Below are 82,777 nucleotides of genomic sequence, written 5' to 3' on the forward strand. Positions count from 1 at the left end.
TTCTGGTCGGTCTGGCCCTTTATGTCCCACTGTTTGCCAACGCGCCTGCCCAGGCTGTCGTACTGGTAGCTGCTGGTGCTTTCCACCTGACTGTTGGCCATGGTCTCGGTTTTGACCAGGCGGTTTTCGCAGTCGTAGGTGAAGGTTTGCCAACGCACGATGCCGACGATTTTCTCGACCAGGTTGCCCCACGCGTCGTACTTGTATTCGTGGTTGCTCCACTTTTTGAGGCGGTTGTCTTTGACGCGGTCGAAGCAGCTGGTGTTGAAGTTCAGGCGGTTGCCGGCAGCGTCGTAGCGGAACTCTTCACCGTCGAAGCGTTTTTCGGGGTTGTGTTCAAGCAGGCGGCCGTTGGCTTCGTATTCGTAGGTGACTTCGCCACGCAGTTTGTCGAGGGTGCGGCTCAGTTCGCCGGCCGGGTCGTATTCGTAGCGGCGGTGGAGCGGGTTGTAGGCGTGCTCGACGTAGCGCTCTGGCTTTATGAGCGGGTTCTGGATCTGTGACAGTTTTTCCGCGGGCAGGGTGGTTGCGTACTGCCAGGTCTTGCGCCCCAGTGCGTCATAGCCGAAGCAACTGGTGAGTTTGCCCTGCGTGCGATAGATCTCGCGGTGCAGGTCATCGCGCTCCATGTCGCTGATCAGTTGGCCATCCAGGTTCAACTGGTGCAGGTGACCGCTGCCGTAATACAGGTGGTTCAGGTGCTGACCGGTGGGAAGGGTCAGCGTGGTCAGGTTGCTGAGTGGATCGTAGTCGTAGGTCAGGGCGCCCTGGGGCGAAGTCTCTTGGGTCAGTCGGCCCAGAATATCGTAGGCGAATTCCAGTTTTTCAGCCGTGACACCGAGTTTTCTGCCGCCGTCAGTGGGTGTGCGCTGAATGGACAGCAGGCGGTCGCTGTCGTCGTAGGTGAAATCCTGACGGGCGTCGTCGTTGAGTCTGGCCAGCAAGCGGCCGATCGGGTCGCGCTCGAAATGCGTGCTGCGCTGTGGTCGCTCACCTTTCTCGCTGTAGCCGATTTCCTCGACCTGAGTCAGATGTCCGCCGAGGTTGTAGCTGAAACGGCGGGTCAGTTGGTCGATGCGCTTTTCTTCGATCAGCCGGTCGGAGTCGTCGTAGGCGAACGTGTAGGTGGCGTCGTTTTCATTGATTAGCGCGGCAAGGCGCAGGGCCTTGTCGTACTGGTAGCCCACGATAAAACCCTTGGGGTCTTGGCGTCTGATCGGCAGGCCACGGGCGTTGCGTGCCAGATGGGTGGTCTGGTCTTTGCCGTTGGTGTGCGTGAGCACCTGGCCGTGGGCGTTGTAGGTGAAGCTCTCGCGGGTGCCGTCCGGATGGTTGATGCTCAGCACTTCGCCACCGGGTTTGCGTTCCAGTGTGGTGGTGTTGTTCAGGGCATCAGTGACGGCGACCAGTTGATCGCGTTCGTCGTAACGGTACCAGGTGCTCTTGCCCGAGCAGTCCTGGAAGCGCTCGACCTGCGCCAGGTTGTTCCACCACAGGTATTTGGATTTGTAGGTCGCATCGATGATGGTGTGCGGCAGGCCATCTTCGCTGTTGAGGTATTCGGTCTTTTGACCCAGCGCATCGATCTCGGCAACCAGATTGCCTTTCGAATCGTAGCGGGCCGTCCAGACGGCGCCGTCAGGGTAAGTGATCTGTTTGACCAGTGTGGTCTTGTAGTGATGCTGATAGCGCGTGGTTCGGCCCAGCGGGTCGGTTTCTGCGGTCAGGCGTGACAGGTCGTCGTACTCGAAGCCCAGCTGGTTGCCATCGGGCAGCGTCAGGCCGGTGATATTGCCGGTGTTGTCCAGCGCGATACGGTACTGCTCACCGCCGAAATCAGTGCTGGCGATGACGCGACGGTCCTTGTTGTAGGTCACCTCGGCACGACGCCCCAACACATCGGTTACGCGCGTCTGGCGCGCCTCGAAATCATAATCGAAATGAAACTGCTCGCCGTCGCTGGTCCAGTGTTCGACCACGCGCGGCTTGCCGTCAAGAACCTCCCAGCGGTATTCGCAACTGAGCCCCAGCGCATTGGCGTGGCGGGTCATCAGGCCATCGGTGTAGCTGAAGTTACGCACCGAGTCGCCATTGCGGTTGTACACACTGTTCAACTGGCCATTGTTGTCGTAGCCATAGCGCACCAGCGTCTCGACGGCCTTGTCGCCGACGATACGCTTGACGGTGCTCAGGCGGTTGGTCACCTCGTCGTAGTGCAGGTGCACACGATGCCCGCCGGTGGAGCAGATGTCGGTCAGAACACCGTCTTCGCTGCGTACGAAATGCAGAAAATGACCGAGGGCGTTTTCGACGCGTTGCAGGGGAACAGGCTGGTTGTCGTCGGGGACTTCACCAAAGTAGTAAAAGACATTATCCAGCGTTTGCAGCAGGTAATGACCGCCTTCGGTACGCACCAGATACAGCTGTTCCTGTGCGTTGTAGATGCGCTGGTTGTAGTCCAGTGTCACGAACGGCACGCTGCGGCCCTGATTGTCGCTGAGGTACAGAAAGCTGCCCTTGCGCCTCAGGCTTTGCTCCCAAGGCAACACCCAGCCCTTGCCCAGCGCGCTGTCGACATCAAGGTCGCTGGCGTAGAAGCGTGTCCACTCGATCGGCATCAGGCCGGGCAGGCTGAAATCGGACTCGTCGATCAGTAGTTTGCGTCCGGTGGTGGTGTCGACCGGGTTGCCGTGCAGGCCGCCCAGCACTTTTTCGGCCACGGGGGCGACGCCGAAGCGAAAAATGGCGTCCCCGAGAAAGACACCGCCCATGAACTGCAGCGCGCAAGGGCCTGCCGCTTTCAGGCCAGCCTGCATGCCCAGCTTGGCAATGCTGAGCACGGCCTTGGCGCCGCCGGCCACGACCAACAGAATGTCCACGGTGTAGCGGGCCATCGCCGACACCTCGTCATCCACCGGCAGGTAGCGTTGGGTACCGCCGCCGATGAAGACGTTGGGCGAGCCGGTGCCGATCTTCGCTCCGCAGGTCAGCTTGTCGCCCTTGCGCGCGGCGGGCTGACCGTTGATGAAGACGTTGCTGGAGCCTTCGGCCACCTTGACGATCGGCGAGTGCTTGTCACACACGGCGGTGCTTTCGATGGCAAAGGCAGCGGGGCGGCCATTGATGAACACGTTGGGCGAGGCAGATTCGATCTGCCCCGCCGGAGAGCTGAAGGCGCTGCCGATACTCTCCCCGATACTGGCAATGGCATTACCGGCCAGGCCGACAGCCATGGCCAGTAAAAAACCGCCGAACCCGCACGTGGCGACGGTGAGCGAGACATACGCCACTGCCGCGATGCCCACGATCGCCCCGAGCACAAAGCCTGCCATCGCTCCGGTGTGTTCGATCTCATCCAGTAACCGCGCTGCCTCGAACATCGCCGTTACTCCTGCGGGCTGCGAGTAATTGAGGTGCGATCACCTGGAGTGACGCTGATGTTCTGCAACGGATAGTCCATTAAAGCGTGTCCTGTCAGCGATGAAATAGAGTTCAGGGGGCGGTCAGGCCTTCAAGCATGCTGTCGAAATCCAGCAACCAGGTTTTCAGCGCGGGCTTTTCGGAATCAATCACGCAGCCCACGCTCAACCATTGGCGTTCGTTGTGATCAGCACACGGCACGATGGCACCGATAAGGCGTCCATGCCGTTCTTCGAGGCCTACGCGAAAATGAAAATCCAGCGCGAGCGCTGCATTACCCGCCAACAGCGTTTCATAGTGGCGAATGATCTGGACTTCGCCATGCAGTGGCTGCAGCGCCTTGACGGCTTCGGCGAATGCTTCTGCGAGCGTTGCCTTTTCAGGCATATCGCGACGCTGAATGGAGACGACGACAGGCTCTCCGCCCACTTGAACGGTGGCTTCGATCGCGTTGCACTGGAAACCTTCCGGAAAGCCGAAGTGGAACCCGCCGAAATTGAAACTGCAGGGCGCGTCGAGCAACGGCTTTGGAATAGGGATGAGCGCTTGGACACGTTCAAGTGCCTGCTGCGCGGCAGCACGTTCGGCTGCCTCACGCGCCAGGGCTTCGTCAGCCATTCGGCGCTCGGAGATGCGGTCGTAGAGACTGGTGCGCGTCATATGGCCGGAACCTTGTTCGTCAACATCTACATGTCCTTATGCAGGGCGGCCCCAGTGGCTGCCATTTGCAAGTTGACGATAAGCACTTGCGCGGGGGTTTTATATGTCCTGCGGTTACCCGCTCGCCTGGAAATGTCTGAAAGCCCTGTGTGAAGAAGGCTACGGACACAGTCTACTGTCGAAGGCTGAATCGTTTGACCTTTTCCCAAATGAAAGTTCAGTGTGGGCAGGGCAAAGCTCCAGAAGGCCCCGTGCCGGGCTTTCTGGAGCTTGAGCGGTTGCTTTGAAGCCTATTTCAACGCCTCAACCGCCTCCTCATCCTCCCGCCGATGCGCCCACTGATACAACGCCGGCAACACCAGCAACGTCAGTGCTGTCGACGACAGAATCCCGCCAATCACCACGGTCGCCAGCGGTCGCTGCACTTCGGCGCCGGTGCCGGTGGCGAGGGCCATGGGGATGAAGCCCAGCGATGCGACCAGTGCAGTCATCAGCACCGGGCGCAGGCGGGTGAGGGCGCCTTCGTTGATGGCGTCGTGCAGCGAGTGGCCTTGTTCGCGCAGGCTGCGGATGAAGGCGATCATCACCAGACCGTTCAGCACCGCTACACCCGACAGGGCGATGAAGCCCACGCCTGCGGAGATCGACAGCGGAATGTCGCGCAGCCACAGGGCCATGACGCCGCCGGTCAGGGCGAACGGGATGCCGGTGAAGACCAGCAGGCCGTCCTTGAGGTTGTTGAACATCATGAACAGCAGCGCCAGTACCAGCAGCAGCGCCACCGGCACGACGATCTGCAGACGTTTGGCGGCCGATTGCAGTTGTTCGAATTGCCCGCCCCAACTGGTCCAGTAGCCGGCCGGGATCTGCACGCCGTTGTCGATGGTGGTGCCCGCTTCTTCGACAAACGAGCCGAGGTCGCGGCCGCGCACGTTGGCGCTGACGATGACCACACGCTTGCCGTTCTCGCGACTGATCTGGTTCGGGCCCAGCACCAGGTCGAGGCTGGCGACCTGGGACAGGGCGATGAAGCTGATCTGCTGGTTGCCAGCGCTTGCAGGCACCGGAATGAGCAGGCTGGAAAGCCCGTCCACATCGGTTCGCAGTTGCTCGGAGAGGCGCACCACCATGTCGAATCGGCGGTCGCCCTCATACAGCGTGCCCGCCTGACGACCGCCCAGCGCAATGGCGATGGCGTCCTGCACGTCGGCTACGTTGAGGCCATAGCGCGCGGCCTTGTCGCGATCGATGTTGATGGTCAGCACCGGCAGGCCGGTTGTCTGCTCGACTTTGACTTCTGATGCGCCCGGTACCTTCTGAAGCGTGGCGGCGATTTTTGCGGCGGTCTGGTTCAGCACGTTCATGTCGTCGCCGAAGACCTTTACCGCGACGTCGCTGCGCACTCCGGAAACCAGTTCGTTGAAGCGCAACTGGATCGGCTGGGACAGTTCGTAGTTGCTGCCTGGCACACTGGCGGCGGCCTTTTGCAGGTCGGCGATCAGCGTTTCACGGGACTTGTCCGGGTCAGGCCATTCGCTTTGCGGCTTGAGCATTACGTAGCTGTCGGAGATGTTGGGCGGCATCGGGTCGGCGGCGATCTCGGCGGTGCCTGTGCGGGCGAACACGCGCTGCACTTCCGGGACCTTGTCGATGATGGCTTTTTCCAGACGCTGCTGCATGTCCACCGACTGGGTCAGGCTGGTCCCGGGCACTCGCAGCGCCTGCAGGGCGAAGTCGCCTTCGCTCAGGCTCGGGATGAACTCGCTGCCCATGCGGCTGGCGGTGAAGCCGGACAGCACGATCAGTAAGAAGGCCATGCCGAACGCTATCGAGCGATGCCCCAGTACCCAGCTCAGGATCGGCGCGTAGCGCTGGCGGGCGGTGCGCATCACCAAGCCTTCTTCTTCCTTGACCTTGCCGGTCACGAACATGGCGATGGCGGCAGGTACGAAGGTCACCGAAAGAATCATGGCGCCGAGCAGAGCGATGACCACGGTGAAGGCCATGGGGTGGAACATTTTGCCTTCCACACCGGTGAGGGCGAAGATCGGCAGGTACACGACCATGATGATCAACTGACCAAAGATCAGCGGCCGACGCGCTTCTCTGGCGGCGGCGAAGACCTCGTGGAAACGCTCGCTGCGGGTCAGCATGCGGCCATGCTTTTGCTGGGCATGCGCCAGCCTGCGGATCGCGTTTTCGACGATCACCACCGCACCATCGACAATGATGCCGAAGTCCAGCGCACCCAGGCTCATCAGGTTGGCGCTGACCTTGTTGGTGAACATGCCGGTGAAGGTGAACAGCATGGCCAGCGGAATCACCATGGCGGTGATCAGCGCAGCACGAATATTGCCGAGGAACAGAAACAGAATCACGATGACCAGAATCGCGCCTTCGATCAGGTTCTTCTTGACCGTCGCGATGGCTTTTTCCACCAGCGTGGTGCGGTCATAAACCGTTACGGCTTCCACGCCCTGCGGCAATGTGCGGTTGATCTCGGCGAGTTTGGCAGCCACCGCCTGCGAGACCGTCCGGCTGTTTTCACCGATCAGCATGAAAACTGTTCCGAGCACCACTTCACGACCGTTTTCGGTGGCTGCGCCGGAGCGCATTTCCTTGCCGATGCCGACCTCGGCCACGCTGCTGATCCTGATCGGCGTGCCCTGCACATTGGCAATGACGATGTTGGCGATGTCGTCTACGGTGCCCAACTGACCCGGTGCGCGAATCAGTAACTGCTCGCCGCCGCGTTCTATATAGCCTGCGCCGACGTTGGCGTTGTTGCGCTCCAGCGCTGCCACCAGATCGTTCAGCGTCAGCTTGTAGGCCGCCAGCTTCTTCGGGTCAGGCGCAATCTGATACTGCCTGGCGAAACCGCCGATGGTGTTGATCTCGGCCACGCCTGGCACGTTGCGCAGTTGCGGCTTGATGATCCAGTCCTGAATCACCCGCAGGTCGGTCGGCGTGTATGGCGTGCCGTCCTCCTTCAGCGCGCCCTCGCGGGCCTCGACTGTCCACAGGAAGATCTCGCCGAGGCCGGTGGAGATTGGCCCCATCATCGCATCAACGCCTTCCGGCAACTGGTCCTTGGCGATCTGCAGGCGCTCGTTTACCAGTTGGCGGGCGAAGAACAGGTCAGTGCCGTCCTCGAAAATCACCGTGACCTGGGACAGGCCCGAGCGCGACAGCGAGCGCGTCTGTTGCAGGCCTGGCAGCCCTGCCATGTTGGTCTCGATGGCGAAGGTGATGCGCTGCTCGGTTTCCAGCGGCGAGAAGCCGGGCGCAGACGTGTTGATCTGCACCTGTACGTTGGTGATGTCAGGGACCGCATCGATGGGCAGTTTCTGGTAGCTGGCGATGCCCAGCCCAGCCATGAGCAGCACAGCAAGCATCACGACGATGCGCTGTTCAATCGCGAATTGAATCAACCGTTCAAACATGTGGGTGTACTCGTGGGGCGCAGATCAATGGGCGTGCTCGGCGGAGCCTTTGCCCAGCTCCGACTTGAGGATGAAACTGCCGGCGGTGGCCACTTGTGTGCCGGCCGCCAGGCCCTTGACGATTTCCACGTGACCACCATCGCGGCGGCCAAGTGTCACTGGAGTCAGTTGAAACCCTTCGGCGTTGCGCACGAAAACCGAGGGCTTGTCCTCAACCGACTGGATCGCCGATTCAGGAAGACTGACCGCAACACTGGACTGCTCGGCGGCGACTTCCACCGACACGAACAGGCCGGGCCGCCACGCACCCTGCGGGTTGGCCAGTGTCACGCGCACGGCCGCAGCGCGGGTCTGCTCGCCCAGCAGGCTGCCGACATAGCCGACTCGCCCTTCGACCCGGGCATTCAGGTCGGGCGCACTGACGATGACCGGACGACCGACCACCACCTTGTCCAGATCCCTGGGCGCTACACCGAAGGTGGCCCAGACACGCGACAGGTCGGACAGCGTGAAGGCGTTGCTCGCCTCGTTGACCATCTCGCCGATGCCCAGGTGCTTCTCCACGACCACGGCATCAAACGGCGCGATCAGCTCGTAGCGGCTTCCCGCCGAAGGATTGGTGCTGGCACCAATGGCGCTGATCTTCTGCCGGGCGTTGGCCAGGTTGATGTCGGCCTCCTGAAAGTCCTGACGCGCCTGCAAGTAATCCTGCTCGGCCGAGATCCTGTCTTCCCAGAGTTTCTTTTCGCGTTGCAAGGTCAGGCGCGCCAGTTCCTGACGTCGTTGTGCGGCGTTCAATTCGCTGCGTTGATCGGAAATCTGCTGGCTGGCAATCACTGCCAGCACCTGGCCCTTTTTCACCGACTGACCCAGATCGACCTTCACCGCTTCGACCACGCCGCTGACCCGCGGCACGACATGCGCAGTGCGGTCTTCATCGAAGCGGATTTCACCAGGGAAGGTCACTGTTGTGCTCATCTGCCGGGGTTCGGCGCTGGCCAGTTCAATGCCTGCTGCCTTGATCTGCTCGGCAGTCAGCTCGATGTGTCCTTCTTCCTCTTCTTCATGGGAAGACTCGGAGGCTGCAGCGTCCGTTTTTTTCGCCTCGTTGCCATGACCCTGCTCGTCGGCGTGATCTGGCCCCTCGGCATGGCCCTGCTCGGATTCATGCGCGTGCTCATCGGCTGACGGCTCGGGTCCGGCTGCGAACGGCAACATCTGCGGGTTCAGGGTCAGACTGCCCAGACCAATGATGACCACCACCGCCAGCGCGATGGCAATGCTTCGTTTGTTGTTCATGAAGGCTCCCGGCGATCAGGTGCGTGCAGCACCTTTCGATACGCTCGATACAGGCGGAAAAGAAACGTCAGGGGTTGAGGCTGAAGCGGTTGAGATCACCGTGGATTCGCTCGATGGCGACTCTGGCGTCGGTGGCGGTGGCCAGCGATTCGAGGTACTGGCTGCGCGCCGAAATCAGCGTTCGTTGCGCGTCCAGCACTTCCAGAAAACCGAACTTGCCCATCTCGAAACCGCGCGTTGCCGTGTCGACGGCACGTTGCGCGGCAGGCAGGATCACGCGGTCGAAGGACTCGACTTCCTGTGCGGCGGTGTTCCATTGATCGAGGGCGGACTGCGTCTGGGTACGCAGCTTCAGTTCGACGGCGTTGCGCAGGTCGCGCGACTGGTCCGCACGGCGTGAGGCCGCGAGCACGTTGCCCTGGTTTCGATCAAACAACGGGAGTGGCATCGACAGGCCCACGACGTTGACCCGCTCGCGCTCTTCGCGGCTGTACTGGCTGCCGACGCTGACGGTCAGGTCAGGGACGCGCTTGGCGCGCTCCGACCCCAGCGCGGCTTCGCGCTGTTCGATCTGGGTTTGGGCCAGGCGCAGCTCGGCGGACTGATTGAGGGCGGTCAGTAACTTTGCGCTCGGTGGCAGCTTGCCCGGCGACAGGTCGCTGTAGTCCAGACGCTCGAAAGAGGCGAGCGGCGAACCGGTAGTGCGCGCCAGCTCGCGGTTGCTGTTGATTTTCAGGGTCTCGGCGCGGCGTACCAGCAGGTCGGTTTCGGCCAGCTGCACCTGGGCGCGTGTGGCTTCCACCGGCGATACCTTACCCGCCCGGACTCGCCCTTCGGCAACCTCAAGACCGCGCTCGGCCAGTGTTCTGGATTGGCGCGCCAGCTCCAGGCCAGCCTGTGCCCGCGCCGCTGCGTAGAACGCCTGAACCACCTCGGCACGCAGCTCGTTGCCGCGACGCTCCAGCTCCAGACGCGCAGCGTCCTGCCCCTTGCTGGCGGCCTCGATACGCGCACCGCGCTTGCCGCCCAGTTCCAGTGCCTGGCTGAGCATCACGGTGGTGGTGCTGGTGTCGCGGCGGGTGTCTTCCACTTCCCATGACACTGTCGGGTTGGGAATCAGCCCGGCCTGCTGTCGATCACCCTCGGCGACGCCGATCTCCCACTGTGCTGCGGCAAGTTCCGGGTTACGGGCGAAGGCTGCCTCCAGTGCCTGAGCCAGGCTGATGCCCTGGGCTGCGGCAATGCCAGGGGCAACAAACGGTAACAACACCAGGCAAAGTGCGGCGACTCTCATAGCACACTCCCTGCCGATCGATCTGTACGCTGAGCGCGCACGTTATTCTCCAGTCGCATGACTCACCCCATCGAAAGCAAAAAACAAACAGGCACCAGGGCGCTGAAGTTGGCTGGGGGGACTGTATGCAACCGGAGTTATCAGAGGGATTGCTGCAAAATTACGATTTTGTTATCCAGCGGGATGGGCGTTTCTTTTCAGTACACTGCACGGCATCGTCATCCACCGTTCATCAAACAGGAAGCCTGGTTATGCGAATCCTTGTCGTCGAGGACGAGCCGAAAACTGCCGAATACATGCATCAGGGTCTGACCGAAAGCGGCTATATCGTCGATATCGCTGCAACCGGTCTCGATGGGCTCTATCTCGCGCAGCATCAGGCTTACGATGTGGTGATACTGGACGTGAACCTGCCGGAGATGGACGGCTGGGAGGTGTTGAGTCGCCTGAGGAAGACCGTCAGTACGCGCATCATGATGGTCACTGCACGAGGGCGTCTCGAAGAGAAGGTCAAGGGCCTGGAAATGGGCGCCGATGACTATCTGGTCAAGCCGTTCGAGTTTCCCGAGCTGCTGGCACGGGTCCGCACGCTGATGCGCCGCAGCGAGCAGACCAGCACTTCCAAGGTCTTGCAGGTCGGCGATCTGGAGCTGGATCAGGGTCGCCACAGAGCCTTCCGTGGCAGTCAGCGCATCGACCTGACGACCAAGGAGTTCGCGCTGCTGCACCTGTTGATGCGGCACAGCGGCGAAGTCATGTCGCGCACCCAGATCATCTCTCTGGTCTGGGACATGAACTTCGATTGCGACACCAATGTGGTGGAGGTGTCGATCCGCCGTCTGCGCGCGAAGATCGACGATCCGTTCGAGACCAAGCTGATTCACACCCTGCGTGGCGTCGGTTACGTACTGGAAGTGCGTGAATGAAGCTGACCCGTCTCTCGACCCGTCTCGGATTGACGGTCGCGGCGCTCATCGGGTGTCTGGTGCTGTTGATGGAAATGCTCGCCTATGCAGCGATTTCCCGTCAGCTCGATATACGTGCCGAAGACGCGTTGAGCGAGAAGTTCAGGCAGATCGAACACAGCATGAGCGAGGGGTTTCTGGGCGTCGCCGACATCGTCCAGTACCCCCACACGCTGCGTGACCAGATTGTCGGGCATGACAGCTTCTCGCTGACCATTCTCGACGTGGGCAACCCTCGGCAAGAGTTGATGAGCGTCGGTAACCAAGAGGGACGAAGTCTGCCGGTTCCCGATACCGAAGCGCTGCCGCAAGGCTTTCAGGAACTGAGATCCGCCCAGGGTCACAAGATTCTGCTGGGTTACAGGACCGTGCGCCTCAAGACCGGTCAGGACGTGCTGGTCAGACTGTCCATGGACAGGGAAAGCGACACCGTTCTGCTGCACGCTTACGTCAGATCGACCTGCCTGGCCTTGCCGGTGATTCTGCTGCTGGTCGGCTTTGGTGTCTGGTGGGTGGTGCGTCGCGGGCTCAGGCCGCTGGGGGCGTTCAGAAAAGTCACCGCGCTGATCTCGGCCCGCGACCTGTCTCATCGCATGAAAGTGAAGGGCCTGCCTGACGAGTTGCGCGACCTGGCACATGCCGTCAACTTCATGCTGCACAGGCTGGACGGTGATGTGCAGCAACTGGCGCAGTTCTCGGACGACCTCGCGCATGAGTTGCGCTCGCCGATGAACAACCTGATGGGCAGGGCGCAGGTCACGCTGTCCAGACCGCGCCCGCCGGAGGAGTACAAGCAGGCGCTGGAGTCCTGTACCGAAGAGCTGGAGCGCATGTCGCGCATGATCAGTCAGATGCTGTTTCTGGCCAGCGTCAGCCAGCCCGCAGCGCCGCTGCCGGTCGAGATCATCGATCTGCGTGAGGAGGCAGACAAGGTCGCCGAACTGTTTTCCTCCTCGGCTGAGGATCGCGACATCACCCTGCAGGTTCAGGGGCACGCCGTGGCGACCGGTGACCGGCTGATGATTCAGCGAGCTATTTCCAATCTGCTGTCCAATGCCATTCGTCATGGTCTGTCCGGCAGCGTCATTACCCTTACGCTTGCTACGCATGAGGATGAAGTGTCACTGGCGGTGCGCAATGCGGGGGATGGCATTGATGCCGAACATCTGCCGCGCCTGTTCGATCGTTTCTATCGGGTGCATGTGAGCCGCGCGCGACAGCAGGGCGGGACCGGGCTAGGGCTGGCGATTGTGCGTTCCATCATGAGCCTGCATGAAGGGCAGGTCACGGTGCAGAGCGAGCCAGGCCAATTCACCACATTCAGTCTGATCTTTCCTAAACTGGTGTAATGCGTCAGGTTGGTGGTCGTTCTTCAAGAACCTTTCGCTGACCCCCGGCTCATAGCTTGTGAGCGGGTATTGCCCGGATGCTTCCGATGAAGCTGAACCTATAAGGATGGACGTATGACAGTTGCTTTCTGGTGCGTGCTGATCGCGATCTTGCTGCCGATTATGTGTGCCGGTATCGCCAAGTTCGGCAGCGGCAAATTTGGCAGTGGGCATAATCATGACCCGCGTGCCTTTCTCGACAAGCTGGAGGGGTTCCCGCGCCGCGCGCATGCTGCCCAGATGAACAGCTTTGAAGTGACCCCGGCGTTTGCTGCGGCGGTGATCATTGCGCACATTGCCGGTAACGCGCAGTTGGTGACCATTGATGTGCTGGCGGTGTTGTTTATCACCAGTCGCCTGCTCTACATCATCTTCTACCTGGCCGATCTGGCCGCACTGCGCTCGCTTGTCTGGCTGGTGGGTATGGGCCTGATCATCGCGTTGTTCGGGGTATCGGCTTTCCCAGCCGCGTCCTGACAGCCGCTTTGCGACGCTGCCGAGCATGGGCAGCGCCGCGACCCGATCAATCGTCTGGCTGGACCTTCTCGAGTTCGGTCTGGGCTTCCTGCAATTCCTTGCGCGAATCGGCGAGCTTGTCCTTGCGCTTGTTGATCTTCTCCGGATCGCCCTTTTCCATGGCCTTGTTCAGGTCGGTCTGACGGCGGCTGACTTCCTGCTTGGCATCAAGCACCTTCTGCTTGCGCTGTTTGATCAATGACGTCTCGGTGCAGTTGGCATTGACCTCGGCCAGTGCCTTTTCAAGGTCAGCCTGTTCCGCCTTGTTACCCTCGGTCTTGGCATCCTGAATCTTGCTGCTGATTTCCTGACTCTTGATCTGGCATTCGGACGGCATTGGGGCCTGTTCGTCTGCGAATACGGTGGTGGCGAGCAGCGTGCAGCTGGTGAAAAGGATCAGTGGCGATAAAAACTGCATATGAACTCCGTTTGAATACGGACAGAAAAATGAACGTCCGCTACTTAAAACCTGAAATGCCCTGTGCCTGCAATTGCTGGCTCAGTGCCTGTACCTGTGGGTCCTGAAAAAAAGCCCTGAGCCTGGCTGCACGACCAGGACCGATGCCTGGCTCTGCTTGCCATTGCTCAACGCTGCGGTCAGCCAGCTCGTGCCAGTTGTCGGGCAGTCTGGCGTCTCCCGTAGGCGGCAGTCCGATGGCCTTGAGCCATGTCTGAAACGGCCGTTCGCGTGCGGAGTGCAGGCTGTCGAGCAGTTTAGCGCTACTGCGTTCAGCGAAGCCGGGAATGTTAACAAGCTCAGCATGATTCAGGGTCATCCAATCGAGTAAGCCCATGATTTGGCCGTTCTCGATAAGCGTGTTCCAGGTCCCCGGACCAATGCCGGGCAGTGCCAGGCCCTTCTTGCCACTGAGCCATGCCAGTCTGGCGCGGAACTGGCTTTCACAGCCCGGTGTGGCTTGCCAGCAGCTCAGCTCGTGAAAGTCGGCGGCTCGTGGAATGATCATGTCAGCTCGTTCGGCAGCACGGGACACCACGCCATCGAGTCGTGGAATCGTCAGCCCGGCCAGGCTCACGGCGATCTGATCGCCAGGCCTGATATCCAGTGTCTGCCAGCGCTGCAGCGATCCCGTGCTGATGCGGCTGACGGTACGGTCGTCAAGGCGTACCGGGGTCAGCTCCAGCACCGGCGTAATCCTGCCACTGCGGCCGATCTTGAAGTTGACCTTGCGCACTTCTGCGAGCGCCTGGGCGTAGGGATGTTTCCAGGCGACGATCCAGTAAGGCGCACTGGCCTGCCAGCGCTGCGCAGGCGGACGTTGACCCTGGCGCATGATCACGCCATCTGTGGCGAACGGCAGAGGATTGCGATACCAGTGCTCGCGCCATCGTGCGGCCTGGGCATAGTTTTCCAGTGAATGCGTATAGGCCGTGCTGTCTTCAAAGCCAATGGCTTGCAGGCCTGCGAGTCGTTGCGTCATATCGGCCGGCCCGTTCGGCCAGTCCCAGACGAACACCCCGATGGCGTCGGCCTGTTGCGGGCTGATCGTCTGCCGCGCCAGCAACCCCGCGACCTTGCTGCGCGCGTTGACGCTGCCGGATGCGGCCTGAATGTGGTCGTCCAGCCGCCAGTACAGCTCGCCTTGCAGTATGGGGGATTCACTCTGGGGCAGTTGTTGAGGAATGGCCTTGATCAGTCGCGCCTGAGACGTCCAGTCCTGGCCGTTGCGCCCGTCACCACGACTGATCGCCTGCACAAGCTGGCCTTTTTCATAGATCAGCGTGACGGCTACGCCATCGACCTTGGGTTGTATCCACAGATCGTTGCGGCCCTTGAGCCAGTCCTTGACGCTGCCTTCGTCGGCCAGCTTGTTGACGCCGGTGTGCGGAACGGGATGAGGCAGCGGGCCAACTGCTGTCTTTAGCGGATTGGATTCGGGGGTGGAAACGGCAAAGCACGAGCGCCACAGGCTCAGCTTCTGCCGCGCCTGATCGTAGAGCTCGTCCGGGATTTGCGAAATGCCCTGCCCGTGGTAGCTGTCATCCCACGCGGCAATCTGCTGTTGCAAGGTGGTGACCTCGCTGCGCGCCTTGGCTGCAGGCCAGTCAGGGCATTGGCTGGCATGGCCGGGGGTGGGTAGAAGAAACACAAGAGCACACGTCATCAGGCGAACGGTGGGCAGCATCGAAGCATCCTTGCTTTAGGAATGGGCCCGATGAGGCTAGTCGTTGTCGTGTGGTGAAGGGGTAGGGCTTGGTTACCGGATTTTGCGATTGCGCAGGTCGGCATGTCCACGCAGAGTGCTCAGTGGCTGCACCGGCTTCTTCGTGAGCAAGCACACACGCCCTTCGGGCAGAAGCGCAGAGCATCGGGCACGATAGTTGAGGTTATCGTTCCTCACGCTCCAGCGTGGGAACGCAGTTCTCGATGCTCTGCGTCGTCAAGAGGACGCGGAGCGTCCAGAAAGGCATACGACGCAGAGCGCCGCACGATAGTCGCGACTGCACCTGCCCCTTCGTGAGCAAGCTCACACGCCCTTCGGGCAGAAGCGCAGAGCATCGGGCACGATAGTTGAGGTTATCGTTCCTCACGCTCCAGCGTGGGAACGCAGTTCTCGACGCTCTGCGTCGTCAAGAGGACGCGAAGCGTCCAGAAAGGCATACGACGCAGAGCGCCGCACGATAGTCGCGACTGCACCTGCCCCTTCGTGAGCAAGAGTTGTGTATAAAAATGAGCGCGGAGCCTGGGCACGATAGTGTTCTCCCGCCTGGCTCTCGTTCCTCACGCTCCAGCGTGGGAATGCCTTGGGTGACGCTCTGCGTCACAAGCCTGCGGCGCGCCGCATTTTCTTGATCGGCTCGGAGCGTCCATATCTCCAGACGAAAAAAAGCCCCGAAACGACCATGTCGTCCGGGGCTTTTTTCTGGGTTTTTACAGGCCGGCAGCGGCGCGCAGGGCGTCGGCGCGGTCGGTTTTTTCCCAGGTGAAGGCGGTGAAGGTGTCATCGCCAACGGTCATTTCGACCGGGATACGACCGAAGTGGCCATAGGCCGCAGTGGCCTGGTACATCGGGTGCAGCAGGTCGAGCATGGTGGTGATTGCGTAAGGACGCAGGTCGAAGTTGTCGCGGACCAGCTTGATGATCTTGTCATCGGACAGCTTGCCGGTGCCGAACGTGTTCAGCGAGATCGAAGTCGGTTGAGCGACGCCGATGGCGTAGGACACCTGGATTTCGCAACGCTCGGCCAGGCCGGCAGCGACGATGTTCTTGGCAACGTAACGACCGGCGTAGGCGGCCGAACGGTCAACCTTCGATGGGTCCTTACCGGAGAAAGCACCGCCACCGTGACGGGCCATGCCGCCGTAGGTGTCGACAATGATCTTGCGGCCGGTCAGACCGCAGTCGCCTACCGGGCCACCGATGATGAAGTTGCCGGTCGGGTTGATGTGGAACTGGGTGTCCTTGTGCAGCAGGTGCGCCGGGATGACGTGCTTGACGATCAGCTCCATCACGCCTTCGCGCAGGTCCTTGTACGACACATCCGGGTTGTGCTGGGTCGACAGTACGATGGCGTCGACGCCGACGACCTTGCCGTTTTCGTAACGGCAGGTGACCTGGGATTTTGCATCCGGGCGCAACCACGGCAGCAGGCCGGATTTACGCGCTTCGGCCTGACGCTGCACCAGCTGGTGGGAGAAGGTGATCGGCGCAGGCATCAGCACGTCGGTCTCGTTGCTGGCATAGCCGAACATCAGGCCCTGGTCGCCAGCGCCCTGATCTTCAGGCTTGCTGCGGTCAACGCCCTGGGCGATATCTACCGACTGCTTGCCGATGATATTCATCACGCCGCAGGTCGCGCCGTCGAAACCGACGTCGGAGCTGTTGTAGCCGATGTCGAGGATGACGTTACGCACGATGTCTTCCAGATCGACCCAGGCCGAAGTCGACACTTCGCCAGCGATGATCGCCACACCGGTCTTGACCAGTGTTTCGCACGCTACACGGGCGTATTTGTCTTCAGCGATGATGGCGTCCAGAACCGCGTCGGAAATCTGGTCGGCGATCTTGTCCGGATGCCCTTCGGACACGGACTCGGAGGTGAAAAGTGAGTATTCGCTCATCTCTACGGGTTTCCTTCATTTTACCGATGGTGAGTGTCGCCAGCCGGTCGCTGAAAATGGCGAACCTGGATCTGGAAACCATTACGTAAGCCTACATAGAGGCTTTCCCCGGGAACTAGCCCCGCAGCGATGGCCCAACGGGCCAGGTCTTCCTGCTCGAAACCTAACCAGAGATCGCCACAGGCCTCCCTGGCCCAACTCTGGTCATGACTACACAATTCTGTTACCAGCAGGCTACCGCCGGGTTTTACATGTTCGGCCAGTTGCCTCAAGGCTTCGGCCGGTACTGCGAAATGATGCAGCACCATGTTGAGGACGACGCACTCGGCACTGACTTTAGCGTCGGTCAGTGCATCGGCCAGCCTCAGCTCAACGTTAGCCAGCGCCTTGCGCTCGCAGACGCCGCGCGCCAGGTCCAGCATCACCGGGCTGTTGTCCATCGCGATGACCTGAGCGAAGCGTCGCGCCAGCTCAGGAAGGAAGCCACCGTCACCGGGGCCTACTTCCAGAGCGGTTGCCTGCGCACCGAAGCTCAGTTTGTCGAGCAATGTCAGCAGGCTTTCGCTGTACTGCGCCAAACCGGCGATCAGGTCTTGCTGGGCGCGAAACTTTTCTGCGGTACGGGCGAAAAAATCTTGACTGGCCAATGCTCGTTGCCGATGCACCAGGCCGATACGGCTCTGCACGTCGTCCGGCAAGTCCAGCGTATCCACTTCATCGAGCAGCGCCGCATGCAGCCTGCCACCTGGCAATTCGGTATGGGGCAGGGCACGTCGGTAGAAAATCGCGTTGCCTTCACGCCGTGTCGCCACCAGATCAGCCTGCGCCAGCACCTTGAGGTGATGGCTCATGCCGGACTGGCCGATGGCGAAAATCTGCGCCAGTTCCAGTACGCCGAACGAGTCGTTGGTCAGCACACGCAGCACGTTCAGCCGCAAGGGATCGCCGCCGGCCTTGCACAATGCAGAGAGGTCGTCGCATGCATCGTGGCGAATGGCAGGTACACGCAGGTTCATAGCTGCGCAGTCTAGAGAGCGATCCGGAGTGTCGCAAGGGCAATATCAAAAAGTTTTGATATTGCTGGATGGATGGCGCCGGTCAGGGGTTGTGAACTTGTCGTGCAGACGGATGATCCAGTCTTTGCGTGGCAAATAATGTCCGCAACCCCGGAAAAAAGCCTATGGTCGTCTATCTGTGATTGCCCCCGGCCTGTCCGTGAGGGAAAATGGTCTTCTTTTTCTCAATCCTATTTCTTAATTCCCAGGAGATCAGCGATGCCAAGCCGTCGTGAGCGTGCCAACGCTATTCGTGCCCTCAGCATGGATGCCGTGCAAAAAGCCAACAGCGGCCATCCGGGTGCCCCCATGGGCATGGCGGATATCGCCGAGGTTCTTTGGCGCGATTATCTGAAACACAACCCGGCAAACCCTTCGTTCGCCGACCGTGACCGTTTCATCATGTCCAACGGCCACGGCTCGATGCTGGTCTATTCGTTGCTGCACCTGACCGGCTACGACCTGTCCATCGACGACCTGAAGAACTTCCGTCAATTGCACAGCCGTACACCGGGTCACCCTGAATACGGTTACACGCCTGGCGTCGAGACCACCACCGGTCCGCTGGGTCAGGGCTTTGCCAACGCCGTCGGTTTCGCTGCTGCCGAGAAGACGCTCGCCGCGCAGTTCAACCGTCCAGGCCATTCCATCGTCGATCACCATACCTACGTATTTATGGGTGATGGCTGCATGATGGAAGGTATTTCCCACGAGGCGGCCTCGCTGGCCGGTACGTTGCAGCTGAACAAGCTGATCGCGTTCTACGATGACAACGGCATCTCCATCGATGGCGAAGTGGAAGGCTGGTTTACCGACGATACGCCGAAGCGTTTCGAGTCCTACGGCTGGTTGGTGATCCGCAATGTCGACGGTCATGACCCTGAAGAAATCAAGACGGCTATCGAGACCGCTCGCAAGAGCGATCAGCCGACGCTGATCTGCTGCAAGACCACCATCGGCTTCGGTTCGCCGAACAAGCAGGGCAAGGAGGAGTCCCACGGTGCGCCGCTGGGTGCTGACGAAATCGCCCTGACCCGTGCTGCGCTGAACTGGAACCACGGTCCTTTCGAAATTCCCGCTGATATCTATGCCGAGTGGAACGCGAAGGAAAAAGGCCTGGCTGCCGAAGCCGAGTGGGACCAGCGCTTTGCTGCCTACTCCGCCGCTTTCCCGGAGCTGGCCAATGACTTCATTCGTCGCATGAGCGGGCAACTGCCTGCTGATTTCGCCGAGAAATCAGCGGCTTATGTCGCCGAAGTCAACGCCAAGGGCGAAACCATCGCCAGCCGCAAGGCCAGCCAGAACGCGCTGGGTGCATTGGGCCCGTTGCTGCCTGAAATTCTGGGTGGTTCGGCTGACCTTGCCGGGTCCAACCTGACCATCTGGAAAGGCTGCAAGAGCATCACCGGCGAAGACCCTAACGGCAACTACCTGCATTACGGTGTTCGCGAGTTCGGCATGGGCGCCATGATGAATGGCATCGCCCTGCACGGCGGTTTCGTGCCTTACGGCGCAACCTTTCTGATCTTCATGGAATACGCTCGCAATGCGGTGCGTATGGCCTCGTTGATGAAGAAGCGCGTGATCTACGTATTCACCCACGACTCCATCGGTCTGGGCGAAGACGGCCCGACTCACCAGCCTATCGAGCAGTTGACCAGCCTGCGTACCACGCCAAACCTGGATACCTGGCGTCCTGCAGATGCGGTGGAGTCGGCCGTGGCCTGGAAACACGCTATCGAGCGTGATGATGGTCCGTCGGCACTGATCTTCTCCCGTCAGAACCTGACTCATCAGGCGCGTGACGAGAAGCAACTGTCCTACATCGCGCGTGGCGGCTACGTACTGCGTGATTGCGCGGCCGAGCCTGAGCTGATCCTGATCGCGACCGGTTCGGAAGTCGGTCTGGCTGTGCAAGCATACGACAAGCTGACCGAGCAGGGCCGCAACGTGCGCGTGGTGTCCATGCCATGCACCAGCATCTTTGAAGCTCAGGATGCTGCGTACAAGCAGGCGGTGCTGCCGTTGCAAGTCAGTGCGCGTATTGCCATCGAAGCGGCTCACGCCGACTACTGGTACAAATACGTCGGCCTGGAAGGGCGCGTGATCGGCATGACCACCTTCGGCGAGTCGGCCCCTGCGCCGGCGCTGTTCGAAGAGTTCGGGTTCACGCTGGAAAACGTCCTGAGCACTGCTGAAGAGCTGCTGGAAGACTGATCAGCTTAATGGTTGGTAGTTGATTTTGTGGGAGCGACCGGGGCGGCGATCCGCCTTGCTCGCTCCCACAGGTTTTATCGTTTACGCAATCAGATCCATCCCCTGGCGAAAATTTCATGCCCCAGCCCCGCCCTTACAAAGTTGCTCTGAACGGCTACGGCCGTATTGGTCGTTGCGTCGTTCGCGCACTGTGCGAGCGGGGGGCCAAGGCCGGGTTTGAAGTGGTTGCCATCAATGATCTGGCCGACATGGCCAGTCTCGAATACCTCACGCGCTTTGACTCCACACACGGCCGGTTCCCCGGCGAAGTGCGGGTCGAAGGGCAATACCTGCACATCAATGACCACCGGATCAAGGTGCTGCGCAGTGCCACGCCGGAAGGCATCGACTGGGCCGGTCTGGAAGTCGATCTGGTGCTTGAGTGCTCCGGTGTCTACAACACTCGCGAAGACGGCCAGCGCTTTCTGGACGCCGGTGCGCCGCGGGTCCTGTTTTCCCAGCCGATGGCCAGTGAGCGCGATGTCGATGCCACCGTGGTGTTCGGCATCAACCAGCACAAGCTGACCGGCCGCGAATTGCTGGTCTCCGCCGCGTCGTGTACCACCAACTGCAGTGTGCCGCTGCTGCGCTTGCTGGATCAGGCCATCGGCCTGGAATACATGACCATTACCACCATCCACTCGGCGATGAATGATCAACCGGTGATCGACGCTTATCACCACGAGGATCTGCGCCGTACCCGCTCGGCGTTCCAGTCGATCATTCCGGTGTCCACCGGTCTGGCGCGAGGAATCGAACGGCTGCTTCCGGAACTTGCCGGCCGAATTCAGGCCAAAGCTGTTCGCGTGCCGACCGTGAATGTGTCGTGTCTGGACATTACGTTGCAGATGTCGAGAGACACCGATGCCGTGGAGATCAACCGTATCCTGCGTGAGGCCGCCACCAGCGGCCCGCTCAAGGGGCTGCTGGCCTACACTGAATTGCCGCACGCCAGTTGCGATTTCAACCATGACCCGCATTCGGCCATTGTCGATGCGAGTCAGACCCGCGTTTCCGGACCCCGGCTGGTCAATCTGCTGGCCTGGTTCGACAACGAGTGGGGCTTTGCCAATCGAATGCTCGACGTCGCCGATCACTTTCTGCGCGTCGCTGACCAATAACAGTAAAAAAACAGGAATGCTCATGACCGTCTTGAAGATGACCGACCTCGATCTGCAAGGTAAACGTGTACTGATCCGCGAAGACCTCAACGTTCCGGTAAAGGACGGCGTGGTCAGCAGTGATGCACGTATCCTTGCCTCGCTGCCGACCATCAGGCTGGCGTTGGAAAAGGGCGCGGCCGTCATGGTCTGCTCGCACCTTGGCCGCCCGACAGAGGGTGAGTTTTCTGCCGAGAACAGCCTCAAGCCGGTTGCCGACTACCTGAGCAAGGCGCTGGGTCGTGACGTTCCGCTGGTTGCCGATTACCTGGAAGGCGTTGACGTGAAGGCGGGTGATGTCGTCCTGTTCGAGAACGTTCGCTTCAACAAGGGCGAGAAAAAGAACGCCGACGAGCTGGCACAGAAATATGCAGCGCTGTGCGACGTGTTCGTGATGGATGCCTTTGGCACCGCTCACCGTGCCGAGGGCTCCACTCACGGCGTAGCCAAATTCGCCAAGGTGGCCGCAGCAGGTCCGTTGCTGGCTGCCGAGCTCGAAGCACTGGGCAAGGCCCTGGGCGCCCCGGCTCAGCCGATGACTGCCATTGTTGCCGGCTCCAAGGTCTCCACCAAGCTGGACGTACTCAACAGCCTGAGCGGCATCTGCAATCAGTTGATCGTCGGCGGCGGCATTGCCAACACCTTCCTGGCTGCAGCCGGTCACAAGGTCGGCAAATCGCTGTACGAACCTGATCTGCTCGACACCGCGCGCGCCATCGCCGCCAAGGTCAGCGTGCCATTGCCGACGGACGTGGTGGTTGCCAAGGAGTTCGCCGAGAGCGCTGCCGCCACCGTCAAGCTGATCGCTGACGTCGCCGATGACGACATGATTCTCGATATTGGCCCGCAAACTGCTGCGCATTTCGCCGAATTATTGAAATCTTCCGGGACTATCCTGTGGAACGGTCCGGTCGGCGTGTTTGAGTTCGATCAGTTCGGTGAAGGCACCAAAACGCTGGCCAAGGCCATCGCTGAAAGCCATGCGTTCTCCATCGCGGGCGGTGGTGACACGCTGGCGGCCATCGACAAGTATGGTGTTGCGCAACAGATTTCCTACATTTCGACCGGTGGCGGTGCGTTCCTCGAGTTCGTGGAAGGCAAGGTTCTGCCAGCGGTGGAAGTGCTCGAACAACGCGCCAAGGCTTGAGTGAAAGCCTTGGACAAGGAGTGGTCAATGGTCAGGGCGTTACCGTGGTTTCTCATCGCAGGTTTGCTGGCCGGTTGCGCAGGCAAGCCTGCGGCTGAAGAGGTGGAGAGCGACTCCCCGACCCAACCGCTCCAGTTAAGCTGCTATCAGGCGGGCTGGCAGGCAGAGACGGTGCCGGTGATCTACAAGCGCGGCGGTCCGGAGGTGTGGGATCGTTACGAATTCATGCCACGGACAGGCAATGTAGGGTGTCTGTGAGCCAGGTCGGAAACCCGTTGGCAACATTGACGGGCTTCAGCGGTCTTTAAAGGGTGGATATTTTTCCGGGAAAGGAGTTTCGCCATGAAGATCGCTGCCCTGGCTCTGATGAGCTGCATTGTACTGGCTGGTTGTACCGGTTCTGGCTCGCGTGCCAAGACCTGTCAGATATTCAGCCCGGCCGACGTGAATGTGCCGACGACTGAAAACAGTCAACGGGTCGAGGCACATGTCACCGGTGAGCCGGCCGATGACCGAAAACAGGAACAGAACTGCCCCTGACAGTTGAAACGAACGGCACATGCCGCGTTTCGCAGGGCAGCCAGGAGACGTAATGAAAGGCGTGATTGCCCTCGGGGTTTTGGCAGTGCTTGGCGGTTGTTCGAGCATGGGTTCATCGCAGCAGAATGACCCCTGGACTCGCTGGGTATGCGACAGCAAGGCAGAGGTTAACTGGCGCTACATCGACTCGGCCAAAAAGGAAGTCGATGTTCGTCTGAATCAGAGCGATCAGGTGTTCAGGCTCAAGGCTGAACCCGGCGCTGCCAGCGGTACGTTGTACAGCAACAATGTGTTGGCATTCGTCAATAAGGGTAGCGAGGGCCTGATCTACTGGGACGCTACCAACGATCTGATCGGTCGCGGCTGCAAGGCCAGATAAGTCGGATCTCGGGCACACACGCGCAGCCTAGCGGCTGAGCTTATAACTTGAATGGCAGCCGCCACTACGGCAGGCTTGCTCGACTAACGACCCTACCGGGAGAGAAACAGACAATGGCACTTATCAGCATGCGCCAGATGTTGGACCACGCGGCCGAATTCGGCTACGGCGTTCCAGCCTTCAACGTAAATAACCTGGAACAGATGCGCGCCATTATGGAAGCGGCCGACAAGACCGACTCCCCGGTGATCGTTCAGGCCTCTGCCGGTGCCCGCAAATACGCCGGTGCGCCGTTTCTGCGTCACTTGATCCTTGCAGCGATTGAAGAGTTTCCACATATCCCGGTGGTCATGCACCAGGACCACGGCACCAGCCCTGATATCTGCCAGCGCTCGATCCAGCTGGGCTTCAGCTCGGTCATGATGGACGGCTCGCTGCGTGAAGACGGCAAGTCCCCAGCCGATTACGACTACAACGTCGACGTTACCCGTCGTGTTGTGTCCTTCGCTCACGCCTGTGGCGTTTCCGTGGAAGGCGAGCTGGGCGTGCTGGGTTCGCTGGAAACCGGCATGGCCGGTGAAGAAGACGGCGTGGGTGCGGAAGGCGTTCTGGATCACAGCCAGATGCTGACCGACCCGGAAGAAGCCGCTGACTTCGTCAAGCGCACTCAGGTCGATGCCCTGGCCATCGCCATCGGCACCAGCCACGGCGCTTACAAGTTCACCAAGCCGCCTACCGGCGACATCCTGGCGATCGAGCGTATCAAAGAGATCCACAAGCGCATCCCGAACACTCACCTGGTGATGCACGGCTCTTCGTCCGTTCCACAGGAGTGGCTGAAGATCATCAACGAGTTCGGCGGCGACATCAAAGAAACCTACGGCGTGCCGGTCGAAGAAATCGTTGAAGGCATCAAGCACGGCGTGCGCAAGGTCAACATCGACACCGACCTGCGCCTGGCTTCGACCGGTGCCATCCGCGAATTCATGGCGAAAAACCCGAGCGAGTTCGACCCGCGCAAATACCTGGCCAAGACTGTCGTGGCCATGCGCGACGTATGTATCGCCCGTTATGAAGCGTTCGGCACCGCTGGCAACGCCTCGAAGATCAAACCGATCTCCCTGGACGCCATGTTCGAACGCTACGCGCGTGGCGAACTGGATGCCAAGGTCAACTGAGTTGACTGAGCATTGAAGAAACCCGCAGAAATGCGGGTTTTTTTATGTCTGGTCAAAAGTGTTTGTGTGGCAGATGAATGTGACGCTGAGCGCTGGGGCGTGCGGAACGACAATCCCAATTATCGTGCGACGCTCTGCGTCGCATGCCGTTCTGGACGCTCTGCGTCCGCTCTTGAAGCGCTTAGACGCTCTTCATCAGCCCCGCACACGCCGCCTTGTATGCTTCGTGCTGGTACTTGTTCAGGGTGTCGGGCAGGGCGAAGGTGTGCTTCTTGTTCTGCGCGTTGATGGTTTGCGGCGAGATCAGTACCACGTTGCAATCGGACATCAGTTGAAAGATGGTTTCGATCTTGAAGGTGGTCGGGCCGCCAGCGAATTCGCCTTTCTTGCTGCGTTTCTTGATGGCGATATGGCTGACGCCGTTTTCGCGCACGAAGCCGGCGAGTTGCGTAGCGAAAGCCTTGACGTTGGCAGGCTCTTCATCGTCCTCCAGCGCAATCTTTTTCGTGGCCAGCGGCAGGTGGGCAAGGCCGCTGCTCTGCCGTGTGGCGAGGGCGAAGATGGCTTCGCTTCCTTTGATTTCTACACCGCAAATAATCATGAGAAAACCTGATGAGCTCGTTCATATAAAGAGGCAGGTTATCTCATCGTAGACGTTATTCCTGAGCTATCGACTCCAGATACTCCGAGCGCTCGTCACTCATGCGCGCAATGCAGTCGTTTTCACTGATGGTGAAGGCCTTGCTGCCTGCTGCAGAAGGGAAGACTTCAACCGCGCAGTCGGCGTCACGCAGTTTCTCCCAGGCTTGCTGGGCGGTCTTGAGTTTGCTGGTAAAGTCATTGAACTGGGTCTTGTTGGCGACGAACTGGGACTGAACGCGCTTGAGCAGGTTGTCGAAGTTCTCCTTGAGCAGCTGTTCGGCAGTGGTGCGGCTGTAAGTCGAGCATTCCAGGGTCTGCTTGTCGTCCTCGACACCGTCGCAGGGTGACGCGTCCGGGTTCTGAGCGGCATGTACCGCTGTCACAGCCGTTGTCATAAGGGCCAGGGTCAGCAAAAACGTTTTCATCGAGTCGCTCCGATCCATTGATAGGCTCGATTCTGTCTCAAGCGCGAGACATTGAACAGGTTTACGACATCGCACGACGACCCGCCGTCCCCCTTTGTCGCATCTTGACGCTTTCGGCAAACCCCCTGTCGTTTTTGCACCCGGCTCCCCTGACCCTCCGGCATATGCTGACCCCATTAGCGCCGACAGCCGATTCGGTGCACCGGAATCAAAAAAGGGGACAGCCTGATGAGCCCAGCCGAATTACACGCCGACAGCATCGTTATTGACGGGCTGATCATCGCCAAGTGGAACCGCGAGCTGTTTGAGGACATGCGCAAGGGCGGCCTGACCATGGCCAACTGCACCGTGTCGGTGTGGGAGGGCTTTCAGGCGACCATCAACAGCATCTGCACCAGCCAGAAACTGATGCGTGAAAACAGCGACCTGGTCATGCCCGTGCATACCACTGCCGACATCCGCAAGGCCAAGGAACTGGGCAAGACCGGCATCCTGTTCGGCTTCCAGAACGCGCATGCCTATGAAGACCAGATCGGTTATGTCGAGATCTTCAAGAAGCTCGGCGTCGGCATCGTGCAGATGTGCTACAACACCCAGAATCTGGTGGGCACCGGCTGCTACGAGCGCGACGGCGGGCTGTCGGGTTTTGGTCGTGAGATCGTCGCTGAAATGAACCGTGTCGGGGTGATGTGCGACCTGTCCCACGTCGGCTCGAAAACCTCGGAAGAAGTCATTCTCGAGTCGAAAAAGCCGGTCTGCTATTCCCACTGCCTGCCGTCCGGCCTCAAGGAGCACCCGCGCAACAAGTCCGACGCCGAGCTGAAGTTCATCGCCGACCATGGCGGGTTTGTCGGTGTAACCATGTTCGCGCCGTTCCTGGCCAAGGGCATCGAGTCGACCATCGACGATTACGCCGAAGCCATCGAGTACGTAATGAACATCGTCGGCGAAGACGCCATCGGCATTGGTACTGACTTCACCCAGGGCCACGGCCAGGAGTTTTTCGAGTACCTGACCCACGACAAGGGTTACGCCCGCCGTCTGACCAACTTCGGCAAGATCATCAACCCGCTGGGCATCCGCACCGTCGGGGAGTTTCCCAATCTGACTGAAACGCTGCTCAAGCGCGGTCACTCCGAACGCGTGGTGCGCAAGATCATGGGCGAGAACTGGGTCAACGTTCTGGCCGACGTCTGGGGCGAGTAAACCGCCCGCCATACCTCATCGAATTGAACCCCACGGCCCTTCAGGCGGTGGGTGCAGCCCGAATCATCTGGAGTTTGACCGCCATGGCTAAAATCGCCCCGCAACTGCCCATCGAAGTCGACAGCGAAACCGGCGTCTGGACCTCCGATGCATTGCCGATGCTCTACGTGCCCCGGCACTTTTTCGTCAATAACCACATGGGCATCGAGGAAGTGCTGGGTGCCGACGCCTACGCCGACATCCTCTACAAGGCGGGTTACAAATCCGCCTGGCACTGGTGCGAGAAGGAAGCCCAATGCCATGGCCTGGAGGGCGTTGCGGTGTTCGAGCACTACATGAAGCGCCTGTCGCAGCGTGGCTGGGGCCTGTTCAAGATCCAGGATATCGACATCGAGAAAGGCACTGCCAGCGTGAAACTGGAGCACTCCTGTTTCGTGTACGTCTACGGCAAGGTCGGGCGCAAGGTCGATTACATGTTCACCGGCTGGTTCGCCGGGGCCATGGACCAGATCCTCGCAGCCTGCGGCAGCTCCGTGCGTACGGTTGCCGAGCAGGTTTACGGTGGTTCCGAAGAAGGTCATGACGACGGCCTGTTTGTCGTCAAGCCGCTGTAAATCGAGGATCGGGTTATGGCTTTCGAAGCGATGTTCCAGCCGATCCAGATCGGCAAGCTCACCATCCGCAATCGCGTGCTGAGCACTGCGCACGCCGAGGTCTACGCCACCGACGGCGGCATGACCACGGATCGTTACGTGAAGTACTACGAGGAGAAAGCCAAGGGCGGCATCGGTCTGGCCATTTGTGGCGGCTCTTCAAGCGTGGCCATCGACAGCCCGCAAAGCTGGTGGAAGTCAGTCAACCTGGCGACCGACAGAATCATCCCGCACTTCCAGAACCTCGCCGACGCCATGCACAAGCATGGCGCCAAGATCATGATCCAGATTACCCACATGGGCCGTCGCTCGCGCTGGGACGGCGATCACTGGCCGACCCTGCTGTCGCCGTCTGGCATTCGCGAGCCGGTACACCGGGCAACCTGCAAAACCATCGAGCCGGAAGAAATCTGGCGGGTGATCGGCAACTACGCCAGCGCTGCGGCGCGTGCCAAGGCCGGTGGCCTGGATGGCGTCGAGTTGTCGGCGGTGCATCAGCACATGATTGACCAGTTCTGGAGCCCGCGCGTCAACAAGCGTACCGATGAATGGGGCGGCAGTTTCGAGAACCGCATGCGCTTCGGTCTGGAAGTGATCAAGGCGGTGCGCAAGGAAGTCGGCCCCGACTTCTGTGTGGGGCTGCGCATCTGTGGCGACGAGTTTCATCCCGATGGCCTCAGCCACGAAGACATGAAACAGATCGCCAAGTATTACGACGACACCGGCATGATCGATTTCATCGGCGTGGTGGGCTCGGGGTGTGACACCCACAACACCCTGGCCAACGTCATTCCGAACATGAGTTATCCACCGGAGCCGTTCCTGCACCTGGCGGCCGGCATCAAGGAAGTGGTCAAGGCCCCGGTGCTGCACGCGCAGAACATCAAGGACCCGAACCAGGCAACGCGAATTCTGGAAGGCGGTTATGTCGACATGGTCGGCATGACCCGCGCGCACATTGCCGATCCGCACCTGATCGCCAAGATCAAGATGGGCCAGATCGATCAGATCAAGCAGTGCGTCGGTGCCAACTACTGCATCGATCGCCAGTATCAGGGCCTGGATGTGCTGTGCATCCAGAATGCCGCCACGTCCCGCGAATACATGGGCGTGCCGCACATCATCGAGAAGTCGACCGGGCCAAGGCGCAAGGTCGTGGTGGTCGGTGCCGGTCCTGCCGGGATGGAGGCCGCGCGGGTCTCTGCAGAGCGTGGGCATGACGTGACCCTGTTCGAGAAGAAGGACTTCATCGGCGGGCAGATCACCACCGCATCGAAGGCACCGCAGCGCGACCAGATTGCCGGCATTACCCGCTGGTTCCAGCTGGAGCTGGCGCGCCTGAAAGTCGATTTGCGTCTGGGGACCGCGGCGGACGCGGCAACCATCCTCGACCTGCGCCCGGACATCGTGGTGCTGGCGGTCGGCGGTCATCCGTTTCTGGAGCAGAACGAACACTGGGGCGCGGCGGAAGGCCTGGTGGTCAGCAGTTGGGATGTGCTGGATGGCAAGGTTGCGCCGGGCAAGAACGTGCTGGTCTACGACACCATCTGCGAGTTCACCGGCATGTCGGTGGCCGACTTCCTGGCCGACAAGGGCTGCCAGGTCGAAATCGTCACCGATGACATCAAGCCGGGCGTGGCGATTGGCGGAACCTCGTTCCCGACCTACTACCGCAGCATGTACCCCAAGGAAGTGATCATGACCGGCGACATGATGCTGGAAAAGGTCTATCGCGAGGGCGACAAGCTGGTGGCGGTGCTGGAGAACGAATACACCGGCGCCAAGGAAGAGCGGGTCGTCGATCAGGTGGTGGTGGAAAACGGCGTGCGTCCTGACGAAGCGATCTACTACGCGCTCAAGGAAGGCTCGCGCAACAAGGGCCAGATTGATATCGACGCGCTGTTCGCCATTCAGCCGCAGCCTTCATTGAGCCAGCCGGGTGACGGTTACCTGCTGTTTCGTATCGGCGATTGCGTGGCGCAGCGTAATACCCACGCGGCGATCTATGACGGCTTGCGGCTGTGCAAGGACTTTTAAGGCTCGCCTGTCTTTGATTCTGGCCGCAGGCCGTGGGAGCGAACTCGTTCGCGAATGCGATAGATCAGTCGACATACAGGTTGTCTGATCCACAGTTTTTGCGAACCAGCGAAGCGTCACCCGGACTGCAAGACCGCTTGGTACCTGGAGCTTCAGATGCTAGACACCCTTCTTCCGATCCTGCTGTTCAGCGCCCTGGCCCTTGCGGCGCTGGGCGCCTGGCGGCGGGTGACCCTGTGGCGCAACGGTCGGTCCTCGAAAGTCGATTTGCTGGGTGGGCTGCTGGCCATGCCCAAGCGTTACATGGTCGATCTGCATCATGTGGTCGCGCGTGACAAATACATCGCCAACACCCATGTGGCCACAGCGGGCGGCGCGGTGGCCTCGATTGTGCTGGCGATTCTGGTGCACGGTTTCGGCCTGCACAATCGCCTGCTTGGCTATGCGCTGCTGTTGATGACGGCGGTGATGTTTATCGGCGCAGTGTTTGTCTATCGTCGTCGGCTCAATCCGCCTGCGCGTCTGTCGAAAGGGCCGTGGATGCGTCTGCCGAAAAGCCTCATGGCGTTTTCCGCGAGCTTTTTTCTGGTCACGTTGCCGGTTGCCGGCATTCTTCCCGAGCACTTCGGCGGCTGGGTGCTGGTGGTCGTTCTTGGGTTGGGTGTGCTGTGGGGCGTGAGCGAGCTGTTTTTCGGCATGACCTGGGGCGGGCCGATGAAGCATGCCTTCGCCGGGGCGCTGCACCTGGCCTGGCATCGCCGGGCCGAGCGTTTTGGTGGCGGGCGCTCCACGGGGCTGAAGCCGTTGGACCTGAACGATCGATCCGCGCCGCTGGGTGTGGAGAAACCCCAGGACTTCACCTGGAATCAACTGCTGGGCTTCGACGCTTGCGTGCAGTGCGGCAAGTGCGAGGCTGCCTGCCCGGCGTTTGCGGCAGGCCAGCCACTCAACCCCAAAAAGCTGATTCAGGACATGGTGGTCGGCCTTGCCGGTGGCACCGATGCAAAATTTGCGGGCAGTCCGTATCCATCGCTGGACGGTAAAGGCAAGCCGCTGGGCGAGCATGGCGGCAATCCGCATCAGCCCATCGTCAACGGGCTGGTGGACGCCGAGACGCTGTGGTCCTGCACCACCTGCCGGGCCTGCGTCGAAGAGTGCCCGATGATGATCGAACACGTCGATGCCATTGTCGACATGCGCCGTCACCTGACTCTCGAAAAGGGCGCTACCCCGAACAAGGGCGCCGAAGTGCTGGACAACCTGATCGCCACCGATAACCCCGGCGGGTTTGCGCCGGGCGGGCGAATGAACTGGGCGGCCGATCTGAACCTGACGCTGCTCAGCGAGAAAAAAACGGTGGATGTGCTGTTCTGGGTCGGAGATGGCGCGTTCGATATGCGCAATCAACGTACCTTGCGCGCGTTCGTCAAAGTCCTCAAGGCGGCCGGGGTGGATTTCGCCGTGCTGGGCCTCGAAGAACGCGACAGCGGTGATGTGGCCCGGCGGCTGGGTGATGAAGCGACCTTCCAGACGCTCGCCCGCCGCAACATTCAGACCCTGTCCCAGTACAGTTTCCAACGCATCGTGACCTGCGACCCGCACAGCTTTCATGTGCTGAAAAACGAATATGGCGCATTTGGCGGCGACTATCAGGTGCAGCACCACAGCACATTCATGGCCGAGCTGGTACGTAACGGGGCCCTGAATCTGGGCAAGCACAAAGGCGCCAGCGTGACCTATCACGACCCGTGTTACCTGGGCCGTTACAACGGCGAATATGAGGCGCCGCGTGAAGTGCTGCGTGCGCTGGGGATCGAGATCAGAGAAATGCAGCGCTCGGGCTTCCGTTCCCGCTGCTGCGGTGGCGGCGGTGGCGCGCCGATCACTGACATTCCCGGCAGACAGCGGATTCCCGACATGCGCATGGACGACATCCGTGAAACGGCTGCCGAGCTGGTCGCGGTAGGTTGTCCACAGTGCACAGCCATGCTCGAAGGCGTTGTCGAACCGCGGCCGCTGATCAAAGACATTGCCGAACTGGTGGCCGATGCACTGATTGAGGAAGTTATCCCCAGCACGCCAGCGCCTGCCAAACGTGAACCCGCGGAGGTGCTCTGATGAGTGACATTATCCGTCGTGATCCACGCGCCGAGTGGATTGCCCGCAATCGACTGCACCCACTGCATGCGGCCATGCAGCCTGCGCAGAGCAGCTGGATGGGGCCGAATGGCCTGATGCGCAAGAATGTGCACGGTGTGGGCTTCATGGGTCCCAACGGTATCAAGCGTATCGACCGCAGCGGCGCGCAGCAGGGCGGCGCGGTCAAGCGTTCGGCCACTGCCGACGTGCAGCTGCCGCTGCATACCGTGGCCGAGCCAGCGTTCTATATCATCGTGGTGCCCGATATGGTCGGCGGCCGCCTGAGCAGCCATGACCGTGACTTGCTGGGCCTGGCGCGTCAGTTGGCCGGGGCCGAAGGTGCTGTGCTGGCGGTGGTGTTCGGCGAACACAAGGAAGCTGCATTCGACACCGCTGGCGTTGATCGGCTGTTGCTTATCGACGGTGCCGGGTTCGATGGTTATTCACCGGAACAACGCGTGCAGGGTTTGCGAGCTGTGGATAACCAGTTCAACCCGCGCCATTGGCTGTTGCCGGACAGCCGCAGCGGCGGTGGCGAACTGGGAAGACGTTTTGCCGCCAGCATCGGCGAGCGACCCGCAACGCGGGTCTGGCAGGTCAAGGACCTATTGTGCATAAGTCGGGCAGGAGCCGGCCGCGAAGACCTGGTTCGGCCTCTGGCGCGCTTGATTCTGGCCGCTGCGGAGTGCGCCGAACCGGTTAGCGAAACCCGTCACGAGGTATTGCCGGTCGAGTTGTCCACAGGCGTGGCGCGCAGCCTGCCGCGTATCGAGGATCTGGGGGCGGTAGCCGTCGATCCCGCAGTTATCCCCATGGCTGAAGCCGAATTCATTCTGTCTGGCGGCAATGGTGTCAAAGACTGGGACCTGTTTCATCAGGCCGCTTCGGCACTCGGGGCCACCGAGGGGGCGTCGCGGGTCGCAGTGGACGACGGTTTCATGGGCCGCGAGCGGCAGGTAGGCGCGAGTGGCACCTGGGTTACCGCAAGGGTGTATGTTGCCGTCGGTATTTCCGGGGCCATCCAGCACCTGCAGGGCATCGGTGCCTGCGACAAGGTCATTGCGATCAATCAGGACGCGGGCTGCGACATGGTCAAGCGCGCTGATCTATCGGTCATCGGCGAGAGCGCCGAAGTGCTCACGGCGCTGATCGCCGCAGTGCAAACCTGGCGTAGCGGAGGTAAACGCGATGCAGCCTGACGTGTCTGTGGGTAAGCATGCGGTACATATCATCAGTCTGGTGTCCATCGGGGCGCACCCGACATCAGGCCGTGCGCGCCGCGCCGAACAGGATGCGCGGGCCGTCGAGCTTGGCTTGCAGCTGGCTGGGGATAACTTGCAGGTACTGCACGCCGGCAATGCCGAAGAACCCGCGCTGCGCGCTTACCTTGGCATGGGGCTCAGCGAGCTGCATGTGCTGGAGCAACCCGAAGGCGCCGATGCGCTGGTCGCTCTGACCGACTACCTCCGGGATTCTGCCGCACAGGTGGTGTTGGCCGGCAGCCAGGCTGAAACCGGTGAAGGGTCGGGCATGCTGCCCTTTCTGCTGGCTGAAAGGCTGGGCTGGCCACTGGTGACCGGTCTGGCTGAAGTCGAGTCGCTGAACAACGGTACCGCACTGGTCCTGCAGGCTCTGCCCCGCGGCCAGCGTCGTCGTCTGAAGGTTCGTCTGCCGTTTCTCGCCACGGTGGATAACGCGGCTCCCAAACCCCGGCAGAGCGCGTTCGGGCCCGCACAGCGTGGCACGCTAAGCATTGACGATGTTGAGATGCAGGTGGATGAGGTGCTTGCCGAGGGGGCGCTGCAATCGGCCAGGGTCCGCCCGAAACGTCTGAAAGTCATCAAGGCCAAAAGTGGCGCAGACCGCATGAAGGCTGCGACCGCCAAGGCGAGCGGCGGTGGCGGAAAAATCCTCAAAGGCTTGAGCCCGGAAGAGGGGGCTGAGGCAATCCTCAAGTTGCTCATTGAGGAAGGGGTGGTCAGATGATTCGAATCGTCCAGGCCCGAGGCAACTTACGCACAAAGTCTGTGTGCCCGTCTGTGGATAACATGTTCGCTGCTGGCTGAAGCCCTTGTAGTGCGGTGCCTGTAGAGTTGTGTTTAAAAAATGATCAGGTAACCGACGGTTTTTACAGGACTTTTGCTGTGGACAAACAGTTCACAGGCGTCCGTGTGTTTTCGGGTTTGCCCACATTCTCTGTTGGTTGCTCTGTGGACAAGTTGTTCGTGATCGTCTGTAAGCCTTACATGTAAAGGTCTGTAGGGTTTTGTACGAAAAACAACCAATCGTTGGTCGCACACACTGGTTATCCTTTCGATAGCGTTGCGAGACGCACGTTCTTACGGTTTTCCACAGCAAAAAAGGGCCGTACGCAGAGTTGTACCCAAAGTCTGTTGGCGCTTCTGTGGATAAGGTGTTCGTGCTCGTCTGCAGCCCAGGTAAATCAAGCTCTATAGACAGTTGGTTAAAAAACATACAGGCTTTGTGGTTGGGCTTTTCCAGGTAAGCCATTGTTGTCCCGGATATTTCCGGCTCCATGAAAAAACGACTTATCCATAAACCCCCTTCGTGGCTCTGTGGATAAGTCGTTCAGTTATTACGGCCACCGTCTTTTTATGAGCTGGAGCAGGCGGGCCGAGTCGGACTCACTTTGTGAACGAGGTGAGTTCGCAAGGGAGCATCACGTCGGCGGCGATCTTTACTCGTGATTGACCGCCACGCCCTTCAAGTACGGCGCAGGTTCTGCACCGAGGTTTTCCAGCATGCGCGAGCTGTACCAGTCGACGAAGTTGACCACGCCGAACTCATAGGTTTTCGAGTAAGGGCCGGGTTGATAGGCGCTGGAGTTGATACCGCGCTGGTTTTCTTCGGCAAGACGACGGTCCTGATCGTTGGTGGCGTCCCAGACCTGGCGCATGCGCTCGACGTCGTAATCCACGCCTTCGACCGCATCCTTGTGCACAATCCATTTGGTGGAAACCATGGTTTCCTGTGCACTGATCGGCCACACCGTGAAGACGATGATGTGATCGCCCATGCAGTGGTTCCAGGAGTGCGGCAAATGCAGAATGCGCATCGAACCCAGGTCGGGGTTCTGGATGCGGCCCATCAGTTTCTTGCAGCCGACCTTGCCGTCCATGGTCATCGACACTGTGCCTTTGAGCAGCGGCATGCGCACGATACGGTTACGCAGGCCGAAACTGGCGTGGGCGTACGGAATTTTCTCTGCGTCCCAGGCGGCTGCAGACGCGGCCACATGGTCCTTGAAGGTCTGATCGGCCCGGGGATCGGTGACGTCGTCCCATTCCAGCAGGGTCTTGAGCAATTCCGGGTGCGAGCCACTGCAGTGGTAACACTCGCGGTTGTTTTCCAGCACCAGCTTCCAGTTGGCCTTTTCCATCAAGGTGGTTTGCACCGCCACCTTGGTGTTCTCCATGTCATAGGGTTCCATGTAGTGCCGCAGCGTCGACAGGAACTCGTCGATGGCAGGCGGGTTCTCTGCAAGGCTGATGAAAATGTAGCCGCCTGCGGTCTTGACGTGGACCGGCTTGAGGCCGAACTGCTTCATGTCGAAGTCGTCGCCCATCTCGGTACCGGCATACAGCAGGCGACCGTCCAGTTCATACGTCCACTGGTGGTAGTGGCAAACCAGTTTGGCGACTTTGCCTTTTTCGGCAGTGCACAGGCGCGAGCCGCGATGGCGGCAAACATTGTGGAACGCGTTGACGACACCGTCCGGGCCGCGCACGACCAGAATCGGGTTCTTGCCGATCTGCAGCGTCAGGTAGTTGCCCTTGGTCGGGATTTCGCACGTCATCCCGGCAATCAGCCACTCCTTGTGAAAGATTTCCTGCATGTCGATTTCAAACAGTCGCTCATCACTGTAGAAAGGCTGCGGCAGCGAGTACGTGCGCTCGCGATTCTGCAGCATCTCGGCAGTGGCCTTGCGTGCAGGTTCCAGCGGATCGCCCAGGCTCAAGGTTGCGGTGACGTCCATCGATTAAATCCCTCATGACCGCGGCATGGGCGGCCTGCGAATGTGGCTGATACGGATGTGATCGCGTTTCAAGCATGACGATAGATCAGTCGCTCATGCTTATGACCCTTGGTGGCGAGTGTGGAGCCGGGCGCGCCGTGAACCTTATCCATGGGCGACATGGCCGCATCCGTTCCCGACGCGACAGGCCTTGTTGGACGGGGCTGGTCGCGGTAAGTACGTGAATGTCGTTGATAGATAAATGGCCGCCTCGGACGTTACGCAGAATCCGCAACATGAGAGGCCGACAGTCGGCCGTGGAGATCGAGTATGTCCCAAAGTTTCCTGAGCCCGGTCACGACCCAGACATGGGCCAACGGGCGTCACCTGGTACGTGTCGTCAAAGTCATCCAGGAAACCTGGGACGTGCGCACGTTCTGCTTCATGGCCGACCAGCCGATCATGTTCTTCTTCAAGCCCGGCCAGTTCGTGACCCTGGAGCTGGAGATCGACGGCCTGCCGGTCATGCGCTCCTACACCATCTCCAGTTCGCCATCGGTGCCGTACAGTTTTTCGATCACCGTCAAGCGTGTGCCGGGCGGCAAGGTTTCCAATTACCTGCATGACACGCTGATTGAAGGGCAGGAGCTGGCGGTACACGGTCCGGTCGGGCTGTTCAACGCCATCGACTTCCCGAACCCGAAGATTCTCTACCTCAGCGGCGGTGTCGGTATCACGCCGGTGATGTCCATGGCGCGCTGGTTCTACGACACCAACGCCAACGTCGACATGGTTTTCGTACACAGCGCGCGTTCACCGAAAGACATCATCTATCACCGCGAGCTGGAGCACATGGCCTCGCGGATCGAAAACTTCAGCCTGCATCTGGTCTGTGAAAAACACGGACTGGGCGAGCCGTGGGCCGGTTATCGCGGCTACCTGAACCAGAAAATGCTTGAGCTGATGGCGCCGGACTTCATGGACCGCGAGGTGTTCTGCTGCGGGCCGACGCCGTACATGACAGCGGTCAAGCGTCTGTTGCAGGAAAACGGCTTCAACATGGCGCAATACCATGAAGAGTCGTTCGGCGCGACACCGCCCGAGGCCAGGGCCGATGCCGTCGAGCAGGCCGAAATCGCTGCCGACGCGCCCGACGTCGATATCGCCGACCTGCATCAGGTGGAGTTCACCGATACCGGCAAGAGCATCCGCGTGGGACCGGGCGAAACCGTGCATGCCGCTGCCGCCAAACTCGGTCTGATGATCCCCAAAGCCTGCGGCATGGGCATCTGCGGGACCTGCAAGGTCATGAAGCTGAGCGGCGAAGTCGAGATGGAGCACAACGGTGGCATTACCGACGAGGATGTTGCAGAGGGGTACATTCTGTCCTGCTGCAGCGTGCCGAAGGGGGATGTGCGGATTGAGTATTGAGCACGCTTGAAACCATATGACGCACGGTGTCCGGAAAGGCGTCTCCACGCGGAGCATGGGTACGATAGTTAGAGCCTTATCGTTCCTCACGCTCCAGCGTGGGAATGCATTGCGTGACGCTCTGCGTCACAGATCTGCGCCGCGCCGCAGGTTCAAGGCAGGACGCGGAGCGTCCGGAACGGCGTACCCACGCGGAGCATGGGCACGATAGTGATCTACCTGACGACTATCGTTCCTCACGCTTCAGCGTGGGAATGCATTGCGTGACGCTCCGCGTCACAGATCTGCGCCCCGCCGCAGGCTCAAGGCATGACGCGGAGTACCCGGAACGGCATACCCACGCGGAGCATGGGCACGATAGTGATCTACCTGACGACTATCGTTCCTCACGCTCCAGCGTGGGAATGCATTGCGTGACGCTCTGCGTCACAGATCTGCGCCGCGCCGCAGGTTCAAGGCATGACGCAGAGCCCCCGGAACGGCATACCCATGCGGAGAATGGGCACCATAGGCGTTCTTTCGGGCACCTATCGGTCATGATCCGCTATGACTCTGCTTATAAGCCGCCAATGCGGGCAGTAGTTGCTGGTCGATGGCCTGGCGTACGGCGGGGAGGAGGGTGGCGCTGCCGGTCAGGAGTTGTTCTACCAGACGTCGCAAGGCGGTCGCGCGTTCGGTGTTGAGGCCGCAGACGGCATTTGCGCAGGCCTGTTCAGCGGTTGCGCCACCGGGGGCTTCGAAGCCCAGGGCTCTGAGCTGGCCGAGCAGGTCTTCCTGGTCAATCAAATCCGCGTGCATCATGACGTCTGTTCCTTTGATCGGGCTTTTTCCGATTCTGTAAGGACAACCGCCTGTGGGCAACCCCTGCACGCCGTGAGTGGCAGGATTGGCTACAAGTGCGTCGTTTTCAGTTCATGCGGTCATTCGGTTTGCAGGTTGTCTATCGTTCTGTCGACCATGACCTTGGCCATTTCCACCAGATGCATGATCGACAGCGTCATGTCGCGCTGGGTGCCGGTCATGCTGTCGCTGAATTCACAGGCGCTGGTGGCGGCGCAGCGTAGCAGGTCGCTGGCATGCATCAGGGCGTCTTCATGACTGACATTGGGGTTGGCGGTGAAGAGGGGCGGATCGGGGACGATTTTTAGCATGTGAGACTCCTAATCAATTACTGGAAGGTCGTCACTTCGGCTACTAATCGAAGGTGGCGGCCGCACGCAGGTAGTAGCCCGGTGATTAGGAACCGGTGCATCCGAAGACGCCCCACGCACGGCCACCATAAAGATGCAGGCCGTAAACAAGCGCCTTGCACAAGGTGGCGCATTGCGCCTAATCACATCGAGGGCTACTAATCCTCACCGCTGAATATGCAGCGACGGGCGCAGAGTAGAGATCGAAACAGGCAGGCACAAGGGGCCGGGAGTTTCTCGGAAATTTCCTTCAAGCGAAAGGGACGAGTCCCGCAAATTCGTTACAAATTCTTGTTCATTGCTCAGGTTTGCTAAACTGCGCAGCTTGCCAGGAGCTGCCATGAATTACCGTCACGCCTACCATGCCGGCAACCACGCCGACGTGTTCAAACACCTCACCCTGACTCGCCTGATCGCCCTCATGGCGCGCAAGGAGCAGCCGTTCGCCTATCTCGACACCCACGCCGGGCTCGGCCTGTACGACCTGAAAGGTGATCAGGCCACACGCACCGGAGAATGGCTGGAAGGTATCGGCCGCCTGTGGAACGCCACCGACCTGCCTGCGCTGGCGTCCGACTATCTGCAAGTGCTGCACGACATGAACCCGGATGGCGAGCTGCGCTATTACCCTGGCTCGCCGGAACTGGCTCGCCGCCTGACCCGCGAGCGCGAGCGTGTGCTGCTCAACGAGAAGCACCCCGAAGACGGGCGTCTGCTCAAGGAAAACATGAAGGGCGACCGCCGCGTGGCGGTGCATCTTGGGGAAGGCTGGCATGTCCCGCGTGCCTTGCTGCCCGTGGCTGAGAAGCGTGCCGTGATGCTCATCGACCCGCCATTCGAGCAACTCGATGAAATGAAGCGTTGCGCGGTTGCGCTCAAGGAAGCCATCGGGCGCATGCGTCAGACAGTGGCGGCGATCTGGTACCCGATCAAGGATACGCGCCTGCTGCGCCGCTTCTATCAGGACCTGGCGGAAACCGGTGCGCCCAAGCTGCTGCGCGTCGAGCTGTTCGTCCACCCGCTGGACACCCCGGCCAGCCTCAACGGTTCAGGCCTGGCGATCGCCAACCCGCCATGGGGTCTGGAAGAAGAACTGCGCGAGCTGATGCCATACCTTGCCCAGAAACTGGGCCAGACCCAGGGCGGCTGGAAGATGGACTGGTTGATTGCCGAGTAAGCGTGTTCACAGCCAGGCCGGGTTGCGCTGCCTAGCGGACGCAGAGCGTCCAGAACTGCATTCCCACGCGGAGCTCAGCGTTATACATAAGCCCGCTTTTGATTCTGACCGTAGGTCGTAGGAGCGAACTTGTTCGCGAAGGGGCCAGTATATTCGGCGAAAATGCGTTACCTGAACTACTATCTTCGCGAACAAGTTCGCTCCTACGCCTTGCGGGCAGAAGCCTGAAAAACGCTGTTTTCGGGCCGCTAGGCGCGAATCAAGCCGGCATGCACACACCCGTGCCGCCCAGCCCGCAGTAGCCCTGTGGGTTCTTGGCCAGGTATTGCTGGTGGTAGGCTTCGGCAAAGTAAACCGTCGGTGCCTCCTCGATTTCAGTAGTGATGCTGCCCTTACCGGCCTTGTTCAGTTCCGCCTGGAACGTTTCGGCACTGGCTTTGGCGGCGTCGAGCTGTTCGGGAGTGGTGCAGTAGATCACCGAGCGATACTGAGTGCCGATGTCATTGCCCTGACGCATGCCTTGAGTCGGGTTGTGCACTTCCCAGAACACCTTGAGCAGCGCTTCATAGCTGATTTTTGCCGGCTCGTAGACCACCAGCACCACTTCGGTGTGGCCGGTCAGCCCGGAGCAGACCTCTTCGTAGGTCGGGTTCGGGGTAAATCCGCCTGCGTAGCCGGCGACAGTGCTCACCACACCTTCCTGTTGCCACAGACGGCGTTCTGCGCCCCAGAAGCAACCCATGCCGAAGATGGCGAATTCGACGTTGCTCGAAAACGGCCCCAATAGCGGATTGCCGTTGACGAAGTGGGTTTCCGGAAGCGGCATAGGTGTTTCACGACCTGGCAGTGCTTGTTCGGCGGTAGGCAGTACGTTTTTATTCACTAGAATTTCCGAGCGCAAAGTCATGAACCATATCCTCTCGTGTGGAGACGGCAGCGGGGGCCAGGACGGATGATCAATACGAATACATGGGTCCCGTTACACGCCTAAACAAGAGCTGCCGTGTAATACAGACTTACAGTGTGCCCGAGAGAGCGGGGTGCAGGGAAGGTTGTCAGGCGGATGGGCGACGAGGGTAGCGCTTCAGTTTCTCGATCAGTTCTTCACCGGGGATAGGCCTGTCGAACAGATAGCCCTGGCCGACATCGCAGCGATGGCGCCGCAGGAAGGTCAGCTGAGCTGCGGTTTCAATGCCTTCGGCCACTACTTTGAGCTTGAGGTTGTGAGCCATCGCGATAACCGCAGAAGTGATTTCCATGTCGTCTTCGTCATCCGGAATATCGCGGATGAAGCTGCGATCGATCTTGATTACATCGATGGGGAATTTCTTCAGGTAACTGAATGACGAGTAACCGGTACCGAAGTCATCCATGGCCAGCGACAGACCGAGTTTCTTCAACGAGTCGAGTTGCTGGCGGGTGTCTTCTGTCGCTTCCAGCAGCAGGCCTTCGGTCAGCTCCAGTTCCAGCAGCGAGGGGTCAAGCTCTTCCTCTTTGAGGATAGCGGCAATCGACGACACCAGTTCCGGGTCGGAGAACTGCTTGGGCGAGACGTTGATGGCCACCTGCAAGTTGCCGAACCCGGCGGCGGTCAGGTCCTTGCTCATGCGGCAGGACTGACGTGCGACCCATTTACCGATGGGGATGATCAGGCCGGTCTCTTCGGCCACGCTGATGAACTGGTCCGGTCGGATCATGCCTTTTTCAGGATGGTTCCAGCGCAGCAGCGCCTCCATGCCCAGCAGGCGGCCGGTCAGCAGGCACAGCTTGGGCTGATAGAACACCTCCAGCTCGTTCTGGGTCAGCGCGCGGCGCAGGTTGTTTTCCACGAACAGCTTGTAACTGGCCTCGGCATTCAATGCTTCGGTGAACACCTGAACCTGATGTTTGCCGTTGGCTTTGGCCTTGTGCAGGGCCAGACCGGCGTTTTTCATCAGGGTCTGCGGGTCACGACCGTGCAGCGGCGCGCAGGCGAGACCGACCGAGCCGGTGACGCTGATCAGCTGATTGTCGACGAACATCGGCTTGTCCAGCGTGGCCAGCACCTGGGTGGCGGTGGCCTGTCCGGCTTCCTGGTCGGTGTTGTCGATCAGCACGGCAAATTCGTTACTGGCAAAGCGCGCCAGTACGTCGGACGGGCTCAGCGTGTTGCGCAGACGGCGCGCCAGACTGATCAGCAGCTTGTCACCGGTCTGGTGGCCGAGGCTGTCGTTGATGCGCTTGAAATTATCGATGTCGACCAGCAACAGGCTCATCGGCGTATCGGTGTCGCGGGCAAAGCGTTCGTCCAGATTGCGGATAAAGGCCGGACGGTTGCCCAGGTTGGTCAGGTTGTCGGTGTACGCCAGGCGCTCGATGCGCTGCTGGGCCAGCTTGCTCTGGGTGATGTCTTCGTAGATGCCGATATAGTGCGTGAGTTCGCGATTATCGCCATACACCTTGGAAATCGACAGCTGGCCCCAGTAGGGTTCGAGGTTCTTGCGGCGGCTTTTGAACTCGCCCTGCCAACTGTTGCTGTTGGTCAGGCTGGAGTTGGCTTCCAGCAGCAACTGGTTGAGGTTTTCCAGCGCGGGCAATTCCGACAGTTTGTGCCCGGAGACTTCCTCCGAGCTGTACTGGGTGATTGCCGTGAAACTCGGGTTAACGTACTCGACCACGCCGTTGCAGTTGACCAGCAGAAACGCGTTGGCGCTCTGTTCGACCGCGCGCTGGAACAGGTGCAGCGCGTTGGTCGCAGCCCGCCGATTATGGTTGTTGATGACCTGGGCAAACTGATCGGCCAGCTCGCCAGCGAAGGCGATCTCGTCGGACTGCCATTCGCGCGTCGAGCCCGACTCTTCCAGACACAACACACCGATTACCTGCCCATCGATACGGATACTGGCATCGAGAACCGCCTTGGTTTCTCCAGGGTTCAGGCTTTTGGCCATTTCGCAGGTGCGCGGGTCGGTCTGGATATTGCTGGCGTCAATCGCCCTGCTGGTATTCAGCGCTTGCAGGTAGGTGGGGTAGGGGCTGATATCCACCGGCGTGCGTGACTGATAATCGCCGGTTTCACGGCTGTAGTCGGTGATTGGCTCCAGGCGCTTGTCGTTGAGGTTCCAGATACTGACATGATCGACATCGTAGATATCACAGGCGCTTTTGGTGATCAGCTCTGCCGCTTCAAGCAGGGTATTGGCCGTGGTGTAGCGATGTCGGGTCAGGCGCAGGATCAGATCCTGCTGGGCGCGCACGCGCTCCAGGTGGGCAAACTGGTCGCGCTGGGCGCGCTGGTTGAGTTCCAGGGCGATCTGCAGTCGCAGGTTGCGGGTTTCCAGATCGGAGTCCGTGACCGGTTCGCCGCTCGTGACAAGGCCTTCGACGATCAGAAAATAACCACGTAACAGATGGCGGTTGTGCTGTTTGTAGGCTTCGCCGATTTCCAGCAGGCCAAGGGGGCCTTTGGGGCTGTGAAGGGTGTAGCGGATCAGGTAATTCGGGGAAGAGGCCAGTTGCTGCTGGATGTCATCATGCAGTTGATAACGTGCTTCCGGCTCCATGAGGCTGGCATAAGGGGATCCAATCAAGGCGCAAAGGTCAACGGCGGGCAGACCGAGCTGTTTTTCGCAGTTCGGATCGAGAAACAATAGCGCCCAATTGGCTTCATTCAGCCGCTCGAAACGCAGCATCCCCAAGCGCGAAGGCACTGGCAATTGCGTCACTACCTCGGCTGCGGATCTACCGGCAGCATCGGTTTGGCTTTTCATGAACAAACTCGCTTCCGGAATACTAGTCGCGACAGGGATAAAACCCACTTTCGCGTATGGCAAGGTTGCATCATGCGGCCCGTGCTTACAAGAGACCACAGTGGCTTAGTGCTATAAAAGTGTCGGCCGATTGTCCAGGTTCTTCAATGTATCTGGTCGGATAGTCAAATTCGTTGATTTTTCGGGCAAAACCCCCGTTTTCCAGGGGAATTCGCTTTGCAGATTTGCTCCAGTCACGGTCCGTTGTCAATCAGGCTTTGGCCATCCTGGGCTCCTTTGCTGGCAATTGCAGGAAAATACCTGCTGCAAACATGGCCAGCACCCCGACACTCAGGAACGTCAGCTGGAATGCCCCGAGCATGCTGCTGACCTCGCCGGTGGCAACTTCTTCGCTGAAACCACCCAGCAAGGCTGCTGCGCTTGCCACGCCCAGACTCAGCGACAGTTGCGCCACCACCGAGAGCAGGCTGTTGCCACTCGCTGCGCTGGCGTCGTCCAGATCGATCAGTGTGACCGTATTCATGGCGGTGAACTGCAAGGAATTGACGGCACCGAGCAGTCCCAGATGCACCAGCAACACCCAGTATGGGGTTTGCACATCCACCAGCGCCAGGCTGGCCAGCAGGATGCCCAACAGCAGCGTGTTGCCGGTCAGGATCATACGATAGCCCAGCCGCTCGATCAGCCAGCGGGCGACAGTCTTGGCGAACATGCCAGCGGCTGCCAGCGGCAGCATGCTCATGCCTGCCTGAGACGGCGAATACCCCAGCGCCACTTGCAGCAGCAACGGCACCAGGAACGGCAGTGCACCACTGCCCAGGCGCGCGAACAGGTTGCCCATAATGCCGACGGCAAACGTCCGGGTACGGAACAGTGAAGGCGCAAACAACGGCGATTCGATATGCCCGGCACGCAGCCAGTACGCCGCCAGGCAGCCCATGCCGGCAAACAGCAGTAGCACCACGCGCATGTGCGGCAAGTGCAGTTCGCCCAGGCCCTCCAGGGCAATGGTGATCAGTACCATCGCCGCGCCGAACAGGATGAAGCCGACGCCGTCAAACCGCGTTCGGCCGCCTCCCGGAAGATCAGGGATGAAGTGTTTGACGGCGTAGCAACCGAGGATGCCGACCGGAATGTTGATCAGGAAAATCCAGTGCCAGCTCAGGTACTCGACCATCCAGCCGCCAAGCGTCGGGCCCAGCAACGGACCCAAAAGGCCCGGCACGGTGATAAAACCCATGATCCGCACCAGCTCCGATCGCGGATAGGCGCGCAATACGATCAGGCGCCCGATGGGCAGCATCAGCGCGCCCCCCAGCCCTTGAATCACCCGCGCGGCCACCAGCACGTTCAGTGACCAGGACAGCGCGCACAGCAATGACCCGAAGCTGAACAGCAGGATGGCGCTGAAGAAGATGCGCTTGATTCCGAACCGGTCGGCAATCCAGCCCGAAGCCGGGATCAGCAGCGCAATGGTCAGCATGTAGGCGATGACCACCGACTGCATCCGCAGAGGGTCTTCTGCCAGTGAGCGGGCCATGGACGGCAGGGCGGTATTGAGAATCGTGCCGTCCAGGCTTTGCATGAAGAATGCGATGGCGATGACCCAGGGCATCCAGCGCAGGGTCTTTTCGTCCATGATCGGCGCTGCTGAGTTCTGCATAGGCTCCTGCTATAACGTGAGGGTGAGTCGGCTGATCAATGCGCCAGGCAACTGGATTGAACCGGTCTGGCGCTGGCTGTAGGTGCTCGATTGGAGAATCAGTTCCCTCTCTTTGGTCAGGTCCTCCAGTGCGCTGCCCAGCAGGCTGTAGGCGCTGTCATCGAAGCGCATGGTGCTCACCGGCGCGACGATCTTGCCCTCTTCGACCCAGAACGTTGCGAAACGTGTCATTCCGGTAAGACGCGCAGCAGCGCGGTCGGAGAAGTTCAGGTACCACAGGTTGCTGATGTAAAGACCGGTGCCGAGCCTGGCGAGGATCTGATCCAGCGCCAGCGAGCCGCCGGCAATGCTCAACGCGCTCGGGCCTTCGCCATCATCCGCGCCGTTGGCAGGCAGGTCGTATTCGGCTGCGCTGCTCGAATCCACCAGTCGATCGCGGGCTTGCCCGTCGACGATCAGTTTCAGGTCCTTGCGGGGATAGCCTTCGCGTGAAAACGCCGGCGAGAGTGAACCGCTGACCTGCTCGTCGAAGTTGACCAATGGGCTGAAAGGCGTCTCGCCGTCATACAGCCTTTGCAGCGGGCTGCGTTTACTGGCCAGTGCCTGCGCGGAAAATCCACCCCAGGTCAGCATGCCGATGACTTCGTCCAGAGCCGCTGGCGCCAGGTACGCGCGGTATTGACCGGGCTTGAGCGCATGCAGCGGGCGGCCGAGAAATTCCAGCTGTTCGCGGGCCTGCTGAAAACGCTGCACGAAGGCTTCGTTGCTCCAGTCGTGACCCGCGTAGTTGGCTTTGACTGCCTGGCCGTTTTCGTGAAACAGGCTCCAGTCGAAATTGAAGCTGTTGGCCTGATGCCAGCCCAGCGCACCCCATGAACTGGCGAAGCCCCGGTAAAGCGGGCCTGCAGCATAAAAACCTACCAGGTCCAGATCGCCTGCCAGCTCGCTGATCTGCTCGACGATCTGAGCGCTGTCCGGCAGTGGCAGGTCTTGAACGTTGCTGCTTTGCCAGGCATTGGTGTTCGGCAACAGATAGGGATCCCTGGCCAGCGACGGCAGTGTTTTGCGCAATTGTTGCAGGGCGTCGACAAGGCGCTGCTGGTCGGTCCCGGCTTCGCCGGACAAGGTCAGCTCCAGATTGGCATGCCGTCCGTCATCGATCAGTTTGAACGTCGCAATGACCTGCTGGACGCTCCCGGCCTGTCGAACCTTGCCGTGGTTGAACCGAATGAAGTCAGACGCCTCGGCGTCGTAGGCCAGAGTGAAGTGTTCCGCTGGGCTGATGGCAGCCTTGAGCACGGCGACCAGCGCCTCGAACTGCTGTTGGTGCGACATCAGGCATCTCCTCCAAACACATCGACATTGGCAAATACGCACGCCGGAGAGGCATGACCTACACGGATAGCCTGGTTGGGCTCACCCTTGCCGCAGTTCGGCGTGCCCAGGACCTTGAAGGTACTGGCATCACCCACGGCGCTGAGGTTTTTCCAGAATTGCGCGGAGATCGCCCGGTAATTGGGGTTCTTCACCACGCCCTTGAACTCACCGTTCTCGATCAGCTGGCCCCATTCGCAGCCGAACTGGAATTTGTTGCGTGCGTCGTCGATGGACCAGGAACGATTGCTCGACATCAGGATGCCGTGCTCGATGTTGCCGATCAGACTGTCCAGCGACTGGTCGCCCGGTTCGATGTTCAGGTTGGCCATACGGTCGATGGGCGCACGGTTCCAGCTGCACGCGCGGCTGTTGGCGACGCCCTCCAGGCCGCTGCGGTACTGCGACAGCGCACCACCGAGCGGGCGCTGCAGCAAGCCGTCACGAATCAGGAACTGTTTGCTGGCTGACGTACCATCGTCATCGTACGCGTAGCTGGCCAGTTGCTCGGGAATCTCCGGGTTGAAGGTCACGTTCAGCAGGCTCGAACCGTATTGCAGGGTGCCGAAGTCAGTCGTCTTGACGAAACTGGTGCCTGCGTAATTGCGCTCGTCACCGAGAATCCGGTCCAGCTCCAGAGGATGGCCGATCGACTCGTGAATCTGCAGGACCATCTGATCGGGCATCAGCAGCAGGTCGCGTGGGCCTGATGGTGTGTTGGGGGCGAGGATCAACTGCAAGGCTTCGTCGGCGACATTGGCGGCAGAGCCGATCAGACCGCAGCTGCTCAGCACTTCGATGCCACCCTGTTGGCCGAAGTTATGCCCGCCCAGCGTGCGCGTCTGGCTGTCGCGACCGTCGTAGGCCGTCACGCTCATGCCGGGAAACACAAACCGCTGCGCCTGACGCAATTCCGCGCCCGCACTGTTCAGGTAGATTTGCTCAACGGTTTCCAGGTCCAGTATGGCCTGCCAGTTGACCAGGCGTTCGTCTGTCGGCACCGCGCTGGACTCGGCCATCAACAGGCCGATGCAGTCGCTGAGCGGTGGAAAGGCGTCGTGCATGTGCGGCGACAGGTAGTCAGCCCTGGCGCTCGAGACAGCTTGATCGCTCAGGTCCAGCAACGCATGCGGCGCCAGACGACGCGCCAGCGTTTCGGCTTGCTGCAAGGCAGCCTGCAAACCCTTCAGGGAGATGTCGTTGGTGGCGGCGTACGCTTCGACGCCGTTCAGGCGCACGGTCAGCATGGCGCCCTCGTCGCTGATCAGTGACGGCGGCTCGGCCACATTCTTGCGCACGCACAGGCGTTGGCCGGTGCGGTGCACGTAGCGTACGGAAAAGAATTGCGCTTCACTCTGCAGGGCAGCGAAATGCTGCTTGAGCCGGGCGGAGAAATCGAACATGCAGACAAGCTCCTTCTTGAGGGCGGTCGGTAAAGTCCAGATGGCCTTGTGGACCGGTTGCCGTTGAGAAGGAGATTACCCCGTCGCTCGTCAGGCTGCACCTGCAAGCTTGATCCAGACGCCTCAGCCCTGCATCACCAGCTTGATATCAGCGGCCAGTTCAAGCACGCGTTCTTCTTCGGTGTCCCACGAGCACATGAACCGTGCACCGCCGTTGCCGATGAAGGTGTAGAAGCGCCAGCCCCGGGCGGTCAATGCGGCAATGGCCGGCTCCGACAGTTGCAGGAACACGCCGTTGGCCTGCACCGGGAACATCAGCTCCACGCCAGGAATGTCCTTGACCAGTTCGGCCAGCAGTTGCGCACAGCGGTTAGCGTGACGGGCGTGTTTGAGCCAGGCGTCGTTTTCCAGCAGGCCGACCCATGGCGCAGAGAGAAAGCGCATTTTCGACGCCAGTTGCCCGGCCTGCTTGCAGCGATAGTCGAAGTCTTCAGCCAGGTCATGGTCGAAAAACAGAATGGCTTCGCCCACGGCCATGCCGTTTTTGGTGCCGCCGAAGCACAACACGTCAACGCCGGACTTCCAGGTCAGTTCAGCCGGGGAGGCCTCCAGAAAGGCGCAGGCATTGGAGAAGCGGGCACCGTCCATGTGCAGATGCAGGCCCAGTTCCTTGCAGGTCGCGCTGATCGCCTTGAGCTCTTCCGGCTGATAGACACCGCCCACCTCGGTGGCCTGAGTCAGCGTCACGACGCGCGGCTTGGGGTAGTGAATGTCCTGACGCTTGAGCGCCACTTCACGAATCGACTCCGGGGTCAGCTTGCCGCCCGCGCTGCGTGCGGTCAGCAGTTTGGAGCCGTTGGAGAAAAACTCCGGCGCACCGCATTCATCGGTTTCGACGTGAGCCGTTTCCGAACAGATGACACTGTGGTAACTCTGGCACAGCGATGACAGCGCCAGCGAGTTGGCCGCCGTGCCGTTGAAGGCGAAAAATACTTCGCAGTCGGTTTCGAACAGTCGGCGGAAATCATCCGACGCGCGTGCAGTCCATTGATCGTCACCATAAGCGCGTTGATGGCCCTTGTTCGCCTGTTCCATGGCCGCCCAGGCTTCAGGGCAGATACCGGAATAGTTGTCGCTGGCGAACTGTTGGCTTTGGTCTGTCATGGCCGATTCCTTATGGGCGATTATGGTGCGCACTGTAGCGACAATATAAGGTTCGGTCATGTGTTGGCTGCATGACGCAATTCCCCGTTCAGGAGCACTATGGATCTTTCCAACCCGCCTTTTCTGCCCGGACGCAACAAGGCGCTGGACCTGCTCAAGTGGCTGGCGATGTTGAGTATGGTGCTTGACCACCTTCGCTATGTGGGCTGGTCGGTCGATTTTCTTTACGTGCCGGGGCGTTTTGCCTTTCCCTGGTTCTGCCTGGCAATTGCCGTGAATCTTTCCCGGCGCAGCGCAGCCATTGTGGCCCCGCAGGTGCAATGGCGTTATCTGGGCTGGCTGCTGGTGTTTGCCGGGCTGTCGGAGATCCCGTATCGGCTGTTCATGGCTGACGCGAGCGTGCTGAATGTGATGCCGACCCTGCTGCTGGGGCTGGTGATCGCTCATGGCTGGCAGCATCGCAATACGACAACCCGAGTGATGGCCCTTGTCGCACTTCTGCTGACGGCGATCTTCCAGAAATACCTGATGTTCGGCTTTGCCGGTGTGCTGCTGCCGCTGGTCTTTGTGCTGGTGCTGGAAAAGCGGCTCTGGTATTCGGTGTTTCCGGCGGTCTTTTGTCTGGCGGGCAACGCCTGGTCGCAGATGTTCGCCGGTGCGAGCTGGGGCGATCCGATTTCCATAGGTTCGATAGTCGCCTGCGTATTGGCGCCTGTACTGGGCATCGCGCTGCTGCGGGCAAGGCCCGGGTTCGCCGTGATCCCGATGCGGCGCTGGGCCTATGCGATCTATCCGCTGCACTTTCTGCTGTTGCTGGGGCTGCGGGGGGTGTTGAGCAGGGTTTGAACGGGGAGGACGCAGAGCGTCCGGAACGGCATGCCAACGCAGAGCATTGGCACGATAGTTACAAGAGTCTCGTTCCTCACGCTCCGCGTGGGAATGCATTTCGCGACGCTCCGCGTCGCAAGAGCACGCAGGGCGCTCAGAAGGGCATGCCAACGCAGCGCATTGGCACGATAGTCAGGACAGGCGAGCTCTTGTAGGCGCGACGAGGCCGGGCGCTTCGATATCAGCTGTTGGGCAGTAACCGGCAGGTGATGCTCTTGATGTAGCGCGTCTCGGCAATCGCCGGGTGTACCGGATGGTCCGGGCCCTGGCCGCCGCGTTCCAGCAGCTGGATGTTGCGGTCCAGATGGCGGGCGCTGGTCAGGAGGATGTTCTGCAAGTCATCTTCCGGCAGGTGCATCGAGCACGATGCGCTGACCAGAATGCCGTCCTTGCTGAGCAGACGCATGGCTTGCTCGTTCAGGCGGCGGTAGGCGCCTTCACCGTTTTTCATGTCTTTCTTGCGTTTGATGAACGCAGGCGGGTCGGCGACGATCACGTCGAAACGCTCTTCTGCGGCTTTCAATTCCTTGAGCGCCTCGAAGACATCGCCTTCGATGCAGGTCATCTTTTCCGCAAAACCGTTCAGGGCTGCGTTGCGTTCCACGCCATCAAGGGCGAAGGACGATGCATCGACGCAGGTGACGTCGCTGGCGCCGAAAGCTGCTGCCTGAATCCCCCAGCCACCGATGTAGCTGTACAGGTCGAGCACACGCTTGCCTTTGACGTAAGGGGCGATGCGCGCGCGGTTCATGCGGTGATCATAGAACCAGCCGGTTTTTTGCCCGGCCATGACCGGTGCTTCGAACTTCACGCCGTTCTCTTCCAGCGCGACCCATTCCGGTACCAGACCGAAAACGGTTTCGACATAACGATTCAGGCCTTCCGCATCGCGAGCTGCCGAATCGTTCTTGAACAGGATGCCGCTTGGCTTGATGACCTGAACCAGCGCCGCGATGATGTCTTCCTTGTGGTTTTCCATCGTGGCCGAGGCCAGTTGAACGACCAGAATGTCACCGAAACGATCGACCACCAGACCCGGCATCAGGTCGGAGTCACCGTAGACCAGACGGTAGAAGGGCTTGTCGAACAGACGTTCACGCAGCGACAGCGCGACGTTGAGGCGATGGACGAGCAGAGACTTGTCGAGCGGCAGCTTGATGTCGCGTGACAGCAGGCGTGCGCAGATCAGGTTGTTGGGGCTCATGGCGACGATGCCCAGCGGCTTGCCGCCCGCAGCTTCGAGGATGGCCTGATCACCGGCTGCAAAACCGTGCAGTGGGGTGGCGGCTACATCGATCTCGTTGCTGTAGACCCATAGATGACCGGCGCGCAGGCGGCGGTCGGCGTTGGCTTTGAGGCGCAAGCTAGGCAGGGACATGACGTCGCTCCTGAAAAAAGAGCGGGATTATAGCGCGTCATCCCGGCGCTGGGCCGGGACGACTGCAATTAACCGACGGAATCTGTCAGGCAGACAGTGCTTCGATCAGTTTGCTGTTGAAGGCAGGGATGTCGTCGGGCTGGCGGCTGCTGATTAGCTTGCCGTCGGTGACGACTTCCTGATCGACCCATTTTGCGCCGGCGTTGACCAGATCATCCTTCAGCGTTTTGAAGCTGGTCAGGGTTTTGCCTTTTACCAGGCCCGCCGAGATCAGCAGCCAGCTGCCATGGCAAATGACCGCCACGGGCTTGCCCGAGGCCTCGATGTCCTTGACGATCTTCTGCGCATCGCTGTCTATGCGGATGGTGTCGGAGTTCTGTACGCCGCCCGGCAGCACCACGCCATGGTAGTCACTGGCGTTGGCAGCCTTGAACGTGCCATCAATCTTGAAGTCATCGGCAGGTTTGTCGTGATTCCAGCCTTTGACCTTGCCCTCTTCAGCGGAAAGAATTTCCACGGTGGCTCCAGCTTGCTCCAGCGCTTCTTTCGGACCGGTCAATTCAACCTGTTCGAAACCGTCGGTTACAAGAATTGCTATGCGTTTGCCAGTCAATGCTTTAGACATGGGATCCTCCAGTGTCGGGCTTCAGGGGTAGCGTCTGACAGGCCGTTTTGAGGCCGCCGTTCACGCCGGTAACACAAAGTCCGAAGCTTCGTACCAGGCAAAGTTCCGAGAATATCTTCATCTCGGATGATGGACCGTTTCTCCGCAAGGGGTCAGAATCCACTCATCACCGTGAGTAAAATCCTATGTCCGAAGAGCTAAGCCCAGAACAGATCCAGCAAGCGTTGCAGGGCATCAGTGTGCCTCCGCAGCCGCAAATCATGGTGGACCTGCAGATGGAGCAGTACATGCCCGATCCGGACCTTGGGGCGATTGCGCGATTGATCGCGCAGGATCCCGGGTTGTCCGGGGCGCTGTTGAAGATCGTCAACTCCGCCCACTACGGGCTGTGCAGCAAGATTGCCTCCATCGACAAGGCGGTGACTCTGCTGGGCAGTCGCACGGTGATCAACCTGATCAACGCACAGTCGATCAGGGGCGAGATGACCGATGAAACCATCGTCGCGCTCAACCGCTTCTGGGATACCGCGCAGGATGTCGCAATGACCAGCCTGACCCTGGCCAAGCGCATCGGCTCGCAGGCGGTGGACGAATCCTACGCCCTGGGCCTGTTCCATGACTGCGGCATTCCGTTGATGCTCAAGCGTTTCCCCAATTACATGCCGGTGCTGGAAGAGGCCTACGCCAACGCGGGGCCCGATTGCCGCATCGTCGATACCGAAAACAGCGCCTTCCACACCAACCATTCGGTCGTCGGCTACTACACGGCCAAATCCTGGCGTCTGCCTGCACACGTTACCGACGCGATTGCCAATCATCACAACGCATTGGCGATTTTTCAGGACGATACCAGTCGCAATGCCACGCTCAAGAACCTCCTGGCCCCCCTGAAAATGGCTGAGCATATTTGCCAGTCCTATCGGGTGCTGGGCAGTCAGGACGAGGATCACGAGTGGGAATGCATCGGTGCGCTGGTGCTGGACTACGTGGGTCTGTCCGAATATGACTTTGAATACCTGAGGGAAAGCATTCGCGAGCTGGGCGCGCGCTGATCCGGCGCCGTCCCGGCCTGTCCTTTCTGCACGACCGAGTTGTCCATGCCTGAATTACCTGAAGTCGAAACCACCCGCCGTGGCATTGCGCCGCATCTTGAAGGTCAGCGCGTCAGCCGCGTGATCGTGCGCGACAGCCGCTTGCGCTGGCCCATTCCCGAGGATCTGGACATTCGCCTGTCCGGTCAGCGCATCGTGCAGGTTGATCGACGCGCCAAGTACCTGTTGATCCAGGCCGAGGTGGGCACCCTGATCAGCCACTTGGGCATGTCCGGGAATCTGCGTCTGGTCGAAGCCGGGCTTCCGGCGCTCAAACACGAGCATGTCGATATCGAACTGGAGTCCGGGCTGGCCTTGCGTTACACCGACCCGCGTCGTTTCGGCGCGATGCTCTGGAGCCTTGATCCGCATAACCACGAACTGTTGATTCGCCTGGGGCCGGAGCCGCTGACCGATCTGTTCAATGGCGAGCGTCTCTACGAGCGCTCGCGTGGCAAGTCGATCGCGGTCAAACCGTTCGTCATGGACAATGCTGTAGTGGTCGGCGTGGGCAATATCTATGCGACCGAAGCACTGTTTGCAGCCGGCATCGACCCGCGCCGCGAAGCGGGAAGTGTGTCCCGGGCGCGCTATCTGAAGCTGGCCATCGAGATCAAGCGCATTCTGGCCTACGCTATAGAACGTGGCGGTACCACCCTGCGTGACTTCATCGGCGGTGACGGCAAGCCAGGGTATTTCCAGCAGGAATTGTTTGCGTATGGGCGTGGCGGTCAGCCATGCAAGGTGTGCGGTACGACGCTGCGTGAAGTCAAGCTGGGCCAGCGCGCCAGCGTTTACTGCCCGAAATGTCAGCGCTGAAATACGCATGACAGGGGCCGTAGGCCATTTGCTTAACCCGCAGCCCTGTTTATAGTGATGGCACCTTAATTATTTGCTACGCCTGAAGGATCAAGCCATGAGCCCGTTTCGTATTTTCGCTGCCACGCTGGCGTTGTTCATCGGCCTGCAGGCACTGCCGGCGGTTGCCGCCGATGTCACCACAGGCAGCGGCGATCCGGTCTACACCATCCAGAACCCGCCGGCGTTTGCCATGATCGGTGACTTGCTGATTGCCCGACCCTTGTTGATAGCGGCCACTGTTATCGGTACGGGACTGTTCGTGATCGCTGCGCCTTTTGCGGCGGCAGGCGGCAACCTTGGGGCAACGGGCAAGGCGCTGGTGGTGGATCCAGGCAAGGCAGCCTTCGTGCGTTGCCTGGGCTGCACGGGTGACGGGTACGGCAAGCAGCAGTAAGGGCGCTATCAGGCCTTGCTGGTGATGATCCGGTACTTGTCCATCAGTTGCTCTTTGCTCTCGACGTGATTTTCATCCAGAGGGATGCAGTCGACCGGGCAAACCTGCTGACATTGAGGCTCGTCGTAGTGACCGACGCATTCGGTGCACAGGTTCGGATTGATCACATAGATCTCCTCGCCTTGTGAAATCGCCTCGTTTGGGCACTCGGGTTCGCAGACGTCGCAGTTGATGCAATCGTCAGTGATGATAAGGGACATGAATTGCTCCTGCCGCAGCCGACGCCGGGGCACATTAAAACCAATGCGGCGAATTGTGCCGCATTAGTCTTCGGGATGCACCTTCACATGCAGCGAGTCTAGCGCTTGAAGCGCTCGGTCAGCGCCTGGGCAACGGCCGGGTGAACGAATTTGGTGATATCACCGCCCAACGCGGCGATTTCACGCACTAACGTCGAGGAAATGAACGAATAGCGCTCCGAGGGCGTAAGGAACAGGCTTTCGACGTCCGGTGCCAACTGGCGATTCATGTTGGCCAACTGAAACTCGTACTCGAAGTCCGACACGGCACGAAGTCCGCGCAGAAAGACGTTGGCATTCTGCTCCTTGGCAAAATGCGCCAGCAGGGTCGAAAAGCCGACCACTTCCACATTGGGCAAGTGCTTGGTGACTTCGCGGGCCAGCTCGACGCGTTGCTCCAGGGGGAACAGCGGGTTTTTCTTCGGGCTGGCAGCAACCGCAATGACCACTTGGTCGAACAGGCGCGATGCGCGCTCGACCAAATCTCCATGGCCCTTGGTAATCGGGTCGAAGGTGCCTGGGTACAACACTCGGTTCATCGCGTCGTCCTGGTCGGAGTCCGTTGTGGGACTCGGATGGTATCGCAGCCTTCCCGATGGGCCAAGCTGTGTGGCAGCTATCAAACGTCGTATTGCGCCGATTATCGGCCATGTTTGCACTGAGATCCCTGATTTTGGGGCTATTTACCGCAGCCACATTGGCTGGTCGGTGCATGAAAATTTTGTATGACTGACATTGATTGATGAGCGGAACGCCATGCGGATTTTCGATCAGTGCGGGTATCTGTCCTGTGCCGTCTCCCTGCGTCGACATGACTCTGTCATCGCAACGATTCTGCCACCATCGCAGTATCAGCCTGCGCTAAGATTGCCATCACCTGATCAGCAAAGAGTGGCCTGGCCCAGCATGGCACCGCGTACCAAAACCCGTGAACGAATCGTGCAAACCAGTCTGGAACTGTTCAATCAGCAGGGCGAGCGTTGCGTGACCACCAATCACATCGCTGCGCACATGGAAATCTCGCCCGGCAATCTTTATTACCACTTCGCCAATAAGCAGGCGATCATCGCTGAGCTGTTCTCCGAGTATGAGGTGCTGATCGGCAGTTTCCTGACCCTGCCAGCCGACCGTGTACCCACCATCGAGGACAAGCGCGATTACTTCCTGGCGATTATCGACGCCATGTGGCGCTACCGTTTTCTGCACCGTGACCTTGAGCACCTGCTGACGTCGGATGAGGAACTGGCGAGGCGTTATCGGCGTTTTTCTTACCGCTGTCTGATGCAGGCGATGACCATCTACCGGGGGTTCATCAAGGCGGGCATCCTGAAGATGGATGAGTCGCAGATCGAATGGACCAGTCTCAACACCTGGATCGTCCTGACGTCGTGGGTGCGTTTTCTGTGCACCAATCGGGAAAACGCCACGGAGATCAACCAATCGGCTATTCGACGTGGCGTCTATCAGGTACTTATGCTCGAATCTGTTTTTGTCGCGCCTCAGGCTCGCGAAGCGTTCGATGCACTGTGCAAAACGTTTCATGCATCGCTGCCCGAGGTTCTGATGTGAATTCCGGGACCGACGAGCAGCCAGCTTGGCGGTTCTCTGCCACAGGAGTGTGTCATGTCCATTGCGCAACTGATCAACCCCGAGCAACTGGCTGAACGCCAGAAAACTCCAGGCCTGGTGATTCTCGATTGCCGTTACGCGCTCGAGGATTCCGACTACGGTCAACGCAGTTACGCCCAGGGGCATATCGAGGGCGCGTCTTTTGCCGATCTGAAGCGCGACCTCAGCGGGCCTGTGATCAAGGGCAGGACCGGACGTCATCCACTGCCCGATCCCGCCGCCTTGCTGCAATGCTTTCAGGCGTGGGGCATCAACCCTGACAGCGATGTGGTGCTGTACGACGATGGTCCGGGAATGTATGCCGCGCGGGCCTGGTGGTTGCTGGCCTGGATGGGCAAGCGCGAAGGCGTCTACCTGCTCGATGGCGGCCTGAAGGCCTGGCACGCTGCGGGGCTGCCGTTGAGCCTTGACGCGCCGAATCGTGAACCCGGTCATTTCAGCGGTGAGCCGGATATGTCCATGGTGCTCAGCGGCAGTCGCTTGCAGGGTCGTCTGGGACGCCCGGAAATGACCCTGATCGACGCCCGTGCCGAAGCGCGCTTTCGAGGCGACGTAGAGCCTCTGGATCCGGTGGCCGGGCATATCCCCGGTGCGCAGTGTGCGGCCTGCACTGACAACCTTGGCGCGGATGGACGCTTTTTGCCGCCCGAGCAGCTCAGGCAGCGTTTCGCTGAAAAGCTGCAGGACCGCCCGCCGGAGAGTCTGGTGTCCTATTGCGGTTCAGGCGTCACCGCCTGCCATAACCTGTTCGCCCTGTGCCTGGCAGGTTATCCGCTGGCAACGTTATATGCGGGATCGTGGAGCGAGTGGATCACCGATCCTGAGCGCGCAATCGCCACGGGCGCCGATTGATTCGTTATCAACCGGTGGGCGGGCCGTCGCGCTCCTGGGCGGCGCATAGCCACAGCGGTATGCGACGTTCGAGGTAGTAACGCGGATTACGAAGCGAGCCTTCGACGAAGCCGACATGCCCGCCTTTGGTGTGCAGTTCGAATTCGGTGCAGGACGATAGCTCGCTGGGTTCGGGCAGGCTGTGAGGGAACACGAACGGGTCGTCGCTGGACTGGATGATCAGCGTCGGCGTCTGAATCTGGCCTAGGTAATAGCGGCTGGACGCCCTGCGGTAATAATCCGTGGCATCGGTAAAGCCGTGCAGCGGCGCAGTCACCCGGCCATCGAAGTCCCAGAAAGTGCGCATGTTCTCCAATGAGCCCAGCGCGGCAAGCTCGGCCAGCCCCTCGCTGATGCCTTCATGCTGAAACCGATGCTGCTTGTCACGGATATAAGCCAGCATTGCGCGCATGAAGTGCCGTTGATAAACCCGCGAGAAGCCTTGACCGATACGGTTGGCGCATTCGTCCAGACGAAACGGCACGGACACCGCCACCGCCCCCCGCAAATCACTGCTGGCGCCGGATTCACCCAGGTACTTAAGCAACACATTGCCGCCCAGCGAATACCCCACTGCATAAATCGGAGCCGATGGCCGCAGCGAACGCAAATGAGCTATCACCTCGGCCAGGTCCTCGCTCGCCCCGGAATGATAACTGCGCGACAGCAGGTTGGGTTCTCCCGAGCAGCCGCGCCAGTTCAACGCCACACTGGGCCAGCCCTGCGCCGCCATGGCCTTTTGCAGGCCGGCAACATAGGGCGAGTTGGACGACCCGGTCAGACCGTGCAGCACCAGCACCAAGGGTTTATCGGACTCATCCGGACCATGCCAGTCCATGTCCAGAAAGTCCCCGTCCTGCAACCACAATCGCTCGCGCGTACGCGCCAGCAACGTCGGCTTGCGCAGCAGCGGCCCCCAAAGCGTCTGCAAATGCGGATTGCCCATGCCGACGGCCGGGACGAATGGATTGGCATGGGACAGAAAGGTAGGACGTTTGGACACGTGCTTGCTCAACGATCAGGTCTGGGGTGACGGGCTATACGTTGCCACTAAGCAGTCCGGGATGTAAGGGGGACTGATCGTTACGTCGTTACGCGAGCCGGAAGAATGTGTTCATGACACTCTGCATGGAAAAGAGGACGCTGAGCGTCCAGAACTGCATGCCGACGCAGAGCATCGGCACGATAGTTACAAGAGTCTCGTCCCGCACGCTCCAGCGTGGGAATGCCGTTCGCGACGCTCTGCATCGCCAAGAGGACGCAGAGCGTCCAGAACGGCATGCTAACGCGGAGCATTGGCACGATAGTTATAAAACTCTCGTTCCGCACGCTCCAGCGTGGGAACGCCGTTCATGACGCTCTGCGTCCTCAAGACCTGCATGCCAAACGCGGAGCACTGGTACGTGAGCTGTCAGCCCTGGCCCCGCTGCCACAACGCGTAATAGACCTGGCCGGCCTTTTTCTCGCGGTGCAACCGCCAGCTGCCCGGCAAGCCGGTGGTCGATGGCGGTGTTTCGCTTTCGGTGTAGATCCAGGCGGTGTCGGCCAGCCAGCCGTGGCTTTCCAGCAGGTTGCAGGCTGAAGCCAGCAGGCCCTGATGGAAGGGCGGGTCGAGGAACACGACGTCGAAGGGCGACGCTGTGGCGGTTTCCAGATGGCGCAGGGCGTCGGTCTGAGAGACCTGGCCGCTGGTGCAGTTCAGTGCATTGAGGTTCTGGCGCAGGCTGGCGATGGCTGCCGCGTTGCTGTCCAGGGCCAGGCCCATGCTGGCGCCACGCGACAAGGCTTCGAAATACAGCGCGCCGCTGCCCGTGAAAACGTCCAGCACCCTGGCACCTGCGATGTAGGGTGCCAGCCAGTTGAACAGGGTTTCGCGCACGCGATCAGGTGTCGGGCGCAAGCCTGGGGCGTCGGGGAAGGTCAGGCGGCGGCTGCCCCATTCTCCGCCGATGATACGAAGCTGACCCAGGCCGTTGTGGCCCTTCGGACGTGGATTGGCCATCAGTGTTCCGGGACCCCTGCAGGTTGGCGGGCGGGTTTGTCGGTCGGCGCCGGCAATGGTTTTTGCTCGACGGTAGGACCCACGGTGACGATGACCATCTTGTCGGCGCTCAGATGCTTGCTCATAGCTGCTTTCACCTGCTCGACGGTCACGTTCTGCGCGGCGGCCATGTAGTCCTCAAGGTAGGTCAACGGCAGGTTGTAGAAGCCGATGGCACCCAACTGACCCACGATGGCCGAATTGCTGGCTGCGGTCAGCGGGAAGCTGCCGGTCAGTTCGCGCTTCACATCGTCGACTTCTTTCTGGGTCGGACCATTGGCGAGGAAGTCGCGCACGATGTCCTGCACCAGCTTGAGGGTGTTTTCGCTCATTTCCGCACGCGTCTGCAGGCCGACCATGAACGGTCCCGCCACCTGCATGGCGGTGAAGCCGGAAGACACACCGTAGGTCAGGCCGCGTTTTTCCCGCACTTCGGTCATCAGCCGGCTGCCGAAGCCGCCGCCGCCCAATACCGAGTTACCCACGGTGAGTGCCGCGTAGTCCGGATCGTTGCGGTCAACACCCAGCTGCGCGAGCATCAGGTGCGTCTGGTTGGAGGCAAATTCGATGTGTGTGGTGCCTGCCTTGGGCTCGACCGGGTCAGCCACTTTGGCCAGCGCCGGGCCTTTGGGCAGCGAGGCAGATACCTGAGCCGCGATGTCCTGTGCTTCGTCTCGCGACAGGTCGCCGACCAGAGCAATCACTGCATTGCCCGCCGCATAGCCCTTGGCGTGGAAAGCCTTGAGCTGAGCCAGGGTAATGGCATTGACGCTCTTGGCGTCGCCTTCGCTCGGGTGGGCGTAGGGGTGATCACCGTACAGACGATTGAACAGTTCCTTGCTGGCGATAGCGCCGGGGTTCTGTTTCTGAGTCTCGAAGCTGGCGATCAACTGGTTCTTGATGCGGGCCAGAGAATCGGCAGGGAAGGTGGGCTTGCCCACGACTTCACTGAACAGCTTCAGGGCCGGCTCGCGCTTGTCCGCAGCACTCAGGCTGCGCAACGAGGTCACCGCCATGTCGCGGTAGGATCCGTTGCTGAAGTCGGCGCCCAGGCCTTCGAAGCCCTGGGCGATCGCGTTGACGTCCTTGCCTTTGATGCCCTCGTTGAGCATGGCGTTGGTCAGCAGGGCAATGCCGGGCGATTTCTGGTCCTGGCTGCTGCCCGCAGCGAACGTCAGGCGCATGTCGAACATCGGCAATTCGCGGGATTCCACGAACAGCACACGGGCGCCCTCGGCGGTATTCCAGGTCTGGATATTCAGGGCGCGGCGGGCCGGAGCCTTGCCGTCCAGTTCCTTGAGGGTCTGCAGGTTGCTGCCCAGCGCGGGAGCGGCCTGGCCCTGCTCGGCAGGGGCGTCGTCGGCCAGGGCTGGCAGTGCGACAAAGGCACCGAGCGAACCGGCCAGGATCAGGCCAAGCAGCGCATGACGTGGAGCATTGCGCGTGATCATTTGGCTTTCTCCTCAGGCAGAACGTGTGCAACGCTGAGGCGCTCACGGGTGAAATAGGTGTTGGCAGCTTTCTGGATGTCTTGCGGTGTCACGCTCTGCAGCGCCTCCAGTTCATTGTCCATCAGCTTCCAGGACAGACCGACGGTTTCCAGCTCTCCGATCATGGTTGCCTGGCTGGTGATCGAGTCGCGCTCGTAGACCACGCCGGCAATCACCTGGGCGCGGACACGCTCCAGCTCCTCGGCGGACGGCGCCTTGGTTTTCAGCTCATCGAGCAGGCGCCAGATCCCGGCTTCCACATCGGCCAGGGTCTTCTTCTTTTGCAGGTTGGGGGTGGCGCTGATCATGAACAGGCTGTCGCCGCGAGCGAACGCGTCGTAGCGCGAAGAGGCACCGGAGACCAGCTCTTCGCCGCGTTCCAGGCGCGAGGAAATGCGTGCGCTGTAACCACCGTCGAGCAGCGCTGCGATCAGACGCAGGGCGTTCGCCGAGCGAGGATCTTCAGCGGTCGCGACACTCGGTACGTTGAAACCGTAGATAAGGCTCGGCAGCTGGGTCTTGACGTGCAGGGTGATCTTGCGCTCGCCCGGCTCGGCCAGTTCCAGTGGTTTTTTCGACGGCGGTACGTCGCGGCGCGGGATCGACCCGAAAAAGCGTTCTGCCAGGGCTTTGACTTCGTCCGGCTGCACATCACCGACCACCACCAGCGTGGCGTTGTTCGGCGCATACCAGGATTCGTACCAGTGGCGCAGTTCTTCGACCTTCATGCGTTCCAGGTCCGCCATCCAGCCGATGGTCGGCGTGTGATAGCCGCTGGCAGGGTAGGCCATCGCCTTGAAGCGCTCGAACGCCTTGCCCATCGGCTGGTCGTCGGTACGCAGGCGGCGCTCTTCCTTGATGACCTCTATCTCGCGGCTAAACTCGTCGGCGGGCAATTTCAGGGTCGCCATGCGATCGGCTTCCAGCTCCAGCGCGACGCTCAGACGGTCACGCGCCAGCACCTGGTAATAGGCGGTGTAGTCGTCGCTGGTGAACGCATTCTCTTCAGCGCCCAGATCGCGCAGAATCAGCGAAGATTCACCCGGTCCGGTTTTGCTGCTGCCTTTGAACATCATGTGTTCAAGCGCGTGGGACAGACCGGTCTGGCCCGGCGTTTCGTAGCTGGAGCCAACCTTGTACCAGATCTGCGAAACCACCACCGGAGCGCGGTGGTCTTCGCGGACAACAACCTTCAGGCCATTGTCGAGGGTGAATTCGTGAGTCGGTTGCGGATCAGCAGCCAATGCTGTCAAAGGCAGACAAATTGTGCTGAGCAGCAGGCCTGCGGCGCGGCGGGCTAGAGCATTCATTCGTAGTTTGAACCTGTAGGACGGCCCGCTTGAACTTAGCGTCGGCGGGCGCGGGGGTGTTAGGATACTGATCCGTTTGCTTCAGAGACACCCTTCACTGGCCGATTGCGAGTGAAACCTGTCTGAAACGCAGGTAAAGGTAGCTGCACAAGCGGCCGTTGAGTGAACAAGAAGTCCTAAACGCAGTCTGTTTTGCATGTCAGAATTTTTCCGGGTCGCCCTCTGGCGCCCCGCAACCTTGAGATAGCCGTCATCCATGTTTGGTTCCAACGACGACAAGAAGACCCCAGCCGAGGCTGGAGAGAAGAAAGGCCTGTTCGGATGGCTGCGCAAGAAGCCGCAGCAGACCGAGCCGAAGCCAGCAGAATCATCCCCGACGCAACCCGACCCGATCGCCGATCCGGTTGCAGCGACGCCGCAGGCTGAGCCCCATGTTGCCTCGCAATCGGTGCCCGAAGTCACTGCCGAAGCAGCAGCGCCTGCATCGCAAGGCCATGTCGAGCCCGGCGCGCCGTCGCCTCAGCCCTGGCTGACCTTGCCGGTGACCGAAGAGCCGGTGGCATTGAGTGACGAGCGCGAGCCGCATGTCACGCCGGCCATCCCTGAACAAAGCCATGCCCTTGTTGCGCCCCAACCGCTGGAGCCTGAACCCGTTGCAGCGGAGCCGGTAGCGGATATCGTGCCGCTCGCGATGCCTGAGCCGGTGCTGGTTCAGCCTGTTGCAGAGCCAGAGCCAGCCGTCGCGCAGGCAGTGCCGCAACCTGTTCAGCCTGCTGCGCAAGAGCTTGCAGTGCCGGGGCCTGCTATACCCGAGCCGGAAACCGGTAAGGTCGGTTTCTTTGCACGCCTCAAGCAGGGGCTGTCGAAGACCAGTGCCAGCATTGGCGAAGGCATGGCCAGTTTGTTTCTGGGCAAGAAGGCCATCGATGACGACCTGCTCGAAGAAATCGAAACCCGACTGCTGACCGCCGATGTCGGCGTTGAAGCCACCTCGGTCATCATCAAGAGCCTGACCCAGAAGGTCGCGCGCAAGCAGTTGACCGACGCTCAGGCGCTGTACACCTCTTTGCAGGGCGAGCTGGCCGCGATGCTCAAGCCTGTCGAGCAACCGCTGGTGATCAAGTCCGAACACAAGCCGTTCGTGATTCTGGTGGTCGGCGTCAATGGCGCAGGCAAGACCACGACCATCGGCAAGCTGGCCAAGAAGCTGCAACTGGAAGGCAAGAAGGTCATGCTGGCGGCGGGCGACACGTTCCGCGCTGCAGCCGTCGAGCAATTGCAGGTCTGGGGTGAGCGTAATCACATACCGGTCATCGCCCAGCACACCGGTGCCGACTCGGCTTCTGTCATCTTCGATGCAGTGCAGGCCGCCAAGGCTCGCGGTATCGACGTGCTGATCGCTGACACCGCCGGTCGTCTGCACACCAAGGACAACCTGATGGAGGAGTTGAAGAAGGTTCGCCGCGTGATCGGCAAGCTGGACGCAGACGCTCCCCACGAAGTTCTGCTGGTCCTCGATGCGGGCACCGGGCAGAACGCTATCAATCAGGCCAAGCAGTTCAACCAGACCGTCACGCTGACCGGGCTGGCGCTGACCAAGCTGGATGGCACCGCCAAGGGCGGCGTGATTTTCGCCCTGGCCAAGCAGTTCGGCTTGCCGATTCGCTATATCGGCGTCGGTGAAGGTATCGATGATCTTCGTACTTTCGAGGCCGAACCCTTTGTTCAGGCACTGTTTGCGGAGCGGGAGCGTTCATGATTCGATTCGAGCAGGTCGGTAAGCGCTACCCGAATGGACATGTCGGGTTGCATGAACTGAGCTTTCGAGTACGTCGCGGCGAGTTTTTGTTTGTCACCGGTCATTCCGGTGCCGGCAAAAGCACGCTGCTGCGCCTGTTGCTGGCCATGGAGCGTCCGACCACCGGCAAACTGATGCTGGCCGGTCAGGACCTTGGGCAAATCAGCAACGCGCAAATCCCGTTTCTGCGTCGTCAGATCGGCGTGGTGTTCCAGAATCACCAGTTGCTGTTCGATCGCACGGTGTTCAACAACATCGCGTTGCCGCTGCAGATCCTTGGTCTCTCCAAGCCCGAGATCGCCAAGCGCGTCGACTCGGCGCTTGAGCGAGTGGCGTTGTCCGACAAGGCCGAGCTGTATCCGGGTGACCTTTCTACCGGTCAACAGCAGCGTGTCGGCATTGCCCGCGCCATCGTTCACCGTCCGGCCCTGCTGCTTGCCGATGAACCGACCGGTAACCTCGACCCGCGCCTGGCGGCGGAGATCATGGGTGTGTTTGAAGATATCAACCGACTGGGGACCAGCGTGCTGATTGCCAGTCACGACCTGGCATTGATCGCCCGCATGCGCCATCGCATGCTTACCCTGCAGCGCGGTCGTCTGATCGGTGACGGGGAGGCCGGAGTATGAGTGCCACACGCAGCCCCAAGGTTTCAGAGCGCGTCGCGCCAAAAGCCGCCGATCCGGTGCCGCCGAAACAGAAAAAGCAGCGCCACGACCACGATGACGACGGCCCTGATTTCAGTGCGCTATTGTCCGCCTGGCTGGAAAGTCACCGTTCCAGTCTGCTGGACAGCCTGCGACGTCTGGGCAAACAACCGATTGGCAGCTTCTTTACGTGTCTGGTGATGGCGATTGCCCTGAGCCTGCCGATGGGCTTGTCGTTGCTGTTGAGCAATGTCGAGCGTCTGGGCGGTTCATGGCAGCGCGCGGCGCAGATTTCGATCTACCTGAACCTGGATGCCAGCACCGCCGATGGCACTCGCCTGCGCGATGAAATCAAGGCGATGCCCGGCGTGGCAGATGCTGAGTACATCAGCAGCGAACAGGCGTTGGGTGAGTTCAAGCAGCAGTCCGGGTTGGGCGAGGCGCTCAAGGAATTGCCGGAGAACCCGCTTCCGGGCGTGGTGCTGGTGACGCCGGACGAGGTGGACAAACCTGCGCTTGAGGCCTTGCGCACGCGGCTGGCCGAATTGCCCAAGGTAGAGCAGGCGCAGCTGGACCTGGTCTGGGTCGAAAGACTGGCCGCGATCCTCAAACTGGGTGATCGCTTCGTTTTCGGCTTGACGGTTTTGCTGGTCTCGGCTTTGCTGTTAGTAATTGGTAACACAATTCGTCTACACATTGAAAACCGCCGCATCGAAATCGAAGTCATCAAACTGGTGGGCGGTACCGACAGCTACGTGCGCAGGCCTTTCCTTTATATGGGCGCGCTTTACGGCTTCGGGGCTGGCATCCTGTCCTGGGGCGTTCTGGCTTATGGCCTGAACTGGCTGAACGGCGCAGTGGTCGGGCTGGCAGGTCTCTACGGAAGTGACTTTGCGCTGGCCGGCGTGCCAATGGGTGATGGTCTTTCCCTCTTGCTTGGAGCGGTTCTGTTAGGGTATATCGGTGCCTGGATTGCGGTGGCCCGACATCTTCGTGAACTGGCGCCCCGGTAGAGCCACATTATTGATTCACCAGACTGGCCTCTGAAAATCAAGGAACTTGGTTAGCGGTTCCGGGTCAATCTGGCTAATGCTGAACTGCACATTACCTGTGCGCTGGAGGTTTTTTCGTATGACCACTTCTTTGCAACCTGCTTATGCTCTAGTCCCGGGTGCGAACCTCGAGGCCTATGTGCACACGGTCAACAGCATTCCCTTGCTGACGCCCGAGCAGGAGCGTGAACTGGCTGAGAGTCTCTACTATGAGCAGGATCTGGACGCGGCCCGTCAAATGGTCCTCGCCCACCTGCGATTCGTCGTGCACATCGCGCGCAGTTATTCGGGTTATGGTCTGGCGCAGGCCGACCTGATCCAGGAAGGTAACGTCGGTCTGATGAAGGCCGTGAAACGTTTCAACCCGGAAATGGGCGTGCGTCTGGTGTCTTTCGCCGTGCACTGGATCAAGGCCGAAATTCACGAGTTCATCCTGCGCAACTGGCGCATCGTCAAGGTCGCCACGACCAAGGCGCAGCGCAAGCTGTTCTTCAACCTGCGCAGCCAGAAGAAGCGTCTGGCCTGGCTGAACAACGATGAAGTCCATCGTGTTGCAGAAAGCCTTGGCGTCGAGCCGCGTGAAGTGCGTGAGATGGAAAGCCGTCTCACGGGCCACGATATGGCGTTCGACCCGGCAGCCGAAGCGGATGACGACAGCGCCTTTCAGTCGCCGGCCAACTATCTGGAAGACCACCGTTACGACCCGGCGCGTCAACTGGAAGACTCCGACTGGACCGACAACTCCACCGCCAATCTGCATCAGGCGCTGGACGTGCTGGACGAACGCAGCCGTGACATTCTCTACCAGCGCTGGCTGGCAGAAGAAAAAGCCACGCTGCACGACCTGGCACAGAAGTACAACGTCTCTGCCGAGCGTATTCGTCAGCTGGAAAAAAGCGCGATGAACAAGCTCAAGACGTCGATCGCCGCGTAAGGCTGAACGGCAACGAAAAACGCCCCGAGATGATCGGGGCGTTTTTGTTTGCGGGGATTGCCTACCGTGCCCATGCTCCGCGTGGACGTTCCCATGCTCGAACGTAGGAGCGAACTTGTTCGCGAAAGGGCCCTTACAGTCGCAGGAGATTTGGCGTTCAAAATAATGCCTTCGCGAACAAGTTCGCTCCTACAAAAGCCTCCCGGGCACGAGCGTGGGGAACGAAAGGCCGTTGAAACAGAGCGCAAACCTCACCAGCGACGGCTGCTGTTCAGCCCCTGCAGGTACTCATCCCCACCCAGCTGACGCATCTGCTGACGAATCCAGCCTGCGCGGCGAGAGACGTAGCTGCTCGGGTGACTGGCGCTCCACTGGCGCGGGTTGGGCAGAACGGCGGCGAGGTAGCTGGCCTGTTGCGCCGACAGCGCGCTGGCGTTGGTGCGGAAGTGGTGTTGCGCCGCAGCCTGGGCGCCGAATACACCTTCGTCCCACTCGACACTGTTGAGGTACACCTCGAGGATGCGCTCCTTGGACCAGAGCAGCTCGATAAGCATGGTGAACCAGGCTTCAAGCCCCTTGCGCAGATAGCTGCGGCCGGACCACAGGAACAGGTTTTTCGATACCTGCTGGCTGAGCGTGCTGGCCCCGCGTATCGAGCCGCCGCGCTCGTTGTGCAGGATGGCCGCTTGAATCGCGTCGACGTCGAAACCCCAGTGTTCGGCGAATTTCTGGTCTTCGCCGGCAATAACCGCGATTTTCAGATTTTCGGAGATTTTATCCCACGGCTCCCAGTCGCGTTGCAGGTCGATAGGCTCGCCGTCGACCCAGGATTCGATCTTGCGCTCGACCATCAGCGCGGTGCCCGGTGGCGGCACCCAGCGCAGAACCAGAACCACGAGAACACTGCCTGCGGCGAACCACAGCAGGGCTTTGAAGAGGCGACGAAGAATAGACTGCAGCATAGAGATGGCTTGGCCGAACCCGTTGAGCGGGCCATTATACAGACCGTGCGCCTTCCGACGATTTTTCACTGGAGTTCCTGATGCTTCGTAGCTTTTTGATGCTGGCCGCCTTCTTCGGCTTCACCGGTGTGGCCCTGGGCGCATTTGCCGCCCACGGTCTCAAGGAACGCCTGAGCGCCGAGTACCTGGCAGTGTTCCACACGGGTGTGCTTTATCAACTGATTCACGCGCTGGCCCTGCTCGGCGTGGCGATACTGGCAACGCACATCCCCGGACGCCTGATCACCTGGGCCGGATTCTCCTTCGCGGTCGGTATTCTGCTGTTTTCCGGCAGCCTCTACGCCTTGACCCTCACCGGGTTCAGCAAGCTGGGCATCATCACGCCGTTCGGTGGTCTGGCATTTCTGTTCGGCTGGTCGATGCTGGGGCTGGCGGCCTGGAGGCTGGGTTCGCCTCCTTGAGCATTTGCTCTGCGCGAAGCAGGCCGCGCTTGAGACGAATGGCGTGGCTTTGCCTTGGTCATACCGGCTGATCGGGCTAGAATGCTGGCCCCCCAAAAATGATGGCTGCTCCCGCATGCACATTCAGTTGAACGGCGAACCCTTTGAATTGCCCGATGGCGAAACCGTCGCGGCATTACTGACCCGTCTGGACCTTGCCGGGCGCCGGGTCGCGGTGGAACTGAACCTGGATATCGTGCCGCGCAGTCAGCATGTAGCAACTGTCCTGAGTGAAGGCGATCAGGTCGAAGTGGTTCATGCCATTGGCGGTGGCTAGTTCGCAATCCGCACTGCGCCCAACCCAATCTGCACGTTATGAGGATTTCCGATGAGCAATGTTCGCAGCGACAAGCCCTTCGTCCTGGCCGGCCGGACTTTCGAGTCGCGCCTGCTGGTAGGCACCGGCAAGTACATCGATATGGAACAGACCCGTCTGGCCATCGAAGCGTCGGGTGCCGAGATCGTCACCGTTGCAGTGCGCCGCACCAACCTGGGCCAGAACCCTGGCGAGCCGAACCTGCTGGACGTGCTGCCGCCTGATCGTTACACCATTTTGCCGAATACCGCCGGCTGCTTCGATGCGACCGAGGCCGTGCGTACCTGCCGCCTGTCCCGGGAATTGCTCGACGGCCGCAATCTGGTCAAGCTCGAAGTGCTGGCTGACCAGAAAACCCTGTTCCCGAATGTGATCGAAACCCTCAAGGCCGCCGAGATTCTGGTCAAGGACGGATTCGACGTGATGGTCTACACCAGTGATGACCCGATCATCGCCCGCCAGCTGGCCGAAATCGGCTGCATCGCGATCATGCCGCTGGCTGGCCTGATCGGCAGCGGTCTGGGTATCTGCAACCCGTACAACCTGCAGATCATTCTTGAAGAAACCAAAGTGCCGGTGCTGGTCGATGCCGGTGTCGGTACCGCCTCCGATGCCACCATCGCGATGGAACTGGGCTGTGAAGCGGTACTGATGAACTCGGCCATCGCCCATGCCCGGCAGCCGGTGATGATGGCCGAAGCCATGAAGCACGCCGTAATTGCCGGTCGTCTGGCGTACCTCGCCGGGCGTATGCCACGAAAACTCTATGCCAGCGCGTCTTCGCCGCTGGATGGCCTGATCAAGTAAGAGCCCGTTGATGACTGATTCGCACGTTCCGCACCCAGAGTCGCCTGCTGTCGAAGAAGGCGAAGAGCGCCCGCACCGCCGCATCAAGAGTTTCGTGATGCGTGCCGGCCGCATGACCGAAGGTCAGCAGCGCGGCCTCGATCAAGGCCTCCCGCTGTATGGCCTGTCGCTGACCGACACGCCGGTGGATTTCGATCAGGTATTCGGTCGCGTTGCGCCGCGTACGCTGGAAATCGGCTTTGGCATGGGTCACTCGCTGCTGGAAATGGCGGCTGCGGCCCCCGAGCACGACTTCATCGGTGTTGAGGTGCATTCTCCAGGCGTGGGCGCGCTGCTCAATGGCGTACTGACCCAGGGACTGACCAATGTGCGCGTCTACGATTGCGACGCTATTGAAGTGCTGAACCGCTGCGTTGCGGACAACAGCCTGGATCGCCTGATGCTGTTCTTCCCGGACCCGTGGCACAAGAGCCGTCACCACAAGCGCCGCATCGTGCAGCCGGAATTCGCCGCGCTGGTGCGCAGCAAACTGAAGGCCGGCGGCGTGTTCCACATGGCCACCGATTGGGGGCCTTACGCGGAATACATGCTGGAAGTGATGAGCGTGGCGCCCGGTTATCGCAACCAGGCTGAAGACAACCAGTACGTCCCGCGCCCTGCGGAAAGGCCGATCACCAAGTTCGAGCGCCGTGGCGAGAAGCTCGGACACGGCGTCTGGGATCTGAAGTTCGAGAAAGTCGACTGACCGGGCTTGCGGGTTGCTGACAACCCGCAATGCCGTGTCGCTTACTGAATCTCGTCCGGCTTGACGATCACCCAGTTCTTGTCTGCCGTGACCGGCAGCTTCTCCCTGGCCTGAGCGTCGGCGTTGTCCTTGATCATGCCGTTAAGCTGGGTCATGTATTTGTCCTTGCGGTTGATCCACAAGTGCACGCCGCCCTTGCTTACATCGACGCTGTGAAACAGCATGTAGCCGTCGCTGGTCGGGGTATCGCCGCCGACCAGGACCGGGTTCTTCCACTGATCGATGTAAGTCAGAATAGCCGCCTGCTTGCCCGCCATCCAGGTTGCCGGGGTCCACAGATACGGCGTCAGCTCCAGGCCCATGTTGCTTTTCGGATCGTATTTGCCCGCCGTGATCTGCTTGCGTGCGGTGGTCAGCTCGCCTGTCTTGCGGTCTTTCAACAGGGTCGAAACGCCTATCACGTTCTGCGGTTTGACGTTGTAGCCGTACTTCGGATCTGCAGCGACCATGCGTACCAGCTCTTCGGACGCCGCGGTCATCACATACACCTCGATGCCGTTTTCCATCAGCTTGTTGTACAGCTCGGTCTGCCCGGTGAAGACCCGCGGCGGCTCGACATTGAGCTGCTTGACGGTGTCGCCGTCGTAGTAGGTCGCAGGGATCGGCTTTTTCAGGGCCATCAGCTCATCGACGTAGCCCTTGAGCTCCTGAAGCGTAAAGCCGGAAAACACCTGCGCGACCCACGGGTAGCAGACCATGTCGTCTATTTCGCAAAGGCGATAGTAGTAGCTGAACAGGCTTTCCTTGTGCTCGGCGGTGTCTTTGAAGGGGATCAGCTTCAGCGACGGATCGAGTGTTTCCCGGGTGATCAGGCCTTTGTTTTCCATGTAAGGCAGCAGCGACTCTTCGAGGTCGAAGCGGTAACTGGTGTTGTCCATGTCGAAGACTGCGTAATTGCCCTTGTTGGCGTTCGCCGCAATCATTGCGTCGAGCGCCTTGGCGGCAGGCTCGGGCCAATGCTTCAATTCGGTGGCTGCGATAGCCTGGCTGGCGAGCCCGAAGCAGACGGCAGCGGCCAACAGTTTTGGCACGAGTTTCATAGGCAATTTCCCCTTGTCGAAAAAACGAAGGGGCAGACCGTAACAAATTATTGTGAAGGCAAAAGTACGTCAGCGACCCGAAAAAAGCCAAATGACGCCGTTTGCCCCTTTATTTGCGACAGTGAAACCAAAAACGACACTTTTATTGCAGTTTTTCGTCAACGGCCGCAATTGCGCCAAAAGTTGTTGATCAGACGCGTTCCCAGACTTCGAAGTTGTAAGCCGGCTTGTCATCGACGGCGGCGTTTTCGCTGTTGGATACCAGCGCCCACTGCGCCGTATCGAATTCCGGAAACCATGCGTCGCCATCAGGGCTCAGTGCCACGCGAGTCAGGTACAGGCGATCGGCCTGAGGGAGGCCCTGGGCGTAAAGCTGTGCGCCGCCGATCAGCATCACCTCGTCGACACCCTGTTCCTGCGCCCACTGCTCGGCACGCACGACGGCGGCGTCCAGCGAAGCGAAGACTTCCGCGCCTTCAAGCTGCAGGTCAGTCTGACGGCTGACCACCAGGTTGAGGCGGCCGGGCAGCGGGCGGCCCAACGAATCCCAGGTCTTGCGACCCATGATGATCGGCTTGCCGAGCGTCGTTGCCTTGAAGTATTTGAAATCCCCCGGCAAATGCCAGGGCATGGAATTGTCGACGCCAATCACTCGGTTTTCACCAAGGGCGGCAATCAGGCTGAGGGGGAGATGAGTTTTCATGCCGCGAGGATATCAGAGGTCGCCGGGCAGGCGAATGAACTGACATGCGCCGTGCTCAGTCCCATGACTGCGGTTATGCTCACCGCTGAATTCAATCAAGAGACACTGTGTGACTGCACTGACCCCCCTCGATACCCTCTGGCTGACCGAAGCCGTGCGCCTGCGTGAACAACAGGCCGGCGTGCTGGATGATCAGGAAGCCAATCGCCGTGCCCGCGCTGCCGGCGGCGACTTGACTGCGCGCATTACACACCGCGCCCTTGGACTGGCGGAACGCGACGGCATGCTTGCGGCGCTGCATCGCTGGAAGCAGGGCGCGCGTCTGGCGTTGATGGCGATGGCCGTGCTGGCCGTCATCAGCGGGGCAGGGCTGGCGTTCGCCGCAATGGGCGACGGGCAGGCACCGGTCAATGTGTTCTGGGCGCTGGGCAGTCTGCTGGGGCTGAACCTTGTGCTGTTGCTGACCTGGACGCTGGGCCTGATCTTCGCCGGGCGCAGTAACACCGGGCTGGGCCGGGTGTGGCTGTGGCTGAGTGAGAAACTCGCGCGTGACGCCCAGGCCGCGCAGCTCGCTCCCGCACTGGTTTTGCTGTTGCAACGCCAGCGCCTGAATCGCTGGGCGCTCGGGCTGGTGGTGCACAGCCTGTGGCTGCTGGCGTTACTCAGTGCGCTGGTGCTGCTGTTGATGCTGATGGCGACCCGACGCTACGGGTTTGTCTGGGAAACCACCATTCTGAGCAGCGATACGTTCGTCAGCCTTACCCAGACACTCGGTACGATCCCGGCCTGGCTGGGGTTCAGCGTGCCGGACGAAACCATGATCCGTGCCAGCGGCAATGGTGCGCTGAGTATCGAGAATGCGCGTCAGGCCTGGGCGGCCTGGCTGGTCGGTGTGCTGCTGGTGTACGGCATCGTGCCGCGTCTGCTGCTGGCCGGGTTCTGCCTGTGGCGCTGGAAGCAGGGGCGGGCAGCGCTGCGCCTCGATCTGGATTTGCCTGAGTACCTTGAATTGCGTGAGCGCCTGATGCCCAGCAGCGAGCGCCTGGGTGTCAACGATGCTGAACCTGCTGCGCTGCATCAGGTGCAGTCCAGCGCAGGGATGACCGAAAGCGACGGCGCGCTGCTGGTGGCCATCGAGCTGGATGATCAGCAGGTCTGGCCGCCAGCGTTACCGTCTGGTGTTGCCGATGCAGGCGTTCTCGACAGCCGTGAGTCGCGCCACAAGCTATTGGAGCAACTGACCCAGTATCCGCCTGCGCGCATGGTGATCGCCTGCGACCCGCGCCGCTCGCCTGACCGTGGCAGTCTGGCGTTGATCGCCGAACTGGCGCGCTGCGCCGGTGCAGCGCGCATCTGGCTGCTGCCCGCGCCTGCCGGGCAGAGGCTTGACCCGGAGCGCCTCGGCGACTGGCACCTGGCGCTGGATCAATTGCAGTTGCCGCACGCCGACAGTGCGCCCTTGAACTGGCTGGAGACAGGCCATGAATGAAGCAGACAGCAGTCGTGCGATCAAGCTGGCGGTGGTCGGTCACACCAATGTCGGCAAGACCTCGCTGCTGCGTACCCTGACGGGCGACGTAAGTTTCGGCGAAGTGTCCCATCGTCCCAGTACGACTCGCCATGTCGAGGGCGCACGTCTTTCTGTGGACGGTGAGGCACTGGTCGAGCTGTACGACACGCCTGGCCTGGAAGACGCTATCGCGCTGCTCGATTACTTGGAGCGCCTGGACCGTCCCGGTGAGCGTCTGGACGGGCCTGCACGACTGGCGCGTTTTCTGGAGGGCAGCGAGGCACGCCAGCGTTTTGAGCAAGAGGCCAAGGTCATGCGCCAGTTGCTCGACTCGGACGCGGGGCTGTATATCATCGATGCGCGTGAGCCGGTGCTGGCCAAATACCGTGACGAGCTGGCGGTATTGGCGAGCTGTGGCAAACCACTGCTGCCGGTTCTGAATTTCGTTAGCGCGCAGCAGCACCGCGAGCCGGAGTGGCGCGAAGCGCTTTCACGTTTGGGCCTGCATGCGCTGGTGCGTTTCGACAGCGTGGCGCCACCGGAAGACGGCGGCCGTCGGCTGTATGAAAGCCTGGCGCTGTTGCTGGAAAGCGCGCGGCCGCGGCTCGAACGGCTGATTGATGATCAGGAAAAACAGCGCACAGCCAAACGCCACAGCGCTGCTCGCCTGATCGCCGAACTGCTGATTGATTGCGCAGCGTGCCGGCGCAGTGTCGAAACCACCGCCGACCAGGAGCAGCAGGCTGTGGAAGCGCTGCGCAAGGCGGTTCGGCAGCGCGAACAGCAGTGTGTTGAGGCGCTGCTCAAGCTGTATGCGTTTCGCAAGGATGATGTATCCAGCAGTGATTTGCCGTTGATGGACGGTCGTTGGGGCGATGACCTGTTCAACCCGGAAACCCTGAAGTTGATGGGCGTGCGCGTTGGCGGCGGTGTGGCGGCTGGCGCGGCGGCCGGGGCAGGGGTCGACCTGATGGTCGGTGGCGTAACGCTGGGTGCTGCTTCGCTGGTCGGGGCGATTGCCGGTGGTGCGTTATCCACAGCGCGCAGCTACGGAGGCCGGTTGCTTGGCAAGTTCAAGGGGCGCAGAGAATTGACCGTCGACGATGCGGTACTGCGCCTGCTCGCACTGCGTCAGCGCCATTTGCTGCTGGCGCTGGGTGTCAGAGGCCACGCTGCCCTGCACAGCATCGAACTGACCACACCGCAGGACAAGACCTGGCGCAAAGGCAAAATCCCCGAGCCGCTGTCACGCGCCCGCGCCCACCCGCAGTGGTCGACGCTCAACCCGCAGCCCAGACCGAATCAGGGCGAGAGGCAGGAAGCAATCGATGAACTGGCTGACGTGGTGTTGCAGGATTGAGCGTTGTCGACGCTCAAGATCGGACGCAGAGCGTCCAGAACGGCATACCGACGCAGAGCGTCGCACGATAGTTGAGGTTATCGTTCCTCACGCTCCAGCGTGGGAATGCCTGTCGTGACGCTCCGCGTCACAAATCTGCGCCGCACCGCACGCTCAAGATCGGACGCAGAGCGTCCAGAACGGCATACCGACGCAGAGCGTCGGCACGATAGTTACAGAACCCATCGTTCCGCACGCTCCAGTGTGGGAATGCCTTGCGTGACGCTCCGCGTCACAAAATCTGCGCCGCACCGAACCCCGATCAGCCCCGCCATCAAACGCTTTTAAACGTACCGTTTGCCACTGAAAACTCGCTGCTGATTTTTTATTGATTGATCGTTCAATAAAAAATCTTTAGACTGGTCTCGTCTTTTCGTTACAACGATCACTGCAGACACCCGGGAGAATCGCGCCAATGCCCAAGGTCGGAATGCAACCCATCCGCCGCCAACAGTTGATCCAGGCCACGCTGACTGCGGTCGACCAGGTCGGTATGGGCGATGCCAGCATTGCCCTCATTGCGCGACTGGCAGGCGTGTCCAACGGCATCATCAGTCACTATTTTCAGGACAAGAACGGCCTGATCGCTGCCACGATGCGGCACCTGATGAACGCCTTGATCCAGAACGTCCGCGAACGCCGTCAGGCGCTGACCGAAGACAGCCCCAGGGCTCACCTGCAAGTGATCATCGAAGGCAACTTCGACGCCAGTCAGGTCAGCGGCCCGGCCATGAAAACCTGGCTGGCCTTCTGGGCGACCAGCATGCATCACCCCTCGCTGCACCGATTGCAGCGTATCAACGACCACCGTTTGTATTCGAACCTGTGCTGTCAGTTCCGCCGCACCTTGCCACTGGAACAGGCACGCAGCGCCGCCCGCGGGCTGGCAGCCCTGATAGACGGGTTGTGGCTGAGAGGCGCGCTGTCAGGCGATGCATTCGACACCGAGCAAGCGCAACGGATCGCTTACGAGTACATGGATTTTCAATTGGCGAAATCGGCGAGCTGAGGCTTTCGAAGCCCTCACCGAACGACTGTATGAGCCTGTTGCCGGACAAACCCGGCACACTGAAATCAGTCATCGCCCCCCACTGAATTTGCGAGGACTTTATGGCCCGTTTTGAACTGCAGAAACTTTACATCGATGGCGGTTATGTCGATGCCAGCAACCCTGAAACCTTCGATGCCATCAACCCGGCGAACGGCGAAGTCCTGGCGCAGATCCAGCGCGCTGGCAAGGACGATGTCGAGCGTGCCGTTGTCGCTGCCGAAAAGGGCCAGAAAATCTGGGCCGCCATGACTGCGGTCGAGCGTTCGCGCATTCTGCGCCGTGCCGTCGACATCCTGCGTGAGCGCAACGATGAACTGGCCGCTCTGGAAACACTGGACACCGGCAAGGCCATCTCCGAAACCCGCTACGTGGATATCGTGACCGGCGCCGATGTGCTGGAGTACTACGCAGGTCTGGTGCCGGCCATCGAAGGCGAGCAGATCCCGTTGCGCGACTCTTCATTTGTGTACACCCGCCGCGAACCGCTGGGTGTGGTAGCCGGTATTGGCGCTTGGAACTACCCGATCCAGATCGCACTGTGGAAATCCGCCCCGGCGCTGGCGGCGGGTAATGCGATGATCTTCAAGCCGAGTGAAGTCACTTCGCTGACCACTCTGAAGCTGGCAGAAATCTACACCGAGGCGGGCGTACCGAACGGCGTATTCAACGTGCTGACCGGCAGCGGCCGTGAAGTTGGCACCTGGATCACAGAGCACCCGCGCATCGAGAAAGTCTCCTTCACAGGCGGTACCGACACCGGCAAGAAAGTCATGGCCAGCGCCTCGAGCTCGTCGCTCAAGGAAGTGACCATGGAACTGGGCGGCAAGTCACCGCTGATCGTGTTTGACGACGCCGATCTGGACCGTGCCGCCGACATCGCGATGATGGCCAACTTCTACAGCTCCGGTCAGGTCTGCACCAACGGCACCCGCGTGTTCGTGCCGAACGGCCTGAAGGCCGAGTTCGAAGCGAAGATCCTCGAGCGTGTGAAGCGCATTCGCGCCGGCAACCCTGAAGACGAGAACATCAATTTCGGCCCGCTGGTCAGCTTCGAGCACATGGAAAGCGTGCTGGGCTATATCGCCAAGGGCAAAGAGCAGGGCGCACGTCTGTTGTGCGGCGGCGATCGCTTGACTGGCGGTGTGTTCGACAAGGGCGCGTTCGTTGCGCCGACCGTGTTCACCGACTGCACCGACGAGATGACCATCGTGCGTGAAGAAATCTTCGGCCCGGTGATGAGCATCCTCGGTTACGACAGCGAAGATGAAGTGGTGCGCCGCGCCAACGATACCGACTTCGGTCTGGCTGCAGGCATCGTGACCCGCGACCTGAACCGTGCCCACCGCGTGATTCATCTGCTGGAAGCCGGTATCTGCTGGATCAACGCCTGGGGCGAGTCGGCGGCACAAATGCCGGTCGGCGGTTACAAGCAGTCGGGCGTCGGTCGTGAGAACGGCATCAGTTCGCTGGCCCAGTACACGCGCATCAAGTCGGTACAGATCGAACTGGGCGATTACGCCTCGGTTTTCTAAACACGGTTTCAGTGGCACGCGGCAGGCCTCAAGCAGACGCACTCAAAAGACGCCTGCCGCACCCCATTTTCACGAGTATCGCCTGGCTGCTTCTGCTTGCGGCCAAGGCTTGAAACTCGCAGCTCTATGAGGGAGCCTCTATGACGACTCAATCCGAATACGACTACATCATCATTGGTGCCGGCTCGGCCGGTAACACCTTGGCAGCCCGCCTCACCGAAGACGCAGGCGTCACCGTTCTGCTGCTCGAAGCCGGTGGCCCGGACTACCGTCTGGATTTCCGTACCCAGATGCCTGCCGCCCTGGCATTCCCGCTGCAGGGCCGTCGCTACAACTGGGCCTACGAGACCGAGCCAGAGCCGCACATGAACAACCGCCGGATGGAATGCGGTCGCGGTAAAGGTCTGGGCGGCTCATCGCTGATCAACGGCATGTGCTATATCCGCGGCAACGCGATGGACTATGACGGCTGGGCCAAGGAGCCGGGTCTCGAAGACTGGAGCTACCTCGACTGCCTGCCGTACTTCCGCAAGGCCGAAACCCGCGACATCGGCCCGAATGATTACCACGGTGGTGAAGGTCCGGTCAGCGTTGCAACGCCAAAGGCGGGCAACAATCCGCTGTTTCACGCGATGGTCGAGGCGGGCGTGCAAGCCGGTTTCCCGCGCACTGACGACCTCAACGGTTATCAGCAGGAAGGTTTCGGTCCGATGGACCGCACCGTGACGCCTAACGGTCGTCGCGCCAGTACCGCCCGTGGTTATCTGGACGAGGCCAAGAAGCGCCCGACCCTGACCATCGTCACTCACGCACTGACCGACCGCATCCTGTTCGAAGACAAGCGCGCCGTTGGCGTGGCGTACCTGGTGGGCGACAGCGACACCCGCATCCAGGCCCGTGCCCGCAAGGAAGTGCTGCTATGTGGCGGCGCGATCGCTTCGCCACAGATTCTCCAGCGTTCCGGCGTCGGCCCGGCCGAGGTGCTGAACAAACTGGATATTCCGGTGGTTCATGACCTGCCGGGCGTTGGCCAGAACCTTCAGGATCACCTGGAGATGTACCTGCAGTACGCCTGCACCCAGCCGGTGTCGCTGTATCCTTCGCTGAAGTGGTGGAACCAGCCTGCCATCGGTGCCGAGTGGATGTTCCTCGGTACAGGTATCGGTGCGAGCAACCAGTTTGAAGCCGGTGGTTTCATTCGCTCCAGTGAAGCGTTCGAATGGCCGAACATTCAGTACCACTTCCTGCCGGTTGCGATTAACTACAACGGCACCAAGGGCGTTCAGGAGCATGGTTTCCAGGCTCACGTCGGCTCCATGCGTTCTCCGAGCCGTGGTCGTGTGCAGGTCAAATCCAAAGACCCGCGCGAGTACCCGAGCATCCTGTTCAACTACATGGCCAGCGAGCAGGATTGGCAGGAGTTTCGCGATGGCATCCGCCTGACTCGCGAGATCATGCAGCAACCGGCACTGGACCCATACCGTGGCCGCGAAATCAGCCCCGGCATCGACGTGCAGTCCGATGAGGCGCTGGACCAGTTCGTGCGTGAGCATGCCGAAACGGCTTATCACCCGTCCTGCTCGTGCAAGATGGGCACCGACGAAATGGCGGTTGTCGATGGCCAGGGTCGTGTGCATGGCCTGCAAAGCCTGCGCGTGGTCGATGCCTCGATCATGCCGATCATCACCACCGGTAACCTGAATGCACCGACGATCATGATCGCCGAGAAAATCGCCGACAAGATCCGCGGTCGCCAGCCGCTGCCACGCAGCACTGCCGACTACTTCGTCGCAGGCGACAAGCCAGCGCGCGGCAAGCCGCTGCGCGAGATCAGCCACCAGGCCTGATCTGCCGACCAGGCGTCCTCCCGGGACGCCTTTCGTTGTGCATGCTCCAGTGTGGAATGCATTTCGCACTGGAGCACTGGCACGGTAGTTACAAGATTCTCGTTCCTCACGCTCCAGTGTGGGAATGCATTTCCCGACGCTCCGCGCCGCAATGGATGCGGAGCATGGGTACGAGCGCCCACTCGACTCAGACCCTTCTCCCGACAGACGCGAATTGCCACTACCCCTCCGCTCTGCCACAATCGCGAATGATTCTCTTTAGTTAGAACTTTCTCATCGAGGCCATTCGTGTCGTCAGTCCCAAGCACTCATAGCGAGATCGTTGGTGCGCTGTATCGCGATCATCGCGGCTGGCTGCTGGCCTGGCTCAGACGCAATGTCGCCTGCCCGCAACGTGCTCAGGATTTGAGTCAGGACACGTTCGTGCGCTTGCTGGGGCGCCATGAATTGCTTGCGCCCAGAGAACCGCGTGCGTTCCTGGCAACCGTCGCCAAAGGGTTGATGTTCGACCACTTCCGACGTGCTGCGCTGGAGCAGGCCTACCTCGGGGAATTGATGCAGGTGCCCGAGGCCGAGCAGCCCTCTCCGGAAGAGCAGATGCTGATTCTGGAAGACCTCAAGGCCATCGACCGCATGCTCGGTACCCTGTCCAGCAAGGCGCGGGCAGCCTTTCTGTACAGTCGCCTCGACGCGATGGGGCACGCTGAAATTGCCGAGCGACTGGGCGTTTCGGTCTCGCGTGTCAGGCAATACCTGGCTCAGGCCATGCGTCAGTGCTACGTGGCGCTTTACGGTGAGCCAACGTGAACACCAGACCGGTCTCTGCCCGAGTGCTCGATGCGGCCATCGAGTGGCAACTGAACATGGACAGCAACGGCGGCAATGACGTCGAGCTAGCGCGCTGGCTGGCCGCCGACGAAGAGCATGCCCGGGCCTGGAGCCAGTTGGGCATGGTCAATCAGCGCTTTGCTTTGCCCGCAGGTCCGGCACGCAAGGCATTGCAACAGTCACCGGGTGCCCTGCGACACAGTTTGCGCAAGCTCGGTGGCGGTCTGGCCGGAGTGTTCATGGCCTTGGGCCTGGCATTGTTCGTCGGCGACCGCTATCTGCCGATAGATTACTGGCTTGCCGACCAGCGCACCGCCACCGGTGAACAGCGCGACGTGCGTCTGGCGGACAACACGCTGATTCGCCTAAACACCCACAGCGCAATCGATGTGCGCTTCGATGCGCAGCAACGTCGGGTCATTCTGCAGGACGGTGAAATACTGGTGCAGACCGGCGATCATGACGACCCGCGGCCCTTCATCGTCGAGACAGCGGATGGAAAGATGCGCGCCCTGGGTACGCGTTTTCTGGTCCGACGCGAGTCCGATGGAACACTGCTTAGCGTGTTGCAATCGGCGGTTGTCGCCGACCCGCGCAACGCCTCTGGTGAACAGGTTTTGCGCGAGGGCCAACAGGTTCTGCTGACCCGCAACGGACTTGGCCCTTTGCTTGGCCTGCCTTCCGGCGTCGACGCCTGGACGCGCGGCATGCTGGTGGTGGACAACGCGCGACTGGCAGACATGCTCGCTGAACTGGGGCGTTACCGGACAGGACACCTGGGCGTCGACCCGAAGGTGGCTGATTTGCGGGTGACCGGCACCTTCCCGTTGAAAGACACCGACCTGGCGCTCAAGGCGCTGCTGCCGACCTTGCCCGTGCAGATAGAGCAGCACACCGCGTGGTGGGTGTCCGTGCTGCCCAGGGATCAACAGCCCGGTAATCCGGCAAAACTCTGAAACATACCCGTTCATGCAGACAGCGGATCGCCCTGACACTTTTTCGGTTTCGAGCGGCTTAGTCTTACAAGTCATTTCGGGGACGCGCTCAGCGCTGCGTCTCTTCGTCTGTGGATAAACCATGAAAAGCCAAACCGTGCGCCGCTGGTCCATCGTGCATACCTGGAGCAGCCTGATTTGCACCCTGTTCCTGTTGATGCTGGCGGTCACCGGCCTGCCGCTGATCTTTCATCATGAAATCGATCATCTGCTGGGCGACGCTCCGCATTACAAGGAGATGCCTGCCGACACGCCACGCCTGGACCTGGAGCAATTGGCCAGGGCTGCCGAAGCGCATCGCCCCGGCGAGGTGATGCAGTATTTCGGCTGGGACGACGAAGACCCCAATGGTGTAATGGCAATCACCGCTGCAACCGCCGGCACCGAGCCCAACTCCTCGCACACCTTCGCCCTTGATGCGCGCACCGGTGAGGCACTGGAGATGCCTTCTGCCAACGGTGGCTTCATGATGGTCATGCTGCGCCTGCATGTAGACATGTACGCCAATCTGCCCGGCAAGCTGTTGCTGGCGTTCATGGGCCTGCTGTTTGTGGTGGCGATCGTTTCCGGGACCGTGTTGTATGCGCCGTTCATGCGCAAGCTGGAGTTCGGTCAGGTGCGGGTCAATAAATCCACGCGCACGCGCTGGCTGGACCTGCACAACCTGATCGGCGTAGTGACATTGACCTGGGCGCTGGTGGTCGGCGTGACCGGGGTGATCAGCGCCTGTGCCGACCTGCTTATCGCTTCCTGGCGCAATGACGCGCTGGCCACCATGATCGCCCCTTACAAGGATGCGCCACCGTTGACCCAGCGGGCTCCGGCAACTCGCTTGCTGGAGATTGCCGAATCCGCTGCGCCCGGCATGCAGGCCGATTTCATCGCCTTTCCCGGCACGCGCTTCTCCAGCGAGCATCATTACGCGGTGTTCCTCAAGGGCAATACGCACCTGACTGCGCACCTCGCCACGCCGGTGCTGATCGACGCGCAGAGCCTGCAAGTCACTGCCGTGGTCGAACGTCCCTGGTACATGGATGCACTGGGCATGTCGCAACCTCTGCATTTCGGCGATTACGGCGGCATGCCGATGAAGATTCTCTGGGCAGTGCTGGATGTGCTGACCATCATCGTACTCGGCAGCGGCGTTTATCTGTGGTGGGTCAGGCGTCGCGCCGCGCGCTCGGTGAGCGTTGTTCAGGCTCAGGTGGCGCGATGAGCTCCAGGCCATCGCGATTCTGGAAGACCTTTGCGATACCCGCCGTCATAGCGCTGCTTATCGGCATAGGGCTCTTCGCGGCGCTGCTGGGTGACGGCTGGTGGGATACGCTGGCGTGGCTGGGGATGGGGGCGGCTGCCCTGTTGAGTATCAGGGGCTTGCTGATACGGCGCGGCTGATTGAAACGCTGATTGCAGACGCGCCAAAGGCTGACTAGTCTAGGATCCTGTCTCACTCGAGGAATACCCATGTCAGCGCCCACGATGACGTTGTACTTCAACGCGGCTTCACCTTTCGCCCGCAAGGTGATGGTGATGCTGCATGAAACCGCTCAGCTCGATCGTGTCGAGTTGCAGAGCACAGTGCTGACGCCGGTCAGCCCGTCTGCCGAGCTCAATGAAGACAACCCGGCCGGCAAGCTCCCCGCGTTAAGGCTGGCCGACGGCAATGTCATTCATGACAGCCGGGTGATTCTTGATTATCTCGACCATCAGCACGTCGGGCTGCCTCTGATCCCCCGGGAAGGTTCGGCACGCTGGAGGCGCCTGACCCTGGCTTCGCTGGCCGATGCGGTGCTGGATGCTGCGGTGCTGATCCGCTACGAAACCGCCTTGCGTCCGCAGGAAAAACACTGGGACCAGTGGCTGGACAATCAGCAGCAGAAGATTGAACGCTCGCTGCAGTACTTCGAAAGCAACGCGATCACCGAGCTCAGCAGTTCCTTCGATGTCGCATCGATCAGCGTCGCTGCTGCACTCGGCTATCTGGATTTCCGCCAGCCGGATCTCAACTGGCGCAGCACCTATCCGCGCCTGGCCGCCTGGTACCTGGACGTCAGTCAACGGCCATCGATGATCGCGACCCAGCCGCCGGTCTGAGTCAATCTGCGCCGCGCCGCACAGTCAAGACAGGACGCAGAGCGTCCAGA

Annotated in this window: 73 protein-coding genes; 42 read left to right on the forward strand and 31 right to left on the reverse strand. The window is 60.5% G+C overall.

Features of this window, described 5'->3' with window-relative positions; all coding sequences use genetic code 11:
* From BLR20_RS20625 to BLR20_RS20645, 5 genes are all read right to left on the reverse strand, one after another.
* On the reverse strand, positions 1–3,380 hold a 3,380-nt coding region (locus tag BLR20_RS20625), incomplete at its 3' end, for a DUF6531 domain-containing protein (RefSeq protein WP_074595020.1).
* Between the two features lie 112 nt (positions 3,381–3,492).
* Complete coding sequence (locus tag BLR20_RS20630) at positions 3,493–4,080, reverse strand: hypothetical protein (RefSeq protein ID WP_054992453.1); 588 nt, start codon at positions 4,078–4,080, stop codon at positions 3,493–3,495.
* A 290-nt stretch (positions 4,081–4,370) separates the two neighbouring features.
* Complete coding sequence (locus tag BLR20_RS20635; protein ID WP_054992454.1) at positions 4,371–7,523, reverse strand: CusA/CzcA family heavy metal efflux RND transporter; 3,153 nt, start codon at positions 7,521–7,523, stop codon at positions 4,371–4,373.
* A 24-nt stretch (positions 7,524–7,547) separates the two neighbouring features.
* Positions 7,548–8,822 (reverse strand): efflux RND transporter periplasmic adaptor subunit, encoded by a 1,275-nt coding sequence (locus BLR20_RS20640; RefSeq protein ID WP_054992455.1) that lies wholly within the window; start codon positions 8,820–8,822, stop codon positions 7,548–7,550.
* A 67-nt stretch (positions 8,823–8,889) separates the two neighbouring features.
* Positions 8,890–10,116: a TolC family protein gene (locus tag BLR20_RS20645; protein WP_054992456.1), complete on the reverse strand. Its 1,227-nt coding sequence runs from the start codon at positions 10,114–10,116 to the stop codon at positions 8,890–8,892.
* A 251-nt stretch (positions 10,117–10,367) separates the two neighbouring features.
* Here BLR20_RS20645 and BLR20_RS20650 point away from each other — a divergent pair, with 251 nt between their 5' ends.
* The 3 genes from BLR20_RS20650 (at position 10,368) to BLR20_RS20660 (ending at position 12,946) form a co-directional block, all read left to right on the forward strand.
* Positions 10,368–11,042: a heavy metal response regulator transcription factor gene (locus BLR20_RS20650; RefSeq protein WP_003420115.1), complete on the forward strand. Its 675-nt coding sequence runs from the start codon at positions 10,368–10,370 to the stop codon at positions 11,040–11,042.
* The gene (locus BLR20_RS20655; protein WP_054992457.1) at positions 11,039–12,430 is read left to right on the forward strand and encodes a heavy metal sensor histidine kinase; all 1,392 of its coding nucleotides are present in this window, start codon (positions 11,039–11,041) and stop codon (positions 12,428–12,430) included. The genes BLR20_RS20650 and BLR20_RS20655 overlap by 4 nt, the downstream gene beginning before the upstream one ends.
* Before the next feature lie 114 nt (positions 12,431–12,544).
* Entirely contained in the window at positions 12,545–12,946 is a 402-nt protein-coding gene (locus BLR20_RS20660; protein WP_054992458.1) for an MAPEG family protein, read from the forward strand.
* Between the two features lie 46 nt (positions 12,947–12,992).
* Here BLR20_RS20660 and BLR20_RS20665 read toward each other — a convergent pair whose 3' ends face one another.
* The 4 genes from BLR20_RS20665 to BLR20_RS20685 all read right to left on the reverse strand — a co-directional run bounded on the left by BLR20_RS20665 (position 12,993) and on the right by BLR20_RS20685 (position 18,082).
* Entirely contained in the window at positions 12,993–13,403 is a 411-nt protein-coding gene (locus BLR20_RS20665) for a DUF1090 domain-containing protein (RefSeq protein ID WP_032612367.1), read from the reverse strand.
* Positions 13,404–13,443: 40 nt separating this feature from the next.
* Complete coding sequence (gene ligB / locus BLR20_RS20670) at positions 13,444–15,129, reverse strand: NAD-dependent DNA ligase LigB (protein WP_074595021.1); 1,686 nt, start codon at positions 15,127–15,129, stop codon at positions 13,444–13,446.
* Between the two features lie 746 nt (positions 15,130–15,875).
* Entirely contained in the window at positions 15,876–17,066 is a 1,191-nt protein-coding gene (gene metK, locus BLR20_RS20680) for a methionine adenosyltransferase (protein ID WP_003372639.1), read from the reverse strand.
* 20 nt (positions 17,067–17,086) lie between these two features.
* The gene (locus BLR20_RS20685; protein ID WP_032612363.1) at positions 17,087–18,082 is read right to left on the reverse strand and encodes an ArsR/SmtB family transcription factor; all 996 of its coding nucleotides are present in this window, start codon (positions 18,080–18,082) and stop codon (positions 17,087–17,089) included.
* 258 nt (positions 18,083–18,340) lie between these two features.
* Here BLR20_RS20685 and tkt point away from each other — a divergent pair, with 258 nt between their 5' ends.
* The 7 genes from tkt (at position 18,341) to fba (ending at position 24,781) form a co-directional block, all read left to right on the forward strand.
* Entirely contained in the window at positions 18,341–20,338 is a 1,998-nt protein-coding gene (tkt, locus tag BLR20_RS20690; protein ID WP_010432328.1) for a transketolase, read from the forward strand.
* A gap of 116 nt (positions 20,339–20,454) precedes the next feature.
* The gene (epd, locus tag BLR20_RS20695) at positions 20,455–21,498 is read left to right on the forward strand and encodes an erythrose-4-phosphate dehydrogenase (protein ID WP_010432325.1); all 1,044 of its coding nucleotides are present in this window, start codon (positions 20,455–20,457) and stop codon (positions 21,496–21,498) included.
* A 22-nt stretch (positions 21,499–21,520) separates the two neighbouring features.
* On the forward strand, positions 21,521–22,684 hold the full coding sequence (locus BLR20_RS20700) for a phosphoglycerate kinase (RefSeq protein ID WP_054992460.1): 1,164 nt from the start codon (positions 21,521–21,523) through the stop codon (positions 22,682–22,684).
* Between the two features lie 27 nt (positions 22,685–22,711).
* Complete coding sequence (locus BLR20_RS20705; protein ID WP_010432320.1) at positions 22,712–22,942, forward strand: putative periplasmic lipoprotein; 231 nt, start codon at positions 22,712–22,714, stop codon at positions 22,940–22,942.
* An 84-nt stretch (positions 22,943–23,026) separates the two neighbouring features.
* Positions 23,027–23,224 carry a hypothetical protein gene (locus BLR20_RS20710; RefSeq protein WP_003405172.1) on the forward strand — a complete coding sequence of 66 codons (198 nt, stop codon included), beginning with the start codon at positions 23,027–23,029 and terminating at the stop codon, positions 23,222–23,224.
* A gap of 52 nt (positions 23,225–23,276) precedes the next feature.
* The gene (locus BLR20_RS20715) at positions 23,277–23,603 is read left to right on the forward strand and encodes an MliC family protein (RefSeq protein WP_010432314.1); all 327 of its coding nucleotides are present in this window, start codon (positions 23,277–23,279) and stop codon (positions 23,601–23,603) included.
* A gap of 113 nt (positions 23,604–23,716) precedes the next feature.
* Positions 23,717–24,781 (forward strand): class II fructose-bisphosphate aldolase, encoded by a 1,065-nt coding sequence (gene fba, locus BLR20_RS20720; protein ID WP_003372623.1) that lies wholly within the window; start codon positions 23,717–23,719, stop codon positions 24,779–24,781.
* Between the two features lie 181 nt (positions 24,782–24,962).
* On the opposite strand, the gene BLR20_RS20725 is transcribed toward fba, so the two are convergent.
* On the reverse strand, positions 24,963–25,382 hold the full coding sequence (locus BLR20_RS20725; protein WP_054992461.1) for a DUF3010 family protein: 420 nt from the start codon (positions 25,380–25,382) through the stop codon (positions 24,963–24,965).
* Between the two features lie 55 nt (positions 25,383–25,437).
* Positions 25,438–25,848 (reverse strand): lysozyme inhibitor LprI family protein, encoded by a 411-nt coding sequence (locus tag BLR20_RS20730; RefSeq protein ID WP_054992487.1) that lies wholly within the window; start codon positions 25,846–25,848, stop codon positions 25,438–25,440.
* 228 nt (positions 25,849–26,076) lie between these two features.
* Between BLR20_RS20730 and BLR20_RS20735 the strand changes: the two genes are divergently transcribed.
* From BLR20_RS20735 to etfB, 6 genes are all read left to right on the forward strand, one after another.
* Positions 26,077–27,054 carry a dipeptidase gene (locus BLR20_RS20735; RefSeq protein ID WP_003372603.1) on the forward strand — a complete coding sequence of 326 codons (978 nt, stop codon included), beginning with the start codon at positions 26,077–26,079 and terminating at the stop codon, positions 27,052–27,054.
* Positions 27,055–27,137: 83 nt separating this feature from the next.
* The gene (locus tag BLR20_RS20740) at positions 27,138–27,668 is read left to right on the forward strand and encodes a DUF5943 domain-containing protein (protein ID WP_054992462.1); all 531 of its coding nucleotides are present in this window, start codon (positions 27,138–27,140) and stop codon (positions 27,666–27,668) included.
* A gap of 15 nt (positions 27,669–27,683) precedes the next feature.
* Positions 27,684–29,744, forward strand: a complete 2,061-nt coding sequence (dgcA, locus tag BLR20_RS20745; RefSeq protein WP_054992463.1) for a dimethylglycine demethylation protein DgcA — start codon at positions 27,684–27,686, stop codon at positions 29,742–29,744.
* A 156-nt stretch (positions 29,745–29,900) separates the two neighbouring features.
* Complete coding sequence (gene dgcB, locus BLR20_RS20750) at positions 29,901–31,862, forward strand: dimethylglycine demethylation protein DgcB (RefSeq protein WP_054992464.1); 1,962 nt, start codon at positions 29,901–29,903, stop codon at positions 31,860–31,862.
* Positions 31,862–33,082 (forward strand): electron transfer flavoprotein subunit alpha, encoded by a 1,221-nt coding sequence (gene etfA, locus BLR20_RS20755; RefSeq protein WP_054992465.1) that lies wholly within the window; start codon positions 31,862–31,864, stop codon positions 33,080–33,082. Before dgcB ends, etfA begins: the two co-directional genes overlap by 1 nt.
* A complete protein-coding gene (gene etfB / locus BLR20_RS20760) occupies positions 33,072–33,869 on the forward strand; it encodes an electron transfer flavoprotein subunit beta (protein ID WP_054992466.1) in 798 nt (265 codons plus the stop codon). The genes etfA and etfB overlap by 11 nt, the downstream gene beginning before the upstream one ends.
* A gap of 712 nt (positions 33,870–34,581) precedes the next feature.
* Here the strand turns inward: etfB and gbcA are convergent.
* A complete protein-coding gene (gene gbcA / locus BLR20_RS20765) occupies positions 34,582–35,880 on the reverse strand; it encodes a glycine-betaine demethylase subunit GbcA (RefSeq protein WP_004415612.1) in 1,299 nt (432 codons plus the stop codon).
* Between the two features lie 309 nt (positions 35,881–36,189).
* Between gbcA and gbcB the strand changes: the two genes are divergently transcribed.
* Positions 36,190–37,290, forward strand: coding sequence for a glycine-betaine demethylase subunit GbcB (gbcB, locus tag BLR20_RS20775; RefSeq protein WP_010429324.1), 1,101 nt, complete (start codon positions 36,190–36,192; stop codon positions 37,288–37,290).
* 534 nt (positions 37,291–37,824) lie between these two features.
* Here gbcB and BLR20_RS27410 read toward each other — a convergent pair.
* Positions 37,825–38,091, reverse strand: a complete 267-nt coding sequence (locus BLR20_RS27410) for a hypothetical protein (RefSeq protein ID WP_010430136.1) — start codon at positions 38,089–38,091, stop codon at positions 37,825–37,827.
* 119 nt (positions 38,092–38,210) lie between these two features.
* The gene (locus tag BLR20_RS20790; RefSeq protein ID WP_010430134.1) at positions 38,211–38,441 is read right to left on the reverse strand and encodes a DUF6124 family protein; all 231 of its coding nucleotides are present in this window, start codon (positions 38,439–38,441) and stop codon (positions 38,211–38,213) included.
* A gap of 379 nt (positions 38,442–38,820) precedes the next feature.
* Between BLR20_RS20790 and BLR20_RS20795 the strand changes: the two genes are divergently transcribed.
* Positions 38,821–39,657, forward strand: a complete 837-nt coding sequence (locus BLR20_RS20795) for a 23S rRNA (adenine(2030)-N(6))-methyltransferase RlmJ (protein ID WP_003432503.1) — start codon at positions 38,821–38,823, stop codon at positions 39,655–39,657.
* A 259-nt stretch (positions 39,658–39,916) separates the two neighbouring features.
* On the opposite strand, the gene msrA is transcribed toward BLR20_RS20795, so the two are convergent.
* From msrA to BLR20_RS20825, 6 genes are all read right to left on the reverse strand, one after another.
* Positions 39,917–40,564, reverse strand: a complete 648-nt coding sequence (gene msrA, locus BLR20_RS20800) for a peptide-methionine (S)-S-oxide reductase MsrA (protein WP_010430129.1) — start codon at positions 40,562–40,564, stop codon at positions 39,917–39,919.
* A gap of 148 nt (positions 40,565–40,712) precedes the next feature.
* Positions 40,713–43,406, reverse strand: a complete 2,694-nt coding sequence (locus BLR20_RS20805) for a sensor domain-containing phosphodiesterase (RefSeq protein WP_032612341.1) — start codon at positions 43,404–43,406, stop codon at positions 40,713–40,715.
* Positions 43,407–43,656: 250 nt separating this feature from the next.
* Positions 43,657–45,069, reverse strand: coding sequence for a multidrug transporter subunit MdtD (gene mdtD, locus BLR20_RS20810; protein WP_010430123.1), 1,413 nt, complete (start codon positions 45,067–45,069; stop codon positions 43,657–43,659).
* Between the two features lie 9 nt (positions 45,070–45,078).
* Complete coding sequence (locus BLR20_RS20815) at positions 45,079–46,404, reverse strand: TldD/PmbA family protein (RefSeq protein WP_054992467.1); 1,326 nt, start codon at positions 46,402–46,404, stop codon at positions 45,079–45,081.
* Positions 46,404–47,846, reverse strand: coding sequence for a TldD/PmbA family protein (locus tag BLR20_RS20820; protein ID WP_054992468.1), 1,443 nt, complete (start codon positions 47,844–47,846; stop codon positions 46,404–46,406). Before BLR20_RS20820 ends, BLR20_RS20815 begins: the two co-directional genes overlap by 1 nt.
* A 123-nt stretch (positions 47,847–47,969) precedes the next feature.
* Complete coding sequence (locus BLR20_RS20825; protein ID WP_074595024.1) at positions 47,970–49,010, reverse strand: threonine aldolase family protein; 1,041 nt, start codon at positions 49,008–49,010, stop codon at positions 47,970–47,972.
* A gap of 99 nt (positions 49,011–49,109) precedes the next feature.
* On the opposite strand from BLR20_RS20825, the gene BLR20_RS20830 reads away from it, so the two are divergent.
* Positions 49,110–49,856, forward strand: a complete 747-nt coding sequence (locus tag BLR20_RS20830; protein ID WP_054992469.1) for a TraX family protein — start codon at positions 49,110–49,112, stop codon at positions 49,854–49,856.
* A 223-nt stretch (positions 49,857–50,079) separates the two neighbouring features.
* Here the strand turns inward: BLR20_RS20830 and BLR20_RS20835 are convergent, their stop codons facing one another.
* Both BLR20_RS20835 and BLR20_RS20840 read right to left on the reverse strand, forming a co-directional pair.
* Positions 50,080–51,276, reverse strand: a complete 1,197-nt coding sequence (locus BLR20_RS20835) for a class I SAM-dependent rRNA methyltransferase (RefSeq protein WP_032612333.1) — start codon at positions 51,274–51,276, stop codon at positions 50,080–50,082.
* 85 nt (positions 51,277–51,361) lie between these two features.
* Positions 51,362–51,901 carry a type 1 glutamine amidotransferase domain-containing protein gene (locus BLR20_RS20840; RefSeq protein ID WP_032612331.1) on the reverse strand — a complete coding sequence of 180 codons (540 nt, stop codon included), beginning with the start codon at positions 51,899–51,901 and terminating at the stop codon, positions 51,362–51,364.
* A gap of 239 nt (positions 51,902–52,140) precedes the next feature.
* Here BLR20_RS20840 and BLR20_RS20845 point away from each other — a divergent pair, with 239 nt between their 5' ends.
* The 3 genes from BLR20_RS20845 to BLR20_RS20855 all read left to right on the forward strand — a co-directional run bounded on the left by BLR20_RS20845 (position 52,141) and on the right by BLR20_RS20855 (position 54,247).
* Positions 52,141–52,953, forward strand: coding sequence for an HDOD domain-containing protein (locus BLR20_RS20845; RefSeq protein ID WP_412778613.1), 813 nt, complete (start codon positions 52,141–52,143; stop codon positions 52,951–52,953).
* 45 nt (positions 52,954–52,998) lie between these two features.
* Positions 52,999–53,811, forward strand: coding sequence for a bifunctional DNA-formamidopyrimidine glycosylase/DNA-(apurinic or apyrimidinic site) lyase (mutM, locus tag BLR20_RS20850; RefSeq protein WP_054992471.1), 813 nt, complete (start codon positions 52,999–53,001; stop codon positions 53,809–53,811).
* 97 nt (positions 53,812–53,908) lie between these two features.
* Positions 53,909–54,247, forward strand: a complete 339-nt coding sequence (locus BLR20_RS20855; protein ID WP_054992472.1) for a hypothetical protein — start codon at positions 53,909–53,911, stop codon at positions 54,245–54,247.
* 8 nt (positions 54,248–54,255) lie between these two features.
* Here the strand turns inward: BLR20_RS20855 and BLR20_RS20860 are convergent, their stop codons facing one another.
* Entirely contained in the window at positions 54,256–54,507 is a 252-nt protein-coding gene (locus BLR20_RS20860) for a YfhL family 4Fe-4S dicluster ferredoxin (RefSeq protein ID WP_003316325.1), read from the reverse strand.
* Between the two features lie 98 nt (positions 54,508–54,605).
* Positions 54,606–55,085: a pantetheine-phosphate adenylyltransferase gene (gene coaD / locus BLR20_RS20865; protein WP_003348749.1), complete on the reverse strand. Its 480-nt coding sequence runs from the start codon at positions 55,083–55,085 to the stop codon at positions 54,606–54,608.
* A gap of 367 nt (positions 55,086–55,452) precedes the next feature.
* On the opposite strand from coaD, the gene BLR20_RS20870 reads away from it, so the two are divergent.
* Together BLR20_RS20870 and BLR20_RS20875 are read left to right on the forward strand one after the other, a co-directional pair.
* Complete coding sequence (locus BLR20_RS20870) at positions 55,453–56,115, forward strand: TetR/AcrR family transcriptional regulator (protein WP_054992473.1); 663 nt, start codon at positions 55,453–55,455, stop codon at positions 56,113–56,115.
* Between the two features lie 54 nt (positions 56,116–56,169).
* On the forward strand, positions 56,170–57,027 hold the full coding sequence (locus BLR20_RS20875; protein WP_032612328.1) for a sulfurtransferase: 858 nt from the start codon (positions 56,170–56,172) through the stop codon (positions 57,025–57,027).
* Positions 57,028–57,034: 7 nt separating this feature from the next.
* Here the strand turns inward: BLR20_RS20875 and BLR20_RS20880 are convergent, their stop codons facing one another.
* The 4 genes from BLR20_RS20880 to BLR20_RS20895 form a co-directional block, all read right to left on the reverse strand.
* Positions 57,035–58,069 (reverse strand): hydrolase, encoded by a 1,035-nt coding sequence (locus BLR20_RS20880; RefSeq protein WP_096124712.1) that lies wholly within the window; start codon positions 58,067–58,069, stop codon positions 57,035–57,037.
* 408 nt (positions 58,070–58,477) lie between these two features.
* Complete coding sequence (rsmD, locus tag BLR20_RS20885) at positions 58,478–59,068, reverse strand: 16S rRNA (guanine(966)-N(2))-methyltransferase RsmD (protein WP_003316320.1); 591 nt, start codon at positions 59,066–59,068, stop codon at positions 58,478–58,480.
* Positions 59,068–60,558 carry a M16 family metallopeptidase gene (locus BLR20_RS20890; RefSeq protein WP_054992474.1) on the reverse strand — a complete coding sequence of 497 codons (1,491 nt, stop codon included), beginning with the start codon at positions 60,556–60,558 and terminating at the stop codon, positions 59,068–59,070. The genes rsmD and BLR20_RS20890 overlap by 1 nt, the downstream gene beginning before the upstream one ends.
* Positions 60,555–61,907 carry a M16 family metallopeptidase gene (locus BLR20_RS20895; protein WP_010432412.1) on the reverse strand — a complete coding sequence of 451 codons (1,353 nt, stop codon included), beginning with the start codon at positions 61,905–61,907 and terminating at the stop codon, positions 60,555–60,557. Before BLR20_RS20895 ends, BLR20_RS20890 begins: the two co-directional genes overlap by 4 nt.
* A 256-nt stretch (positions 61,908–62,163) precedes the next feature.
* Here BLR20_RS20895 and ftsY point away from each other — a divergent pair, with 256 nt between their 5' ends.
* From ftsY to rpoH, 4 genes are all read left to right on the forward strand, one after another.
* Positions 62,164–63,666, forward strand: coding sequence for a signal recognition particle-docking protein FtsY (ftsY, locus tag BLR20_RS20900; protein WP_054992475.1), 1,503 nt, complete (start codon positions 62,164–62,166; stop codon positions 63,664–63,666).
* The gene (ftsE, locus tag BLR20_RS20905) at positions 63,663–64,334 is read left to right on the forward strand and encodes a cell division ATP-binding protein FtsE (RefSeq protein WP_002555631.1); all 672 of its coding nucleotides are present in this window, start codon (positions 63,663–63,665) and stop codon (positions 64,332–64,334) included. Before ftsY ends, ftsE begins: the two co-directional genes overlap by 4 nt.
* Positions 64,331–65,365, forward strand: coding sequence for a permease-like cell division protein FtsX (gene ftsX / locus BLR20_RS20910; RefSeq protein ID WP_003393643.1), 1,035 nt, complete (start codon positions 64,331–64,333; stop codon positions 65,363–65,365). The genes ftsE and ftsX overlap by 4 nt, the downstream gene beginning before the upstream one ends.
* 118 nt (positions 65,366–65,483) lie before the next feature.
* Positions 65,484–66,338, forward strand: a complete 855-nt coding sequence (rpoH, locus tag BLR20_RS20915) for an RNA polymerase sigma factor RpoH (protein ID WP_002555629.1) — start codon at positions 65,484–65,486, stop codon at positions 66,336–66,338.
* Positions 66,339–66,589: 251 nt separating this feature from the next.
* Here the strand turns inward: rpoH and mtgA are convergent, their stop codons facing one another.
* Positions 66,590–67,300: a monofunctional biosynthetic peptidoglycan transglycosylase gene (mtgA, locus tag BLR20_RS20925; protein WP_054992489.1), complete on the reverse strand. Its 711-nt coding sequence runs from the start codon at positions 67,298–67,300 to the stop codon at positions 66,590–66,592.
* 80 nt (positions 67,301–67,380) lie between these two features.
* Here mtgA and BLR20_RS20930 point away from each other — a divergent pair, with 80 nt between their 5' ends.
* The 4 genes from BLR20_RS20930 to trmB all read left to right on the forward strand — a co-directional run bounded on the left by BLR20_RS20930 (position 67,381) and on the right by trmB (position 69,668).
* Positions 67,381–67,761 carry a DUF423 domain-containing protein gene (locus tag BLR20_RS20930; protein ID WP_003372515.1) on the forward strand — a complete coding sequence of 127 codons (381 nt, stop codon included), beginning with the start codon at positions 67,381–67,383 and terminating at the stop codon, positions 67,759–67,761.
* A gap of 115 nt (positions 67,762–67,876) precedes the next feature.
* On the forward strand, positions 67,877–68,077 hold the full coding sequence (thiS, locus tag BLR20_RS20935) for a sulfur carrier protein ThiS (RefSeq protein ID WP_010432400.1): 201 nt from the start codon (positions 67,877–67,879) through the stop codon (positions 68,075–68,077).
* A gap of 51 nt (positions 68,078–68,128) precedes the next feature.
* The gene (locus BLR20_RS20940) at positions 68,129–68,923 is read left to right on the forward strand and encodes a thiazole synthase (RefSeq protein WP_010432397.1); all 795 of its coding nucleotides are present in this window, start codon (positions 68,129–68,131) and stop codon (positions 68,921–68,923) included.
* 97 nt (positions 68,924–69,020) lie between these two features.
* Positions 69,021–69,668: a tRNA (guanosine(46)-N7)-methyltransferase TrmB gene (gene trmB / locus BLR20_RS20945; protein WP_222943635.1), complete on the forward strand. Its 648-nt coding sequence runs from the start codon at positions 69,021–69,023 to the stop codon at positions 69,666–69,668.
* Positions 69,669–69,709: 41 nt separating this feature from the next.
* Here the strand turns inward: trmB and BLR20_RS20950 are convergent, their stop codons facing one another.
* Together BLR20_RS20950 and BLR20_RS20955 are read right to left on the reverse strand one after the other, a co-directional pair.
* Positions 69,710–70,768 carry an HAD family hydrolase gene (locus BLR20_RS20950; RefSeq protein WP_054992476.1) on the reverse strand — a complete coding sequence of 353 codons (1,059 nt, stop codon included), beginning with the start codon at positions 70,766–70,768 and terminating at the stop codon, positions 69,710–69,712.
* 190 nt (positions 70,769–70,958) lie between these two features.
* Positions 70,959–71,471 (reverse strand): dihydrofolate reductase, encoded by a 513-nt coding sequence (locus BLR20_RS20955; protein ID WP_032612310.1) that lies wholly within the window; start codon positions 71,469–71,471, stop codon positions 70,959–70,961.
* A 109-nt stretch (positions 71,472–71,580) separates the two neighbouring features.
* Here BLR20_RS20955 and BLR20_RS20960 point away from each other — a divergent pair, with 109 nt between their 5' ends.
* The 10 genes from BLR20_RS20960 (at position 71,581) to BLR20_RS21015 (ending at position 82,727) form a co-directional block, all read left to right on the forward strand.
* Positions 71,581–72,960, forward strand: coding sequence for a DUF2868 domain-containing protein (locus BLR20_RS20960; protein WP_054992477.1), 1,380 nt, complete (start codon positions 71,581–71,583; stop codon positions 72,958–72,960).
* Positions 72,953–74,341, forward strand: a complete 1,389-nt coding sequence (locus BLR20_RS20965; RefSeq protein WP_054992478.1) for a GTPase/DUF3482 domain-containing protein — start codon at positions 72,953–72,955, stop codon at positions 74,339–74,341. The genes BLR20_RS20960 and BLR20_RS20965 overlap by 8 nt, the downstream gene beginning before the upstream one ends.
* Before the next feature lie 454 nt (positions 74,342–74,795).
* Positions 74,796–75,389: a transcriptional regulator BetI gene (gene betI, locus BLR20_RS20975; RefSeq protein ID WP_002555619.1), complete on the forward strand. Its 594-nt coding sequence runs from the start codon at positions 74,796–74,798 to the stop codon at positions 75,387–75,389.
* A 101-nt stretch (positions 75,390–75,490) separates the two neighbouring features.
* Positions 75,491–76,963 carry a betaine-aldehyde dehydrogenase gene (gene betB / locus BLR20_RS20980; protein WP_032612302.1) on the forward strand — a complete coding sequence of 491 codons (1,473 nt, stop codon included), beginning with the start codon at positions 75,491–75,493 and terminating at the stop codon, positions 76,961–76,963.
* A 140-nt stretch (positions 76,964–77,103) separates the two neighbouring features.
* Entirely contained in the window at positions 77,104–78,810 is a 1,707-nt protein-coding gene (gene betA / locus BLR20_RS20990; protein ID WP_010432379.1) for a choline dehydrogenase, read from the forward strand.
* A 288-nt stretch (positions 78,811–79,098) separates the two neighbouring features.
* Positions 79,099–79,617, forward strand: a complete 519-nt coding sequence (locus BLR20_RS20995) for an RNA polymerase sigma factor (RefSeq protein WP_010432377.1) — start codon at positions 79,099–79,101, stop codon at positions 79,615–79,617.
* The gene (locus BLR20_RS21000) at positions 79,614–80,594 is read left to right on the forward strand and encodes a FecR domain-containing protein (RefSeq protein ID WP_054992479.1); all 981 of its coding nucleotides are present in this window, start codon (positions 79,614–79,616) and stop codon (positions 80,592–80,594) included. The genes BLR20_RS20995 and BLR20_RS21000 overlap by 4 nt, the downstream gene beginning before the upstream one ends.
* A 121-nt stretch (positions 80,595–80,715) precedes the next feature.
* Positions 80,716–81,849, forward strand: a complete 1,134-nt coding sequence (locus BLR20_RS21005; protein ID WP_010432370.1) for a PepSY-associated TM helix domain-containing protein — start codon at positions 80,716–80,718, stop codon at positions 81,847–81,849.
* A complete protein-coding gene (locus BLR20_RS21010) occupies positions 81,846–82,028 on the forward strand; it encodes a hypothetical protein (protein ID WP_010432367.1) in 183 nt (60 codons plus the stop codon). Before BLR20_RS21005 ends, BLR20_RS21010 begins: the two co-directional genes overlap by 4 nt.
* 69 nt (positions 82,029–82,097) lie before the next feature.
* Positions 82,098–82,727, forward strand: coding sequence for a glutathione S-transferase family protein (locus BLR20_RS21015; RefSeq protein ID WP_054992480.1), 630 nt, complete (start codon positions 82,098–82,100; stop codon positions 82,725–82,727).
* Positions 82,728–82,777: the final 50 nt, after the last annotated feature.

The sequence above is a fragment of the Pseudomonas congelans genome, assembly GCF_900103225.1.
GTDB lineage: Bacteria > Pseudomonadota > Gammaproteobacteria > Pseudomonadales > Pseudomonadaceae > Aquipseudomonas > Aquipseudomonas congelans.

Bases quoted from the DNA above. Each gene is read 5' to 3' on its own strand.
- BLR20_RS20630 (WP_054992453.1), bottom strand. From the start codon at position 4,080: ATGACGCGCACCAGTCTCTACGACCGCATCTCCGAGCGCCGAATGGCT.
- BLR20_RS20635 (WP_054992454.1), bottom strand. From the start codon at position 7,523: ATGTTTGAACGGTTGATTCAATTCGCGATTGAACAGCGCATCGTCGTG.
- BLR20_RS20640 (WP_054992455.1), bottom strand. From the start codon at position 8,822: ATGAACAACAAACGAAGCATTGCCATCGCGCTGGCGGTGGTGGTCATC.
- BLR20_RS20645 (WP_054992456.1), bottom strand. From the start codon at position 10,116: ATGAGAGTCGCCGCACTTTGCCTGGTGTTGTTACCGTTTGTTGCCCCT.
- BLR20_RS20650 (WP_003420115.1), top strand. From the start codon at position 10,368: ATGCGAATCCTTGTCGTCGAGGACGAGCCGAAAACTGCCGAATACATG.
- BLR20_RS20655 (WP_054992457.1), top strand. From the start codon at position 11,039: ATGAAGCTGACCCGTCTCTCGACCCGTCTCGGATTGACGGTCGCGGCG.
- BLR20_RS20660 (WP_054992458.1), top strand. From the start codon at position 12,545: ATGACAGTTGCTTTCTGGTGCGTGCTGATCGCGATCTTGCTGCCGATT.
- BLR20_RS20665 (WP_032612367.1), bottom strand. From the start codon at position 13,403: ATGCAGTTTTTATCGCCACTGATCCTTTTCACCAGCTGCACGCTGCTC.
- ligB (WP_074595021.1), bottom strand. From the start codon at position 15,129: ATGCTGCCCACCGTTCGCCTGATGACGTGTGCTCTTGTGTTTCTTCTA.
- metK (WP_003372639.1), bottom strand. From the start codon at position 17,066: ATGAGCGAATACTCACTTTTCACCTCCGAGTCCGTGTCCGAAGGGCAT.
- BLR20_RS20685 (WP_032612363.1), bottom strand. From the start codon at position 18,082: ATGAACCTGCGTGTACCTGCCATTCGCCACGATGCATGCGACGACCTC.
- tkt (WP_010432328.1), top strand. From the start codon at position 18,341: ATGCCAAGCCGTCGTGAGCGTGCCAACGCTATTCGTGCCCTCAGCATG.
- epd (WP_010432325.1), top strand. From the start codon at position 20,455: ATGCCCCAGCCCCGCCCTTACAAAGTTGCTCTGAACGGCTACGGCCGT.
- BLR20_RS20700 (WP_054992460.1), top strand. From the start codon at position 21,521: ATGACCGTCTTGAAGATGACCGACCTCGATCTGCAAGGTAAACGTGTA.
- BLR20_RS20705 (WP_010432320.1), top strand. From the start codon at position 22,712: ATGGTCAGGGCGTTACCGTGGTTTCTCATCGCAGGTTTGCTGGCCGGT.
- BLR20_RS20710 (WP_003405172.1), top strand. From the start codon at position 23,027: ATGAAGATCGCTGCCCTGGCTCTGATGAGCTGCATTGTACTGGCTGGT.
- BLR20_RS20715 (WP_010432314.1), top strand. From the start codon at position 23,277: ATGAAAGGCGTGATTGCCCTCGGGGTTTTGGCAGTGCTTGGCGGTTGT.
- fba (WP_003372623.1), top strand. From the start codon at position 23,717: ATGGCACTTATCAGCATGCGCCAGATGTTGGACCACGCGGCCGAATTC.
- BLR20_RS20725 (WP_054992461.1), bottom strand. From the start codon at position 25,382: ATGATTATTTGCGGTGTAGAAATCAAAGGAAGCGAAGCCATCTTCGCC.
- BLR20_RS20730 (WP_054992487.1), bottom strand. From the start codon at position 25,848: ATGAAAACGTTTTTGCTGACCCTGGCCCTTATGACAACGGCTGTGACA.
- BLR20_RS20735 (WP_003372603.1), top strand. From the start codon at position 26,077: ATGAGCCCAGCCGAATTACACGCCGACAGCATCGTTATTGACGGGCTG.
- BLR20_RS20740 (WP_054992462.1), top strand. From the start codon at position 27,138: ATGGCTAAAATCGCCCCGCAACTGCCCATCGAAGTCGACAGCGAAACC.
- dgcA (WP_054992463.1), top strand. From the start codon at position 27,684: ATGGCTTTCGAAGCGATGTTCCAGCCGATCCAGATCGGCAAGCTCACC.
- dgcB (WP_054992464.1), top strand. From the start codon at position 29,901: ATGCTAGACACCCTTCTTCCGATCCTGCTGTTCAGCGCCCTGGCCCTT.
- etfA (WP_054992465.1), top strand. From the start codon at position 31,862: ATGAGTGACATTATCCGTCGTGATCCACGCGCCGAGTGGATTGCCCGC.
- etfB (WP_054992466.1), top strand. From the start codon at position 33,072: ATGCAGCCTGACGTGTCTGTGGGTAAGCATGCGGTACATATCATCAGT.
- gbcA (WP_004415612.1), bottom strand. From the start codon at position 35,880: ATGGACGTCACCGCAACCTTGAGCCTGGGCGATCCGCTGGAACCTGCA.
- gbcB (WP_010429324.1), top strand. From the start codon at position 36,190: ATGTCCCAAAGTTTCCTGAGCCCGGTCACGACCCAGACATGGGCCAAC.
- BLR20_RS27410 (WP_010430136.1), bottom strand. From the start codon at position 38,091: ATGATGCACGCGGATTTGATTGACCAGGAAGACCTGCTCGGCCAGCTC.
- BLR20_RS20790 (WP_010430134.1), bottom strand. From the start codon at position 38,441: ATGCTAAAAATCGTCCCCGATCCGCCCCTCTTCACCGCCAACCCCAAT.
- BLR20_RS20795 (WP_003432503.1), top strand. From the start codon at position 38,821: ATGAATTACCGTCACGCCTACCATGCCGGCAACCACGCCGACGTGTTC.
- msrA (WP_010430129.1), bottom strand. From the start codon at position 40,564: ATGACTTTGCGCTCGGAAATTCTAGTGAATAAAAACGTACTGCCTACC.
- BLR20_RS20805 (WP_032612341.1), bottom strand. From the start codon at position 43,406: ATGAAAAGCCAAACCGATGCTGCCGGTAGATCCGCAGCCGAGGTAGTG.
- mdtD (WP_010430123.1), bottom strand. From the start codon at position 45,069: ATGCAGAACTCAGCAGCGCCGATCATGGACGAAAAGACCCTGCGCTGG.
- BLR20_RS20815 (WP_054992467.1), bottom strand. From the start codon at position 46,404: ATGTCGCACCAACAGCAGTTCGAGGCGCTGGTCGCCGTGCTCAAGGCT.
- BLR20_RS20820 (WP_054992468.1), bottom strand. From the start codon at position 47,846: ATGTTCGATTTCTCCGCCCGGCTCAAGCAGCATTTCGCTGCCCTGCAG.
- BLR20_RS20825 (WP_074595024.1), bottom strand. From the start codon at position 49,010: ATGACAGACCAAAGCCAACAGTTCGCCAGCGACAACTATTCCGGTATC.
- BLR20_RS20830 (WP_054992469.1), top strand. From the start codon at position 49,110: ATGGATCTTTCCAACCCGCCTTTTCTGCCCGGACGCAACAAGGCGCTG.
- BLR20_RS20835 (WP_032612333.1), bottom strand. From the start codon at position 51,276: ATGTCCCTGCCTAGCTTGCGCCTCAAAGCCAACGCCGACCGCCGCCTG.
- BLR20_RS20840 (WP_032612331.1), bottom strand. From the start codon at position 51,901: ATGTCTAAAGCATTGACTGGCAAACGCATAGCAATTCTTGTAACCGAC.
- mutM (WP_054992471.1), top strand. From the start codon at position 52,999: ATGCCTGAATTACCTGAAGTCGAAACCACCCGCCGTGGCATTGCGCCG.
- BLR20_RS20855 (WP_054992472.1), top strand. From the start codon at position 53,909: ATGAGCCCGTTTCGTATTTTCGCTGCCACGCTGGCGTTGTTCATCGGC.
- BLR20_RS20860 (WP_003316325.1), bottom strand. From the start codon at position 54,507: ATGTCCCTTATCATCACTGACGATTGCATCAACTGCGACGTCTGCGAA.
- coaD (WP_003348749.1), bottom strand. From the start codon at position 55,085: ATGAACCGAGTGTTGTACCCAGGCACCTTCGACCCGATTACCAAGGGC.
- BLR20_RS20870 (WP_054992473.1), top strand. From the start codon at position 55,453: ATGGCACCGCGTACCAAAACCCGTGAACGAATCGTGCAAACCAGTCTG.
- BLR20_RS20875 (WP_032612328.1), top strand. From the start codon at position 56,170: ATGTCCATTGCGCAACTGATCAACCCCGAGCAACTGGCTGAACGCCAG.
- rsmD (WP_003316320.1), bottom strand. From the start codon at position 59,068: ATGGCCAATCCACGTCCGAAGGGCCACAACGGCCTGGGTCAGCTTCGT.
- BLR20_RS20890 (WP_054992474.1), bottom strand. From the start codon at position 60,558: ATGATCACGCGCAATGCTCCACGTCATGCGCTGCTTGGCCTGATCCTG.
- BLR20_RS20895 (WP_010432412.1), bottom strand. From the start codon at position 61,907: ATGAATGCTCTAGCCCGCCGCGCCGCAGGCCTGCTGCTCAGCACAATT.
- ftsY (WP_054992475.1), top strand. From the start codon at position 62,164: ATGTTTGGTTCCAACGACGACAAGAAGACCCCAGCCGAGGCTGGAGAG.
- ftsE (WP_002555631.1), top strand. From the start codon at position 63,663: ATGATTCGATTCGAGCAGGTCGGTAAGCGCTACCCGAATGGACATGTC.
- ftsX (WP_003393643.1), top strand. From the start codon at position 64,331: ATGAGTGCCACACGCAGCCCCAAGGTTTCAGAGCGCGTCGCGCCAAAA.
- rpoH (WP_002555629.1), top strand. From the start codon at position 65,484: ATGACCACTTCTTTGCAACCTGCTTATGCTCTAGTCCCGGGTGCGAAC.
- mtgA (WP_054992489.1), bottom strand. From the start codon at position 67,300: ATGCTGCAGTCTATTCTTCGTCGCCTCTTCAAAGCCCTGCTGTGGTTC.
- BLR20_RS20930 (WP_003372515.1), top strand. From the start codon at position 67,381: ATGCTTCGTAGCTTTTTGATGCTGGCCGCCTTCTTCGGCTTCACCGGT.
- thiS (WP_010432400.1), top strand. From the start codon at position 67,877: ATGCACATTCAGTTGAACGGCGAACCCTTTGAATTGCCCGATGGCGAA.
- BLR20_RS20940 (WP_010432397.1), top strand. From the start codon at position 68,129: ATGAGCAATGTTCGCAGCGACAAGCCCTTCGTCCTGGCCGGCCGGACT.
- trmB (WP_222943635.1), top strand. From the start codon at position 69,021: ATGCGTGCCGGCCGCATGACCGAAGGTCAGCAGCGCGGCCTCGATCAA.
- BLR20_RS20950 (WP_054992476.1), bottom strand. From the start codon at position 70,768: ATGAAACTCGTGCCAAAACTGTTGGCCGCTGCCGTCTGCTTCGGGCTC.
- BLR20_RS20955 (WP_032612310.1), bottom strand. From the start codon at position 71,471: ATGAAAACTCATCTCCCCCTCAGCCTGATTGCCGCCCTTGGTGAAAAC.
- BLR20_RS20965 (WP_054992478.1), top strand. From the start codon at position 72,953: ATGAATGAAGCAGACAGCAGTCGTGCGATCAAGCTGGCGGTGGTCGGT.
- betI (WP_002555619.1), top strand. From the start codon at position 74,796: ATGCCCAAGGTCGGAATGCAACCCATCCGCCGCCAACAGTTGATCCAG.
- betB (WP_032612302.1), top strand. From the start codon at position 75,491: ATGGCCCGTTTTGAACTGCAGAAACTTTACATCGATGGCGGTTATGTC.
- betA (WP_010432379.1), top strand. From the start codon at position 77,104: ATGACGACTCAATCCGAATACGACTACATCATCATTGGTGCCGGCTCG.
- BLR20_RS21005 (WP_010432370.1), top strand. From the start codon at position 80,716: ATGAAAAGCCAAACCGTGCGCCGCTGGTCCATCGTGCATACCTGGAGC.
- BLR20_RS21010 (WP_010432367.1), top strand. From the start codon at position 81,846: ATGAGCTCCAGGCCATCGCGATTCTGGAAGACCTTTGCGATACCCGCC.
- BLR20_RS21015 (WP_054992480.1), top strand. From the start codon at position 82,098: ATGTCAGCGCCCACGATGACGTTGTACTTCAACGCGGCTTCACCTTTC.